This is a genomic window from Stenotrophomonas pavanii (genome assembly GCF_900101175.1).
In the GTDB taxonomy this organism is placed as follows: domain Bacteria; phylum Pseudomonadota; class Gammaproteobacteria; order Xanthomonadales; family Xanthomonadaceae; genus Stenotrophomonas; species Stenotrophomonas pavanii.
Genome location: NZ_FNFQ01000006.1, coordinates 167,033 through 282,375 on the forward strand (window position 1 = coordinate 167,033; position 115,343 = coordinate 282,375).

The following is a 115,343-nucleotide window of genomic DNA, read 5'->3' on the forward strand; positions in this document are numbered from 1 at the left end:
GCCCAGGCCCAGGCCCTTGGCGGTACGCGGGCTCATGCCTGCTTCCCTTCCAGCAGGCGCTGCTGGGAACGGTTGAACAGCAGGATCGGCACCAGCAGCAACAGGATCATCGCCACCGCCATCGCCGAGGCGCCCGGCCAGTTGCGGTTGTTGAAGAACTCGTTCCACAGCTGGCGGCCGACCATCAGCGTCTCCGAACCACCGAGCATTTCCGGGATCACGAACTCACCCACCGCCGGGATCATCACCAGCATGCAGCCGGCGATGATGCCGGCCCTGGACAGCGGCAAGGTGATGCGCAGGAACGCCTGCCACGGCTTGGCGCCGAGGTCGTAGGCCGCTTCCAGCAGGCGGTGGTCATGCTTGACCAGGTTGGCGTACAGCGGCAGTACCATGAACGGCAGGTAGCAGTAGACGATGCCGATGTAGGCGGCCGTCGGCGTATCGATCAGCTGCAGTTTCGGCAGCCCCATCGACGTCATCAGCGTCTGCAGGCCAGTGAACTGCAGGAACTGGTCGAGCAGGCCATTGCGGTCCAGGATCGCCTTCCACGCGTACACGCGGATCAGGAACGAGGTCCACGACGGCAGCACCACCAGCATCATCGCCACGTTGCGTGCGGCCGGCGACAGGCGGGCGATGGCATAGGCCATCGGGTAGCCGATCAGCAGGGTCAGGAAGGTGGAGATCGCCGCGATCCTGATCGAGCTGAGGAAGGCCTGCGCATAGATCGAATCGCGGAACAGCGCCAGGTAGTTTTCCAGGTTCAGCTTCAGGGAGAAGCCGCCGTCCGCGTACTGCAGCAGCCAGGTGTACGGCGGCGAGCCGACCCGGCTGAGCGAGAAGCTGATCATCAGCACGATCAGGAACGGCACCGCGAAGAACAGCAGCAGCCACAGGTACGGAATGCCGATCACCGTGGCACGCAGCCCCGGCAGCCAGCGCTTCAGGCCGGCAACGCTCATGAGGTCAGCACCACGCCGTCGTTGTCGCGCCAGTGCACCCACACGCTGTCCCCCCAGGTCAGGCCATCGCTGGCCCAGCGCTGCGAGTTGGCGAAATTGGCCAGCACCTTGGCACCGCTGGGCAGGCGCACGTGGTAGACCGAATGGCTGCCGAAATAGGCGATGTCCTCGATCACGCCCTGGGCCTTGTTGGTATGCCCTTCCGGCTCGTCCTTGCCGATCATCACCTTTTCCGGGCGCAGCGCGAATGCGACCGGCTGCCCTTCGTAACAGGTGATGCCATGGGCGATGTAGATCGGCGCCGGGAACAGCGGCGAGCGCACGGTCACATACTCGGGCAGGTCCTCGTCGATCACTCCATCGAACAGATTGACCGAACCGATGAACTCGGCAACGAAGCGGTTGGCCGGCTGCTCGTAGACCTCGTCCGGCTTGCCGACCTGCTGGATCCAGCCGGCATCCATCACCGCGATGCGGGTGGCCATGGTCATCGCTTCTTCCTGGTCGTGGGTGACCATCACGCAGGTCACGCCCGACGATTCGATGATGCTGACCAGTTCCAGCTGCATCTGCGAGCGCAGCTTCTTGTCCAGTGCGCCCATCGGCTCGTCCAGCAGCAGCAGCTTCGGCCCCTTGGCCAGCGACCGCGCCAGCGCCACGCGCTGCTGCTGGCCGCCGGACAGCTGGTGCGGCTTGCGCTTGCCCAGGTGGCCCATCTGCACCAGGTCCAGCATCTCGCCCACGCGCTTGCTGATCGCGTCCTTGCCCAGGCCGTCCTGCTTCAGGCCGAAGGCAATGTTCTGCTCCACCGTCATGTGCGGGAACAGGGCATAGGACTGGAACATCATGTTGACCGGCCGCTGGTACGGCGGCAGTGCGTCCAGGCGCTGGCCATCGAGGGTGATGCTGCCCTTGGTGGGCGTCTCGAAGCCGCCCAGGCAGCGCAGCAGGGTCGACTTGCCACTGCCGGAGCCACCGAGCAGGGCGAAGATCTCGCCCTTGCGCACGTCCAGATTGACGTCGTCGACGGCGACGAAACCGTCGAATTCCTTGCGCAGGTCGCGAATGGAGAGATAGCCGGGCGCACCGGTCGTGTCGACGACGGCGGCTACCGGCTGGGCTTCAACGGGCATGGGGGCTCCGGGAGCGGGCGGTGGACAGCGGCGGTCATTCTAACGGCCGGGGGCCGAAGGGGATATGACGGGCTGTGGCGGCGCGCACCGTGCCGCGGCGCCCGCCGGGTCGGGCCCGCCGCTGCAGGGTGACCCCGGCGAAGGGTCTCAGCGCACGGCCACCGGTGGCGCGTCCTGCCAGCCCAGGCCCAGGCTCTTCTGCAGCGCCACGTAGCGCACCAGCACCTGCAGGCGGGCCTGGGCGGCGGCATCCTGGGCCTGCAGGCGCTGTCGCTGCACGTCCAGCAGGTCGATCTGCGAGGTGGCCCCAGCCTGGCGTCGCTGGCGCATCAGGGCCAGCGCGCGCTCTGCAGAGGCCTCGGCACGGCCGCTGGCCTGCAGCTGCTGCCGCGCGGCGCCAAACCGCGCCAGCGCGGTATTGGCATCCTGCAGCGCTGCCAGTACCGTGCCCTCGTAGGCGGCCAGGCGCGCCTGGTTGCCCGCCCGGGCCTGCGCCACCCGTGCCTTGTTCACGCCGAAGTCGAACAGCGACCAGCGCAGGAACGGAGCGATGACGGTAGCCGCCGAATCCCGTCCCAGATCGGATATCGAGGTGGCGCCGGCGCCGATGCTGCCCAGCAGCGTCACCTGCGGAAAGTAGGCGGAGAGGGCCTGCCCGATCTGTGCCGACGACGCGGCCAGTTCGCGCTCGGCCTTGCGCACATCGGGCCTGCGCTGGATCAGGGCGCGCGCATCATCCACCGGCACCCTGGCCGGCAGCTGCGGCAGCGGCTGATCCGCCGCTAGCCGCGCATCCAGCGCACCCGGCTCGCGCCCCACCATCAGCGCCAGCAGGTCGCGCGCTTCGTCGGCCTGGGCCTGCAGCGTGGGCAGCGCCGCCTGCTGCTGCTCAAGCTCGGCCTGCGCGCGTTCCACCTGCAGGTCCGAGTCGGCGCCACGCTGGCGGCGCTGGCGCGTCAGCTGCAGGCTCTCCTGGGCCGCCCGCAGATTGTCCTCGGCCAGCGCGATGCGCTCACGGCTGCTGCGATACCCCAGGTAGACCTGGGCCAGCTCGGCGGCCAGCTGCACCTGTGCGTCGGCCAGCGCCGCAGCGTTGGCCTCGGCCTCGGCACTGGCCTGCTCCACTGCGCGGCGGCGTCGGCCGAACAGGTCCAGCTCCCAGCTGGCATCGAAGCCGGCCACGTACAACTCGGTATCCAGATCGGTATCGGCGAACTGCTGGCGCAGCTGCGCCGCTTCCTGCGGGCGACCGTTGGCCTCGGCAACCCCGGCGACGTTCTCGCCGATGCTGCGCACACGGTTCCCGATCGAATCCGGCGCCTTGATGTTGGCGTAGCCGGCCGCAGCGCCCACGCTGGGCAGCTGTTCGGCACGGCGCTGGCGCTGCAGTGAGCGCGAGGCCAGCAGCTTGGCCTGGGCGGCGCGCAGGTTGGGGCTGTTGCGCAGGGCCTCGTCCACCAGCTGGTCCAGCAATGGATCGTTGAGCGCGCGCCACCATTGGCTCGGTGGCGCCGCAGGCTGCACGCCAGCCTGCGCTGCACGTGGCAACGCCGCCTGCGCGGTAGCGCCGCCGGCAAGGTCGGGCCGCACGTAATCCGGCCCGAGCGTGCAGCCGGCCAGCAGCAGCGGTACCACGGCCGGCCACATCCGGCACGCGCGAACGAACGGGGGCGGAGTCGTCGAAGTCATCAGTGCATCGCCAATGGAACGCCCTTGGGCAGGGGCTTGAGCAGGAAAACCAGCGGGAATGTCAGTACCACGATCAGGCCGAAGATCCAGAACAGGTCGTTGTAGGCCATCACCATCGCCTGCATCTGGACCGTCTGCGCCAGCACCGCCGCCGCCTGGGTCGCGTCACCCAGCTGCTGGCCATAGGCGTGCAGCGCATCCTGGGCCAGCGGCGAATTCGCGGTGACGCTGCTGCCGATCGCATCGACATGCAGGATCGTGCGACGTTCCTGGAAGGTCGAGATGATCGCCAGGCCTATCGAGCCGCCGAGGTTGCGCGCGGCATTGAACAGGCCCGAGGCATCACTGGTGTACTCGCGCGGTACCGACGTGATGGCCGCCTGGTTCAGCGCCATCATTGCCAGCGCCAACCCGCAGCCCTGCAGCAGCTGGCCGACGATGAAATGCGGGCCGACACTGTCCGGCGTGAGACCGAGGTTGACGAAGCAGGCCGCTGCAAAGCAGAGCATGCCACCGAACACCATGATGCGAACGTCCACCGTTTCCAGCATCTTCGGCATCAACGGCATCAGCAGGATGGTTGGAAGGCCGGCCAGCAGCAGCACGTAGCCGGCCTGCTCGGTGTTGTAGCCGGCGATGATCGCCAGGAACTGCGGGATCATGTACATGACCCCGAACAGGATCATGCCCACCGCCATCACCATCACGAACACCGCACCGAAACTGCGCTGGAACAGGATGTTGAGACGGATCACCGGGGTCTTGCTGGTGAATTGCGAAAGCGCCAGCAGGGCGAATCCCACCACCGAGACCACGGTGAGCACCACGATCAGCGTGGATTCGAACCAGCGCTCGCGCTGCCCGTCTTCCAGCACCACGGTAAGCGCGGACAGGCCGGCGGTCATGCCGAGGATGCCCAGCCAGTCAGCGCGCAGCAGGCCTCCCCAGTCCGATCTTTCGTGCGGGAGTCCCAGCAGCAGCAGCGCCACCAGCCCGGCGCAGATCGGCACGTTGATGAAGAAAGCGTAATGCCAGCTCACGTTCTCGGTCAGCCAGCCGCCCAGCAGCGGGCCGATCACCGGCCCGAGGATGACGGTCATGCCGAACAGCGCGGTGCCCAGCGGCTGCTGCTTCGGTGGCAGGCGCGTGCCGACAATGGTCAACGCCGTGGGGATCAGGGCCCCACCGGCGAATCCCTGCCCCACCCGCCCGGCAATCATCATCGGCAGCGAGTCGGCCAACCCGCACATCACCGAGAAGGCGGTGAACAGCGTCGCGCAGATCAGCAGGAAGGTGCGCAGGCCCAGGGTGCGCACGAACCAGCCGGTGAGCGGGATCATCACGATCTCCGACACCAGGAAGGCGGTGGAAATCCAGGTGCCTTCGGTACCGCTGGCGCCGACCTCGCCCTGGATGGTGGGCAGGGCCGCGTTGACGATGGAGATGTCCAGCGTGGCCATGAACGAACCGATCGTGCCCGCGGCAACGGCCAACCACGCGCCAGCGTCGGCCTTGCCTTCGGCGGCGGCGGCAGGGGCGGCGGCGGCGTTCATCGCACGGGTGCGGCCGTGGCCTCGGCCTCATCGCGGGTGCGCCTGCGCGCGTCCTTGGCGCTGCGGGTGTCCACGGTCACTTCCACCGACATGCCCGGCACCAGCACCTTGCGCGCTTCGGCACCGGCGTCGACCCGGATGCGCACCGGCACCCGCTGCACCACCTTGGTGAAGTTGCCGGTGGCATTCTGCGGCGGCAGCAGCGCGAACTGCGATCCGGTGCCTGGCGAAATGCTCTCGACCGTACCGTGCAGGGTGGTACCCGGCAGGGCATCGACCTTGATCTCCGCCGGCTGCCCGGCCCGCATCAGGCCTACCTGGGTTTCCTTGAAGTTGGCGCTCAGGTACAGCGAGGCGACCGGGACAACGGTCATCGTGCGGGTACCCGCGGCGACGAACTGGCCGACCTGCACGGTCTTGTTGCCGATGCGGCCATCGATGCGCGCGCGCAGTTCGGTGTCCTCGAATGCGACCCGGGCCTGCGCGGCATCGGCCTGTGCCTGCTTGAGGCCAGCCTGTGCCTGTTCCAGCTGCGCCTGGCTGGCGTCGATCTGGCTCTGCACGCCCTGGATCTGCGCCCTGGCGGCGTCGTACTGGGCCTGCGCCCGCTCTACGTCGTGGCGCAGGCTCTCCACATGCTCGTGGGTGTCTGCGCCGCTGGCGGCCAGGGGGGTGAAAAGGGCCAGCTCGGATCTTGCGAAGCGCAGTGAGGCGGTCGCGGCCGTGAGCTGGGTGCGCGCCTGCAGCAGGCTGGACTGCTGGCCCTGCACGCCGGCGGTTGCCGCCGCGATATCCGCTTCGCGGACGGCGATCACTGCTTCGGCCTGGTCCAGGGTGGCACGGTAGGTGCGCGGGTCGATGCGCAGCAGCGGCTCGCCCGCCTTTACCCATTGGTTGTCCTTGACCAGCACCTCGGTGACGTAGCCGTTTATGCGCGGCGCCACGGCAACAGCGTCGGCCTGCAGGTAGGCGTTGTTGGTGTCCTGCAGGTAGCGCCCGACCAGGAGGTGATAGACCAGCCAGGCAACCAGGGCCACCGCGACCAGCAGCCCGATGATCGCCAGCGTCCAGCGCACCCTGGGATTCTTCAGCGGAGAGGGCGTGTCCTGTTGCTTCTGCTGCCGGTCGTCGTCGTGGGCGCTGTCGTCGCGCGCGGGCTGTTCGGTCATCGTCTCGTGGCGGTGGTCAGTGCCATACGGGACGGTAGGGGATGCAGCGCCGAGGGAAAGTGAAAGCCGCCGCGACACGGACTGCACATATGCAGAAGGAGGCCCTGCGGCCTCCTTCGACATGCGCCTGGCGGTGGGCGCCGGTCATGCGCGGCGCCGCGCAGGCGGATTCAACGCCCGGTCTTCACCTCGGTCCACAGCCGGGTGTAGAGCTTGTCGGTCTCCGGCGTGTTGATCGAGTAGGTGAACATCTTCGCGGCCACGTCGGCCGGCGGATAGATGGTCGGGTCGGTACGGATCGCCTCGTCCACCAGCGGGGTGGCGGACGGCACCGGGTTGGCGTAGTGGATGAAGTTGGTGTTGGCCGCGGCGACCTTCGGTTCCAGCAGGTAGTTGATGAACCGGTACGCCGCTTCCGGGTGCTTGGCGTCCTTCGGGATCGCCAGCATGTCGAACCACTGCGGCGCACCTTCCTTCGGGATCGAATAGGCCACGTGCACGCCATTGCTGGCTTCCTCGGCGCGGTCGCGTGCCTGGATGATGTCACCGGACCAGCCGACCACCAGGCAGGTGCCGCCGTTGGCCAGCGAGCCGACGTACTGCGAGGAGTGGAAATTCTGCACGTACGGGCGGATCGACTTCAGCAGGTCGGCCGCCTTCTGCAGCTCGGCCGGGTCGCCGCTGTGCGGGTCCAGGCCCAGGTAATGCAGCGCGATCGGGATCATGTCGGCCGGCGTGTCCAGGATGGTCACGCCGCAGTCCTTCATCTTGCTGATGTTCTCCGGCTTGAACACCAGGTCCCAGCTGTTGGCGATGTCGGTGCTGCCACCGAAGCGCTGCTTCAGCATGTCCACGTTGTAGCCGATGCCGGTGGTGCCGATCATGTACGGCACGCCGTACTGGTTGTCCGGATCCTGGGTGGCGATGCGCTTCATCACCGCCGGATCGAGATTGGCCAGGTTCGGAATCTTGCTCTTGTCCAGCGGCAGGAACACGCCGGCCTGGATCTGGCGACCGAAGAAGTTCAGGGTCGGCACCACCACGTCGTAGCCGCTGTTGCCGGCCAGCAGCTTGGTCTCGACCATCTCATCACTGTCAAACACATCGTAGGTCACCCTGATGCCGCTCTCCTTCTCGAAGGTCGGAATGGTGTCCTCGGCGATGTAATCGCTGTAGTTGTAGACGTTCAGGACCTGGCTGTCCTGCGCGCCGCCGTTGCCACCGCCACAGGCGGCGAGCATGGCGGAGGCCAGGCCGAGCGTGAGGATACGCAGCTTCATCGGGTGCTCCAGAATGCGGGAAGGGGGGCCGGCGGGGCCGGCGACGGCTGCCAGCCTACCCCCCGGCGGCGGATTTTTCTATTCCGCAGGCTCAGACGTTCAGCAGCAGGAACTCGCGCTCCCACGAGCTGATGACGCGGAAAAAGGTCTCGTATTCCTTGCGTTTGACCGAGATGTAGGCCCGGCAGAAGCGCTCGCCCAGCAGCGCCTGCAGCTCGCTGCACCGCTCCAGCCCGTCCAGCGCCTCGCCGAGTGAACGCGGCAGGTTGTAGCCCAGTTCCTTGGCGCTGGCGGTCACCGGTGCATCCGGTGCCAGCCGCTCGCGGATGCCGAGCAGGCCGCAGGCCAGGGTCGCGGCCATCGCCAGGTAGGGGTTGGCATCGGACCCGGCGAAGCGGCTCTCCACCCGCATGTTTTCCGGCGTATCCAGCGGCACGCGCAGGCCGCAGGTGCGGTTGTCGAAGCCCCAGTGCACGTTGCTGGGCGAGACTTCGCCAAACACCAGCCGGCGGTAGGAGTTCACGTTCGGCGCGAAGAACGCCATCGCCTGCGGCGCGTACTTCTGCAGGCCGCCCAGGTAGTGGCCGAACACCGGGCTGAACTCGCCCTCGGCGTCGGTATCGCCGGCGAACACGTTGCTGCCATCGCTCACCCGCACCAGGCTCTGGTGGATATGCATGGCACTGCCCGGCTCGTTTTCCATCGGCTTGGCCAGGAACGTGGCATAGACGCCGTGGCGCATCGCCGCCTCGCGCATGGTGCGCTTGAACAGGAACACCTGGTCGGCCAGGTCCATCGCATCGGCGTGGGTGAAGTTGACTTCCAGCTGCGCCGCGCCCGATTCGTGGATCAGCGTGTCCACGTCCAGCTTCATTGCATCGGCGTAGTCGTACATCAGGTCGAGGATCGGGTCGAACTCGTTGACCGCATCGATCGAGTAAGACTGCCGCGCGGTTTCCGGGCGCCCGGAACGGCCGGCAGGGGGCAGCAGCGGGAAGTCCGGGTCGGTGTTCTTCTGCACCAGGAAGAACTCCAGCTCCGGTGCCACCACCGGGCGCAGGCCCAGTTCGGCGTAGGCTGCCAGCACGCGGCGCAGCACGTTGCGCGGCGCCAGCTCATGCGGCTCGCCGTTCTTGGTGTAGCAATCGTGGATGACCTGCGCAGTGGCATCGGCCGCCCATGGCACCATGCGGACGGTGTCCGGATCGGGCCGCAGCATCATGTCCGAGTCCGACGGCGAGGTCAGCTCGTAGTAGTCGTCGGGGAACTCACCGGTGACGGTGGTGGCGAAGATGCCCTCGGGCAGGCGCGTGCCGTAGTCGTGCGAGAACTTGTCGGCGGGAATGATCTTGCCGCGGGCGTTGCCGGTGATGTCCGGCACCAGGCATTCAACTTCGGTGATGCGCCGCTCCTTCAGCCAGCGCAGCAGGGTGCTTTCCTGCGGTGCGGGCGGCGTGGCCGTCTTGCGCGGGCGCGTTCGGGAACTCATCGGGAATCCAGTCGGTTCTGTTGGTGCTGCCGGCAAGCTTGGCCGAATGCACGGAAAATAGCGTGATAGAACGGCGCCTGCATGACGCGCCACTCCGGGTGCCACTGTACGCCGAGCACGAATCCATGGTGCAGGCTGCGCGCCGCTTCGACCAGTCCGTCATCGGCACGGGCCTCGACCTGCAGGCCCCGCGCCAGGCGGGCAATGCCCTGCCCGTGCACCGAATTGACCTGCACCCGGTCGCTGCCGTGCCACTGTGCCAGCCAGCCATCGGCCGCCAGGGTGACCGCATGCGCCGCTCCATACTGCACCTCCACCGGTGCCTGCGGGTCTTCGCGATGGTCGGCCAGCCCAGGCACCGCGTGCAGCTGCGGATGCAGGCTGCCGCCCAGTGCGACGTTCAGTTCCTGGAAGCCGCGGCAGATCGCCAGGACAGGCAGGTCCAACGACAGCGCCTCGCGCAGCAGCGCGAAGGCATTGGCATCCCGGGCCGGATCATGCGGATTGCCCGGCCAGCTGCGGCCGCCCTCGTAGTGCTGCGGTTCGATACTGCTGACTGCGCCGGTCAACAGCAGGCCATCGAGCCCCACCAGCCAGTCACTGGCCGGCAACGGTGGCTGCAGGCTGGGCAACACCACCGGGGTCACCTCGGCCGCCTCGACCAGCGCGCGCACGTACTTCTCGCCGGCCACCGCGAAACGGTGATGGCCGAGCACGGTGCTGTCGGTGGGCAGGCCCACCCAGGGCAGGCGGCGCATGGGGACACTCCTTGGCGTGCCGACACGTTACCCGTCGCTCACCGCACGCGGCAAGCCGGTGCCATCACGCCACGCCGTCATGCATCGGCGAAACTAGGCGGGTGAATGCTGATCGTCCTTCCCCGTTCTTCCCTGCCCCACTGCACCCGCGAGGCCTGCAGTGAGCGCCGCCTTTCCGCCCAGCTGGTATGCCGCCAGCCTGCCCGAACCGCCCGCACTGCCCTCGTTGCAGGGGCAGGTGCAGGCCGACGTTGCGGTGCTGGGCGCCGGCTATACCGGCCTGACCGCCGCACTGGAACTGGCCGCGCGCGGCCAGCGCGTGGTGGTGCTGGAAGCGCAGCGGATCGGCTGGGGCGCGTCCGGCCGCAACGGCGGCCAGGCGCTGGTCGGCTACGGCTGCGAGGTGGACGAACTGGAGCGGCAGCTCGGTCGTGACGATGCGCGCCACCTGTTCGACTGGTCACGCGATGCGGTGCAGGCGATGCGCACGCGCATCGATCGCCACGGCATCGACTGCCACTGGGTCGAAGGCCACGCCAGCGTTGCCATACGCGAACGCCATGAGCGCGACCTGCACGCCAACTGCGAGCACCTTCAGCGCCACTACGACTACCCGATGCAGTGGTGGGACCGCAACGCCCTGCGCGCGCGGCTGGACAGCCCGCGCTACCGTGCCGCGATGTTCGATCCGCTCAGCGCGCACCTGCATCCGCTGGCCTATGCGCGAGGCCTGGCCGACGCCGCGCGCGCGGCCGGCGTGGTGATCCACGAGCATTCAGCGGTAACCCGCGTGCAGCGTGGGCCGCGGCCTGTCCTGCACACCGCACTGGGCAGCGTGCACGCTGCACACCTGGTGATTGCCGGCAATGCGTGGCTGCAGGGCCTGCTGCCCGAGCTGGAACGCCGGATCATGCCGGTCGGCACCTATATCGGTGCCAGTGAGCCGATCGGGGCCGAGCGTGCCCGGGCGCTGATCGGCAACAACATGGCGGTAGCCGACACCGCCTGGGCACTGGACTACTTCCGCCTCAGCCACGACCACCGGCTGCTGTTCGGTGGCCGTGCCAGTTATTCGGCGCTGCCACCGCCCGGTCTGCGCAGGGTGATGCAGCGGCGCATGCACCAGGTGTTCCCGCAGCTGGCCGACGTGGCCCTGTACCAGGTCTGGGGCGGTTATGTGGACATTACCCGCAACCGCGCCCCGCACTGGGGCCGGCTGGACGGCAACCTGTATTTTGCGCAGGGCTTCTCCGGCCATGGGGTGGCCGCCGCCGGGCTGGCCGGCGAGGTCATCGCGGCCGCCATCGCCGGCCAGAGCGAGCGCCTGGACGTGTTCCAGCGCCTGCGGCATGCGCCCTTCCCCGGCGGCCGGCTGCTGCGCACGCCGCTGCTGGTGGCGGCGATGTCCTGGTACAAGCTGCGGGATGCGCTGTGGTGAAGCCGCGTGCCGACCGCAGCCCGCGTACGGCATTTTCACCGGCGGGCGTGCCCCTGGTGGCGTGTCCCGAGGTGCGACGGTGTGAAGACCGCACATTCAGACCCGCGTGATGGAATTCTCATTTGACCGAAAGATCAAATCTGCAATTGCATTATCCAATTCATCTCGATACCGTCCCTTGGAACCGGGTCCCGCGGCGAATGGATGCTGACAGGGAACGTACTCGAGGGAGAAGTGCGATTGAACTGGTGGAATGAAGGCCTGCAGCTGAAGTTGCGCATCCATCCGGCAGGCCTGGTCCTGGCGGTGTTCTATGCGATCGCTTGCTGGGCGACCCGGCAGTTGTCACTGGATCAGTTCTATCTGCCCGCGGGAATACGCGTGGCGGCGGTATTGCTTTGCCCTCCTCGGTTCTGGCCGTACCTGTTGCTCGGCGAATATGCCTATTTCGCACAGATGCGCTACCCGATGATCGAGAAGTACGGGATGGCCTGGGCGGTCCTTGCATCGGCTTCGTTGATGCCCGCAGTGATGCTCATCACCCATGGCTGCCGCAAGGTCCTGGCAAACTCGGTCAACGCGCGCCTGCTGGCCATCGCATTGCTGTCCTCCGTGCTGGTCACGCTCCTGAACGTGAGCCTGTCGCAGTTGCTCTGGCCGACGCCGCCTGCGGATTCCGTGCTCGCGTTCCTGTCCCGTGCCGTACGTTTCAGCGTCGGAGACTTCATCGCCATCCTCACCGTGGCACCACTTGCACTGCTCTGGGCCAGACGCAACGTCGAACAGGGCTGGAAAACCATCTTCACCGGTCCCACTGCCGTCGCACTGTCGGTGATGACGCTGCTTGGCGTAACCGCGACCTTGATTCCCTCCGAGGCCAGCGCGCTGAGGACATCGCTGCAGTTGCTGATGGGCTTGCCGGCCATCGCGCTGACGTGCCTGCATGGCTGGCGTGGCGCGGCCGTCGGCGTGCCGGCGTTGAATCTGATCATCGGCCTGACCACGCCGAAACCCTATGCCGCAGCCTTCGATGCTTCGGCGTTCACGACCCAGCAGATCATGGCCATTACCGGAGTGGCACTGCTGCTGCTCGGTTCCCGCATCAGCCATTATCATCGGCGCTATCAACTCCGTGAGGTCGGCGAGAAGAACGCCATCAACCTCGCGCGCAGTTCACACATGGCCAGTGAATCCGACCTTCGCGAACGTGCCATCCACCTGCGCAAACTGGGCGATGGCATCGATCTTTCGCTGTCGGAAGTCATCAACTGGCTCAACAGCCACGGTCACTCGGCCATCGCCAACAGCCTGACCCACACGGCCAACGTCCATTCCCGGTTGTTCCGCGAGCAGGCCAGCATGGTCTACCCGACCGCGCTTGAGCAGCTGGGACTGTATGTCGCGTTGCAGGCCGGTGGCGTACGCGCAGCGTGGGTCAACACGCACCGTGTGGCCGAGCCCCGCCTGGCCGGTGACCCGTGTCGGCTCAGCCTGGATCTGCAGTTGGCTGCTTACCGGACGCTCATTGACGCCGTGTCCCTGCTGCTGAAGAGCGAGCCCGGCCAGGTGATCGTGCGGGCGCGCTGCATTGGCCTGAAGCGCCAGCGCGGGATCGTCATGACGGCCTCGTTGCTGGACCGGCATCGCGCGCTGTCCGACGCCACCACGCGTCTTGTCAGGGACAGACTGGCCGGTCGTACGCTGGCATTCGGAGGTTCGGTGCGTTGCCGCCAGAACCGCATCATCATGGTGCTGGTGGAATCGGCCGCGCCATTGCGACGCGAATCCGCCGAGAGCGCCGTGTCGGGCACCAGCATCGCATCCCACAGCTGGGATGGTCAGCAGGCACAGGCCTGACCCCGGCCTGCCCTGCGTACCGCACGACGTGGTCGCACGCGCCCGTTCCGCAGACAGCCGACCAGCAGGCGACGGCTGTCACCTGCTGATCGTTGGTTACTGCGTTTCGATCGCCCAGAGCACGCGGGAACCCGTGCTGTATCGCACCAGTGCGAAGCCGTTGCCACGATAGATGAGCGAACGGGTCGCCTTGGCCGGCACCGGCAGCGGCTGGCTGGGCAGCGATACCGGCACCTGCGTCTCACCGGCCGGCAACGCCCAGAATGTACCGTCGGCATTGCCGATGATCATTTCTACCCGGCCAGCAAGATCGTTGACCTGGTAGTAGGAAATGCCATCACGCTGGAATCCGTAGACCAGCCAGGCAGGATCCTGGCTCAGATTGGTTGCCGCGGGGTATGCCTTGCCCAGGCCCTGCCCACTCATGCTGATGCCGTGATCATCGGATTGGGCCAATGCCGACATCGGCAGACCTGCGGCCACGAACACTCCCAACGCCACTCCAACGTTAACTATTCGCACTGTTGCCTCCTCGGCAAAGAAAATGGTGAGCACGATGAAACTATTCTCGAGTGGTGGCCGGAGGCCGCCCTCGACGCACCCCGCATAACGTCGCTGCATCTGTCGGACGTGCGGCAACCACTATATGTCTACTGACTCCGTTGATACAGAGCGGCACACAATCGCGAAGGATCTGGATAATCGTGTCCGCTGCACGACATTGGCGGTGGGGAACTGGAAACTGCCCGCAACGCGCGATGCGCCCGCACGGATTGCACCGAGCGCCCTCCGTGGCCAGAGCCCGCCTGCTATTGCGGATGGACGTCACCGACAGCGCGCAACTTCACTTGGATCGGTTGAAGCACGCACGTGAACCTACGGGGTCTATCCGACCGGCGGGCCTCTTGCACGCACATCGGGCGCGCCCCGCTAAAGTTGCACCCGAAACTGCCGCTATCCGTGCCGAGTCCCTCCCTCGTGAGCCACCGCATCATGCCCGTCCTGCCGCAGGCCGCCGTCGATGGCGACCTGGCCGATCCGCTGCCGCAGCGGATCCTGCTGGTCGAAAACTCCCGTGCCTTCACCGGCATGCTGCGCGAGGCGATCGAGCAGCGCCTGGAGCTGCCGGTGGTGATCGCCTCCACCCTGGCCGAGGCCGACCGCCTGCTCAGTGAAGAGGGCGGCTGGTTCCTGGTACTGACCGGGCTGGTGCTGGCCGACGGCGACCGCGACGCGGTGGTCGAGTTCTTCCTCAGGCGCGGCCTGCCCACCGTGGTGGTCAGCAGCGTCTACGACGAGGACCTGCGCAAGCGCGTACTGCAGCAGCAGATCATCGACTACGTGCTGAAGAACACGCCGGGCAGCATCGACTACCTGGTGTGGCTGGTGCAGCGCCTGGAGCGCAACCGGCGCATTGCAGCGCTGGTGGTGGACGATTCGCCTTCGGCCCGCGGCTATGCCGCCGCCCTGCTGCGCATGTATGGCCATGAGGTGCACGAAGCAGCCGATGGCAATGAGGGGCTGGCTGCGATCGAAGCGCATCCTGCGATCCGCCTCGCCGTGGTCGACCAGGAAATGCCGGGCATGCAGGGCGTGGAGTTCACCCGCCGCCTGCGCACCCTGCGCTCGCGCGACAAGGTGGCGGTGATCGGCATTTCCGGCAATACCGATGCCTCGCTGATTCCGCGCTTCCTGAAGAACGGCGCCAACGACTTCCTGCGCAAGCCGTTCTCGCGCGAGGAGTTCTTCTGCCGGGTCTCGCAGAACGTGGATCAGCTGGAGCTGATCGGCACCCTGCAGGACCTGGCCACCCGCGACTTCCTCACCGGCCTGCCGAACCGCCGCTGCTTCCTGGAACAGAGCCAGCGCCAGCTGCCGCAGCTGCAGCTGCATGGCCAGTGCGTGGCGGTGGCAATGATCGACATCGACCACTTCAAGCACATCAACGACACCTACGGTCACGAAGCCGGCGATGACGCGCTGCGCGCGGTGGCCGGAGCGGTGGCCGCGCATGCCCGCAGCCACGACCTGACCGCCCGGTTCGGCGGCGAGGAGTTCTGCCTGCTGGTGCCGGACATGGAGCAGGACGAGGCCCTGCTGTACTTCGAGGAACTGCGCCAGCGCATCGCCGCGCTGGAAGTGGACATCGGCACCGCCAGCCTGCGCATGACGGTGAGCATCGGCCTGTGCTGCCTGCGCCCGCAGCGCGATGCACTGCACCGGCTGATCTCCGAAGCCGACCGCCAGCTGTACCTGGCCAAGGCCGGCGGCCGCAACCGGGTCAGCTGCACCACGGTGGCCAGCCCGCTGCGCCCGCGCGAGCCCGCGCTGACCTGACCGGGCAGCCTTGATCCAGATCAACGCCGCGCCGCCGCGGCAGCTCTACAGTCAGCCCCGACATACGCATGAAGGGGAGCCGGGGATGGCACTACTGGTCTGGCAGGACGATCTGAACATCGGCATCGATGTGATCGACCAACAACACCGCCGCATCATCGAGATGCTCAACCACCTGCACGTGGCCCAGGCCAGCATGCAGCGCGCGGCAGTGGGCGAAGTGATCGACGAAGTGGTGGACTACACCATGTCGCACTTCGCGTTCGAGGAAGAACTGATGGAGGAAGCGGGCTATCCGTTCTGTGCCGCGCACAAGCGCGTGCACGAGGTCTTCATCAAGCGGGTATCGGAGTACCGCATGCGCTTCCAGGCCGGCGAGGACATCAGCGACGAGCTGCGCACCATGCTCTCGCGCTGGCTGTTCAACCACATCCGTGGCGATGATCAGGCGTATGCCGAACAGGTCAAGGCACACCTGAACCAGTTCGCCCGCGAACACCAGGGCGGTGGCTGGCTGGGGCGCACGCTCAAGCGCTTCTTTGGCTGAGCCGCAGCGCGCGCCGGTGCAGGGCTACCAGCGCGCACAGCGTGGCCACCGCGGTGAGGCACAGGTAGTAGCCGACCGCGACCACGCCGAAACGCTCGGCCAGCCAGGTGGCCAGGTAGGGCGCCGGCGCCGCGCCGAGGATGCCGGCCAGGTTGAATGACAGCGACGCGCCGGTGTAGCGCACTTCCACCGGGTAGATCTCGGCCAGGAAGGTGCCGCAGGGGCCGTAGGTCAGCCCCATCAGGAACAGGCCCAGGCACAGGAAAGCGGTGACCAGCCACGGGCTGTGCGGCTGGAACAACGGCGCGAACAGTACGCCGAAGCCGATGATCAGCACGCTGGCGACGATCATGGTGCGACGCGTGCCCCAGCGGTCGCCATAGCGTGCCGACAATGGGATGCCCAGTGCGAAGAACACCATGCCGGCCATCTGCATCAGCAGGAACTGCTCGCGGCTGTAGCCCAGCACCGCAGTGCCGTGGCCAAGGCTGAACACCGTCATCAGGTAGAACAGCACGAAGGTGGCGAACGCCCCCAGCGTGCCCAGCAGCATCGGCACCGGATGGTCACGCAGCACGGTCCACATCGGCAGCCGCACTGGCGCCTTGCGCTCCAGTGCCTGCTTGAAGTCGGGCGTCTCATGGATGTTCAGGCGCACCCACAGACCCAGGCCGACCAGCAGCGCGCTGGCCACGAACGGAATACGCCAGCCCCACTGCAGGAAATCATCCTGGCTCAGGCAGCGGCCAAGCACCAGGAAAATGCCCGCCGACAACAGGAAGCCGATCGGCGCGCCCAGCTGCGGGAACATGCCGTACCAGGCACGCTTGCCCGGCGGCGCGTTCTCGGTGGCCAGCAGCACCGCCCCACCCCACTCGCCGCCCAGCCCCAGGCCCTGGCCGAAGCGGCACAGCGCCAGCAGCGCCGGCGCCCACAGGCCGATCTGTGCGTGCGTCGGCAGCAGGCCGATCAGCACCGTGGACAGGCCCATGGTCAGCAACGCCGCGACCAGCGTCGCCTTGCGGCCGATGCGGTCACCGAAATGGCCGAACACCGCAGAGCCGACCGGGCGCGCGATGAACGCCACGGCGAAGGTCGCCAGTGACTGCAGCAGGGCCGCCTGCTCGCTGCTGTCCGGGAAGAACAGGTGCGGGAACACCAGCACGGCCGCCGTGGCGTAGATGTAGAAATCGAAGAACTCGATGGTGGTGCCGATCAGGCTGGCCAGCAGGACACGACTGGGAGAATTCACGGGCGGTGCGGCAGCGGTGATCGTCGACATCGGCAACACGGGTAACGGCGGATCGCCCGATTCTGCCACGGGCTGGCGGCCGCACGGGACGATGGTTTCAGCCGACACCGATGCCAGCAAGGGGGCCAGGCGCCATCCTCCGTAGCGTCGAGCAGGTCTCCGCCCTGCAGGTGAGCGCAATGCCAGGCGTCGTTACAACTGGATCCAGGTGGCCTTGATCTCGCTGTATTTGTCGAACGCATGCAGTGATTTGTCGCGCCCATTACCGGACTGCTTGTAGCCACCGAACGGGGCGGTCATGTCACCACCATCCCAGCCGTTCACCCACACGCTGCCGGCACGCAGCTGGCGCGCGACGCGGTGGGCACGGCCCAGGTCCCGCGTCCACAGGCCCGCCGCCAGGCCGTAGCGGCTGTCGTTGGCCACGCGCACGGCTTCAGCCTCATCCTCGAAGCCCAGTACGGCCAGCACCGGCCCGAACACCTCCTCGCGTGCCAACGCGTGGTCCGGACGCACGTGGTCGAACACCGTGGGCTGCACATAGCAGCCTCCGGCTTCCACGTCGGCCCGACGGCCGCCCAGCAGCAGGCGAGCGCCCTCGCCTTCGGCGCGCGCGATATCGGCCAGCACCTTGTCCACGTGCGCGGCGTCGACCAGCGCACCCATCGGTGCATCGGCGTCCAGTGGATGGCGGGGCTGCATGCGTTGGCCGTAGGCAACCACCTGGTGCACGAAATCCTCGCGGATCGAGCGCTGTACCAGCAGCCGCGAGCCGGCGGTGCAGACTTCGCCCTGGTTGAAGAAGATGCCCTGGGCCACCGACCTGGCGGCGGCGTCCAGATCGGGAGCGTCGGCGAACACCACGTGCGGGCTCTTGCCACCGCACTCCAGCCAGACCCGCTTGAGGTTGGATCGCCCTGAATACTGCAGCAGCTTCGCGCCCGTGGCCGTGGAACCGGTGAAGGCCAGCACGTCCACGTCCATGTGCAGGGCCAGCGGCTCGCCGACCCGCGCGCCCTGGCCGGGCAGCACGTTCAGCACCCCGTCCGGCAGGCCCGCCTCGGCGGCCAGCGCAGCCAACCGCAGCGCTGTCAGGGGCGACCGCTCCGAAGGCTTGAGCACCACCGAATTGCCCATGGCCGGCGCCGGTGCGATCTTCCAGCAGGCCATCAGCAGCGGGAAATTCCACGGCACGATCGCCGCCACCACGCCGGCAGGCTCGCGCGTGACAAGCCCCAGCTCATGCAGGCCGGTGGGTGCGATTTCGCCGTACAGCTTGTCCACCGCTTCGGCGGTCCAGCCCAGGCAGCGCACCACAGCGGGCAGATCGATGCGGCGCGCGTCGCGCACCGGCTTGCCCATGTCCAGGGTTTCCAGCAGCGCCAGCGCGTCCGCGTGTTTCTCCACCAGGGCCGCCAAGGCCAGCAGCACCCGCTTGCGGTGGGCCGGGCTGGCCTGCGACCAGTAGCCGGCCTCGAAGGCACGCCGCGCCGCCAGCACCGCACGCTCCACGTCCTGCGCATCGCAGTCGGCAACCGCTCCCAGTACGCGGCCATCGATCGGGCTGATGCAGTCGAAGCGGGCGCCGCTGGCGGCGTCGGTGTAGCGGCCATCGATGAAGGCCTGTCCGGGCATCGAAAGCTGCTGCGACAGCACCTGCCAGTGGCTGCGGTCAGGAAAGTCGGCCATGTCGGGCTCCTCGGAACAGTCGCCCCGGTTATACCGGCGTGGCCGCGACTCCACCGTGACGTGGCTGCGCTACATTCACCCCATCGGACCCGACGGAGCCGGCATGAAGCATCCCGCGAGCGACCTGCACGACCTGGCTACCCAGCGCCCGGAATCACTGGAGGCGTACTGGATGCCGTTCACCGCCAACCGCCAGTACAAGGCCGCCCCGCGTGTACTGGTACGTGCCGAGGGCATGCACTACGAGGATGTCGAAGGCCGCCAGATCCTCGACGGCACCGCCGGCCTGTGGTGCTGCAATGCCGGCCATGCCCGCCCCCGCATCGTCGAGGCCATCGCCGAGCAGGCGCGCACGCTGGACTACTCACCCGCCTTCCAGATGGGCTCGCCGCCGGCGTTCGCACTGGCGCAGCGGTTGGCCGCGCTGGCACCGGGGCCGCTCAACCATGTGTTCTTCACCAGCTCCGGCTCCGAGGCGGTGGATACCGCGATGAAGATCGTGCTGGCTTACCACCGCCAGCGTGGCGAAGGCCAGCGCACCCGTTTCATCAGCCGCGAGAAGGCCTACCACGGCGTCGGCTTCGGCGGCATGGCGCTGGGCGGGCTGCCCAACAACCGCAAGTCGTTCGCCCTGCAACTGGGCGGTGTGGACTACCTGCGGCACACCCTGGATCTGCAGCGCAATGCCTTCAGCAAGGGCCTGCCACGCCAGGGCGCGGAGCTGGCCGACGACCTGGAACGACTGATCGCACTGCATGACGCCTCCACCATCGCCGCAGTGTTCGTCGAACCCATTGCCGGTTCGGCCGGGGTGATCCTGCCCGCGCCCGGCTACCTGCAACGCCTGCGCGAGCTGTGCGACCAGCACGGCATCCTGCTGGTGTTCGACGAGGTCATCACCGGTTTCGGCCGTGTCGGCATGCCCTTCGCCGCGCAGCGTTTCGGGGTCACCCCGGACCTGCTGACGTTCGCCAAGGCGGTCAGCAATGGCGCGGTGCCACTGGGCGGCGTACTGGTGGCCGATGCGGTGCATGCCGGGCTGATGCAGGCGCCGCCGCAAGCCATCGAGCTGTTCCACGGCTACACCTGGTCCGGGCACCCGCTGGCCTGCGCCGCGGCGCTGGCGACACTGGACGTCTACGCCGAGGAGCGCCTGTTCGAGCGCGCCATCGAGCTGGGCGAGTACTGGCAGCAACGGCTGCATGCGCTGCAGGGCCTGCCAAACGTGATCGACATCCGCAACTTCGGCCTGGTCGGCGCGGTCGAGCTGGCGCCGCGCCGCGATGCGCCCGGCAGCCGGGGCTACGAGGTCTACCGGCGCTGCTTCCACGATGGCCGGCTGCTGGTGCGCTGCACCGGCGACATCATCGCGCTGTCGCCGCCGCTGATCGTGGACAAGGCGCAGATCGACCAGATCACCGGCACCCTGGGCGAGATGATCCGGGCCACTGCCTGAGCCGGGCCGACGGTGGCGAGCAGGTACAATGGGCGGTTCCGCTCCTGCTCGCTGCCGTGCCCATGGATATCGTCGTCAAAGAAGAACTCAAGGCCTACATCGACCCGCTGACCGCGGACGAACATGACGCGCTGGAGCGCAGCATCCTGGCCGAAGGCTGCCGTGACGCACTGGTGCTGTGGGGCAACGTACTGGTCGACGGCCACAACCGTTTCGGCATCTGCCAGAAGCATGGCCTGCCCTTCAACACCGTGCAGAACACCCGCTTCCAGAGCATGGAAGACGTTCATCTGTGGATGATCGAGCAGCACCTGGGCCGGCGCAGCGTGTCCGACTTCCAGCGCGGCGTGCTGGCGCTGCGCAAGCGCGACATCCTGGCCGCCCGCAAGCAGGTCGAGCAGGCGCAGCTGCAGCGCGAGAGCGATGGCACCGCTGACGTTGCCGACGAGGGCGAAGACAGCCCGCCGTGGGAGCCGGCACCGAAGATCAGCCGCGCCGAGCTGGCCCGCGAGGCCAAGCTGAGCACCAGCCAGGTCGGCATGATCGAGCGCATCCACGCCCAGGCCGCGCCCGAAGTGGTCGAAGCGGTGAAGGCCGGCGTGATCTCGATCAGCGCCGCCGCCGCCGTGGCCGACCTGCCCGAGGACCAGCAGCGCGCGGCCGCGGCCGGTGGCAAGGACGAGTTGAAGCAGGCTGCCAAGCGCGTGCGTGAATCCAAGCGCAAGCCGCGCGCACCGAAGCCGGACGCGGCCGAGATGGATTTCGAAGAGCCCAGCGAGGACGAGATCGCCAGCCGCGACGCCGAGGTCCTGTCGGCGCTGGAGCAGCTGGGCGAGGATGCCGCGGCACTGCGCCGTCGCGTGGTCGCGCTGACCCGCGAGAACGATACCCTGCGCGCGCAGCTGGCCGCGCTGCGCAAGCAGGTAGTGCCGGCCGCTGGCCGGCAACCCCATGAAGGTATCGGGTGAACTGAAGATGCCGGCCAGCGGCCGGCACTACCTGGCACTCATCCACGGGCAGGTAGACTTCCGGCATGACGCCTGTCCACGATCCGCGCCGCGCCCAGCTGCGGCGCCTGAAAGCCCTCGCACTGGGCCTGCTGCTGTTGATGCTGGCAGGTTTCGCGGTCAGCCACTGGCAGGGCGAGCGCGGCATCTGGGCCTGGGTCTCGGCCTTCTGCGAAGCGGCAGCCGTGGGCGCATTGGCCGACTGGTTCGCGGTCGTCGCGCTGTTCCGGCGGCCGATGGGCCTGCCGATTCCGCACACCGCGATCATCCCGCGCAGCAAGGAGCGCATCGGCGACAGCCTGGCGCTGTTCGTGCGCGACCAGTTCCTGGAGCCGGGCGTGCTGCTGGCCAAGCTGCAGGTGTTCGACCCGGCCAGCCGCCTCGGCAGTTGGCTGGCCGATCCGGCGCGCTCACGGATGCTGGCCGACATGGCCCGCGGCTGGGCGTTGCAGGCGCTGGATTTCTTCGACGAAACCGCGGTGCGCCGCCAGCTGCATGCCTTCGTGGTGCAGCAGCTGCGGCAGTGGAATGCCGCCGCCACCGCCGGTGAACTGCTGGCCCTGCTGACCGCCGATGGGCGCCACCAGCGGGTGCTGGACGAGGGCCTGCAGCGGCTCGGCCGTTGGCTGGAACAGCCGCAGGTGAAAGAGCGCGCCTCGCAGCTGATCGTGGGCTACATCCAGCGCGAATGGCCAACCCTGTCGAGCACGGTGAACTGGGTCAAGCCGATCGACGAGATCGGCGACAGCCTGGCCGAGCGCCTGGCACGCGCGGTACTGGAGGAACTGCAGCAGGTGCTGGCCGAGCCGCAGCATCCGCTGCGCCAGGACTACGAGGCCTGGCTGCAGAATTACGTACAGCGCCTGCGCGCGGACCCGGCGCTGGCCGAACGCATCGAACAGCTCAAGCAGGACATGATCGACCACCCCGCCCTGCAGGACTACGTGCAGGGGTTGTGGGCACGGATCCACGCCAGCCTGCGCGCCGACCTGCAGCGCGAAGACTCGGCGCTGGTCGGTCACCTGCAGCGCAGCCTGGCGTCGCTGGGCAGCAGCCTGCAGGCCGACCCGGCGCTGCGCGAGGCGCTGAACCAGCACCTGCTGGAGGGGGCGCAGCGCTTGACCGGCCGCCTGCGCGAAGGAGTGACCACGCATATCGCGCAGACCGTGAAGGGCTGGGACGAGCGCCATCTGGTCGAGCAGCTGGAACTGAGCGTGGGTCGCGACCTGCAGTTCATCCGCTTCAATGGCACGCTGGTCGGCGGTCTGATCGGCCTGCTGCTGCATGCGGCCACCGTCGTCTTCAGGTTCTAGCCACCACCGCCCGCCGGCGGCGTCATGCTTGATTCAAGAAATGCGAATGCCTATCATTTGCTGATGGGTCGTGCGCTTGGGCGGACGGGTGCGGAAGAGGCGTCCCTTGCCCGCCTACCTCCCGCCCAGACTGCCCGCCGGCGCGGGCAGTGCTTCGTTGACGGAACCTCGCTCGGCAACATGCGCAGGGCGCACGGGGGCCGCGGACGCGTTCCCTCCTCCCTTCCATCTTCAGGAACGCCGTGGACCGCTCGCCCGCAACCGCCCGCCCCTTGTTCTCCAATCCCCGCTGGGGCGTGCTGTCACGCTCGCTGGCCGCGATCTTCGGCGGCTACGCACTGGCTTCGGCCACCAGCGTGTTCTGCGCGGTGGCATTGCCCGGCCCCCGCGGCCAGGCCGTGCTGACCGGCATGCTGCTGGCCATCCTGGTGGCCGCCTGCGCGGCGCTGTGGGCGTTTGCCACGCGCAGCGCGCTGCGCGCCTGGGCCGGCATCCTGGCGCCGGCGTTGCTGATGGCGGCCGTCGCCCGGCTGCTGGGGGCCTGGGCATGAAGAACGGATTCCGCCAATCGATGGCCTGGTTGCACACCTGGACCGGCCTGCTGGTCGGCTGGTTGCTGCTGCTGATCTTCATGGCCGGCACCGCCAGTTACTACCGCGAGGAAATCAGCCGCTGGATGCGCCCGGAGCTGCCCTCCAGCAACGTCAGCATCGACGTCGCCGCGCAGCGCGCCGTCGACTACCTGCAGGTCAACGCGGCCCAGGCCGGGAACTGGTTCGTTACCCTGCCGCAGCCGCGCAACCCGGCCATGCAGATGTTCTGGCGGCTGCCGCCGGAGCAGGCCGACCCCAGTCGTGGCCGTCGCGGTGGTTTCGGCGAAGCCACGCTGGACCCGAACAGTGGCCAGGCGCTGAAAGCCCGCGAAACCCGCGGCGGTGACTTCTTCTACCGCCTGCACTTCGACCTGCACTACATCCCGGTGCTGTGGGCGCGCTACCTGGTCGGCTTCTGCGCGATGTTCATGCTGGTGGCGATCATCACCGGCGTCATCACCCACAAGAAAATCTTCAAGGACTTCTTCACCTTCCGCAAGGACAAGGGCCTGCGTTCCTGGCTGGATTTCCACAACGTCAGTGCGGTGATGGCGCTGCCTTACCACGCCATGATCACTTATACCGGCATCGTCACCCTGATGGTCATGTACCTGCCGTGGGGAGTGAAGGCGGCCTACCCGCAGGACGAGGACGCGTTCTTCAGCGAGGCCTTCGGTGGCATGCCGGAGGTGACTGCACCGGCCGAAGGACGCGCCGCGCCGCTGCCGATCGCACAGCTGCTGGACAGCGCACGTGCGCACTGGCGTGGCGTGGAAGTGGCCGGCTTCACCGTGTCCAACCCGGGGGCGGCCAATGCGGTGATCGACATCCGCCAACGCGACGGCAAGCGCCTGTCCACCGATACCCCGGCCGTGCGCTACGACATGGTCAACGGCACGCTGCTGGCGGAAACGCCGCCTTCCGGCGGTGCCACGGCGACCCGCGGCGTGCTGTACGGCCTGCACCTGGCGCGCTTCGCCGATTGGGGCCTGCGTGCCCTGTTCTTCCTGTCCGGCCTGGTCGGCTGCCTGATGGTGGCCAGTGGCGTGGTGCTGTGGGCGGTGAAGGAACGGCCGAAGCACGCCAAGAGTGGACGCACCGGCTTTGGCCTGCGCCTGGTCGATGCGCTGAACATCGGCACCGTGGCGGGCCTGCCGATCGCGTTCGCGGCCTATTTCTGGGGCAATCGCCTGCTGCCGCTGGACATTGCCGAACGCTCCAGCGCGGAGGCCAACGTGTTCTTCTGCGCCTGGGGCGGCGCGCTGCTGGCCGCCTTCCTCTGGCCGAAGCGGATGATGTGGGCCTGGCAGCTGTATCTGGGTGCGGCCGCATTCGCGCTGGTGCCGGTCATCAATGCAATGACCACGCACGCCCACCTCGGCGTGACCCTGCGCAACGGCGACTGGGCACTGGCCGGCTTTGATCTGTCGATGCTCGCGTTCGGCGCGATGCTGGCCCTGTGTGGCTGGCGCATGCAGCGCTGGACGCCACCGTTGAGTGCGGCCGAGAAGAAGAAGCGCGCGGCCACCGCCGCTGTGTCGAAGGCACCCGTGGACGCGACGGAAGCGGGAGCCCGCGCATGATGCTGCTGGCGCTGACCCTGTCGTTCTCGGCGTTCACCGCCCTGTCGCTGGCGATGGAAAGGCACCAGCACGACCTGCACGGCAAGGCCGCGGCCACGCTGGCACGGCGCACGCAATGGCGGCTGCTGGGCTGGACGCTGCTGACGGCGGCGTTCGCGGTGTGCGTGGCCGACCACGGCTGGGCGATGGGCCCGGTGCTGTGGCTGGGCACGATGACACTGGGCGGCGTGGCGCTGTCGTTCGGGCTGTACCCGTACCGGCCGAACTGGATCGCGCCGCTGGCGATCGTGCTGCCGGTGGCCGGGCTGCTGGTGGCGGTGCTGTAGCAGAGCCACCGGGGTCGGAGCCCTTGCGTGCAGCACAAGGGCTCGGACCCCGGGCGTCGCATCACCCCAACCGCTTCAGTTCCCACGCGCGGTGGATGCGCGCGTTGCGTTCGAAATCCGGGCCGAGGGTGCGTGCGGTGATCTCGCGGCACTGGGCGAATTCGGCGATCGCATTTTCTTCCAGCTTGAAGCGGCGGAAGTTGTTGGAGAAGTACAGCACGCCACCCGGTGCCAGCCGCGCCACGGCCGCCCGCAGCAGCTTCACCTGTTCGCGCTGCACGTCGAAATCGTCGGCGCGGGCGGAGTTGGAGAAGGTCGGCGGATCACAGAAGATCACGTCGTACTGGCCACGGTCGCCCTCCAGCCAGGCCATCGCATCGGCCTGCACCAGCAGGTGCTGGTTGCCGCCCTGCCCGTTCAACGCCAGGTTGTCGTAGCACCACTGCAGGTAGGTTGCCGACAGGTCGACGCTGGTGGTGCTGGCGGCACCGGCCACGGCGGCCTGCACGCTGGCCACGCCGGTATAGCAGAACAGGTTGAGGAAACGCTTGCCGCGCACCTGCTCGGCCATCATCCGGCGCAGCGGACGGTGGTCGAGGAACAGGCCGGTGTCCAGGTAGTCGAACAGGTTCACCTGCAGCAGTGCATGGTTCTCGCGCACCACGATGAACTCGTCACGCTGCTCGAAGCGGCCGTACTTGCTGCCGCCCTTGCCGCGCTCGCGCGACTTCATCGACACCTGTTCCGGTGGCACGCCGAAAACTTCGCGCGCGGCGGCCAGCAACTCGTTGCGGCGGCGGCGCACGTCGTTCTCGGGAATCGCCGCCGGTGCCGCGTATTCCTGCACATGCAGGAAGGTGCGCCGCCTGCCCCCGTCTTCCTCGTAGACATCGATGGCCGCCGCGTACTCCGGCAGGTCGGCGTCGTAGGCGCGGAAGCAGGTGATGTCCTCGCGGGCACGCCAGCTCTTGAACTTCTTCAGGTTCTTGCGCAGCCGGTTGGCCACCATCTGCGCGCCTTCGCTCAGCTCGCGCGGCTGGGCCGGATCACGGCCCGGCACGGCAATCGGATCGCAGACGATCAGCGCGCATTCCAGCGCACCGTTGAACATCTGGTACTTCTTGCTGGCGCGCAGGCCGGTCGCAAAGGCCAGTTCGTCGTTGCCACACAGCAGGCTGGCGCGCCACTGCGGCACCGCTTTCTGCAAGGCACTGCCCAGTGCGCGGTACAACGCCGGATCGGCGGCCAGGCGCTCGTCGTACGGTGGGTTGCAGACCACCGCACCGATCTCCTGTTCCGGCGCGGCCAGGTCGGCGACATCGGCGCGGGTGAAGCGGATCGCGTGGGCGACGCCGGCGACCTCTGCATTCTCACGGGCCGCCTGGATCGCGGCCGGGTCGATGTCGCTGCCGTGGATGACCGGCTTCAGCGCGGCCAGGCCGGCCGCTTCACGCTCACGTGCTTCGCTCTGGATGGACTTCCAGGCCGCCTTGTCGAAGCCCAGCCAGCGGCTGGGCGGCAAGCTGCCATGGCGCATCAGGCCAGGGGCAACATCGGCGGCCATCAGTGCGCCTTCGATCAGCAGCGTGCCGCTGCCACACATCGGGTCCAGCAGGCCACCACCGGCGGCATGCAGGCGCGGCCATTGCGCGCGCAGCAGCAGCGCAGCGGCCAGGTTTTCCTTCAGCGGCGCCTCGTGGGCGGCACCGCGCCAGCCCCGGCGATGCAGCGGGCCGCCACCGAGGTCGATCGACAGCGAGGCGCGGCCCTTGCGCAGCGACAGGTTGACGCGCACGTCGGGCAGATCGGTGTTGACCGAGGGCCGCTCCAGGCCTTCATCGCGCATGCGGTCGACGATGGCATCCTTGATCCGCTGCGCGGCAAAGCGCGCGTGGGTGATCTTGTCGCCGGACACATGCGCGTCCACCGCCAGGGTCATCTCCGGCGTGATGTGCTCGTGCCACGGCAGCGCGCGCACGCCGTCATACAGGGCCTGCTCGTCCGGGCACTCGAACTCGTCGATCGGCCACAGCACGCGGCTGGCCAGGCGCGACCACATCACGATCCGCAGCGCCTGCGCCAGTTCGCCCTCGGCGTTGACGCCGGCAATGGTGGCGGTGGCCTTGCCAAGGCCCAGGGCCGACAGTTCATCGGCAAGCAGGTATTCCAGGCCCTTGGCGCAGGAGACGAAGAATTTCACGGGATCGGTTCGCAGGTGGTCGGGCGCGGCACAGGGGCCGGGCCGGTCGGAAAGGAGGGCCGTAGGCACGGCCGGCAGGCCCGCGCCGGGGGCGGCGGGGGTGCCATTGTAGTCAATGCGGGCGGGCGCGCTGTGCGCCCGGGCTTCACAGTTGCCGCAGCAGGCGCTCGAAGGCCTGCGCGGAGGCCTCCACGTGGCGCTCGAGGCGGTGCCCATCGTCGACCAGCAGCAGCTGCGCGGAACGCGCCTGCGCCCAGGCGATCACTCCGGCGGCCGGAACCACATCGTCATGCCAGGCCTGGACCACGGTGGTCGGCACGGCGGCGGCGTCCAGCGCCGGCATCGGGCCCATCGTGGTCGGCGGCACCATCAGGAACAGGCCAGCGACCGGTACCTGCAACGAGGCGATGGCGGAGATGTAGGCGCCCAGGCTGGAGCCGGCCAGCACCACCGGCCCCTGCCGGGCAGCGATGGCGGCGCGTTCAACCAGGCGACGCAGGCGGGTCGGCACGTCGCCCACCCGGCTGACCTCGCTCATCGCGTCCAGGTCGGTGTAGTCGGGGCGCTCGTGGGTCCAGCCCAGGCGTTGCGCCACCTCGGCCAGCGCGGTGACCTTGGTTGCCTCCGGACCGCTCTCGAAGCCATGGGACAGGATGCAGTGACCGCGGCTCATGCGCGCGCTCCGTGGGCGCGGGCCAACCAGGAAAGAGAAGGCAGGTTCATGCCGCAATGCTAGCATCGCCGGATGCCCAACCCGCTCCTGCCCGGCCTGCAGTTGCAGCCCCTGCCCTACCACGACCGACTGCCGCTGCGCGATCCGGCCACGCTGGAGATGGTGGTGATCCACTGCACCGAGCTGCCCGATCTGGCGACCGCCCGCGAGTACGGCGAGCGCGTGCTGTATGACAGCGGTGCCGGCAACAGCGGGCACTTCTACATCGACCGCGATGGCAGCGTGGTGCAGTACGTTGCGCCCGAACGCGTGGCCCACCACGTGCGCGGCATGAACGCGCATACGCTGGGCATCGAGCTGGTCAATACCGGGCGCTACCCGCACTGGTTCGACAGCCGTCACCAGGCGATGGACGAGGCCTACACCGAGGCGCAGCTGGAAGCGCTGGAGCGGCTGCTGCAGGCGCTGGTGGTGCGCTATCCGTCGCTGCAGCGGATTGCCGGGCATGACCAGCTGGACCTGGAGCAGGTGCCGGCCAGCGATGACGCGGCACTGACGGTGGCGCGCAAGCGCGACCCGGGGCCGCTGTTCCCGTGGGCGCGGGTGCTGGCCAAGGTGCCGCTGCAGCCGGTTGGGTAAGTGGCAGGGCTGCGCCCTACACCCGCAGAAGCAACGTCAACGTCAAGAGCTGGCATTCCGAGGGATGGCGGGGTGGCTCCGGTTGCGGGGGCCGCTGCAAGTCCCCCTCCGGGGCCCGGCCCAGCCGCTGGCGGCTGGGCGTTCGGGCGCTTGCGAAGCAGTGCTTCGCAAGCAAAGCGCCCTCACCCATGTAAGCTCGGTCGCCGCATCCATGCGGCTCACGCCCCCGCAACCGGCCCCACCCCGCCTTCGACAGTTCTCCGCGATCCTTCGAATCGACACGGGGTCGGATCCCGTTGCTACGCAACGGGCTCTGACCCGATTTTCGGTTGATGGGGTCAGAACCGTTCTCCGTTGGAAAACGGATCCGACCCCGCGCGGCTCAGGCGCCGGTCGCCACCGGACGGCTGCTGTCGCTCACCCAGCCGCTCCAGGAATCGGCATAGATGCGTGCGCCGGAGAGGCCGGCCGTTTCCATCGCCAGCAGCAGGTGGCAGGCGGTCACGCCCGAGCCGCACATCAGCACCACCTGCTGCGGATCGCGATTGCCGATCACGCCCTGCAGTTCGGCGCGCAGCGCCTGTGGGTCGCGCAGGCGGCCGTCGAGCACGTTCAGCGCAAACGGGCGATTGACTGCGCCCGGCACATGCCCGGCCACCGGGTCCAGCGGCTCGACTTCACCGCGGAAGCGTTCGCCTGCGCGGGCATCGACCAGCCAGCCCGGCGCGTGCTTCAGCCGTGCACTGATTTCATCAGCGTTGGCGATCTGCGTGGTGTCGAAACGGCCCGGGTAGGCAGGTAACGCCGTCACTTCAGCCGGCCCGCTCGCCAGCGCGTGACCGGCGGCCTGCCACGCGGCGATGCCGCCATCGAGCACGGCCACCCGGGTGTGCCCGATCAGGCGCAGCAGCCACCACAGGCGCGCGGCGGCCATGCTGCCATCGCTGCCGTCGTAGACCACCACCTGGGTGTCAGGACCGATACCCCACTGGCCGAGCTTCGCGGCAAAGGCATCGCTGTCCGGCAGTGGATGGCGACCGTGGCCGACGCGCGACAGATCGGACAGGTCACGATTCAGATCGGCATGCACCGCACCCGGGATATGGCCGGCCAAATACTGGCTGCTTCCCGCCTGCGGGTCGGCCAGCGAGGCCCGCGCATCCACCACGCGCACGGCAGTGCTGGCGGTGGCGCGCGCATCGACCACGCGCACGCCGTCACCCAGCGCGGCGACCAGGGTGGCGACATCGACCAGGGGGGTCCACGGCGGATCGATCGGCTTCATTGCACTTGCTCCAGGCGGCGACGCAGGTTGTAGAGAATGGCGGCGGTCGCGCCCCAGATGCGCTGGCCCGGCCAGCCATACTCCAGGACGTGTCGAACCCGGCCGCGATGGGTGATTTCGACCTGGCGCAGGCTGTCGGGCGCCATCAGATAATCCAGTGGCACCTCGAACACCTCGGCCACCTCACTGGGCTGCGGCACCGGCACGAAATCCGGATCGACCACCGCCACCACCGGCGTGACCCGGTAGCCGGTGATCGTCACGAAAGGATCGAGATACCCCAGCGCCTGCACCTGGCCGGGCGCCAATGCGATTTCTTCCTGGCTCTCGCGCAGTGCGGCCGCCAGCGCGTCGCGGTCGTCAGGCTCGGTGCGGCCGCCGGGGAATCCGACCTGGCCCCCGTGCGTGCGCAGGGTTTCGGTGCGACGGGTGAGGATCACCTGCGCACCGTTGGCACGCGGCACGATGCCGGCCAGCACTGCCGCTTCCACTGGCGGCCCGGGCGGCAGCAGGTCGATCAGCTCGCTGCGGTTCCAGCCGTCGCCGACCGGCGGTTCGGCCAGCGGGTGCAGCGCGCGCATCAGCCGTTCGTGGTCGGCCAGCGAACCGCGCAGCGACTGCTGCAGTTGCTGGCGCAGGGGCTGCACGCGATGCAGGATGCGACTGCGTTCCTCGTTGCTCATCGACGACCACCGCGCGATCTCATCGATATGCCGCGCGCAGCCGGTGCATTGCCGGTGCGGATCCAGCGTGCACACTCCGATGCAGGGACTTGCGACAACACGCGCCGATTCTTCCATTGTTTGCACCCGGCAACAGTAGCGCGATCGGGCTGAATTTGCGCGCGATGATGCGGCACGCAGCGCACTGCGCAAACAGAAACGCGCCGGTGGAACCACCGGCGCGTTTCGTCTGCTGCTTTGATTTACTTGACGCTGACCAGCTTGATCTCGAACTGCACAGCCACGTTCGGCGGGAACGGGGTGCGCGGGTCGGCACCGTAGGCCTGGTCCGGCGGCAGGGTGACTTCCCACTTCGAACCGGCCGGCATCTGCAGCAGGGTCTCGCGCATGGCCTTCATTTCGACTTCGCTGACCTTGATCGACGGGATCTGCTGGGCCGGGCGGGCTTCGGTCGGGCGCTGGCCGTACGGGAACGGACCGGCCACTTCCAGCTGCACGGTGCTGGCCTGGGTCGGCTTGGCACCCTTGCCGGCTTCGATCACGCGGTACTGGACGCCGCTCGGCAGGGACTGCACGCCGGCCTTGGCCTTGTTCGCCGCGATGAACTGATCGCTCTTGGTCTTGTTTTCGGCAGCCGCCTTTTCGTACTCGGCCTTGGCAGCCTGGGCACGGCCCTGCTCGCGCTTCTGGAACGCTTCAACGGCCGGCTTCAGCTGCTCGGCGGTGATCGCCGGCTGCTTCTTGGCGTAGGCATCCTGCAGGCCCTTCACCACCGAGTTGATGTCCAGCTGCTCACCACGACCGGTCAGCTCCGCCAGGTTGTTGCCGTAGTCGTAACCGAAGTAGTAGCTCAGCTTGCCCTTTTCGGACGAGACGTCCTGGGCGAAGGCATTGCCCGTCAGGGCCAGGGCCGCGACGGCGACCGCGATAGAACGCAACTTCATCAAACAGTTCTCCAGGGGTGGTAACTCAGGGACGTTCTGCGCCGCCCTGAGGCGACGGGTTAGGATAACGGGCGCAACGTGTAACCGCCACTCACGATGCAGGCTATGACCCGTCTGCGTTTGCAGAGTTCAATATCACTTTTTTTTAACGTTCCAGGAGTTTCCCCGTGCCCGATGCCCTGATCGCTGTCACCGACGACGGCGCCATCCGCACCGTGACCGTCCAGCGCCCGGACAAGCTCAACGCCCTCAACGCCGCCACCCTGCAGGCCCTGGCCGACGCCTTCGGCGAGGCCGCTGCCGATCCACAGGTGCGCGTGGTGGTGTTGACCGGGGCCGGCCCGAAGGCCTTCGTGGCCGGGGCGGACATCGCCGAGATGAATACCCTCAGTGCCGTTCAGGGACGTGATTTCTCACTGCTGGGCCAGGCCCTGATGCGCCAGATCGAGCGGATGCCCAAGCCGGTCGTCGCGCGCGTGAACGGGTTTGCGCTGGGCGGCGGCCTGGAACTGGCGATGGCCTGCCACCTGCGCATCGCCGCCGATACCGCCAAGGTCGGCCAACCGGAAATCAACCTCGGCCTGATCCCCGGCTTCGGCGGCAGCCAGCGCCTGCTGCGCCTGTGCGGCCGCGCCGCCACCCTGGAGCTGTGCCTGCTGGGGGCGCCGATCGACGCCGCGCGTGCGCTGGAACTGGGCATCGTCAACGAAGTCGTGCCCGCCGACGCGCTGGACAACCGCGTTCAGGACATTGCCCGACAGCTGGCACGCTCGGCGCCGCTGGCCCTGCGTGGGCTGCTCGATGCGGTGCACGTGGGCGGCGAATGCAGCCTGGAAGCCGGGTTGGAGTATGAAAGCGCGCAGTTCGGCCTGCTGTTTGCCACCGAGGACATGCGCGAAGGCACCAGCGCGTTCCTGCAGCGCCGTCCGCCGGCGTTCCAGAACCGCTGACGCCATGGCATCCCGACCCAACCCCGCGCAGCTGTTCGCCCGGGTCCAGGCAGACGATCTCGACGGCGCCCTGCAGGCCGGGCTGATGGACTATGTCGCCCGTGCCGGCGACGACCAACTGCTCCCCGGTCATCCGGACCTTCCGCAGCGCCTGTGCCAGGCCCAGCAGCAGCTGCAGGCGGCCTGGGCCGCACGCGAACGCTACCGCGCCCGCACGGTGCGCTTGGCCCGGCGCGAGGCCGAGCGCGATGCGCGTCGCACCCCGGCCCCGGCGCCGGACGTGAAGCCCGCCCTGCCCGCTGCGGCCGCCGCGATCCTCGCCCGGGCCAAGGCCCGCGCCACCGGCAAGGAGCCGTAATGGCCACCGTGAAGAAGACGGCCCGCGCACCGGCGCGGCGCGGCGGCCGCATGCCGCGCGCCGACGTGGTGGAAATGTTCACCCGCCTGCGCGAGCTCAACCCGCACCCCAGAACCGAACTGGAGTACAGCTCGCCGTTCGAGCTGCTGGTGGCGGTGGCGCTGTCGGCGCAGGCGACCGACGTCGGCGTCAACAAGGCCACGCGTCGCCTGTTCCCGGTCGCCAACACCCCGGCGAAGATCCTGGCGCTCGGCGAGGATGGCCTGAAGCCGTACATCTCCACCATCGGCTTGTTCAACGCCAAGGCGAAGAACGTGATCGCCACCTGCGCGATCCTGTTGCAGAAGTACGGCGGCGAAGTGCCGCGCGACCGCGAAGCGCTGGAAGCGCTGCCCGGTGTGGGCCGCAAGACCGCCAACGTGGTCCTCAACACCGCATTCGGCGAGCCGGTGATGGCGGTGGATACGCATATCTTCCGCGTCTCCAACCGTACCGGCCTGGCCCCCGGCAAGAACGTGCGCGAGGTGGAAGATACGCTGGTGAAGGTGATTCCGGCCGAGTTCCTGCTCGACGCGCATCACTGGCTGATCCTGCACGGCCGTTATGTGTGCAAGGCGCGCAAGCCGGATTGCCCGGGCTGCGTGATCGCCGACCTGTGCCGGTTCAAGGAAAAGACGCAGGCCGAAGCGTGACCCGGATTGTGTTGTGACGAAACGAAGACGGCGGGCACAAGGCCCGCCGTCCGCGTGCATGGACAAGGGTGCTTCAGGAGATCAGAACGACAGATCGCCCCACACGCCGAATTCCTTGGTCTTGTCGTTCTTCTTGTCGCCGGCGTTGGCCAGGTGCGTGTACTTGTACACGGTCGACAGCTTCAGGTTCTTCATGACCGGGAACTCGACGCCCACGTTCCAGTACTTGTCGCTCAGGGTCGGGTCCAGGGTCTTGCTGACGTCGGTGTCATCGTAGCGACCGAACACGTTGATACCGCCGTCGGTGACGCGCACGCTGCCCCACACCGACCAGCCGCTGGACTTGTCGGTGGCAACGGTCATCACGTTGTTGAGGTTCTTGGCCTGGAAGTACTCGCCGCCGACGCGGAAGTCGCTGTCGGCGTAGGCCACCATCGCGTTGGCGCGGGTGTAGGTGTTCTCGGCGCTCTGGATGTCGGTTTCCTTGCCCAGCTTGCCGCTGTAGCCACCCACGGCCACCACGAAGTTCTCGTTCGGGGTGTAGGCCACGCGGCCTTCCACGTCCATGCCCTTGCTGCGGGTCGGGTTCTTGTAGCCGGCGCCGGACACGACCGACACGGCGTAGTTGAAGTTGTTGCCCAGGTTGCCGAAGCCATGCAGGCCCCAGTCGGACGAGTTGCCGTACTTCAGGCGGTCGGTCAGCGTGTTCTCGACATAACGCATGCCGTAGAACTTCTCGACGTACGGGATCCACGGCATGTCGGCGGCACCGACGCGCAGGTTGAAGGCCGGGTCGAAGCTGCCCTGCACGTAGGCCTTCTTGACGAACAGTTCGGTGTTGCCGATGGCCGAGCTGTACTGGAAGTCGGTGGTCAGGTTGGCCGACCAGATGTCGTTGAACTTGTGGTCGACGGTCAGGTAGAAGCGCTTGACGTCCAGGCCGGTGCCGCTGGCGGCGGTGTCCTTGCCGTTGCTGGTCTTGTCGATGTTGGTCAGGTCGAAGAACATGCGACCGCCGATCTTGTTGTCATTGACCAGCTTGACCAGCTTGTCGACGCTGGTCTGGGTCTTCTGCGCACCCTCCAGGGCCTGTGCCTGGGTGATGTTCACTTCAGACTGCGCGTCGGACTGCGCCTGCAGCGCCTGCGAATCGTTCTGCAACTGCTGGACCTGGGCCTGCAGCGCGGCGATCTGTGCCTGCAGCTGCTGCAGCTGTGCCTGGGATACGCCCGTGCTGGCAGGGGCTGCGAAGGCGTCGGCGGAAACCAGACCGAGGCTTGCAACGACCGCGGCGGCGAGCAAATGGGAACGCATTTTGGATTTCTCCAGAGGGTTGGAATGGCTTGGGCAGAACGCCACGCCGGCAGGCCGGTCAAGCGTTTTGCGAACGTTCCGTTAAAACCATGACAACCGAATGACAGAGTGCGCACCAACACAGATTTCTTCCTGCGGTCATGCGTACGACTCATTTGCCTTTCCCTGCGGGCCGATCGGTTGCGGCCGCGGGCGTGATGAATCCATGGCAGTGCACGCGCCGGCCCGGCCACGCCCCCCGGCACGCGTTCCCTGGGGAGCCAGGGAATGAGGTTGAACCGCTGCACGCTGCGCAGCGGCGCCGTCCGCCCGCGCGCTCGCCGGGCGGTGCAGGGCTGCCGGGATGCGCTGTAACGGATGCGTCATACAACGGTCCCGGCGCTGTCATCGAACCGTTATGGAATGTGCGCCGGGCGGGTAACCCCGCATCCCAATCAACCCAGGAGCCACCCCGTGATCCACGCCTTCAAGTCGCGCGTTGCCGTTGCCGTCTTCGCAGCGTCGTCCGTGTTCGCCGCCAACGCCGCTGAAATCACCGGCGCGGGCGCCTCGTTCATCTACCCGGTGATGTCGAAGTGGTCGGCCGACTACAACGCCGCCACCAGCAACAAGGTCAACTACCAGTCGATCGGTTCCGGCGGCGGCATTGCGCAGATCAAGGCCAAGACCGTTGATTTCGGCTCCTCCGACGCGCCGCTGAAGCCGGAAGAGCTGGCCGCTTCGGGCCTGGCACAGTTCCCGTCGGTGATCGGCGGCGTGGTGCCGGTGGTCAACGTGGCCGGCGTCGCCCCGGGCGCACTGAAGCTGGACGGCACCGTGCTGGCCAACATCTTCCTGGGCAAGATCAAGACCTGGAACGACCCGGCCATCGCCGCGCTGAACCCGGGCGTGACCCTGCCGAGCGCGAAGATCACCGTCGTGCACCGCTCGGATGGTTCGGGCACCACCTTCAACTTCGTCAACTACCTGTCCAAGGTCAGCCCGGAGTGGAAGAGCTCGGTCGGTGAAGGCACCTCGGTCCAGTGGCCGGCCGGCATCGGCGGCAAGGGCAACGAAGGCGTTGCTGCCTACGTGAAGCAGATCAAGGGCGGCATCGGCTACGTCGAACTGTCCTACGCGCTGCAGAACAAGCTGTCGTACACCGCGATGAAGAACGCCGCTGGCAGGTTCGTGCAGCCGAGCGACGCGTCGTTCGCTGCCGCCGCCGCCAGCGCCGACTGGGCCAACGCCAAGGACTTCTACCTGGTGATGACCAACGCCCCGGGCGCCGAGTCCTGGCCGATCACCGCCACCAACTTCATCCTGGTGCACAAGAAGCCGAAGAATGCTGCCAACGGCAAGGCCACCCAGGAGTTCTTCCGCTGGGTCTACAAGAGCGGCGACGCCCAGGCCCGCCAGCTGGACTACGTGCCGCTGCCGGACAGCCTGGTCCGCCAGATCGAGACCTACTGGTCGCAGAACCTGAAGTAAGCACGTTCCCCCGCAGGAACGGGGCCGGCGGGTCCTCTCTCCCCCGCCGGCCCCAACCGGGCGCGAGATCCTCGAGATCTCGCGCTCTTCTTGTTTCCGGGGGTGCACCTGCCTCTGTAGCGCCGAACCCACGCTCGGCGCTACCTTGCACCGGCCGGTGCTATCGGTGCGCAGATCCGGGGTCACCGGGCCCCTGCCAGATCGGCGCCCACCCTGTGAAACCCTTGTCGGAACGTGATCCAGGACACCTCTGTCATGCGCGTAATACGGCTGTAACAAAAACATCATTTCATAGCCGCATCCGCCGACGCCGTCGGCTCTACCCCGCTATGGAGTGACCATGAAACTGCACTCGGCCGGCCTTGCCGCCCTTTCCCTGGCCATCGCCCTGGGCCTGTCGGCCTGCGGTGGCGACAAGCAGGCCGCGCAGCAGCCGGCGGCCGACGGTGCCGCTGCCCCGGCCGCCGCCGGTGCCAAGGTGACCGCCGAAGTGTCCGGTGCGGGCGCCTCCTTCATCTTCCCGCTGGTCTCCAAGTGGTCGGCCGACTACAACGCCAGCACCGGCGCCAAGATCAACTACCAGTCGATCGGCTCCGGCGGCGGCATCGCCCAGATCAAGGCCGGCACCGTCGACTTCGGTTCCTCCGACAAGCCGCTGAGCAGTGAAGAGCTGGCCCAGGCCGGCCTGGCGCAGTTCCCGTCGGCCATCGGCGGCGTGGTGCCGGTGGTCAACATCGACGGTCTGGAAGGCGGCAAGCTGCGCCTGAGCGGCGCCCTGCTGGCCGACATCTTCCTGGGCAAGGTCAAGACCTGGAACGACCCGGCCATCGTCGCTGCCAACCCTGGCGTGAAGCTGCCGGACGGCAAGATCACCCTGGTCCACCGTTCGGACGGTTCGGGCACCACCTTCAACTTCTCCAACTACCTGTCCAAGGTCAGCCCAGAGTGGAAGAGCAAGGTCGGCGAAGGCACCTCGGTGCAGTGGCCGGACGGCGTCGGTGGCAAGGGCAATGAAGGCGTCGCGTCCTACGTGAAGCAGATCAAGGGCTCGATCGGCTATGTCGAGCTGGCCTACGCGCTGCAGAACGGCATGCCGTACACCGCCATGCAGAACGCCGCCGGCAACTGGGTCGAGCCGAGCGCGGAAACCTTTGCCGCAGCGGCCGCCAGCGCCGACTGGGCCAGCGCCAAGGACTTCAACCTGGTCATCACCAACGCACCGGGCGAGCAGGCGTGGCCGATCACCGCCACCAACTTCATGCTGATGCAGAAGAAGCCGAAGGACGCCAAGCGCAACCAGGACACCCTGGCCTTCTTCAAGTGGGCCTTCGAGAACGGCCAGGCCCAGGCCAACGAGCTGCACTACGTGCCGCTGCCGGCCGAACTGGTCAAGCAGATCGAGGCCTACTGGGCGACCGACCTGAAGTGATGGACCCGACGGTGCCCGCCCCGCGCGGGCACCGCTTCTTCCACGCCATGCTGCCCCGCCCCTTCCTGGCCCTGCCGTCCCCATGAATGCCATCGCCCAGCCTGTAGCCGCCCCGTCCACGCGCGATGCGCGTGATGCCCGCAACGACAAACTGTTCCGATGGGTGCTGGTCGGCACCGTCATCTTCGTCCTGATCGCCCTGGCCTGCGCCGCGCTGTCGATGCTGTGGGGCGGCCGCCATGCCCTGCAGATGCAGGGCCTGAGCTTCTTCTTCTCGGCCGACTGGAACCCGGTCGAAAACAAGTTCGGCGCGCTCGCGCCGATCTACGGCACCCTGGTCACCGCCGTCATCGCGATGGTCATTGCCGTGCCGGTCAGCTTCGGCATCGCGTTCTTCCTCACCGAAGTCGCGCCGCGCTGGCTGCGTGGCCCGGTCGGTACCGCCATCGAGCTGCTGGCGGGCATTCCCTCCATCATCTACGGCATGTGGGGCCTGTTCGTGCTGGTGCCGGTGATGACCGAGTACGTCACCCCGTTCCTCAACGAAACCCTGGGCGAATGGCCGGTCATCGGTCCGCTGTTCCAGGGCCCGCCGCTGGGCATCGGCATGCTCACCGCCGGTTTCGTGCTGGCCATCATGGTCATTCCGTTCATTTCCTCGGTGATGCGCGAAGTGTTCCTGACCGTGCCGACCCGCCTGAAGGAATCGGCCTATGCGCTGGGTTCCACCAAGTGGGAAGTGAGCTGGGACATCGTGCTGCCCTACACCCGCTCGGCGGTGATCGGTGGCATCTTCCTCGGCCTCGGCCGTGCCCTGGGCGAGACGATGGCGGTGGCCTTCGTGATCGGCAACAGCGTGCGCCTGTCGCCGTCGCTGCTGGAGCCGGGCACCACCATCGCCGCGCTGATCGCCAACGATTTCGGCGAAGCCACTGAAACCTACCGCTCGGCCCTGCTGCTGCTCGGCTTCGTCCTCTTCATCGTCACCTTCGTGGTGCTGGCCATCGCCCGCCTGATGCTGATGCGCCTGTCCCGCAAGGAGGGCAACTGATGTCCACCACCGCTGATTCGCTGTACCTGCGCCGCCGCATCGGCAATGTCATCGCCATCACCGCCTCCTGCGCCACCGCCCTGTTCGGCCTGTTCTTCCTGGGCTGGATCCTGTTCACCCTGGCCTCCAAGGGCCTGGCCGGCATCAATCTTGATCTGTTCACCAAGATGACGCCGCCGCCGATGCAGGAAGGCGGCCTCGCCAACGCCTTCTTCGGCAGCGCGGTGATGTGTGCGCTGGCGATCGGCATCGGTACCCCGCTGGGCGTGCTGGCCGGCACCTGGCTGGCCGAGTACGGCAACGCCCGCAAGGCCGGCACCGTGGTCCGCTTCGTCAACGACATCCTGTTGTCGGCGCCGTCGATCGTGCTCGGCCTGTTCGTCTACACCCTGTACGTGATGCAGACCGGTGGCAACTTCTCGGCGTTCGCCGGTGCCCTGTCGCTGGCCTTCATCGTGCTCCCGGTGGTGGTGCGCACCACCGACGAGATGCTGCGGCTGGTGCCCTCGCAGATGCGCGAAGCGGCCCTGTCGCTGGGCATCCCGCAGTGGAAGGTGATCGTGCAGGTGCTGTACCGCAGTGCCTCGGCCGGCATCATCACCGGCATCCTGCTGGCGCTGGCCCGCATCTCCGGCGAAACCGCACCGCTGCTGTTCACCGCCTTCGGCAACCAGTACTGGAACAACAACATCTTCCAGCCGATGGCCTCGGTGCCGGTGGTGATGAACCAGTTCGCCGGCAGCCCGTATGAATCCTGGCAGGTGCTGGCCTGGGCCGGTGCCCTGGTGCTGACTGTCTTCGTGTTGCTGGTCAGCCTTGCCGCCCGCGGCATCCTGCTGCGCAACCGTATCTCCCATGACTGACCTTTCCGTGGATAACGCCATGAACGACCTTTCCAACGCCGTGCCGATGCAGCGCATCGCCGTGCCGTCCTCGCACGAGAGCCTGCACACGCCGTCGCCGGTGAAGCTGGCTGCGCGTGGACTGGACTTCTACTACGACAAGTTCCACGCCCTGAAGGGCATCAACCTGGAGATCCCGGAAAAGCGCGTCACCGCGCTGATCGGTCCCTCCGGTTGCGGCAAGTCGACCCTGCTGCGCATCTTCAACCGCATCTACGCGCTGTACCCGAAGCTGGAGGCGCGCGGCGAAGTGCTGCTGGACGGCGAGAACATCCTGTCGCCGAAGTACCCGATGAACCGCCTGCGCAGCAAGGTCGGCATGGTGTTCCAGAAGCCGGTGCCGTTCCCGATGACCATCTTCGAGAACGTGGCCTACGGCATCCGCCACCACGAGAAGCTGAGCAAGGCCGACATGGCCGACCGCGTCGAGCAGGCGCTGCGCCAGGGCGCGCTGTGGGACGAGGTGAAGGACAAGCTGGGGCAGAGCGCACTGGGCCTGTCCGGCGGCCAGCAGCAGCGCCTGTGCATCGCCCGTGCCGTGGCGCTGCGCCCGTCGGTGCTGCTGCTTGACGAGCCGACCTCGGCGCTGGACCCGATCTCGACCAGCCGCATCGAGCAGCTGGTGGAAGAGCTCAAGCACGAGTACACGATCGTGATCGTCACCCACAACATGCAGCAGGCCGCGCGCGTGTCCGACTACACCGCCTTCATGTACCTGGGCGACCTGATCGAGCACGACCGCACCGAAGTGATCTTCTCGCAGCCGTCGCAGCGGCAGACCGAGGACTACATCACCGGTCGTTTCGGCTGATCGACGCTGATCCTTCGCCACATGTCCCAGCCAGGCACGGCCTGGCTCTACCCGGATTGCAGACCATGAACCTTCCCAACGACCACATCGTCAAGAGCTACGACGAAGAGCAGCAGCGGCTGGTGGCCGAAATCGTGCGCATGGGCGAGATGGCGGTCGCCCAGCTCGAGGCGTCGATGGACGTGATCGAGAAGCGCGACGAGAATGCCGCCCATCGCATCATCGCCAACGACGAAGCCATCGATGCGCTGGAGCAGCAGATCAGCCATGACGTGATGCGCCTGGCCCTGCGCGGCCCGATGGCGCGCGACCTGCGCGAGATCCTTGCCGGCCTGCGCATTCCGGCCGACATCGAGCGCATCGGCGACTACGCGGCCAATGTTGCCAAGCGTTCGATCGCGCTGGGCAAGGTGCCGCCGCTGCCGCAGATCCAGGGCCTGCGTGCGCTGGGCCGCCTGGCCGCGCAGCAGGTGCGCCGCGCCATTGCCGCCTACCGCGACAATGACGCCGACGCCGCGCTGGAACTGCGCGAGGACGACGCCCGCCTGGACGCGCAGTACACCGCGCTGTTCCGCGAGCTGCTGACCTACATGATGGAAGACCCGCGCAACATCACCCCGTGCACGCACCTGCTGTTCATGGCCAAGAACCTGGAGCGCGTGGGCGACCACGCCACCAACATCGCCGAGAACGTGTGGTTCCTGGTGCACGGCGAGCAGCCGCTGCCGCCGCGCGAAAAGCGCGACGAGACCTCCAGCACCGGCCAGCCCTGACGCTGCACTGCAACACCGGAGTCGACTCCAAGGTGGCCGCTGTCCTGGTGACAGCGGCCTTTTTTTTGCGGTGTTCCCCAGGTTTGTCGGCGTCGGGCTTGCCCGGTGCGGACCTGGCGGATGCTTCTGTAACAGATCTCACGAAAATTTGAGGTCTCGGCGAGGATTCGTTGAGTAGGATCGCTGCAGCATCGAATCACCCCGGGCACCCGCCCACCACCCAGGAGTAATACCGATGAGCAGTTCGAACAAGACCCTGTCCCTGCTGACCGCGACCGCCCTGGCCGCCGGCCTGGGCATGACCGCCAGTGCCTCGGCCCTGAGCATGAGCGACCTCGCCCAGGGTTACCTGGTGGCCGGCCAGGCAGCCAAGGCCAGCACCGACGCCAAGGCCGCCGATACCAAGATGGCCGCCGACGCAACCAAGCATGCCGAAGGCAAGTGTGGCGCCGACGGCAAGAGCGGCGAAGGCAAGTGTGGTGCCGACAAGGGCAAGGCCGCAGGTGCAGCCGGTGCCAAGGCCAAGACCGGCGCCACGAAGTCGGCCGAAGGCAAGTGTGGCGAAGGCAAGTGCGGTGGCAAGCACTGACGTCGGCGCCCGCCTCGTCCACCCGCAGTCGCCGCTTCGTGCGGCGGCTGCAGGGCTGGGCCTGCGCCGGGCGCTGCTGCAGGATCTGCGTGATGCCCCGGCAGGCGACTTCGACTTCCTCGAATGCGCGCCGGAGAACTGGATCCATGTCGGCGGACCTGCCGGTGATGCGCTGGCCGAACTGGCGCAGCGCCATCCACTGAGCTGCCACGGCCTGTCGCTGTCGCTGGGCGGCAGTGCCCCGCTGGACACCCAGCTGCTGGAACAGGTCGGGCAGTTCCTGGAAACACACCGGGTACCGCTGTACAGCGAGCACCTGAGCTACTGCAGCGACGACGGCCACCTGTACGACCTGCTGCCGATTCCGTTCACCGATGAAGCCGTACGCCACACCGCCGCGCGCATCCGCAGGGTGCAGGAGCTGCTCGGCCGCCGTATCGCGGTGGAGAACGTGTCCTACTACCTGGCGCCGGAACCGGCGATGGACGAACTGGCGTTCACCAATGCGGTGCTCGCCGAAGCCGACTGCGACCTGCTGCTGGACGTCAACAATGTCTACGTCAACGCCTGCAACCACGGCTACGATGCCGATGCCTTCATCGCCGGCCTGCCCGCGCAGCGCATCGTCTGCCTGCACGTGGCCGGGCACCTGGACGAGGCACCGGACCTGAAGATCGACACCCATGGCAGCGCGGTGAACGATCCGGTCTGGGAGCTGCTGGCGCGTACCTATGCACGCATCGGCCCGCGCCCCACCCTGCTCGAACGCGATTTCAATTTCCCGCCCTATGCGGAACTGCGGGGCGAACTGCAGACCATCCGCCGTCTGCAGGCCACCCACGCCGGGGCTGCACATGGCTGATGCCGCCGATACCCTGCGCGCGCAGCAGCACGCGTTCACCGCGCACCTGCGCGACCCGCAGGCGGTCCCCGCGCCGGCCGGACTGGATCCCCGCCGCGTGGCGGTCTACCAGCACCTGCTGTTCAACAACCTGCTGGGCCTGCTGAGCAATGGCTTCCCGGTCTGCGTGCGCCTGCTCGGCCAACCGGCTTGGAGCGCACTGGTGCGCCACTACTTCGCCAGCCATCGCTGCCAGACGCCGCTGTTCACCGAACTGGCCGCCGAATTCGTGCAGTGGCTGCAGGTGCAGCCGCAGCTGCCGCACCCGGCACTGGCCGAACTGGCCCATTACGAGTGGGTGGAAACCGCGCTGTACCAGCTGCAGGCCGATCCCCTTCCCGCACCCGGCGCTGCCGATCCGCTGCACGTGCCGCTGCAGCGCTCGCCGCTGGCCTGGCCGCTGCTGTACCAGTGGCCGGTGCACCGCCTGGGTGCCGACGATGCACCGACCCAGCCTCCGACCGAACCGACCGGCCTGCTGGTCCGCCGCGACGCCGGCGGCGAAGTGCGATTCGCCGAACTCAGCCCGTTGGCGGTGTACCTGCTGTCCAGCATTGGCGAACAGCCCGGGCTGGAAGGACAGGCCTACCTGCGGCAGCTGGCCCGCGCGCACGGGCTGGCCGAGGACGCCCTGGCCGAACCGGGTGCTGCGCTGCTGCAGCAGTTTGTGCAGGCCGGCGTGATCGGTCCGCTCGCCTCCCCACCCTGACACCCCGTCCCCGGAGATCCACCGATGAAGCTACCGCTCCTGGCCGCCGCACGCGGCCAGCTGGACCGTCTCGCCCCCTGGTTGGCCCCGCTCGGCCTGCGCCTGCTGCTGGCCTGGGAATACTTCGAATCCGGCCGCGAGAAACTGCATGGGCAGAACTGGTTTGCCGATCTGCAGGACGCCTTCCCGTTCCCGTTCAACCAGCTGCCCGCCGCGCTGAACTGGCAGCTTGCCACGTGGTTCGAACTGATCGGTGCGGCCTGCCTGCTGATGGGCTTCGGCACCCGCTTTGCCGCCGCCAGCCTGCTGGTGCTGACCATCGTGGCCACCTACGCAGTGCATTGGCCGATGGACTGGCAGTCACTGGGCGACCTCGCCATGGGCTATGTGATCAGTGACCAGGGCTTTGGCAACTACAAGCTGCCGGTGCTGTTCATGGCCATGCTGCTGCCGCTGGTCTTCACCGGCGCCGGCAGGCTGAGCGTGGATGCATGGTTGGCTCGGTGGCAGCCATCGGGTACCACGGCACGGCCTGCGGTCCGGTAAATGCCAACCCAGGTTGGCACCTCCCGGGATCCTGGGCGTGCGCTGCACCGGCAGCTGTCGACCTTGGTCAACACACGCCCACGCAGGAAACCCGGGCTCCACGGGCCAGCCGGGCGCTCAGGGGCGCTCTGCTAGAATTCACGCATGACTGACCCCACCCCCGCACCTGCCGCCGCTCCCGATTCCGCAGTACCCCAGGCGCAGCGCGCGATGTCCCAACGCTTCCGCGGCTTCCTGCCGGTGGTCGTGGATGTGGAAACCGGCGGCTTCGACAGCCAGCGCAATGCGCTGCTGGAAATCGCAGCCGTGCCGATCGAGATGGACGAGAACGGCCTGCTGTACCCCGGCCAGACTGCCAGCGCCCATGTGGTACCGGCCGAAGGCCTGGAAATCGACCCCAAGTCGCTGGAAGTGACCGGCATCATCCTTGACCACCCGTTCCGGCTGGCCAAGGAAGAAAAGGCGGCGCTGGACCACATCTTCACTCCGGTGCGCGCGGCGATGAAGAAGCACGGTTGCCAGCGCGCGATCCTGGTCGGCCACAACGCGCATTTCGACCTTGGCTTCGTCAATGCGGCCGTGGCGCGGACCGGCCACAAGCGCAATCCGTTCCATCCGTTCAGCGTCTTCGACACGGTGACCCTGGCCGGGATCGCCTACGGGCAGACGGTGCTGGCACGCGCGGCCACCGCGGCCGGGCTGGGCTGGGATGCCAACGAGGCCCACAGCGCGGTGTATGACACCGAACAGACCGCGCGGCTGTTCTGCACCATCGCCAACGCCTGGCCGCGGTGAAGCGGCCAGCGGCGGAGCCCCTCGTGGCGTGAAGCGAATCATCGGTTGGGCCGAGCAAGGTGGGTTCGCGCGGGACGCCGTCAACCCGTCCCTGCGGGCTTAGCCGCGCCATCCATGGCGCGGATACCCCCGCGCGCCCCCCTGCCCGGCCTTCGAAAGGTTGCTGGCCGCCACGGAAAGATCAGAAAAAGCGGGAGCAGCAGCGTGTCGCGGCGCTCGTCGGGGGCTGACGATCACTGCTGTGGTGGGTCACGTCTCTGGTGGATGCCGACCGTTGGTACGGCAACACCCGTAGCGCCACGCCATGCGTGGATGAACTCAACCAATGCTCGTCCGATCCCGGCCGTCACTCTTGGCGCGGTACAGCGCGCGGTCGGCGCGCTGGTACAGCAGCGCCGGGGTGCGGTCGTCGGCGTCCAGCTCCACCAGGCCGGCGCTGAAGGTCACGCGCAGTCCTGCCACCCCGGCCCAGTCCGGGTGGTCATGGAACAGGCCGCGCAGCCGTGCACACAGCTGTGCGGCCTCTTCCAGGCGGGTGTCGTTGAGCAGCAGCGCGAACTCTTCGCCGCCGGTGCGCGCCGGCAGGTCGGAGTCGCGGCAGGCCGCAGCGATCAACGTGGCCACCTGCACCAGCACGGCATCGCCGATGCTGTGGCTGTGGCGATCGTTGACGGCCTTGAAGTGGTCGATGTCCAGCACCACCAGGCACAGTGGATGGCCACTGCGCTGCGAGCGGGCGAAATCACGCGCCAGCGTCTCGTCGAAGCCACGGCGGTTGGCCAGGCCGGTCAGGGCGTCTTCGCGGGCCTGCCGCTCGAACGCCTCGGCCTGCCGCGCCAGGCGCTCGGCCAGTTCGGTCTTTTCCTGGTTCAGCGCCTGCAGGTGCACGGTCTTGGCCTGCAGGTCGAAGGTCGCTTCGTCCACTCGCCGCGCCAGGCGCAGGTTGCTGGCCTGCAGCTGCTGCAGCAGCAGCCGGTACAGCGCCACCAGGCCGCCCAGCAGCAACAGGCCCGCCAGTACCTGCACGCTGCGGCGCTGCCACCAGAACGGCTCGACACTGAAGCTCCACACTGCCTCCTGCTGGCCCCAGGTGCCTCCCGGGTGCGCCGCCGCCACGTGCAGGGTGTAGTCGCCCGGCGGCAGGCCGACGAACTCGACGCTGCGCTGCGGGCCGCGCTCGACCCAGCCGGCATCGAGCCCGTCCAGCCGCGTGCGGTAGCGGATCCGGTCGGACATCAGGTAGCTCAGGCCGACGTAGCTCACCGCCAGCCGGCGACCGCCGGGAATGGCGTTGCGCTCCGGTCCTTCCCAATGCACCGGCGCGCCGTCCACCTGCACGCTTTCGATCGCCGCAGGCGGTGACGGGCGCTCGCGGAAGCGCTGCAGGCGCTGCGGGTCGACCGTGCTCAGGCCGCCGGCGGTGACCACCCAGAACGTGCCATCCTGGCGCAGGATCGCCGATGGACCGGAACTGCCGTTGGCCTGTGCATTGGCCATGCCGTCGATCTCGTTGTAGCGCTCCACCACCACCCGCGGCGTACGGCCGTCGGCGACCGCGTTGAGGGTAGCCATGTCGGTGCGCAGCACACCGCGATTGCTGCTGATCCACACATTACCAAGGCGATCGGGCACCAGCTGGAACACCGCATCCACCGGCATGCCCTGCTCCAGGCCAACCCGTGCCAGCCTGCCATTGCGCCAGCGGTACAGGCCGCGATCACTGCTGATCCACATCGCGTCGCCCAGCTGGTGGAAGCCGAACACGCTGCGGCCGCCGCCCAGCGGCGCCAGGTCGATCGACTGCACGTGGTCGCCGCGCAGCACGCGGATGCCTTCGATGGTGCCGATCCACAGGTTGCCCTGGTGGTCATGCTCGAGCGCGGTGATCAGGCCGCCGGGCATGCCGGGCACGTCCGAGACCTGCACGCGGTCGCCGTCGATGCGCACCACGCCCTTCTGCGTGCCGGCCCAGACCACGCCCTGCGGATCAACGCTGATCGCACGGATGTTGCCGCCCGGCATGCCATCGGCGGCCGCGTAGTTGTGGCGCAGCTGGCCGTCGCGGCCGAGCCGGTAGACACCATCGCCGAATGTTCCCACCCACAGGTCACCATCGGGCCCCTGCGCCAGGCTCAGCACCGACGGTGCCTTGCCGCCGCGGTTGTGCAGCGGCATCGCCCGGAAACGGCCATCGGCGGTCTGCAGGTCAAGCCCGCTGGCGCTGCCGACCCACAGCTGGCGGTCGCGGTCCTCCAACACCGTGCGCACGTAGTCGCCACTGAGCCCGTCGCGCTCGGTGTAGCTGCTGAACAGTGTCTCGCGCAGGCGGTACAGGCCGCCATTGGCGCCCACCCAGATGCTGCCTTCGGCATCCTCGCGCAGGCTGACCACGCGTCCACCCGGCAGGTTCAGGCCGGCCGGCAGCCGCTCCAGGCCGTGCCCGGAGATGCGCAGCAGCCCCTGGTTCTCGGTGCCCAGCCACAGGTCGCCGTGCCGGTCCTGCAGCATCGAGGTCATGTGCAGCTGGCCGGGCAGGCGGTGCACCAGCACCAGCCGATCGTCCTCCACCCGGTACAGGCGCTCGCCGGCGACGATCCACAACGCGCCGTCCGGCGCGCGGTACGGCCACGACAGGCCAGTGCCGGCGCCCAGCCCCCACGCCGCAGGCGCCCGCTTGAGTACGCCGTCGTTGTCGCGCAGCACCAGCCCGTCGAGCGTGCCGACCCAGACCCGGTCCTGCGCATCAACCACCAGCCTGGTGAAGCTCATCGCCATCGGCAGGTCGGCCGCCGGCGCCCGGTAGACGATGCCCGAGTCCGGCGTCAGATAGCCGATGCCCTTGCCTTCGTACAACAGCCACAGCCGGCCCTGGCTGTCCATCTGCATGGACTGGATCAGCACCTGCGGCGTATCCGCCTGGTGCTCCCAGACCCGCCACTGGCCATCACTGCCGCGGTGGCTGACATTGCCGCGCGAGTCGCTGATCCACAGCCCGCCCTGGCGGTCGACGAACAGCGCGCCGATGCCGTTGTCGCGCAGGCCCGGGCGCGTGCTGCGGTCGAACACGGTGAAATCCAGCCCGTTGTAGCGCACCAGCCCTTCCCAGGTGGCGAACCACAGATGGCCCTCCGGCGTCTGTGCGATGTCGCGCAGCGAGTTGTGCGGCAGGCCATTGCGCGAGGTCCATACGTCGATGGCGTAGTCGCGCAGCGGCGGTGCGCCCTCCTGCGCAGCCAGTGGCAGCGCCAGGGCCAGCAGCAGCCATAGCAGGCCCTGTCGCAGTGCCCGCTGGATGGCTGATGCGCGGCGCTCCACCCAGCGCCCCTGATCCCCCTGCCCGCCCATCAGCGCGGCGGCGGCGGCCAGGTGCGGCTGCAGGACGCGGCAGCATGCAGGAACAACCGGGCAGCGCGCACTGGCATGCCGGCAGGAACGGGCTGGCTCATCGGGGAGAGGCTGGGGAGATGCGCAGATGATAGGCCAAACCCCGGCCCGGGCGTCACCGCGTGCGGCGCCCCGGCTCAGCCGGCGCGGCCGGGCGCCACCACCTGGGCACTGGCCGGCCACTGCACCACCGCCTCCAGGCCCCCTTCGGCCCGGTTGCGCAGCCACAGCCGGGCCCCGTCCTTTTCGGCCAGGGCGCGGGCAATGGTCAGGCCCAGGCCGGCACCGCCGGTCTCGCGCGAACGCGAGGTTTCCACCCGCACGAACGGATCGAACACCGCCTCCAACTGCTCCTCGGCCAGGCCGGGGCCATCGTCGGCCACCACCACGGTGATCGCACCGCCGCTGCGCTCGACCCGCACCCGTGCCCGCTGCGCATACATCACCGCGTTGTCCACCAGGTTGGAGAACAGGCGGTGCATGGCCAGCGGCCGCAGCATCAGCACCGCACCGCTGCCGCCTTCGAAGACCACATCGGCGCCGCCTTCGGCGGTGTCCTCGACAATGCTCTCCAGCAGCGAATCCAGGTCCAGTGCGGCGCGCTGCTCGGCACTCTCGGCACTGCGGGCCAGTTCCAGGCCCTCGCGCACCAGCGCCTGCATCGCGGCCAGGTCACCGATCAGGCGCTCGCGCAGGGTCTCGTCGCTGACGTTCTCCAGGCGCAGGCGCAGCCGCGTCAACGGCGTCTGCAGGTCATGGGTGATCGCCGCCAGCATCTGCGTGCGTTCGGCCAGGTGCCGCTGCAGGCGGTGCTGCATGGCGTTGAAGGCTTCGGCGGCGCGCTGCACTTCGCGCGGCCCGCGCAGGGGCAACGGGTCGCGCTGCAGGTCATCGCCGAGGTCTTCGGCGGCGGCGGCCAGTTCCTGCAGTGGCGCGCTGGCCATGCGCGCAACGATGTAGGCCAGCACCGCGATCGCCAGCACCAGCAGGGTCAGGAACCACGGGTCCACGGCCAGGATGCCGTTGTGCGCCACCGCCGGCGAGTCCAGCGCCAGCTTCAGCAGCGTGCCGTCGTTGAGGGTCACGTCCACCGCGCGGCACTTGGGCGGGATGAAGGCCGGGTCGCGTTCGCGCGGCGGCCGCCGATGGCCCGGCGGCGGTGGCGGCAGCAGGTCCTGCAGCTTGGGAATGCAGGAGCGGAATGAAGTGAAGTGCACATGTGCGCGCGACACCGGCCCCGGCCGGTCTTCCAGCACTTCCATCAGCGCCGTGTCGGCGCGTCCCAGCCGGGCGCCGGGCTGCAGCGCGCGAACGCTTGGCCCGCCGATCGCCAGCAGGCGCTCACGCAGCTCCGGATTGCCGTCCAGCAGGTTGACGTAGCCCTGCAGGCGGTCGGCGATCCGGTTCAGGTTCTGCCGCTCGAATTCCTGCTGGCGCTTTGACGTGGCCAGCATGGTCGCGCCGATCGCCGCCACCGCCATGCCCAGCAGCAGGATCACGAACAACCGCCCGACCATCGAGGACAGGAAATGGCGCAGGCGTTTCATCGCCGCTTATTCCAGGTTGACCGACGAGGCCAGCACGTAGCCTTCGTTGCGTACGGTCTTGATCAGCCCGTCCGGGCCGCCGTCGTCGCCCAGCTTGTTGCGCAGGCGGCTGACCTGCAGGTCGATCGCACGATCCTGTGCCTCATAGTTGCGGCCACTGCTGAGCGCGACCAGCTGCTCGCGCGACAGCACCTTGTTGGCGTGGGCGATGAACACCCGCAGCAGGCGGAACTCGGCACCGGACAGCACCACCACGCGGTCATCCGGGTCGACCAGGTGGCGATGCTCCAGGTCGAATACCCAGCGTGAGAAACGCGCGCGGCGTACCGCCAGCGGTTCCAGGTTGGCCGGCAGCGCCTCGGTCCGGCGCAGCACGTTGCGGATGCGCGCCAGCAGTTCACGCGGCTCGAACGGCTTGGCCAGGTAGTCGTCGGCGCCCATTTCCAGGCCCAGCACGCGGTCGATCGGCTCGGCGCGGGCAGTGAGCATGATCACCGGCGTGTTCGAGCGCGCACGCAGGTCGCGGCACAGGGTCAGGCCATCCTCGCGCGGCAGGTTGAGGTCGAGCACGATCAGGTCCACGTGCTCGCGGTCCAGCAGCTGGCGCATGGCGGTGCCATCGGCGGCAGTGCTCACCTGGTAGCCGGCGCGGCCGAGCTGCTCGGCCAGCAGCGTGCGGATGTCGTTGTCGTCGTCGACGATCAGCAGTCGATGCATCGTGTTTTCAGTCTCCATGTCGCGATCATCCCGTGTCGGCAGCTGAACCGCATCCGGGGCAATGCGTACCAGTGTATCCACCCAGGGACGGGATACCTGTGGTTACGCGTATTCACCGACAGTGTTACACACAGACATACCCCGAGGATTGAGCGGTCCATCGTCCGGTCTTCACAATGCCTGCCAACGCCGCCCGCGCGGTCCAGAGAGTGAAGCCACCACGTGACGTTCCGCCTGTTGCCCGCGACCCGCCGGGGTCGCCTGATGCTGATCGCCCTGCTTGCCCTGATCGCCGCCGCCACCGCCTGGTGGCTGCTGCGCAAGCCCGCCGCCCCGGCCGTGGCCACCTCGCCGGTCAGCCGCGGTGACATCGAGCAGACCGTGGACGCGACCGGCGTGATCGATGCCTACAAGCTGGTCAGCGTCGGCGCGCAGGCCTCGGGCCAGATCAAGTCGCTGAAGGTGCAGCTGGGCGATACGGTGAAGGAAGGCGACCTGATCGCCGAGATCGACGCCACCACCCAGCAGAACCAGGTGCTCAACGCGCAGGCCTCGCTGGACCAGGTCACCGCGCAGCGCGCCGTGCAGCAGGCCACCCTGCGCCAGGCCGAACTGGAATTCGCGCGGCAGCAGCAGATGCTGGCCGCCGAGGCCACCTCGCGCCAGGAGTACGATGCCGCCGAGGCACAGCTGAAGACCGCCCGGGCCCAGCTGCAGTCCTATGAGGCACAGATCAAGGGCCGCGAAACCGAGCTGGGCACCGCCCGCGCCAACCTGGCCTACACCCGCATCACCGCGCCGATGGATGGCACCGTGGTGGCGGTGGTGGCCGAAGAAGGCCGCACCGTGAACGCCAACCAGACCGCACCGACCATCGTGATGCTGGCGCGGCTGGACGTGGTCACCGTCAATGCCGAGATCTCCGAAGCCGACGTGGTCAAGATCAAGCCCGGCATGCCGGTGTACTTCACTACCCTGGGCGATCCGGACCGCAAGTATCACGCCACGCTGCGCCAGATCAATCCGGCGCCGGCCTCGATCGCCAACGAAAGCTCCTCCAGCTCCAGCAGTTCGTCCAGTTCCAGTTCCAGCAGCGCGGTCTACTACAACGCGCTGTTCGACGTGGAGAATCCCGACGGCACGCTGCGCATCGACATGACCGCGCAGGTCTCGGTACTGCTCAAGCAGGCCAAGGGCGTGCTGATGGTGCCGGCGGTGGCGCTGGGGCCGAAGCGCCGTGGAAACGAGCGCATGGTGCGGGTGCTGGACGACAAGGGCCAGCCGCAGCCGCGCAAGGTCACGGTGGGCATCAACAACGGCGCCTCCGCCGAGATCCTGTCGGGGTTGAAGGAAGGCGAGCGCGTGGTGGTCGGCGAAGCCAGCGCCGCCGGTGCCGGTGCCAGCGGCGGCAACCGCGGCGGCATGCCGATGCGGGTCGGTGGCCCGGGCATGGGGCGCCGATGAGCACGACGGCGCCGCTGCTGCGCCTGCGCGACCTGCGACGTGAATTCCCGGCCGGCGACGAGGTGATCGCCGTACTGCGCGACGTCAATCTGGACATCCACGCCGGTGAGATGGTGGCCATCGTCGGCCAGTCCGGCTCGGGCAAGTCGACGCTGATGAACATCCTCGGCTGCCTCGACCGCCCCACCCGCGGCAGCTACCAGGTGGCCGGCCGCGAAACCGGACGGATGCAGCCGGACGAACTGGCCGAACTACGCCGCGAGCATTTCGGCTTCATCTTCCAGCGCTACCACCTGCTGGGCGACCTGGATGCGCGCGGCAACGTGGAAGTACCGGCGGTGTATGCGGGCAGCCCCGGTGCCGTGCGCAACGCGCGTGCCGAGCAACTGCTGCAGCGCCTGGGCCTGGGTGATCGCATGCATCACAAGCCGGGCCAGCTGTCCGGTGGCCAGCAGCAGCGCGTGTCGATCGCACGTGCCCTGATGAACGGCGGCGAGGTGATCCTGGCCGACGAACCGACCGGCGCGCTCGACACGAAATCCGGCGAGGAAGTGATGGCGATCCTCGGTGAGCTGCACGCCGAAGGCCACACCATCATCATCGTCACCCACGACATGAGCGTTGCCGAACATGCGCAGCGCATCATCGAGATCCGCGATGGCGAGATCATCGCCGACCGCGCCAACCCGAACGCACCGAGCTACCGCGCACAGCGCGAGGCCAGCACCGGTGTTGCCCACGGCAACAGCTGGCGGGCGGCGCGCGACCGTTTCACCGAAGCGTTCCGCATGGCGTTGCTCGCGATGAACGCACATCGGCTGCGTACCTTCCTGACCATGCTCGGCATCATCATCGGCATCGCCTCGGTGGTCTCGGTGGTGGCGCTGGGCAATGGCTCGCAGCAGCAGATCCTGCAGAACATCAGCGCGCTCGGCACCAACACCATCGACGTCTATCCCGGCCGTGGTTTCGGCGACATGCGTTCGGCACGGGTGCAGACGCTGAAGGCCAGCGATGCCGATGCACTGGCAAAGCAGAGCTACGTTGACAGTGCCACCCCCAGCGTGTCGACCTCGGTCACCGCGCGCTACCGCAACCAGTCATCCACCGCGCAGGTCAGCGGCGTTGGCGAGCAGTTCTTCCGGGTCAAGGGCGTGACCCTGCTCAGTGGCAGCTTCTTCGATGCCGACGCGGTGAAGGGCCTGGGCCAGGTGGCGGTGATCGACGAGAACACCCAGGCCCAGTTCTTCCCGGATGTCGATCCGGTCGGCCAGGTGATCCTGCTCGGCAACGTGCCGGCGCGCGTGGTGGGCGTGGCCAAGCGGCAGAGCTTCGGTTTCGGTGGCAGCACCAGCCTCAGTGTGTGGGTGCCGTACACCACGGTGATGTCGCGCATGCTCGGCCAGAGCCACGTGTCCAGCATCACCGTGCGCGTGGACGACGACACGCCGATGGATGCGGCGCAGGAGGCAATTACCCGCCTGCTGACCCTGCGCCATGGCACCGAGGACTTCTTCCTCAGCAACAGCGCCGAGATCCGCGAAACCATCGAGCAGACCACGCGCACGATGACCCTGCTGATCGGTGCCATCGCCGCCATCGCACTGCTGGTCGGTGGCATCGGCGTGATGAACATCATGCTGGTGTCAGTCACCGAGCGCACCCGCGAGATCGGGGTGCGCATGGCGGTAGGTGCGCGTCAGAGTGATATCCGCCAGCAGTTCCTGATCGAGGCGGTGCTGGTGTGCCTGCTCGGCGGCGTGCTCGGCATCGGCCTGGCGCTGCTGCTGGGCTCGATGATCGGCCGCTTCGCCAGCGATTTCCAGGTGCTGTTCTCCACGGCCTCGATCGTTGCGGCGTTCGCCTGCTCGACCCTGATCGGCGTGGCGTTCGGCTTCCTGCCCGCACGCAACGCTGCGCAACTCGATCCGGTGGAGGCCCTGGCCCGCGAATGAAGAAGATGATCCGACTGCCCTTCCCCGCTCCCCGGCACCTGCTGCTGGCCGGTGCCGTTGTACTTGCCCTGTCCGGCTGCGCGTCGGTCGGCCGCTACCCGGTGCATGACCCGGCCGTAGCGGCGCAGTATGGGCGTGGCGATGCCACCCTCAACGCGCCGGCCGACGACCCGCGCAGCAGCCTGGATACACCGGGCCGCGACATCCGCCAGGACACCTGGTGGACCGGCTTCGGCGATGAACGCCTGGACCGCCTGGTGGCGCAGGCGCTGGCCGCCAACAGCGATCTGGCCGCCGCCGGCCTGGCCGTGCAGCGCTCGCGCCTGCAGGCCGGCCTGGCCAGCAACGCGTTGTGGCCGCAGCCTTCGTCCTCCGGCGTGAGCGGCAGCGCCAGCCGCGCCACCGACCAGCCCGATGACTGGCGCCGCAGCTATTCCACCGGCGTCTCGCTGGGCTGGGAAGTGGACCTGTGGGGGCGCCTGTGGACCCAGCGCGACATCGCCCGCTGGGAGGCCGAAGCCAGCGAGGAAGACCGGCAGAACACCGCCCTGCTGGTGATCGGCGACACCATCACCCAGTACTGGAACCTGGCTTACCTCAACCAGTCGATCGCCACCGGCCAGGCCAACCTGGAGCGCCTGGAACGCACCCGGGAACTGGTGCAGGCCCGCTTCGACGCCGGCGCGGTATCGCGCCTGGAAGTGCGCCAGGCGCTGCAGAACCTGCAGTCGCAGCGCTCGGCGCAGAGTGCGCTGGAACAGCAGCGGGTGGAGGTACGCAACGCGCTGACCGTGCTGCTGGACGGCACGCCGTGGCCGCAGGAGGACGAGCCGCAGGACCTGCTGGGCGCACGTAGCCCGCCCATCGCCGAAGGCCTGCCGACCGACCTGCTCGGCCGCCGGCCCGACCTGCGTGCGGCGGAACTGCGCCTGCGCAACAGCCTGAAGACGATCAAGGTCACTGCCACCCAGTACTACCCGGCGCTGAGCCTGACCGGCAGCCTGGGCTCCAGCGCGACGTCGCTGGGTGATGTGCTGCGCAACCCGGTCGCCACGCTCGGGGCCGGACTGTCGCTTCCCTTCCTCAACCTGCAGCGTGCGCAGCTGGATACCGATATCGCCGGCACCGCCTACCAGATCGCCGCGACCAATTTCCGCAAGACGCTGTACACCGCGCTCTCGGAAGTGGACAACGCACTGTCGGCCCGCGAGCAGCTGGCGCGCCAGGTGGCGGCCTCGCAGGCTTCGTACGACGAAGCAGTGGAAGTGGAGCGCGCGCAGGAAGTGCGTTACCGCGTGGGTGCCACCGACCTGCGCACCTGGCTGGAAGCGCAGCAGACCCGGCGCGACGCAGAGCTGTCGCTGGCGCGTGCGCGCCAGGGCCAGCTGAACAACGACGTGACCCTGTTCAAGGCACTGGGCGGCAGCGCGGGTCGACGCAGGACATGAAAAAGGGGTCAGATTCCTTTTCCCATTGGAAAAGCAATCTGACCCCGATCACATCGCGCTGGCTGGTCAACCGCGCTGGCGCACGGCCTCGAACAGGCTGACGCCGGCGGCGACCGAAACGTTCAGGCTCTCGATTTCGCCCGGCATCGGGATCTTGACCAGGCCATCGCAGTTCTCGCGGGTCAGCCGGCGCAGGCCGTCGGCTTCGCCGCCCAGCACCAGGGCGATGTTGCCCTTCAGGTCCAGCTGGTACAGCGAGGCGGTGGCCTCACCGGCCAGGCCGTAGATCCACACGCCCTGCTTCTGCAGGTCCTTCAGGCAGCGCGACAGGTTGGTCACTGCCACCACCGGGATGAGGTCGGCGGCGCCGGCCGAAGTCTTGCGCACAGTGGCATTGACCGTGGCCGACTTGTCCTTCGGGATGATCACCGCGGTGGCACCGGCGGCCGCGGCCGAGCGCAGGCAGGCGCCGAGGTTGTGCGGGTCCTGCACCTCGTCCAGCACCAGCAGCAGGGCCTTGCCCTCGGCCGCGCTGACCAGGCCTTCCAGCTCGTTCTCACTGTAGGTGCGGGCGGCGGCATAGCGCGCGGCCACGCCCTGGTGCCGCACCGAACCGCCGACACCGTCCAGTGCCTGGGCGTTCACCTTGCGCACGTCGATGCCCTTGCGGCGGGCGTTCTCCTCGATCTCGGTCAGGCGCGGATTCTTCGCACCGGCCTCGACCAGCACTTCGCGGACGTTCTCGGCGTCGTTCTCGATGGAGGAGGCGACGGCGTTGACGCCGACGATCCACTGGCTGTTCTTGCTCATGCGGGCGGGGACCGGAAAGGGGGTGGCTATGGTAGAGCATCGGCAGGCCGGGCGCTGCGACCGGCCGCCCCGCTGTAGCGCCGAGCCCCTGCTCGCCTGGCGGGGGCCGACGAAGCCTGGACCCAGAGCAGCCGAGCGTAGGCTCGGCCTGCAGGTGGATCATCGGCTGCGCGGCGGCCAGTGCGGGGTGTCGTGGTCGGGATGCTGGTGGGACTCGAGGGTGGCCAGGAAATCCAGCGCAGCGAGGTCCTCCTCGGTACGCCGTGCCGGCAGGCTGGCCAGGCTGTCGAGGAACGGCAGCTTGCGCTCGATCCCGTACTGGATCCTCGGCGGCAGGCGCTCGGGTTCGTCAAATGCGCCGGCAGCCACGGCCACGCCATCAGGCGCCTCGTAGGTCAACGGCGTACCGCAGTCGCCGCAGAAGCCACGGCGGACCACGTTGGATGACTGGAAATGGCGCGGCTGGCCGCGGGTCCAGCTGAACTGCACGCCGCGCACCGACACCAGCGGCGCGTAGTAGGCGCCGAAGGCCTTCTGGCACATGCGGCAGTGGCAGATCGAGCTGTCGGTCAGCGCGCCACGCACGTGGAAGCGGATCGCGCCGCACTGGCAGCCACCGCTGTATTCGGGTTGGCCCTGCATGCGATGTCTCCTGGTGGTGCCGGCCGCTGGCCGGCAACCCGTCGGTGCCGAGGGTGCCATGGATGCCGGCCAGCGGCCGGCACTACCACGGTCATCAATATTTCTCTTTCTTCCGCTTGGCCGGCTTGCCACGCTGGGGCAGCGGCGGCAGGCTTTCGCCCTCGTCCTCACCCTTGTGTTCGACCAGGCGGAAGTCGATCTTGCGCTCTTCCATGCTGGCCTTCAGCACCAGGATGCGTACGCGGTCGCCCAGCCGGTAGCTGCTGCCGCGGCGCTCGCCGGTCAGCGTCTTGCGGGTCGCGTCGAACTTGTAATAGTCCTGCGGTAGCTGGGTGACATGCACCAGGCCCTGCACCTTCGACTCGTCCAGCTCCACGAACAGGCCGAAGCTGGTCACGCCGCTGATCACGCCGTCGAACTGGCCGCCGACGTGCTTTTCCATCCACGCCGCGCGGTAACGCTCGTCGACCTCGCGCTCGGCTTCGTCGGCACGGCGCTCGCGCTCGGAGCACTGCAGCGCCAGCGCGGCCATCTCGCGGGCGTTGTAGGTGAACTTGTCCAGTGGCTTGCCGGACAGCGCATGCTTGATCGCGCGGTGCACCAGCAGGTCGGGGTAGCGGCGGATCGGCGAAGTGAAGTGCGCGTACGCCTCCAGCGCCAGGCCGAAGTGGCCGTGGTTCTCCGGGCTGTAGATGGCCAGGCTCTGGCTGCGCAGCAGCACCGACTCCAGCAGCGTGGCATCGGGGCGGTCACGGATCTTCTTCAGCAGCTTGGTGTAATCGCCCGGGCGCACCTTCGACCACGGCGGCAGGCTCAGCTTGAATTCCTTGAGGAATTCGAGCAGGTCGGCGTACTTGGTTTCCGGTGGTTTCTCGTGGATGCGGTACGGCGCCGGCACGTGGCGCGACAGCAGGTACTTCGCCGCCTCGACGTTGGCCGCGATCATGCATTCCTCGATCAGCTTGTGCGCGTCGTTGCGCACCAGCATGCCGGCCTGGGTGACTTCACCGCGATTGTCCAGCACGAAGCGCACTTCGCTGCTTTCGAACTCGATGGCGCCGCGCTTGGCGCGCGCCTTCGACAGCACCTTGTACAGCTGGTGCAGGCGCTGCACGTGCGGCAACAGATCCCCCATCCAGGCCTGGGTCTCGGCATCGTCCTCGCCCACCGCCTTCCACACCTGGGTGTAGGTCAGGCGCGCGTGCGAGTTCATCACGGCTTCGTAGAAGCGCGAATGCGTGACCAGGCCATCGCGGTCGATCTGCATGTCACAGACGAAACACATGCGGTCCACCTTCGGCATCAGCGAGCAGATGCCGTTGGACAGCGTCTCCGGCAGCATCGGCACCACGAAGCCCGGGAAGTACACCGAGGTGGCACGCTTCTGCGCCTCTTCGTCCAGCGGTGTGCCGGGGCGGACGTAATTGGAGACATCGGCAATCGCCACCACCAGGCGGAAGCCATCGGCATTCGGCTCGCAGTACACCGCGTCGTCGAAGTCCTTGGCATCTTCACCGTCGATGGTGACCAGCGGCGTGCTGCGCAGGTCGACGCGGTCGCCGATCATCGCCGGCTCGACCACCAGCGGCACCGAGGCGGCTTCGTCCAGCACCTCCTGCGGGAACTCGAACGGCAGCTCATGGCCGTGGATGGCGGTTTCCACCACCAGCGAAGCGGTCAGCTTGTCGCCGAGCACGGCAATGATGCGGCCGATCGGCGGACGGCGGCTGTCCGGTGCCTGGGTCAGTTCGCAGACCACCAGCTGGCCATCGCGCGCACCGCCGGTCTGGTCCGGCGGCACCTGCACGTTGCGCTGCACGCGCTTGTCGTCAGGCACCACGTAATTGATGCCCATCTCGACACTGAAACGGCCGATCAGGCGGGTCATGCCGCGCTCCAGCACGCGGGCGATGCTGCCTTCGCGGCGGCCACGGTGGTCGATGCCGGTCACGCGGGCCAGCACCTTGTCACCGTGCATGACCTTGCGCATTTCATACGGCGGCAGGAACAGGTCGTCGCCGCCCTCGACCGGACGCAGGAAACCGAATCCTTCCGGGTTGGCGATCACCACGCCGGTGACCAGGTTCAGGGTCTGGATCGGGGCGAAGCCGCCCCGGCGGTTCTGCACCAGCTGGCCATCGCGGACCATGGCGCCGAGCCGGCGCGACAGTGCTTCGGCACGGTCCGGGGCGGTCAGGCCCAGGCGTGCGCCCAGTTCCTCTGCCGTCTGCGGCCCCTCGCAACGCTCCAGCAGGGCCAGGATGGCCTCGCGGCTGGCGATGGGCTGTTCGTACTTCTCGGCTTCGCGGGCGGCATAGGGATCGTCGATCACCTTGCCGGCCGGCGGCAGCTTGCGGCCCGGGGCCGGGCCGGGGGCCGCGGCGTCGGCGCCTCGGGCCTTGCGGCCGCGCGGCGGTGCGCTGCCTTCATTCAATTCGGGAAACCAGCCCGGCAATGGCTTGCCCGGCTTGGTGGTGCGGGCTGCGCCCGCCTTGGCGCCCTTGTTCGGGGCCTGGCCGCGGGATGGCTTCCCGCCCTTGCTTGGTTTTTTGGTAGTCATCGCCCTACATGGTAGCCGCTGGCGGCGTGCAGAACGGGTCAGCGGTCGCCTTCAGGCGATCGTGTCAAAAATATTCAGGAAGTCGTTGACAGCCTGCGGATTCATCTTCACAATTGCGCCTCTGGAACGCCCAGGTGGCGGAATTGGTAGACGCACTAGTTTCAGGTACTAGCGGGTAAAACCGTGGAGGTTCGAGTCCTCTCCTGGGCACCAACGAAAAAACTCCTCGCTTCGGCGGGGATTTTTTTTGCCTGTGATCCGGCAGCGGGGTCGGCTCCCTTTCCAGAGGAAAGGGCTCTGACCCCAATCGAGTGGGATGGGGTCATAGCCCATCCCGCAGGCGAAACGGGGTCCACCCCCAGGCCCACAAAAAGTGTTGACACCCCCGTCACGGCACCCCATAATCTCGCTCCTCGACGCCCAGGTGGCGGAATTGGTAGACGCACTAGTTTCAGGTACTAGCGGGTAAAACCGTGGAGGTTCGAGTCCTCTCCTGGGCACCACGTCGAGAATGAGAAAAACCCGCGAAAGCGGGTTTTTTCATGCCCGGAATCCGGCATCAGAACAACGGCCGCAGCACCAGCTCCAGCCCGAGCAGCAGCAGGAACCCCAGGAAGCAGGCGCGGAATACCCGTGCGCTGATCCTCTGCCGGATCAGTTGCCCCAGCCACATGCCCAGCAACGCCGGCAGCACGGCCAGTGCACTCAGGCCCAGTTGCTGGATACCGAATGCACCGTGCAGCACCAGCCCGGCGGTCAGCGATATCGTCGACACGGTGAACGCCAGCCCCAGCGCCTGCACCAGTTCGTCGCGCTGCAGCCCGAGCGACTGCAGGTACGGCACTGCCGGCATCACGAACACGCCGGTGGCCCCGGTCACCACGCCCGACAGTGCCCCCACCAGCGGCCCCAGCCAGCGCTCGCGACGCTGCGGCACGCGGAACACCGGCGCAAGCAGCGCATAGGCGGCATAGACCACCAGCGCCACGCCGAGTGCAATGCGCGATGCGGTGCGATCGACCCGCACCAGCAGCGCCGCTGAACCCAGCGTCACCCCCACCACCGCCAGCATCATCGGCCACAGTCGGCGCACGATGCGACCCAGCGACGGTCCGGACAACAGCTGCCATGCATTGGTGACGAAGGTCGGAATGAACAGCATCGACGCCGCCGCCACCGGTGACAGGGTGCTGCCCAGCAGGCCCATCGCCACCGTCGGCAACCCCATCCCTGTCACGCCCTTGACCACGCCGGCCAGCACGAACACCACCACCAGCAACAGATAGAAGTACGTCGATTCATTCATGCCGTCATTGGATCGGGCCGCCGCCAGGCGCACAATGCGGTCTTCCCGGCCTCGCCTTCGGCTGATCCGAAGGCTCAGCCGTTGCGATGAGGGCACCCCCATGCGGATGGATATCGCCGACCTGCGCCTGTTCCTTGCGATCGCCGAGGCCGGCAGCATCACGGCCGGCGCAGCGCAGGCGAACCTGGCGCTGGCTTCGGCCAGCGAGCGCCTGCGCACGATCGAAGCGGACGCCGGCACCGCGCTGTTGAACCGGCATCCGCGCGGCGTCAGCCTCACCGAAGCCGGTGCCGCCCTCGCCCACCATGCACGCCTGATCCTGCAGCAGCAGGCGCAGCTGCGCGGTGAACTGCAGGCGTTCGCGCAGGGTGCTCGCGGCACGCTGCACCTGTATGCCAACACCGCCGCGCTGACCAACTACCTGCCCTCGCGGCTCGCGCCGTGGCTGGCCGAGCGCCCACGCCTGCACGTGGAACTGCTGGAGCGCACCAGCCCCGAGGTCGTGCGTGCGATCAACGCGGGCCAGGCCGAGGCCGGCATCATCAGTGATGCGGTCGACGCTGCCGGCCTGCAGCAACACGTGGTCGCCGAAGATCCCCTGGTGATGCTGCTGCCGGCCGACCACCGCTTCGCGACCCGGCGCAGCCTGGCTTTTGCCGAGGTTGCCGGCGAGACCTTCGTTGCCCTGGCCGAGGGCAATGCACTGCAGACCTACATCGAAGACCAGGCGCGCGACATCGGGCGCCGCCTGGACGTGCGCATCCGCATGAAGACCTTCGAAGGCGTGTGCATCATGGTCGGCCACGGCATCGGCGTCGGCATCGTGCCGCGGACCATCGCCCGACAGCATCGGCGCAGCACGCACACCGTCGCCGTAGCGCTCTCCGATGCATGGGCACAACGCCGCCTGTGCGCCTGTTTTGCCGGGTGGGCGCAGCTGTCACCGGCGATGCGCAGCCTGCTGCTGCACCTGGGCGTGCAGTCGCAGAAAAAAGCGTGAAATGTTGTTGACACCTCTGCTGTGGTCCCGCACAATTCACCTCCTGAGTCGCCCAGGTGGCGGAATTGGTAGACGCACTAGTTTCAGGTACTAGCGGGTAAAACCGTGGAGGTTCGAGTCCTCTCCTGGGCACCACGACTCAAGATGATCAAACCCGCGAAAGCGGGTTTTTTCGTTTCCGGGGCCTGGGAATCCACACGCCCCGAGATCGATCCACGCATGGCGTGGATCCACCAAAAGAAAAACCCCGCCTTGCGGCGGGGTTTCTGCGTTTCAACGGCACGGATCGATCAATGCCCACCGGCCGAAGCGGCACCGGCACCCGCCCCAAACGGCGGCTTGGCCAGCCACAGGAAGGTGATGATCGCCAGGAAGATCCAGCCGAGCAGGAAGAAGATGTCATTGAAGCCCATCTGCGACGCCTGGTGGTTGATCATGTTGTTCAGTACCGCCGCACCGTGCTGCAGGTCGCCCTGCCCCATCGCGGTGACCTGGTCCTGCATGCCGGGCTGATAGGCCGAGATGTGTTCGGTCAGGTCGGCATGGTGCACCTGGGTACGCCGCGCCCACAGCCACGTCGTCAGCGAGGCCGCGAAGCTGCCGCCCAGCGTACGCAGGAACGTGGCCAGGCCCGAGCCCGCGGCGATCTCGCGCCCATCCAGGTCCGACAGCAGGATCTGCAGCACCGGCATGAAGAACAGTGCCACGCCGATGCCCATGATCAGCTGCACGCCGGCCACGTGCATGTAGTCCACCTGCAGGTTGAAGTTCGAGCGCAGGAAACTGGTCATCGACAGCACGATGAAGGCGATCGTGGCCAGCATGCGCATGTCGAAGCGCGACGCATACTTGCCCACGAACGGGGTCATGATCACCGGCAGGATGCCGATCGGCGCCGTTGCCAGGCCCGCCCAGATCGCGGTGTAGCCCATGTCACGCTGCAGCCACTGCGGGATCAGCAGCGCCACGCTGAAGAACGCCGCGTAGGCCACCACCATCGCCAGCGTGCCGGCGCGGAAGTTGCGGTGCCGGAACAGCTTCAGGTCGACAATCGGATCCTTGTCGGTCAGCTCCCAGATCAGGAATACCGTCAGCGTCACCACGGCCACGCAGGCCAGCACCACGATCTTCATCGACGAGAACCAGTCCTCGTCGTTGCCCAGGTCGAGCACCAGCTGCAAGGCACCGACACCGATCACCAGGGTGACCAGGCCGACGTAGTCCATCTTCGGCTTCTCGATCTGCTCCGGGCGCCCCTTCAGCTGGTTGCCCACCACCAGCGCAGCGAAGATGCCCAGCGGCACGTTGATCAGGAAGATCCATTCCCAGCTGTAGTTGTCGGTGATCCAGCCACCGAGGATCGGCCCGCAGATCGGCGCCACCACCGTGATCATCGCCAGCAGCGCCAGCGCCTGCCCGCGCTTCTCGCGCGGATAGATCGAGACCAGCAGCGACTGCGTGATCGGGTACATCGGGCCGGCCACGAAGCCCTGCAGCGCACGCGACAGCACCAGCATGCCCATGCTCTGCGCCAGGCCGCACAGCAGCGAGGTGATGACGAAGGCCAGCGTGGCCCAGACGAACAGCTTGCGTTCGCCGAAGCGGCGGCTGAGCCAGCCGGTCAGCGGCAGCGCGATGGCCGTGCTGACCGCGAACGAGGTGATCACCCAGGTCGCCTGCTGCGAGCTGGCCCCCAGGTTGCCGGCGATGGTCGGCAGCGAAACGTTGGCGATGGTGGTGTCGAGCACCTGCATGAACGACGCCATCGCCAGGCCCACGGTGCACAGGGCCACGCTGGGCGGCAGGAACCCGGAGGCCGCACCCGGCGCCGCCGGTGCACCCGGAGCGCCGGGTGCGGCTGGAGCTTGTGCGGACATGGCGACCTCAGCCCACCTTTGCCTGTTGCTGCGGCAGGTTGCCCTGGATGATCGTGTGGATCACCTCGTCGGCATCATGCAGCTGCTTGGCGTACACGTCGGTATCGAACACGGTGCCCTTGGCCGGGGCGCTGGGCAGCACTTCGCCCTTCTGGTCGCGCAGGCTCACTTCGGCCTTCATCGACAGGCCGATGCGCAGCGGGTGCTCGGCCAGCTGCTTGGCATCGATGGCGATGCGCACCGGCACGCGCTGCACGATCTTGATCCAGTTGCCGCTGGCGTTCTGCGCCGGCAGCAGCGAGAACGCCGAGCCGGTACCCAGGCCCAGGCTCTGGATGCGGCCCTTGTACTTCACGTCACCCGCGTACAGGTCCGACTTCAGCTCCACTTCCTGGCCCAGGCGCATGTGGCGCAGCTGGGTTTCCTTGAAGTTGGCCTCGACCCACATCTGCTCGGTCGGCACCACCGCCATCAGCGCATTGCCCGGCTGCACGCGCTGGCCGACCTGCACCGAACGACGGGCAACATAGCCGGTGACCGGCGCGACGATGCCGGCGCGGGCGTTGTTGAGGAAGGCCTGGCGCAGCTGCGCGGCGGCCGCCTGCACATCCGGCTGGGTGGCGATCACGGTGTCGTCGACCAGCGCGCGGTTGCGCTCGACGGTCTCGCGCGAACCGGCCACGGCCGCTTCGGCAGCGGCCAGCTCGTCACGGGCGTGGGCCAGTTCTTCGTTGGAGATGGCGCCGGTGGCGGCCAGGTCCTTGCGGCGGGCGAAGTCTTCGCGCACGCGCTTCAGGGTCACCTGGCGGGCATTCAAGTCCGCCTGCGCGCCTTCCACGCTGCGGTACAGGCCACGGGTCTGGCGCACGGTCTTGGCCAGGTTGGCCTCGGCCTGCTGCAGCGCCACCGAGGTGTCGGACGGGTCCAGCTGCACCAGCAGCTGGCCGCGCTCCACGCGCATGCCGTCATCGGCGTTGATGGCGACCACGGTACCGGCCACCAGCGGGGTGATCTGCACCAGGTTGCCCTGCACGTAGGCATCGTCGGTTTCTTCGAACCAACGGCCGAACATGAAGTACCACAGCGCCAGTGCGGCAAGCAGCAGCACGACGATCACGAACAGGCCGCGCAGCAGGTTGCCGCGGCGGTTGGGGGCGGCCGGGGCCGCAGTGTCTTGGGTCTGGCTCATGGCGGAAGTCTTCAGGAATGCGAGGATTCGGAACGGGAGGCGATCGGGGCGCGGTCGGCGTCAGTGGGCACGAAACCACCGCCCAGCGCCTTGCTCAGGCGCACCGACGTCTGTACCTGCTGCGACTGCAGGCCGGCCAGCTGCTGTTGCGACTGCAGCAGGGTGGACTGCGCGCTCAGAACGTCCAGGTAGCTGCCGATGCCGGCACGGTAGCGCTGCTGGGCCAGGTCGAAGGCAGCGCGTGCGGTGTCCACCGCCTGCTGCTGCGACTGCGCCTGCTGTGCCAGCGAGCGCACCGCGTTGACCTGGTCGGCCACATCGCGCAGCGCATCGAGCACGGTCTGGTTGTAGTTGGCCACCGCCAGGTCGTACTGCGCGTCGGTGTTGGCCAGGTTGGCGCGCAGCTTGCCACCTTCGAAAATCGGCAGGCTCAGCGCCGGGCCGATGTAGGCGAAGGTGGAGCTGCTCTTCAGCAGGTCGCCCACGTTCGGGGCGACCACGCCAGCCAGCGCGGTCAGGTTGAAGCTTGGGTAGAACTTGGTCTTGGCGACCTTGATCTGCTTGTCGGCCGCTTCAACGCGCCAGCGTGCGGCCACGATGTCGGGTCGACGGCCCAGCAGTTCGCTGGGCAGCACGCCTGGCAGCTGCAGCGCCAGCGGGTTCAGCGGCTGCGGGCGCTGGATCGACAGGCCGCGGTCCGGACCCTTGCCGACCAGCGCGGCCAGCGCGGTGCGCGCCGCATCGATGCGCTGCTGCGCAGCCTGCACCTGCTGCTGGGCGGCCGGCACGCGGGCCTCGGCCTGGCGCACCTGCAGGTCACTGTCGATGCCGGCGCGGCGGCGCTGGCGGGTCAGTTCCAGTGACTTCTGCGAGCGGCCCAGCTCTTCCTCGGCCACGTCGTTGAGCTGCCACCCGTAGGCCAGGTCGGCATAGGCCTGGGTGATGCCGGTGGACAGGTTCAGGCGCGCGGCCTGCGCTTCAACGGTGGCGGCGTGCGCGCCGTCCACCGCCGCTTCCCAGGCGGCACGCTTGCCGCCCCACAGGTCCACGCCGTAGCTGAAGTCGAAGGCGACCTGGCTGCTGCCGCCATAGCGGCCGCCCATCTCGCTGCCGACCATCGACTCGGGCAGGCGCAGGCCGGTGTAGCCGCCGGATACCGACAGGCTGGGCAGCTCGTCGGCGCGCGCGGTACCGACCTGGGCCTGGGCCTGGCGCAGGCGCGCGTCGGCGGCGTCCAGGCTCGGATGACCGGCCAGGCCTTCGGCGACCAGTGCGTCCAGCTGCGCATCGCCCAGTGCCTTCCACCAGTCCTGCGCCGGGAAGCCGGTGGCGCTCAGGTCGGTGTCGGCCAGGGTGCGTTCGCTGTGCAGGCTGTCCACGTCAAGCACGTGGCCCTGCGGGTTGAGGCCACGACTGCTTGCGCAGGCGGCCAGGGCCAGCGCCAGCGCTGACACCAGCAGCGCGCGCCCGGACCGGCGGAAAGTGGAATGCGGGATCGGGTTCATGGGGTCGTCAGTGAATCGCGGATTCGGGTAAGGAGGGACAGCAGCAGCGTGCGCTCGTCGGCGGAAAGATCACGCAGCGCGTAATCCATCACCGCGTCGCCGCGCAGCTTCAGCCGCGCCCACAACGCACGGCCTTCATCGGTCAGTACGATCTGCAGCGCCCGCCGGTCCTGCGCATGCGCCTCGCGGCGGACGCAGCCCAGCGCCTCCAGCTTGTCCAGCAGGCGAGTCACCGCGCTGGGCACCTGGTCGATGGCCTGGGCCAGTTCGTTGGCGGTGCAGGGCGCCATGTGGGAAAGCACCTTCAACCCGATGTAATGGGTGAAGCCGATTCCCAGGTCTTCTTCCGCCATGGACGCGTCGAGCTGGCGCACCAGGCCGTCGCGCACCTGGCGCAGCAGCAGGCCGAAGCTGGGGGGAGTGGTTGCAGGACAGATCATGGGGGAGCATTCTCTTCCAAAAAAAATATTTCTCAATGGAAATATTCGATCTGGCATCGAATGCTGTGTTGCAGCAGCGGGCTCGATCAGTGAAGGCGCCTACCTTAATGATCTGGTCAGGTGGCCCGGTAGTACAATCCAGCCAATGGATGTCACATTTCAGCCAGCGGACATGATGAACAAGGCAGAAATTCAGGTTCCCAAGCGCCTGCTCAGGGATGAGGCACTGGACTGGTTCGAGCGCAACGACGGCCCGCCGGTCATCGCCTTCCGCTTCGACAGCCAGCAGGGCCTGGCCCGTGAGGTCGACTGGCACCACCACGAGCGCGCCCAGCTGATCTGCGTCGAACGCGGCCTGCTGACCACCCGCACCTCGCATGGCACCTGGTCGCTGGCGCCGGGCTCGGCTGGCTGGATGCCGCCGCTGGAGCCCCATACGGTCACGCTCGACGGCCCGCTGCGCGGCTGGGGCATGGCATTGGCCGCGCCTGCCTGCGCCACCCTGCCTGCCGATCCGTGCGTGCTGGGACTGTCCAAACTGGCGCAGGCGCTGGCCGACCGCATCTGCGATTGGCCGCTGGGCGATCCCACCACGCCCGAGCGCCAGCACATCATCGACGTGCTGCTGGACGAGATCCGCGCCGCGCCGCGCCAGCGCATGCACCTGCCGATGCCGCACGACCGGCGCCTGCTGAAGATCGCCTCGCAGCTGCTGGCCGATCCGTCCGATGAACGCAGCCTGGCCGAATGGGCGCATTGGGCCGGCCTGTCGCCGCGCAGCCTGACCCGCCACTTCCGCGATGAGACCACGCTCAGCTTCGCCCAGTGGCGGCAGCAGGCGCGCCTGGCCGAGGCCCTGCGCCAGCTGACCGACGGCCGCAGCGTGGCCGACATCGCCCATGCGCTGGGCTTCAGCAGCGCCAGCGCCTTCGTCACCGTGTTCCGCCGCCACTTCGGGCTGCCCCCCGGGCGCTACCTGGCGCGGGCCGGGCACGGCCTGGAAACCGGGCTGGACCCTGCACGCGGCTTGGCATCCCCCGCCGCATCCGGATAATCACAGGATTGCGAGCGGCGACCGCCGTCGCCGCCTCCCGACAACAGGTAACAACGCCGCATGACCGAACTTGCCCGCCCCGTGTTCCACGGATTCGAACAACTGCCGCTGCGCGAGTACGCCGAGCGCGCCTACCTCGACTACTCGATGTATGTGGTCCTGGACCGCGCCCTGCCGTTCATCGGCGACGGCCTGAAGCCGGTGCAGCGCCGCATCATCTATTCGATGAGCGAGCTGGGCCTGAATGCCGCGTCCAAGCCGAAGAAGTCCGCGCGCACCGTCGGTGACGTCATCGGTAAATACCACCCGCACGGCGACAGCGCGTGCTACGAGGCGCTGGTGCTGATGGCGCAGCCGTTCTCGTACCGCTACCCGCTGATCGAAGGCCAGGGCAACTTCGGCTCCAGCGACGACCCGAAGTCGTTCGCAGCGATGCGTTACACCGAATCCAAGCTGACCCCGATCGCCGAAGTGCTGCTGGGCGAACTGGGCCAGGGCACCACCGACTGGGCACCGAATTTCGACGGTACCCTGCAGGAGCCGACCTGGATGCCAGCACGGCTGCCGCACCTGCTGCTCAACGGTACCACCGGCATCGCCGTGGGCATGGCCACCGACGTGCCGCCGCACAATCTCAACGAGATCGTCAGCGCACTGCTGCACCTGCTGGACAACCCCGATGCCAGCGTGCGCGACCTGTGCGAACACGTGCAGGGCCCGGACTACCCGTCCAGCGCCGAGATCATCACCTCGGCCAACGACCTGCGGACCATCTACGAGACCGGCAACGGCAGCGTGCGTGCGCGTGCGACCTTCACCAAGGAAGCCAGCAACATCGTGGTCACCGCCCTGCCGTTCCAGGTGTCGCCGTCGAAGGTGATCGAGCAGATCGCCGCACAGATGCGCGCCAAGAAGCTGCCGTGGCTGGAGGACATCCGCGATGAGTCCGACCACGCCAACCCGGTGCGCGTGGTGCTGGTGCCGCGTTCCAACCGCGTCGACGCCGACCAGCTGATGGGCCACCTGTTCGCGACCACGGACCTGGAGCGCAGCTACCGCGTCAACCTCAACGTGATCGGGCTGGATGGGCGTCCGCAGGTGAAGAACCTGAAGATGCTGCTCAGCGAATGGCTGATCTTCCGCAGCAACACCGTGACCCGCCGCCTGCAGCACCGCCTGCAGAAGGTCGAGCGCCGCCTCCACCTGCTGGAAGGCCTGCTGGTCGCCTTCCTCAACCTGGACGAGGTGATCCACATCATCCGGACCGAGGACGAACCGAAGGCCGCACTGATCGCGCGCTTCGGCCTGTCCGAGGAACAGGCCGAGTACATCCTGGAAACCAAGCTGAAGCAGCTGGCCCGCCTGGAGGAGATGAAGATCCGCGGCGAGCAGGACGAACTGGCCAAGGAGCGCGAGAAGATCCTCGGCATCCTCGACAGCAAGGCCAAGCTGAAGAAACTGATCCGCGACGAACTGACCGCCGACGCCAAGAAGTTCGGCGACGCACGCCGTTCGCCGCTGGTGCAGCGCCAGGCCGCGCAGGCGATCGACGAGACCGAGCTGGTGCCGAGCGAGCCGATGACCGTGGTGCTGTCGGAGAAGGGCTGGATCCGCGCCGCCAAGGGCCACGACGTCGATGCATCGGCCCTGTCCTACCGCGAAGGCGACGGACTGCAGGGCGCGGTGCGCGCGCGCAGCACCCAGCAGGTCGCGTTCCTCGACAGCGAGGGCCGCGCCTACTCGACGCCGGTGCACACCCTGCCCTCCGCACGAGGCAATGGCGAACCGCTGACCGGCCGCTTCTCGCCGGCGCCGGGCACCAGCTTCGTGACCCTGGCCAGCGCCGAGCCGGACACCCGCTTCGTGCTGGCCTCCAGCCATGGTTACGGCTTCGTCACCCGCTTCGAGAACCTGATCGGCCGCAACAAGGCCGGCAAGGCGATGCTGAACCTGTCGGCGGGCTCGTCGGTGCTGACCCCGTCGGTGGTCGCCAACGTCGCCACCGACCGCATCGTGGCGGTGACCAGTTCGGGCAACCTGCTGGCGATCGCCGCCAACGACCTGCCGGAACTGGACAAGGGCAAGGGCAACAAGATCATCGAGATCCCGAAGGCCAAGCTCGCCACCGAACGCGTGGTCGCCATCGTGGCGATCAGCCCGGGGCAGACCCTGCAGGTGCGCAGCGGCCAGCGCACGATGGGCCTGAAGTTCAACGAGCTCGACGCCTATCTCGGCGCCCGCGCCACCCGCGGCCACCTGCTGCCGCGCGGCTGGCAGAAGGTGGAAGGGCTGTCGGTGGAGTGAGGGCTTGGGGTCGGATCCCGTTCCAACGGAACGGGCTCTGACCCCGGACTATCGCTCCTGGCAGGTGTCAGCCTTGGTTGGCACGCTGTGACGGACGTCAGGCACGAAAAAGCCGGGGCATTCCCCGGCTTTTTCGTTGTCGGCTGGCGGGCGGTGGAGCGGCTGGCGGGCGAAGGCGGGCTCGCGGTGCTCCGGTGCTGGCGGGCGACAGAACGCTGTGCTTCTGGTAGAGCCGACCGCTGGTCGGCTGCCTTTGGCTCCTGGTAGAGCCGACCGCTGGTCGGCTGCTTCCCGCTTCAGGTAGAGCCGACTGTTAGTCGGCTGCTCCAGCGAAAACCAGCCGACCAGCGGTCGGCTCTACCGGAAGGCAGCCGAGCATTGGTTCGGCTCTACCGAAAAGAGCGGTGCCGGCTCAGTGCGCCGGGGCGCCGCTGCCGTCGATCTTGCTCAGCTGGTACAGCTCCAGGCCGATGCGCTTGATCAGGCCCAGCTGCTGTTCCAGCCACCAGGCGTGGTCTTCTTCGGTGTCCTTCAGCTGCGCCAGCAGAATGTCGCGGCTCACGTAGTCACCCTTCTCCTCGCACAGCTTCATGCCGGCGGCGAGATTGTTCCGAACGGCGTATTCAGTATCGAGATCCTTCTGCAGCATCTCCTCCACGGTCTTGCCGGGCTCGGTGGCATGCGGGCGCATGTCCGGGTCGCCGCCCAGGAACAGGATCCGGCGCAGCAGCGCATCGGCATGCTGGGTTTCCTCTTCCATCTCGTGGTTCAGGCGCTCGTACAGCGCGAACAGGCCCTGGTCCTCATAGCGGCGGGAATGGATGAAGTACTGGTCGCGCGCAGCAAGCTCGCCGCGCAGCAGTTCCTTCAGGCAGGCGATGACGTCCGGGTTGCCTTTCATGGGGGGGCTCCTGTGAATCGATGCGGCATAGGGTGACGCATTTCCGGCGACGGTGATCTAATCGGAATCAGTCGCAGTTGCGCCTGCGGCTACAATCGGCCCACGAGTTCGGAAAGGACGTGCGATGCGACGTACATGGCGTTGGATGCTGGGCGTAGTGATCGCCATCGTGCTGATCACCGCACTGGTCCTGTGGCTGCTGCTGCGCGGCAGCCTGGCCGACCTGGACGGCGAGCATCCACTGCCGGGCCTGGCCAAGCCGGTCACCATCGAGCGCGATGGGCTGGGCGTGGTCACCATCACGGCCGGTAGCCAGACCGATGCGATGCGCGCGCTGGGCCGCGTGCATGCGCAGGAGCGCTATTTCGAGATGGACCTGATGCGCCGCAGTGCCGCTGGCGAGCTGTCGGCGCTGTTCGGGCCGAAGGCCATCGACGCCGACAAGCGCATGCGCGTGCACCGGCTGCGTGCACGCACCGAGGCGAATCTGCAGGCCGCACTGGGCGACAACGGCGCGGCCGTGCGCGCCTACGTGGATGGCGTCAACGAGGGCCTGGCCGGTCTCTCCGTGCGCCCGTGGGCCTATCTGCTGCTGCGGCAGTCACCGCAGCCCTGGCAGGCCAGCGACAGCGTGCTGGCCGGGCTGGCCATGTATGCCGACCTGCAGGATCCCGGCAACCAGACCGAACTTGCGCTCAGCCGCATCCGCACGGTGGTGCCGCCGGCACTGTACGCGCTGATCGCCCACGACGGCACCGAATGGGATGCACCGCTGTTCGGCGAACCCACCGGCAACGCCGCCCTGCCCGATGCCAGCCAGCTCGACCTGCGCACATTGAAGGGAAAATCCGGCACCGCGCAGGAAGAGGTGGACGCCGTCGGCAGCAACAACTTCGCGGTGGCCGGAGCGCTTACCGCCGACGGTCGCGCGATCGTCGCCGACGACATGCACCTGGGCCTGCGCGCGCCGGGCCTGTGGTTCCGCGTGCGCCTGCGCTACCCCGACCCACAGGCCGCTGGCGGCCAGGTCGACGTCACCGGTTTCTCGCTGCCGGGCCTGCCGGCCGTGATCGTCGGCAGCAACGGACACGTCGCCTGGGGTTTCACCAACAGCTACATCGACACCGCGGACTACCGCACTGAACCGGCCAACGCCACGGTGACCGTGCATGAAGAACGCATCGCCGTGGCCGGCCAGGCCGATGTGCTGTTCCCGGTACGCGAAACCGCCTGGGGGCCGATCCTGCATACCCATGCCGATGGCAGCGGCGACGCGCTGCGCTGGGTCGCCCACCTGCCCGGTGCGGTGCGCCTGGACTTCGGTGACCTGGCCCGTGCCGGTGACCTGGACGCTGCCCTGCAGTTCGCCGACCGCGCCGGCATCCCCGCACAGAACCTGGTGGTCGGCGACCGCAGCGGACGCATCGCCTGGCGGCTGATCGGCGCCCGCCCGGATCGCGGTCCCGGTTGTGCGCCTGCGGGCTTCACCGCCGCCAGCAACCAGGACTGCGCCCCCTGGCCGATCCGCAGCGACGCCTCGCCGGCATTGATCGACCCACCCAACCATCGCCTGTGGACCGCCAACGGCCGCGTCCTCGACCGCGAGTCACTGGCCAATGTCGGCAACGGTGGATATGACCTGGGCGCCCGCGCGCGGCAGATCCGCGATCTGCTCGCCATCCAGGACCGCTTCGACGAGCACGACCTGCTGGCGATCCAGCTCGACGACCGCGCCGTGTTCCTGCAGCGCTGGTGGGCCCTGCTGCACGACGTCATCGAACGCAGTGACGACCCTGCCCTGAAGCGTTTGAAGGAGGCCAGCCATCAATGGGATGGCCGTGCCTCGGCCAGCTCGGTCAGCTACCGGGTGGTGCGTGAATTCCGCACGCAGGTGATGCAGACGTTGTCCGATGCACTGTTGGCACCCGCCAGCGCGCAACTGGGCGATGCCTACCTGGAGCCGCGCCTGGCACAGCTGGAAGGCGTGGCCTGGCCGATGCTGCAACAGCGTCCGGCCAACCTGCTGCCCCCGGCCTTCGACAGCTGGGATGCGCTGCTGATCGACGCGGCACGCCGTACCGAAAGTGAGCTGGCCAAGCAGGGACCGCTGGCCAAGCGCAGCTGGGGCGAACGCAACACGGCGGCGATCTGTCACCCCATCGCACGGGCGCTGCCGGACATCGCCAAGCGCTGGCTGTGCATGCCGGCTGACCGCCTGCCCGGCGACCGCGACATGCCGCGCGTGCAGACGCCGAACTTCGGCGCCTCCGAACGCATGGTGGTTTCTCCGGGCCACGAGGCCGACGGCATCGTGCACATGCCCGGCGGCCAGAGCGGTCACCCGCTGTCACCGTACTGGGGCGCCGGCCACGAGGACTGGGTGCACGGGCGCCCGACACCGTTCCTGCCCGGCAAGGCGCAGCACACCATGACGCTGGTGCCAGCGCGGTAGTGCCGGCCGCTGGCCGGCATCCATGCAGGTGTATCCGGCATCATCAGGTTGCCGGCCAGCGGCCGGCACTACCGTTCGACGGTCAGCCCCTGCGGCGCTCGATCAGGTTCAGCAGTGGTCCGGTCATCGCCGTGGTCACCAGCGCCATGATCACCAGCACCGCAAACAGGCGGTCGCCGAGCAGGCCCAGTTCGTAACCCAGGTTGAGCACGATCAGCTCCATCAGGCCGCGGGTGTTCATCAGCGCGCCCAACCGCCACGCCTCGCGCGTGGGCATGCCGGCACTGCGCGCGGCACTGAAGGTGCCCAGCAGCTTGCCGGTCGTGGCCACCGCGATCACCACTACGCACAGCACGATGTCGCTGGCCTGCAGCGCATCGGCGCGCATGCGCAGCCCGGTCATGGCGAAGAACAACGGCAGCAGCAGCGTCACCGCGAACGGTTCGACGCGGGCCATCAACAGGTCACGCAGCTGCGCGTTGGACGACACCGCCACGCCTGCGGCAAACGCACCGAACAGCGCGTGGATGCCCAGCATCTCGGTGACCAGCGCACTGCCCAGCGACAGCAGCAGGATGCCGAGCAGCCAGCGTCCCTCACGCCCCGGCGCGACCTGCTGGCGGGCGAACCACGGCTTCACCAGCCCCAGCATCAGTGCCACGAACGCGACCACGCACAGCAGGTTGAGGCTGGCCGGCAACCAGCCGCCGGCCTGGGCAGCGGCCACGATCAATGCCAGCAGGCACCACGCGGTGGCATCGCCCAATGCTGCGCAGGCGATGGCGGTCTGACCCAGCGGCGTCTGCGTGATGCCGCGATCGGCAAGGATGCGCAGCAACACGGGGAAGGCGGTGATGCTCATCGAAATGCCGACGAACAGTGCGAATGCCGTGAAGCCCACCCCCTGTGGGCCATGCTGCGGATACAGCCAGATGGCCAGGGCGACGCCGAGCACGAACGGCACCGCGATGCCGGCATGGCTGACGGTAAACGCGAAACGCCGGCGTCCACGCAGTGCTGCCAGGTCCAGCTCGGCACCGGCCACCAGCAGGAACATCAGCACGCCCAGCTGGCTGAGCATGCCCAGCGGGCCCAGCGAACTGGCCGGGAACAGCGCACCCTGCAGCTGCGGCAGCAGGCTGCCGAGCACCAGCGGCCCCATCATCAGGCCGGCCGCCATCTCGCCGATCACCGCCGGCTGCCCCAGACGCTTGAGCAGCGCCCCCGCGCCCTTGGCCACCAGCAGCAGCACCAGCAGCTGCAGCAGGAACAGGCCCAGCGGTGACGCCAGGTGCTGCGCCCAGCTGCCTTCGGTGGCGGCCGTGGCACGCGCAACCGCTTCGGGCGCAGCCGGCCCGGCATAGCGGGCCAACAGCACGCCGGCCAGCAGAGGTACCACGGCCCAGCCCAGGTAGCGCCATCCCCACTTCATCTGCGGCGCCTGGCCCCCGTTCTGTACGTCCATGAACATTCCCCAATGTACGGGGGGCGATCATACAAAAAAGGGGACGGAGGGGATTAAGACGTTTGTGGCACATACGAGGTGCCCTCCTCCCTCCCCTTTCTCGCGCCTAGGCCAGTGCCTGCTCGTGCACTCCGGCGATCGCCCGGCCCGACGGATCCGCCGCCGCGGCAAAACTGGCGTCCCAGGCGATGGCCGCGGGCGACGAACAGGCGATCGACTTGCCCCCCGGCACGGTCTCGGCCGCTGCCCGGCTCGGGAAGAACTGCTCGAACAGGTGGCGGTAGTAGTACGCCTCCTTGGTCTGCGGCGGGTTGTGCGGGAAGCGCTTGTCGGCGGCCGCCAGTACACGGTCGCTCACCTGCGCCTCGGCATGGGCCTTCAGCCCATCGATCCAGCCATAGCCCACGCCATCGCTGAACTGTTCCTTCTGACGCCACAGGATGCTGTCCGGCAGGTAGCCATCGAACGCCTCGCGCAGCACGGCCTTCTCGATGCGACGGCCGCCAAAACCGGCACCGACCATCTTGTGCGCGGCATCGAAGCGCATCGCCACGTCAAGGAACTCACGGTCGAGGAACGGCACGCGCGGTTCCACGCCCCAGGCCATCATCGACTTGTTGGCACGCAGGCAATCGTAGTTGTGCAGGGCGTCGAGCTTGCGTACCAGCTCATCGTGGAACTCACGCGCGTCCGGCGCCTTGTGGAAGTACAGGTAGCCACCGAAGATCTCGTCGCTGCCCTCGCCGGACAGCACCATCTTCACTCCCATCGCCTTGATCCGTCGCGCCAGCAGGAACATCGGCGTCGATGCACGGATGGTGGTGACGTCGTAGGTTTCGATGTGGCGGATCACCTCCGGCAGCGCATCGAGGCCTTCCTCGAACGTGTACTCGAAGCCGTGATGCACGGTGCCCAGTGCTTCGGCGGCGATCGCGGCGGCAGCCAGGTCGGGCGAGCCCTTCAATCCGATCGCGAACGAGTGCAGCCGCGGCCACCAGGCTTCGGTCTGCCCGCCATCCTCGATGCGGCGACGCGCATAGCGTGCGGCCACCGCCGCCACCAGCGACGAGTCCAGGCCACCGGACAGCAGCACGCCGTACGGCACATCGCTCATCAGCTGGCGTTCCACCGCATGCTCGAACGCCTGGCGCAGTTCGGCCAGGTCGGCCTGGCGGCCCTGCACGCCGGCATAGTCGCGCCACGGTTGCTGGTAGTAGCGCACCAGCTCTCCACTGGCACTGTCGAAATAGTGGCCCGGCGGGAACTGCGCGACATCGGCACAGGTATCGACCAGCGCCTTCATTTCCGAGGCCACGCGCAGGCGGCCCTGGGCATCATGGCCCCAGTACAACGGCACCACGCCGACCGGGTCGCGCGCCACCAGTACACGCCCACTGTCGCGGTCCCACAGCGCGAACGCGAAGATGCCATTGAGCTGTTCCAGCCACTGCGCCGGCGAAGCGCCCTGGCGATACAGCGCGTTGATCACCTCGCAGTCCGACCCGGTCTGGAAGTCGTAGGCGGCGGTCAGCGCCGCCTTCAATGCCTGGTGGTTGTAGATCTCACCGTTCACCGCCAGTGCCAGCTGGCCGTCGGCCGACAGCAGCGGCTGCGAACCACCGGCCGGGTCGACAATGGCCAGCCGTTCGTGGACCAGCAGCGCGCCTTCGTCGAGATACACGCCGCTCCAGTCCGGGCCGCGGTGGCGCTGGCGCTGCGACAGTTCCAGCGCATGGCGGCGCAGGGCCGGAAGGTCGTCACCGGCCTGCAGGCCGAAGATTCCGAAGATCGAACACATGGGGGAGCTCCTGTTGGGGGAATTTCACGGGTGGGAGGTGTTCGACCGGCCATCCAGGCCCGGGCAGGCTGCGCCCGGGCACAAAAAAACCCGCATCGACCGATGCGGGTTTTCTGGTGTCCGGGCGTGTGTTGCTGTCTATCTACCCAGGGCGCAGTCCCGCATCGGCCGCGCACGATTATTCGCGCGCAGATTATTGCGGTTGTTGTTGACGGCGGCGGCCAGGCGGATCGACATGGCATCGACCCTACCCCGCTTTCCGGCGCAGCGCAACCGTTGCATTGGCAACCAGGTGAAGGTGTGCCGACCAACGGTCGGCGCCCAGCAGTCGGCGCCCACAGGGGTGGCGCCGGGCCGTGCCCGGCGCCATGCCTCACACCAGCAGCCGTTCCACCAGCCGCTGGTACAGCCCCGGCAGTGCTTCCAGATCGTCCACGCGCACGTTCTCGTCCACCTGGTGGATGCTGGCGTTGACCGGCCCCACTTCGATGCACTGCGCACCCAGCGGCGCTATGAAGCGTGCATCGGACGTGCCGCCGCCGGTACTTTCTTCCGGCGCACGGCCGATGTGCTCGGCCAGCACCGCCCGCGCGGTGGCGCGCAGCGTGCCCTCCGGGGTGTAGAACGGCTCGCCGCTGCGATGCCACTTCAGCGCGTACTGCAGGCCGTGCCGGTCCAGCAGAGCGGTGATCTCCGCTTCCAGCTTCGGCGCATCCCAGTGCGGGTTGTAGCGGATGTTGAAATCCACTTCGAGCTCGCCGGGAATCACGTTGTTGGCACCGGTACCGGCGTGGATGTTGGAGATCTGCAGGCTGGTCGGCGGGAAACTCTCGTAGCCGTCATCCCAACGCCGCGCACTCAATTCGGCCAGAGCCGGCGCCGCCTGGTGAATCGGGTTGCGCGCCTTTTCCGGATACGCCACATGGCCTTGCACGCCCTGCACGCGCAGCTTGGCCGACAGGCTGCCACGACGCCCCACGCGCAGCAGGTCACCGAGCGTCGCGGTCGACGACGGCTCGCCGGTGATGCACCAGTCGATGCGTTGGCCGCGTTCGGCGAACAGCCGCGCGACGTGGCGCACGCCATCAATGGCATCGCCCTCCTCGTCACTGGTCAGCAGCACCGCCAGCGTGCCGGGGTGATCGGGGTGCGCGGCGACGAACTGCTCGGCGGCCACCACGAATGCCGCCACGCTGCCCTTCATGTCGGCGGTACCACGGCCATACAGCACGCCGTCACGGACCTGCGGCGTGAACGGGTCGCTGGTCCAGGCCTCGCGCGGGCCCGTCGGCACCACGTCGGTATGGCCCAGCAGCACCAGTACCGGCGCGCCCTGGCCATGGGTCGCCCACAGATTGTCGACCTCGCCCAGCCGCAGGTGATCGCACTGGAACCCGGCCTGCTCCAGGCGCGCCGCCAGCAGTGCCTGGCAGCCAGCATCGTCCGGCGTCACCGAGGGCCGTGCGACCAGCTCGCAGGTCAGGTCGAGGACCGCGCTCATGCGTCACCGACGCCGAAGCGGGCCTTGAAGCCGTTGTCACTGAAGCCCTGGCTGACCGCGCCGTCGGTAGTGACCACCAGCGGGCGCTTGATCAACTGCGGGTACTCGCGCAGCAGCAGCTTCCATTCGGCCTCGGAGTCCGCGGCCTTGCGGTTGTCCGGCAGCTGCCGCCAGGTAGTGGAGGACCTGTTGACCATCGCGGCCAGCCCACCCAGCTGCGCGGCCCACGCCAGCAGCATTTCCGGGCTGGGTTTGTTGTCGCGGTAGTCGATGAAGGTGTACGGCACGCCGAAGCGGTCTAGCCACTTGGTCGCCTTCTTGCAGGTATCGCAGTTCTTCAAACCGTAGACAGTGGTGCTCATGGCCATCTGTGATGCTGGAAAACAGAGGGCCAGAATCTCACAACAGGCGCTCGGACACGACCCGGAACGGCACCTGCGGCAGCCGGAAGGCCAGCCCCTCGTGCAACGCCACGCCCATGGCCTGCAGCCGCGGGCACTGCGGCTCGCCGTCCAGCCGCAACGGTTGCAGGTGGGCGATTTCCACCGGCAGCGCGATGCGGGTGCTGGCCCAGCGGTGATCACAGGTCCGGGCGATGGCCTGGTCCTGGCAGGTCAGGAAGCGCAGCAGGGCCTGATGGCCGCCGAAGGCCGCCGCCCACCCGGCATCGTCCCAGCCCGGAGTCGCCTGCCACTGCAGGTGCAGCGCTGGCGCGCTGCCCTGCCCGCCTTCGACCACGGTGTGCCCACCGCCATCGGCGCGCACCACATGCGTGAAGCGCGTGGACAGATGCGGCTGCATGGCATCGCTGAAGGCGCGCGCGCCGGCGACGAAGGCCAGCTGGTCCATCACGTTGCGATCGAACAGCACCACCGGCGTCCCGTCCGGATCATCGTCACGGCGCAGGTACCAGCGCCAGTTGCTCTGCCTGGGCGACGGCATCAGCGAGCGCAGCGGCCCGGCCAGCGCCGGCCCGAAATGGCCGTGCCGGTAGCTGAGGATGGTGTAGGGCGTGCGTCCGGCATGGACCACGTAGTGATGGCCGGGTGGTGGCATCGGCGCGTGGCGCACGTCGACCCACCAGCTGACGTAGACCACGTCGCGCACATCGCTGGCCAGCGCCGGCATCGGCCAGCGCCGCGACAGCGCGCGGCGCAGCCGGGTCCAGCGCGGAGCGTGCAGCAGGCGCGGCAGCATCCGCCCGAACAGGGTGCCGGACGGATGGCGGTAGATCGCGGACGGCGCCAGATCCTCCGGCGCAGTCATCTTCAGTCGGCCAGGCCGCGCAGCAGGTCGTTGACGCTGGTCTTGCTGCGGGTCCTGGCATCAACCTGCTTGACGATCACCGCGCAGTACAGCGAATGGGTACCGTCCTTGCTCGGCAGCGAGCCGGACACCACCACGCTGTACGGCGGAATGTAGCCGTAGCTGATCTCACCGGTGGCGCGGTTGTAGATGCGGGTGCTCTGGCTGAGGAACACGCCCATGCCGATCACGCTGTGGTGGCCGACCACCACGCCTTCCACCACTTCCGAGCGGGCACCGATGAAGCAGTGGTCCTCGATGATGGTCGGGCTGGCCTGCAGCGGCTCCAGCACGCCGCCGATGCCGGCGCCGCCGGACAGGTGGCAGTGCTGGCCGATCTGCGCGCAGGAACCGACGGTGGCCCAGGTGTCGACCATGGTGCCTTCGCCGACGTAGGCACCGATGTTGGTGAAGCTCGGCATCAGCACCACGTCCTTGCCGAAGTACGTGCCGCGGCGGGCAATCGCACCCGGCACCACGCGCACGCCGCCACGGCGGAACTTCGCTTCGTCATAGCCGGCGAAGCGCGATTCGACCTTGTCCCAGAACGGTGCCGGGCGTGCATCGACCACCGCCATGTCGTTGACGCGGAAATACAGCAGCACCGCCTTCTTCAGCCACTCGTTGACCTTCCAGCCGCCCTGGCCGTCCGGCTCGGCGACGCGGAATTCACCGCTCTCCAGGCCGTCGATCACGCGGTTGACCAGCGGCCTGGTCGAGCCTTCCAGCTCGTGCAGGGTCAGCGTCGCGCGGCGCTCGAAGGCGCTCTCGATGCCGAACTTCAGCTCTTCAACGCCCGGTGCCGACGGCTTGCGCAGCGACTTGCGGGCAATGGTTTCGGCGCGGACGGCTTCGGCGCTCTTGGCCGGCGCCGGCTTCTTCACAGCACGCTTCACCGCCGTCGTTTTCTTCGCCGGGGCCTTCACCGCAGCGGCCTTCTTCGGCGCAGGGGTCTTCTTCGCGGCCGGTGCGGCGGCAGCAGGTTTCCGGGCCGCTGCGCTCTTGGGGGTCGCGGCGGTCTTCTTGGCGGGCTTGGTGGCCATCAGGCGGGGTCTCCGGCGTTTCGATCAGGGTCCAGGCAGGCCAGCATCGCGTCATGCAGCTGCTGCCGGGCAGGTTCAGTCAGGGGGAGGTCGTGTTCGTCACTGATCACGAAGGTGTCTTCGGCGCGTTCGCCGAACGTGGCAATGCGCGCATCATGCACGCGCAGGCCCTGGTTGCGCAGCACGAACGCCACGTCGGCCAGCAGGCCGGGACGGTCGGGGGCGACCAGGGCAAAACGGGTCGCGCCCGGTTCATCGCGGAATTCGATGCGCGGCGCAAAACGGAAATGACGCAGCTGTCGCGGCACCACCCGGCGTGACGGCCGCAGCCGCGTCAGGTCGCCGCTCAGGGCCTCCCGCAGCGCCGCCTCCAGGTTGGCACTGCTGCCATCGGCAAAGGTGTCGGCCGGGTTGACTTCGAAGGTGTCGAAGATGGTGTCGGCCGGGCCGTCCAGAACGCGTGCTCGGTGGATCCCGTAACCCTTGCGGTCCAGGGTCATTACGATCGCGGCGAACAGGCCATCGCGGTCGGGCGAGTGCACGAACACTTCCAGCGCGGGGTCGTCGACACTGATCCGGCGCACCTTGACCAGGGTCTGGCCCTGCTTCACCGGCACCAGTGCGGCGGCCTGCCAGGCCAGCTGCTCGGGCCGCAGGCGGATGAAGCCCTCATCGGGCATCACCGCGAACTGGCGGTCGATGGTGGCGTCGTCATAGCCCTGCTCGCGCACCAGTGCGCGCACGCTGTCACGCGCCTCGGCCACGCGCTCGGCAGCCGGCACCGGATGCTCCAGTCCTTCGCGCAGCGCGCGCCGGGTGGCGAAGTACAGGTCGGCCAGCAGGCGATCCTTCCAGGCGTTCCACAGTTTCGGGCTGGTGCCGGCGATATCGGCACAGGTCAGCAGGTACAGGTAGTCCAGGCGGTCGCGGCTGCCGACCAGGGTGGCGAAGCGATGGATCACCACCGGATCGGCGATGTCCTGCTTCTGCGCGGTCACCGACATGCGCAGGTGCTGTTCGACCAGCCAGGCGACCAGCTCGGTATCGGTGCCACTCAGTGCATGTGCCTGGCAGAACGCACGCGCGTCCACCGCACCCAGCTCGGAGTGGTCGCCGCCGCGGCCCTTGGCGATGTCATGGAACAGGCCGGCCAGCAGCAGCAGTTCCGGCTTGCGCAGGCGTGGCCACACTTCGTGCGCGATCGAGAAGCGTTCGTCGGCACGGCTGCTGGCGAACTGGCCGATGTTGCGCAGGACCATCAGCGTGTGCTGGTCGACCGTATAGACATGGAACAGGTCGAACTGCATGCGCCCGCTGACCTGGGCGAACGCGGGAATCCACTGGCCAAGCACGCCCAGCCGCGCCATGCGCGAAAGCGTGTCGACCGGGCGCTGGCCACGCAGCAGGGCAAGGAAGTGCTCGCGTGCGTCGGCGTCGGCCTGGTCATAGGCCGGCAGCAGCGGCAGCGACTCGGCCAGCGCACGCGCGGTCAGCGAGTGCAGGCCGCGCACCTGCGGGTTGTTGGCCCAGCTGGAAAACAGCGCGAACACCTGGCCGATGTCGCCCTGCGGCCAGTCGGCCTCATTGGCGGCCAGGTAGCCACGACGCAGGGAAAAGCCCACGGTCAGCGGCTCCGGCTGCGCCTCGCCGTCGAACTGTTCCTCGAAGCGCTGCAGCAGGCGGTCGCTGATCCGGCGCACCACCAGCGCGGCGCGGTAGAAGCCCTGCATCATCTTCTCGACGCCGAGGTTCTCGGCATCGTCTTCGAAGCCCAGGCGCGCGGCCAGGGTCTTCTGGTAATCGAAACGCAGGCGCTCTTCCGGGCGGCGCGCCACCAGATGCAGGCCGAAGCGCAACCGCGCCAGCACTGCACGCTCGCGCTTCAACGCCGCAGCTTCGTCGGCGCCCAGATGGCCGAGCCCGACCAGGGCCTCCAGGTCGCGCACGCCGAAGGCGCGCAGCGCCATCCAGCCCAGCGTATTGAGATCACGCAGGCCACCGGGACCGTCCTTCAGGTCCGGCTCCAGGTTGTCGGCGGTATCGCCGAAGCGCTGGTGGCGGATGCGCAGCTCTTCCAGCTTGGCCAGGAAGAAGGCACGCGCCGGCCACAGCTCGCGGTCGTCGATGGCCTCGCGCAGCGCGCGGCGGGCGGCGTCATCGGCAAGGATCGGACGCGCCTCGATCAGCGCGGTCAACACGGTCTGGTCAGCCGCCGCCTCGCGGCACTGCAATGCAGAGCGCACCGCATGGCTGACCGCCAACCCGCAGTCCCACAGCAGCGCGAACAGCCGCGCCAGGGCCGCTTCGTGCGCCAGTTGTGCCGGCGGATCACCGAACACCAGCAGGTCGATGTCCGAACGCGGGAACAGTTCGCCGCGGCCATAACCGCCCACCGCGAACAGCGACAGGCCGCTGCCGGCCGGCAGGCAACGCTGCCAGGCCAGGCGGATCAGGTGGTCGGCGGCACGTGCGCGCAGCGCCAGCAGGCGCTCGATGTTGTCGCCCTGGTCGAAGCGGCGGTACAGGCGCGCGTCGGCCTGCTGCAGCGCGTGGCGCGCGGCAGCCGCCCAGTCCGGATCGTTGAGCGACGCGGCCGGCGTGTCCAGCAGCGAACTCGCCGGCAACATCGTCAGGAGACCTGCGACTCGCCCGGCGACAGGGTCAGCACGTCGACGCCGGTCTCGGTGACCGCGACCATGTGCTCCCACTGCGCCGACAGCTTGCGGTCCTTGGTCACCACGGTCCAGCCATCCGGCAGCACCTTGTTGTAGCGGGTGCCCTCGTTGATCATCGGCTCGATGGTGAAGGTCATGCCCGGCTGCAGCACCAGGCCCTGGCCCGGACGGCCGTAATGCACCACCTGCGGCTCGTCGTGGTAGACCTTGCCGATGCCGTGGCCGCAGTACTCGCGCACCACGCTGAACCGCTCGCCTTCGGCATAGCTCTGGATGGCATGGCCAATGTCGCCCAGGGTGGCGCCCGGACGCACTGCGCGGATGCCGCGCCACATGGCTTCGTAAGTGGTCTCCACCAGGCGGCGGGCCATCACCGACGGGGTGCCGACGAAATACATGCGGCTGGTGTCGCCGTGCCAGCCGTCCTTGATGACGGTGACGTCGATGTTGATGATGTCGCCATCCTTGAGCACCTTCCCTTCGCTGGGGATGCCGTGGCAGATGACGTTGTTGACCGAGGTGCACACGGTCTTGGGGAAGCCGCGGTAGCCGACGTTGGCCGGAATGGCGCCCTGCACGTTCACGATGTGATCGTGGCAGATGCGGTCCAGTTCCTCGGTGGTGACACCGGGCTTGACGTGGGGGGCGACGATGTCGAGCACTTCGCTGGCCAGGCGGCCGGCGATGCGCATCATCTCGATTTCCTGCGGGGTTTTCAGATTCACGCTCATGGCACCCATTATCGCCGATCCGGCCGCAATCTGAACGAACGCCACCCAACTGGCGTTCCAAGCCATGCACAGTTCCGGCAAAGAAAGTGAAAGCGTGATGGCGTCCGCTCTTTCACTCTCTTATTTATCACGTATTACAGACACTTACGCTTCCTAAGCTGGCCTCGCAGTCGTCACCGCGGCGCCGAACGTGCCGTCTTCGCCTTGTTCAACGGACCTTCGGGTCAGGGAGGTTGTCCATGCGATTCCCAGTTCGATCCCCGCTGGGCTGGGCCCTGGCCGGGCTGCTGCTTTCCGGCCAGGCGCTGGCCGCCGACACCACCACCTTCAATGTCACCCTGGTGGTCACCAAGGCCTGCACCATCACGGCGGCGGCGGCCACCAACGTCGACTTCGGCACCGCCGCCTCGACCACCGCCACGCCCACCCTGGGCCAGGGCACGGTGACCGCGCAGTGCTCGGCACTGACGCCCTACACGATTGCGCTGAATGCGGGCGCCAACGCCGGTACCGCCAACGACGTCACCACCCGGCGCATGAAGAACACCAATGCCGCGGTGACCGCCAACAACTATGTCGGCTACCAGCTCTACCAGGATGCCGCGCATACCCTGGTCTGGGGCGCCACAACCGGCACCAATACCCAGGCCGGCATCGGCACCGGCCTGGCCGTGCCGTACATCGTCTACGGCCAGATCCTGAACCTGAGCACCAACAATCCGGCCACGGGTAACTACCTGGATACGGTTACCGCCACGATCACCTATTGATGGAGCACGCCCGCATGGCCGGACCCCGCCCGTGGCGCGCCACCGGCGTGGCGCTGCTCGCCCTGTGCCTGCTGGGCGCCGCCCCTGCCGGCGCCACCAGCCTGCAGGTCGCGCCCACCAGCCTGCAGCTGGAGGCGCGCCAGCGTGCCGGTGAGCTATGGCTGACCAACAGCGGCACCTCGCCGGTGACGCTGCAGGTGCGCCTGTTCCGCTGGGTGCAACAGGACGGCCAGGAACAGCTGCTGCCGACCGACGAGCTGATCGCCACACCCCCGATGCAGGAGCTGGCCGCTGGACAGCAGCAGCTGGTGCGGGTGATGCGTCCGGACAACGAGCCCCCGCCTGCACAGCGGCACTACCGGCTGATCGTGGACGAGGTACCCGACCTGGCCACCCGTGCCGAGGGCATGCAGTTCGTACTGCGCTATTCGATCCCGGTGTTCGTGCAGCCTTCCACCGGCCGCCTGGCCCCACGGCTGCAGGCCCGCCTGATGACACTGGCGGACGGCCGCAATGGCGTGGAGGTCGCCAATACGGGCGACAGCTACGCGCAGATCGCCGATCTCGCGCTGGGCAGCGCCGCGCGCCCGCGCATTGTCCACCCCGGACTGCTGGGCTACGTGCTGCCGGGCCAGGTGATGCGCTGGCCGATCGAACGCACGGCGATCGACCGCGACAACGACCAGATCACGGCCAAGCTCAATGGCGAGTCGGAACAGACGCCACTGTCGCCCCCACCGGCTCGCTGAGGCGTTGATGGGCGCAGTGCTGGCGGCCCTGGCTCCCGCGGCGACCGCAGCCGCCGATGTCTCCGGCGTGTCGGCCGACGCCGTGCTGCCGCCCCCGACCCCGCTGACCGCCAGCCAGACGCTGTACCTGGATGTGTCGCTCAACAGCACGCCACGCGGCCTGCTGCCGTTCATCGAGAACCGCGGCCGGCTGCAGGCCAGCCCCGAGGTGTTGCGCCAGCTCGGCTTCAATGCCAGCGGCGATGCACCGGTCTACCTGGATCAGATCAGCGGCGCGGTGGTGCGCTACGACGCGCACATGCAGACCCTGGCGCTGGATGTACCACTGGACCAGCTGACCCTGCCGACCACGGTGCTCAGCCGGCCGCAGGCGCGTGCGCCGGCCGGCACCGCCTCGCCGGGCGTGCTGCTCAACTACGACGTCTACGGCAGCCGGGTGGACACACTGGGCAATCTCAGCCTGAGCTCGGAGCTGCGCGTGTTCGGCATCGGCAACGGGACTTTTGAGAACACCGCCATCAGCCGTCGCTACCAGCAACCCGGCGATCGCCGTTGGCGCGGCGAAAGCGTGCGGCTGGACACCCGCTGGAGCCTGGACTTCCCCGACAGCGCAACGACGCTGGAGGTCGGTGACTTCTACAGCGGCTTCGTCGACTGGACCCGCCCGGTGCGCCTGGGCGGGCTGCAGATCGGCCGCAACTACGGGCTGCAGCCCTACCGCGTACTGACGCCCACGCCGAGCTTCCTCGGCCAGGCCGTGGTGCCCTCCACGGTCGAGCTGTACGTGGACGGCCTGCGCCAGTACAGCGGGCAGGTACCGGTCGGCCCGTTCCAGCTGGCGGCACAGCCCGGGATCAGCGGCACCGGTAATGCGCAGGTGGTGGTGACCGATGCTTTCGGCCGCATGCAGACGCTGGATTTCAGTTTCTATGGCACCCAGCAGCTCCTGGCCAAGGGCCTTTCGGACTGGTCGGCCGGCGTCGGCCACCTGCGCGAGGACTTTGGCCAGCGCTCCTTCGCCTACGACGATCGCACCGTGGCCAGTGCCAGCTGGCGCGGAGGCATCAGCGATACCTTCACTGGCGAGGCGCATGCCGAAGGCGGCGGCGGCCTGGCCCAGGCCGGCGTCGGCGGCTGGTGGCTGCTCGGCGCGGCCGGCGTGTTCAACGCGGCCTATGCACGCAGTGATTACCACGGCCTGCAGGGCGGGCAATGGGCGCTGGGCTACAGCTGGAACAACCGCCGCTTCAACGTCAACCTGCGCAGCGTGCGCAGCCACGGCGACTACCGCGACCTGGGCGCACTGCAGGGCAACCTGCCGCCGAGCATCAGTGAACAGGCCACGCTGGGCCTGGACCTGCTGCGGCTGGGCACGCTCAGCGCAAGCTACCTGCGCCTGCGCTACCCCGACGGCGACGACAACCGCTACGCCAGCCTGTTCTGGTCACGCAGCTGGAGCCAGCGCTGGTCGGCCTACCTGTCGCTGAACCAGAACCTGGACCGCAGCGACGACCGCAGCATCTACCTGTCGGTGACCGCCAGCCTGGGCAACAACCGCCAGGCCAGCCTCTCGAGCCAACGCAACGGCGATAGCCAGAGCTGGGTGGCGGACGTGACCCAGCCGGTCCCGGGCGACGGCAGCGCGGGCGGCGTCGGCTGGCGCGCGCAGCTGCGCCACGGCGAGGACGGCAACGGCGGCCTGGCCGAGGTCGGCATCCTCAACGATGTCGGCCGCTATTCGTTCGGCGCCTCGCGCCAGGGCGGGCTGAACTATGCCTACGCCAGCGCCAGTGGCAGCGTGGTGTGGATGGGCGGCCACACCTTCGCCACGCGCGAGGTGTCGGACGCGTTCGCGGTGATCAGCACCAATGGCGTCGGCGGCGTGCCGGTGCGGTTGGAGAACCGCCTGATCGGCGTCACCGATGATCGCGGCCTGCTGCTGGTCAGCCCGTTGCTGTCCTGGCAGCGTAATCGTGTCTCGATCGATACCCTGGACCTGCCCGAGGACATGCGCGCCGATCGCATCGAGGACTGGGTGACCCCGCGCCAGCGCGCCGGCACCCGCGTCACCTTCCAGCTGCGCTCGCGGCCGTCACTGAGCCTGACCCTGCTGGCAATGGACGGGCAGCCGCTGGAGGTCGGCAGCGAGGTGCGGTTGCCCGATGGCCGCCAGGCCACGGTCGGCTACGACGGCCTGCTCTATCTGGAAGACGTTGCCGCCGGCAGCGTGCTGTACGTCACCACCAGCCGCGGCCCCTGCCGGGTGAAAGTGCCGGACCTGCCCAAGGTGGTGGCGTCCGGCGCGCGGCCGAAGCCGGCGCCGCAGCAGTGCATCCCGGAGGTGGCGCCATGAGGCACGCCCGGTGGGCCCTGCTGCTGGCCGTCATCCTGCTGGGCAGCCTGCTGGCGCCGGCGCCCGCGCGTGCCACCGCGGTCTGCACGGCAGTCGCCGACCCGACCCTGCCGTTCGGCAACATCAACAGCAATACGCCCGGCCCCAGCACGGCCAACCTCAACATCACGGTGACCTGTACCACCGCCGCGCTGAGCCTGCTGGCCACGACCGGCGTGCGCGTCTGCGTGGGCGTGGGCGCCGGCAGTGGTGGCGGCAGCAGTTCCACCTTCCGCACGATGACCACCACCAGCAGTGACACCCTGAATTTCCAGCTGTACAACAACGCCAGCTTCGGCCAGGTCACCGGACTGGTGCCGCGCGGCACGCCACCGGCGCAGGAACTGACCATGACCTACAACGTGCCGCTGGTGACGGGCGGCAGCGGTGCGCAGTCGGTGCAGCTGTTCGGGCAGATCCCGGCCAACCAGATCCTGGCCTCCGGCGCGTACAGCAGTACCTTCAGCGGGGCCAACGTGGTCCTGACCTGGGCGTGGAACGAAGTCCTGCTGGGTACCGCTACCGTGCCCGCCACCTGCAATGGCGGCGCCACCGGCACCAACAGCGCGAGTGCAGCCTTCAGCTTCACCGCCACCGCCAACGTGCTGCCGCAATGTGGCAGCTACGTCACCACCACCATGAACTTCGGCAACGTCACCGGCGGCATTCCGGCCAACATCGACCGGACCGCCACCCTCACCCTGACCTGCCTGAAGAACACCGCCTTCCAGGTCGGCCTCAACAACGGCCAGAACAATCCTGCCGCCACTCCGATCCGGCGCATGGCCACCACCGTCGGCGGCAGCACCTATTACCTTCCCTACGAGCTGTACCGGGACTCGGCGCGGAGCCTGCGCTGGGGCAATACCTTGACCGTCGACACGGCCAGCGGCACCGGCACGGGCAGCGCACAGCAGCTGACCATTTATGGCCGGGTGCCGCCGGTCAGCGGCCAGCCGCCCGCGGGCACCTACAACGATCTGGTGCAGGTAACGATCACCTATTGAGCGTCCGGTCGAGCGAAGCCCACGCTCGGCTGCATTTTCTGACGGCACGCCGGGCATGGGCTCGGCGCTACAGTTCCGGCGTCTCCGGCCGATACCGCGCAGCGATATCTTTCAGCACGGTGGTTGGCAGGTGGTTCGCGCATTTCTGATCGGGGCGATGCTGGTCGCCAGCACGCCGGCATGGGCCGAACCCAGCAGCCCCCTGCAGATCCGGCTGACCGTGGTCGACGCCTGCAGTGATGACGCCGGTGGCACCGGCTGCCCGGCGCCGCACCAGCGCAGCGACGCACCGCAGCTGCCGCCCCAGGTCCGCGACCTCGCGCCGCCTGCGGCAGACGACGATGAAAGGCCGGCCGTGACGCTCATTTACTGATGCGCGCGCTGCTGCTCCTGCTGGCCCTGCTGCTGGCCCTGCCCGCCGCAGCGCTGGATCTGCTGCCAACCACCCTGCAGCTGCCAGCCGAAGGCGGCCGTGCCGAACTGTGGCTGCACAATCCCGGCCCCGGCCGCTGGCAGGGCCGGGTGCAGGTGCTGGCCTGGGATCAGCAGCTGGACGCCGAACGACTGCACCCGAGCGACCAGATCCGGGTCAGCCCTGCGCAGCTGGACCTGGCACCTGGCGGCACCCAGCGCGTCTGGCTGCTGCCCGGCGACCCCGTGCCGGCAACCACCGAACAGGCCTATCGGATCGTCCTGGCGCCCGCGCTGCCAGGCCTGCCGCGCTACTCCCTGCCGCTGTTCCGCGGCCCGGCGACGCCGCCCCGGCAGGCCCTGGTACAGGGCCAACTTGAGGCGTACGCGTCGCAAAGCACTCTGCGACTCGGCAATTCCGGTAATCTGCACGCTCGCCTGCATGATCTGCGCTTCGTCACCGCGGACGGCCGAGCATCGCTGTTGCTTCCCGGGCTGGCCGGCTACATCCTGGCCGGGCATGACCGCCGATGGCCCCTGCCCGCCCGCGCCGATGGCTATGCGGGTGGTCGCTTCCGGGCCCGCCTGCAGGACGGCCGCGACATTGATCTGGTCACGCCGGCCCCTGCGATTGCAGCACGTGCCCGCGACGGGCTATAATCGACCGGATTCCTGCCGCCTGCGTGCGCGGGAACCCGTCCACACCGGACGTCACCGGTGAATCCACACCTGCTGCCCCCATCCGTGCCGGGGTGCTCCGCAAGGAGTTCGGCCACGGAGGCAACAGGGAAGCCCAACCCCGGAACCGATCGCGCTTCCACGCGTCCCGCATACCTATCCCCGCGGGCGGAATCGCTGGTTCCATATCAGGAGTATTGCAATGCCCCAGGTCACCATGCGTCAGATGCTGGAAGCCGGCGTCCACTTCGGCCACCAGACCCGCTACTGGAACCCGAAGATGGCTCCGTACATCTTCGGCGCCCGCGGCAAGATCCACATCATCAACCTGGAAAAGACCGTCCCGCTGTTCAACGATGCGATGAACTTCATCTCGTCGGTTGCCCAGAAGCGTGGCACCGTCCTGTTCCTGGGCACCAAGCGCAGCGCCCGCGAAACCATCAAGGAAGAAGCCGAGCGTTGCGGCATGCCGTTCATGAACCAGCGTTGGCTGGGCGGCACCCTGACCAACTTCCGTACCGTCAAGCAGTCGGTTGCCCGCCTGAAGGAACTGGAAGCCGGTGAAACCGACGGCACCTTCGAGAAGCTGGTCAAGCACGAAGTGCTGGGCCTGCGCCGCGAGCGCGACAAGCTGGAAGCCTCGCTGGGCGGCATCAAGGACATGAACCGCCTGCCGGACGCCATCTTCGTGATCGACATCGGCCACGAAGACATCGCGATCAAGGAAGCCAAGAAGCTGGGCATCCCGGTCATCGCCGTGGTCGACACCAACTACAACCCTGAACTGGTTGATTACGCCATCCCGGGCAACGACGACGCCATCCGCGCTGTGCAGCTGTACGCCCGCGCTGCGGCCGACGCCGTGCTGGAAGGCAAGGCGGCTGCCCCGCACGCCGCTTCGGTGCGCGAGGAAGAGTTCGCTGAAGCCGCTGCTGAAGGCGAAGAGAAGCCGGCCCGCCGCGCTCCGGCCAAGAAGGCTGCCAAGAAGGGCGACGACGCCCAGGCCTGATCCAGGCCCCGGGTGGACGCCCGGCGTCCACCCTCCCTGCACGCAGCCATCGGCGCGTGACAGGACCGTGTCACACGGGCCGGCCACCATGCCGGCCCAACCCCTTTCTTTCGTGAGGTAATCCCGTGGAAATCACTGCTTCCCTGGTCAAGGAACTGCGCGAGCGCACCGGCGCCGGCATGATGGAATGCAAGAAGGCGCTTACCGAAGCCAACGGCGACATCAACGCCGCTGCTGAAGCCATGCGCAAGTCCGGCGCTGCCAAGGCCGACAAGAAGGCTGACCGCGTGGCCGCCGAAGGCCGCCTGGGCCTGGCCCAGGACGGCGGCAAGGCCGTGCTGGTCGAAGTCAACTCGGAAACCGACTTCGTCGCCAACGATGACAACTTCAAGTCCTTCGTCAACGCCGTCGCCGCTGCTGCCCTGGCATCGGGCGCCAACGACGTCGAAGCCGTGAAGGCCGCCACGCTGGCCGACGGCCGCACCGTCGAGGAAGCCCGCGCCACCGCCGTGCAGACCCTGGGTGAGAACATCCAGATCCGCCGCATGGTCAAGGTCGACACCACCGGCAACATCGGTGCCTACGTCCACACCAACGGCAAGGTCGGCGTGCTGGTCGACCTGATCGGCGGCGACGTCGAGCTGGCCCGTGGCCTGGCCATGCACGTGGCCGCGCTGAAGCCGCCGCACAACAAGGCTGCGGACGTCCCGGCCGAGTTCGTCGAGAAGGAAAAGGAAATCGAGCTGGCCAAGATGACCGAGAAGGACAAGGCCAAGCCGGCCGACATCCTGGAAAAGATCATCAGCGGCAAGATCAACAAGATCGTCAGCGACGTGACCCTGTACGGCCAGACCTACGTGCTGGGCGACACCACCGTCGAGCAGGTGGTCAAGGCCGCTGGCGCGGACGTGGCAGGCTTCAAGCTGCTGATCGTCGGCGAAGGCATCGAGAAGGTGGTGGAAGACTACGCCGCCGAAGTTGCCAAGGCGATGCAGGTCTGATTCCAGCCTTCCGGCTGTGATGCGACCAGAAGGAGCCGCGGGAAACCGCGGCTCTTTTTTTGTGCCCACTGCGCCGGTGGCTGCGCACCGTGGGTGCACACACCGGCGCCAGGCACAGCCCGGCACCAGGGATCTTTGCGTTGCGCGCGAATCAAGCCGATACTCGGCGCAGGGAAACCGCAGTCACATAGCAGGAAGGAAAATCGCGGACTGTGATGCGTTCCTAGGTATTCTTGTCCCAATGGAATTGAACGACCCGACATGCCTCCCGAGCTGACAGCTGCCCTGGCGCTCTGCCGCAACCTGCCTTCGCCCCCCGGTATTGCCCTGCGCATCATCGAACTGGCGCAGGACCCGGAAGCGGACATCGCCACCGCCGCCGACATCATCGCCATCGACATGGCGCTGAGTGCTCGCATGCTGCGCATCGCCAATTCGCCGCTGTATGCCAGCCGCCGCCGCATCGAGAACCTCGGCCAGGCGCTGACCATGCTGGGCCTGAACGCCACGATCAGCCTCGCCCTGGGCTTCACTGTCACCCAGGGCCTGACCGGCGGCAGCGGCGCCGACCACGACCTGCGCCAGCGCGCGTGGAAGCGCAGCATCCTCAGCGCGCTGGCCGCCAGCCAGCTGGGCCAGGCGCGTGGCCTGCGCAGGCTGGAAGAGCTGATGCTGGCCGGCCTGCTGCAGGACCTGGGCGTGCTGTGCCTGGCCCAGGCCGAGTCGGAGCGCTACCTGCCCCTGCTGCGCGAAGCGCGCGACAACACCGACCTGGTCGCCCGCGAGCGCGACGAACTGGGCTGCAGCCATGCCGACGTCGGCGCCTGGGTGGCCGAGCAATGGGGCCTGCCGCGCTACCTGGTGGAGAGCATCCGCCTCAGCGAGGACGAGGACGCCGCCGGATCGCCGTTCCAGGCGTGCGTGCAGCTGTCCGGCGCGGTGGCCGACATCTGGCTGGACGCCGACGCCGATGCGGCGCGCGAGCGCGCCCTGCACCAGGTGCACGACCGCCTGGAACTGGACAGCGCGCGCTTCGACCAGGTGCTGACCCGCATCAGCGAGGCCCTGCCCGACATCGCCAGCCTGTTCGATGCCGGCCTCAATTCACCGCTGCGGGTGCGCGAGCTGATCGATCACGCGCAGGAGCTGGCCACCCTGCGCAACCTGCGCGAACTGCAGGATGCCGACCAGGCACGCCGTCGTGCCGACGAATTCGAAGCGCGGGCCAAGCGGCTGGCCGACCAGGCCCATCGCGATGCATTGACCGGCGTGCTCAACCGCCGCCAGCTGGAAGCGGTGCTGGAGCAGGAATTCCTGCGCGCCGGGCGCCAGGGCTGGCCGCTGTCGGTCGCCTTCATCGACCTGGATGATTTCAAGAAGATCAACGACGCCCACGGCCACCTCACCGGCGACGAGGTGCTGCGCGCCTTCGCCGGCAAGCTGCAGGGCCAGCTGCGTAACAGCGACACCGTGGCGCGCTTCGGCGGCGAGGAGTTCGTCGCACTGCTGCCCAATACCAGCGAAAGCGTGGCCCTGGACGTGATCCGCCGGGTGCTGGCCAACATCGTCGCCACGCCGATGGCCGAGCTGGAGGGCGGGCCGCTGTTCGTCACCTTCTCCGCCGGCGTGGCAACCCAGGGCGGTTACGAGCGCTTCGCTGACGTGCAGGACCTGCTGCGCGCCGCCGACGACGTGCTGTACCGCTCCAAGAACCTGGGCCGCAACCGGGTGATCGCGCGCTCGCCGGGGGCCCTTGGCCACGACGAGCTGTCGGCCACGGCCAGCGCCGAACTCGGCTGAACGGGACGCCCCACGGACCGGGGCCACCCCCCGGATTCTGCGCCGCAGTGCACAAAACACTTTGGCCCGGCGCCGCATGCGCGTAGAATCGCCCGCGATTTCCACGCACCCGAGGTCCCCATGTCCAAGCTCGCCTATCGCCGCATCCTTCTGAAACTGTCCGGGGAGGCGCTGATGGGAGACGAGGACTACGGCATCGACCCGAAGGTCATCAACCGGCTGGCCCGCGAGGTCATCGAAGCCCAGCAGGCCGGCGCCGAAGTGGCCCTGGTGATCGGCGGCGGCAACATCTTCCGCGGCGCCGGCCTGGCCGCCGGCGGCATGGACCGGGTCACCGGCGACCAGATGGGCATGCTGGCCACGGTCATCAACGCCCTGGCCATGCAGGACGCGCTGGAGAAGCTGGGCGCCAAGGCCCGGGTGATGAGCGCGATCAAGATCAACGACGTGTGCGAGGACTACATCCGCCGCCGCGCCATCCGCCACCTCGAAAAGGGCCGCCTGGTCATCTTCGCCGCCGGCGTCGGCAGCCCGTTCTTCACCACCGATTCCGGCGCCGCCCTGCGTGCCATCGAAATCGGTGCGGACCTGCTGCTGAAGGCCACCAAGGTCGATGGCGTGTACGACAAGGATCCGAACAAGCACAGCGACGCGGTCCGCTTCGACAGCCTGAGCTACGACGAAGTGATCCGCCGCGGCCTGGAAGTGATGGACACCGCCGCCTTTGCACTGGCCCGCGACAGCGACCTGCCGATGCGCGTGTTCGACATGGGCCAGCCGGGCGAGCTGCTGAAGATCCTCAGCGGCGCGAACATCGGCACCCTGGTCCAGGGCCGCGACCCGGCCTGAGCCTGAGCGCAAAGCGACAACCGGGCCGATTCAGGCCCGGCAGCGTCCCGTATTCGCCTATAATCGCCCGATTCCAGTGACACCCAGGACCGGGCGATGCTCAACGACATCAAGAACAACGCGCAGACGCGCATGGCCAAGAGCATTGACGCTCTGAAGCACACCCTCACCTCCATCCGGACCGGCCGCGCTACCCCGGCCCTGCTGGACCGCGTGACGGTCAGCGCCTATGGCAACGCCAGCACCCCGCTGAACCAGGTCGCGTCGATCTCCAACGCCGACGCGCACTCGCTGCTGGTCACCCCGTTCGACAAAGGCATGATCAAGGAGATCGAAAAGGGTCTCTACAACGCCGAGTTCACTCCGAACACGCTGGGCACCGCGATCCGCATCAACATGCCGCCGCCGACCGAAGAGCGCCGCAAGGAGCTGGCCAAGCAGGTGCAGAAGGAAGGCGAAGGCGCCAAGATCGCGATCCGCAACATCCGTCAGGACGCGAACAAGGAAATCGCCAAGCTGGTCAAGGACAAGGCGATCAGCGAAGACGAGAAGAAGCGCGGCGAAGACGACATCCAGAAGCTGACCGACGCCAACATCAAGGACGTCGACAAGGTCGTTGCCGACAAGGAAAAAGAACTGCTGTCGGTCTGAAGTCGATGCCTTCAGTCCCGCCTCCGTTGCCGTCCGCCCTGCCCCGTCACCTTGCCATCATCATGGATGGCAATGGGCGCTGGGCACAGCAGCGCCGTCGCCCGCGCGTGATCGGCCACCGTGCCGGCGCGCGCGCGGTCAACCGCACCATCGAGCGCTGCCTTGAACTGGGCATTCCCGCGCTGACCCTGTTTGCCTTCTCCAGCGAGAACTGGGGCCGGCCGCAGGAGGAAGTGGATGCGCTGATGAAGCTGTTCCTCGGCGCGCTCGACCGCGAAGTGGACGAGCTGCACCGGCGTGGCGTGCGCGTGCGCTTCATCGGCGAACGCGAGCGCTTCGGTGCCGGGCTGGTCAGCCGCATGCAGCTGGCCGAGCAGCGCACCGCCGACAACACCACCCTGACCCTGTCGATCGCCGCCAGCTATGGCGGCCGCCAGGACATCGCCCGCGCCGCGCGCGCCCTGGCCGTCGAAGTGGCGGCCGGTCGCCTGCTGCCCGAGCAGATCGACGAAGCGCTGCTGGGCAGCCAGGTGGCCCTGGCCGACCTGCCGCCGCCGGACCTGTTCATCCGCACCGGTGGCGACACCCGCATCAGCAACTTCCTGCTGTGGCAGCTGGCGTATACCGAGCTGTGGTTCACCGAGGCCCTGTGGCCGGACTTCGATGCCGATCAGCTGCAGCAGGCGCTGGACGCCTACGCCGGCCGCGAGCGTCGTTTCGGCCTGACCAGCGCCCAGATCGCCGCACTGGCCACCGAGACTTCCAGCCCATGACCAAGACCCGAGTCCTTGCCGCGCTGATCATGGCACCGGTTGCCATCGCGGCGATCCTGCTGCTGCCCACGCAGTGGCTGGCTGCCGCTGCCGCCGCCGTGCTGCTGATCGGCCTGTGGGAATGGCTGAAGCTGGCCGGCATCGAAGACACCCTGGCGCGGACCGTGCTGCTGGTGCTGAACCTGCTGCTGATGGTGCTGCTGGTCTGGGCCGACGGCAGCACGCTGGTGCTGTTCCAGATAACCACCCTGGCCGGTGTTGGCTGGTGGCTGGCCGCGCTGGTCTGGCTGCGCTTCTTCAACTTCGGCGCACAGCCGTCGGCGCCCTCGCGGATCCTGAAGATGGCGGCCGGCACCCTGGCCATCGTCCCGGCCTGGGCCGCCCTGGTGCTGATCCATGCCGGCGGCGACCCGCCGGGCAAACAGGGCCACCTGTGGCTGCTGGCCGCGCTGGCGCTGGTGTGGGCGGCCGACTCGGGCGCCTATTTCGCCGGCCGCCATTTCGGCAGGCACAAGCTGGCGCCGCGGATCAGCCCCAACAAGACCTGGGAAGGCCTGTTCGGCGGCCTGCTGGCCGGTGTCGCCGTGGCCGTCGGCCTGGGCTGGCTGGCCGGCATCGATGCCGCGCACCTGCCGGGCCTGCTGATCACCTCGGTGGTAGCCGTGTTCGCCTCGGTGCTGGGCGACCTGTTCGAGAGCCTGATCAAGCGACACGCCGGGGCCAAGGACTCGGGCCACCTGATCCCGGGCCATGGCGGCGTGCTCGACCGTGTCGACGGCGTCCTGGCCGCGGTCCCGGTGTTCGCGCTGGGCAAGGAAATCTTCGGGTTCTGACCATGAATGCAGCTGCAGACCTGCGCCGGGTCGCCGTGTTCGGCGCCACCGGTTCGATCGGTGCCTCCACGCTGGACGTGATCGCCCGCCACCCGCAGCGCTACCGGGCCACCGTGCTGGCTGCCGGGCGCCAGGTGCAGGCGCTGCTGGCGTTGTGCCGCCAGCATGCGCCGGCCCATGCGGTCATCGCCGATGAATCGCTGTATGCCGAGCTGCGCGACGGCCTGCGCGACGCCGGCCTGGCCACCGAGGCCCATGCCGGCCAGGCCGCGCTGGACCAGCTGGCCGCCAGCGACGCCTGCGATACCGTGGTTGCGGCCATCGTCGGTGCCGCCGGCCTGTCCTCGACCCTGGCCGCGGCGGCCGCCGGCAAGCGCATCCTGCTGGCCAACAAGGAATCACTGGTGCTGGCCGGCGAACTGCTGACCCGCACTGCCGAGCGTGCCGGCGCCGAAATCATCCCGATCGACAGCGAACACAGCGCGATCTTCCAGTGCCTGCGCTCGCGCGATGCCAGCGTCGACGGCGCCGGCGTGCGCCGGATCCTGCTGACCGCCTCCGGCGGCCCGTTCCGCGGCCGCAGCCGCGCCGAACTGGCCCAGGTCACCCCGGCACAGGCCGTTGCCCACCCCAAGTGGTCGATGGGGCCGAAGATCTCGGTCGATTCGGCGACGTTGATGAACAAGGGCCTGGAAGTCATCGAGGCCCATCACCTGTTCGGCGTGCCCGGCGAGCGCATCGAGGTACTGGTGCACCCGCAGAGCCTGGTCCATTCGCTGGTCGAATTCGTCGACGGCTCGACCCTGGCCCAGATGGGCCTGCCGGACATGCGCACCACCCTCGCCGTTGGCCTGGGCTGGCCGCAGCGCATCGAATCGGGCGTGGCCGGGCTGGACCTGCTGGCCCAGGGCCGGCTCGATTTCGAGGCCCCGGATACCGACGCCTTCCCCTGCCTGGCGCTGGCTTGGCAGGCGATGCAGGCCGGCGGCACCGCGCCGGCGGTGCTGAACGCCGCCAATGAAGAGGCGGTTTCAGCGTTTCTTCAGGGCCGGATCGGTTTCCTGACCATCCCGGCGCTGGTTGCTAACGCGCTTTCAACACTGCCGACCGAGCCAGCCGATACACTGGAGGTCCTGTTGTCCGCCGACCAGCGGGCACGCCAGCTCACCCTGAACGCCATCGACGCCGCCTGAACGACCGCCTCGCCCCGCATGACGCCGCCGCCCCTGCCCGCCACTGTGAGCCTGCATGACTGACTTCATCGGATCGGTCTGGTGGATGATTGTCAGCCTCGGGCTGCTGGTCACGTTCCACGAGTTCGGGCATTACTGGGTCGGGCGCCTGTGCGGGGTCAAGATCCTGCGCTTCTCGGTGGGCTTCGGCCGGCCGCTGTGGTCGCGCCGCGACCGGCACGGTACCGAGTTCGCGATCGCCGCCATTCCGCTGGGCGGTTACGTGAAGTTCCTCGACGAACGCGAGGTCGAGGTCCACCCGCACGAGCGTGGCCAGGCCTTCAACCACAAGACCGTCTGGCAGCGCATCGCCATTGTCGCTGCCGGCCCGATCGCCAACCTGCTGCTGTGCATCCTGCTGCTGTGGGCGATGTTCGTGATCGGCAAGCAGGACTACTCGCCCACCATCGGGCGTGTCAGCGGCATCGCCGCCAGCGCCGGCCTGGCCAGCGGCGATCGCGTGCTGCGCGTGGACGAGCGCCCGGTGGCCACCCTCGGCGAGGCCAGCATGGCGCTGACTGCCGCCGCGATGGACCGGCGTGACGTGAAGCTGGAAGTGCTGGACCCGGCCGACCAGGTGCGCGTGCGCACGCTGCCGCTGTCGCAGCTGCCAGCCGGTTTCGATGAACGGCGGGTCCCGATCCTGGCCGGCCTGTACTGGCAGTCCTGGCTGCAACCGGCCCTGGTCGATTCGCTCACCGCCGATTCCGTGGTGGCCGGGCAACTGCAGCCGGGCGACCTGATCGTGGCCATCGACGGCCAGCGCATCGACAGCGTCGACCAGGTGATCGGCGAGATCCAGGCCCTGGGCCGCGCCGGCGGCCCGGGCATGATCGAGGTCCTGCGCGGCGGCGAGCGCCTGGCGCTGGAGGTCACCCCGCGCCAGGGCAAGGATGGCAAGGGCAACCCGGTCTGGCAGATCGGCGTCGGCTTCCCCACCCGCTACAGTCCGGCCTATGACACCCTGCTGCGCTATGGCCCGCTCGATGCGGTGACCGTGGCGGTGCGCGAGACCGGCCGCCTGGCCGCCGACTCACTGGGCATGATGGCCCGCATCGTGACCGGCAAGGCCTCGCTGCAGAACGTTTCCGGGCCGGTCACCATCGCCCGCGTGGCCAATGTCTCGGCCCAGCGCGGCCTCGACTGGTTCCTGCAGTTCCTGGCCCTGCTGTCGCTGAGCCTGTGCATCATCAACCTGCTGCCGATTCCGATCTTGGACGGCGGGCACCTGCTGTATTACCTTATCGAGTTGGTCAAGGGCAGCCCGCTGAGCGAGCGTGCCATCGCCGCCGGCCAGTACATCGGCCTGGCGTTGCTGGCCGGGCTGATGGGGTTGGCGTTCTACAACGACATCCTCGGCCTGGTCCCGCGATGAACTTTTCCACGTTGTTGCCGTCTACAGCGTCGGCATCCCGCACCAATGAAATCGACCTTCCTACCGGACGTGACATGACGCGACTCCCCAATCGCCGCCTGCTGGCCCTCGCCCTCGCCGCCGTCACCGGCGCTCCCGCCCTGGCCCAGGCAGCCGAGCCCTTCACTGTCAGCGACATCCGCGTCGACGGCCTGCAGCGCATCAGCTCGGGCACGGTATTCACCTACCTGCCGGTGGAGCGTGGCGAGACGGTCACCGACAACAAGGTCGGCGAGACGATCCGCGCCCTGTACAAGACCGGCTTCTTCGAAGACGTGCAGCTGGACCGCCAGGGCACGATCCTGGTGGTGACCGTCAAGGAACGCCCGGCGATCAACAAACTGACCGTGACCGGCAACAAGGACATCAAGTCCGACCAGCTGCTCAAGGGCCTGTCCGACATCGGCCTGACCGAGGGTGGCACCTTCGATCGCCTGAGCCTGGACCGCGTGACCCAGGAACTTCGCCGGCAGTACAACGACCGCGGCAAGTACAACGTCGACATCACCCCGACGGTGAGCCCGCTGGACCGCAACCGCGTGGACATCGCCATTGCCATCAAGGAAGGCAAGGCGGCCAAGATCCGCCACGTCAACCTGGTCGGCACCGAGAAGTACGACAGCAAGGACATCCTCGACACCTGGGAGTCGAAGGAGCACAACTGGGCGTCGTGGTACCGCCGTGACGACCAGTACTCGAAGGAGAAGCTGTCCGGCGACCTGGAAAAGCTCAACTCGTGGTACCTCGACCGCGGCTACGTCGACTTCAGCATCGATTCCACCCAGGTTTCGATCAGCCCCGACAAGCGCGACATGTTCCTGACTGCGGGCGTTACCGAAGGCGCGCAGTACAAGATCTCCGAGATCAAGGTCAGCGGCGACACCATCCTTCCCCAGGAGGATGTCGAGCGCATGGTGGTCCAGAAGTCCGGTGACACGTTCTCGCGCGCGCTGCTGGAATTCAGTTCGGACACCATCACCAACTCGCTGTCCAACATCGGCTACGCGTTCGCCAAGGTGAACCCGATCCCGACCACCAACCGCGCCGAGCAGACCGTCGCCATCAACATGCAGGTCGTGCCCGGCCCGCGCGTGTCGGTGCGCCGCATCCTGTTCCGTGGCAATACCCGCACCTCCGATGAGGTGATGCGCCGCGAAATGCGCCAGTTCGAGAACAGCTGGTACTCGCAGGCCGCGATCGACCGCTCCAAGATCCGCCTGCAGCGCCTGGGCTACTTCGAATCGGTGGAAGTGGAAACCCCGGCCGTCAGCGGCAGCAACGACCAGGTCGACGTCGTCTACAACGTCAAGGAAACCACCTCGGGCAGCTTCGTGTTCGGCCTGGGCTACTCGCAGTCCTACGGCATGACCACCTCGGTGCAGCTGTCGCAGAACAACTTCCTCGGCGGCGGTAACCGCGTGTCGGTCGAAGCCTCGCGCAGCAGCTACCTGCAGCGCTACGGTTTCAGCTACACCAACCCGTACTTCACCGATGACGGCGTGTCGCTGGGCTACAACCTGTCCTGGCGCGAACTGGACTACTCCGACTTCAACACCGCGCAGTACAACAGCACCAACGGTGCCGCGCAGGTGGTGTTCGGCGTGCCCCTGACCGAGACCGACACCGTCTCGCTGATGTTCGGCATCGACAGCAACCAGATCACCACGTACCAGGGTTCTACCCCGCAGTCGATCATCGACTACATCAACGCGGTCGGTAAGCGCACCTTCCATGCCTGGCGCACCGAGCTGGGCTGGGCGCGTGACTCCCGCAACGACTACTTCATGCCGACCCGCGGTACCTACCAGCGCATCGGCCTGGAAACCACGCTGCCGGGTTCGACCATCGAGTACTACAAGCTGAACTACCAGATCAGCAAGTACTGGCCGATCATGCCGTCGCTGGTGATCAACACCCGCGCCGAAATCGGCTACGGCGATGCCTACGGCAAGGACTACACCCGTACGCTGACCAATCCCGATGGCACCACCCGTACCGTCACCGCCAGCGGCCTGCCGTTCTTCGAGAACTTCTACGCCGGTGGCACCAACTCGGTGCGTGGCTTCGAGGACAACACCCTGGGTCCGCGCGAAGTCACCACCGGCTATCCGGAAGGCCAGCCACTGGGTGGTTCGCTGAAGACCGTCGGCTCGGTGGAAGCCTACTTCCCGCGCCTGTTCGACAGCCCGTCGGCGCGCGTGTCGGCCTTCGTCGACTTCGGCAACGTGTATACCGGCGTGGACAACTTCAAGGCCAACGAACTGCGCGTATCCACCGGTGTGGCGCTACTGTGGCGTGCCCCGGTCGGCCCGATCTCGATCAGCTACGCCTTCCCGCTGAAGAAGGAAGACGATGACAAGATCGAGCGGCTGCAATTCACGTTCGGTGGCCAGTTCTGAGGAACGTCGTTCCTCAGAACTGATCCACCTCCGGTGAATTGCCCGCGCATTTCACCTATCCCCCGCGCCGTTGGCGCGCCCCCCTTAACAAAGGGGGGCTCTCCACCAGACGGGGTGCGAAGCGCCGGGCATTGCCCGGCGTTTTCGTTTGGCCTGGATGCCGGAAGCGCCCGCTCTGCTTTTGATCTTTCTGTGTTTCCGTGGCTGGCACTCGCGCCAGGCCGTCGGAGGTCGGACGGGGTGGAGCTGCGGGGGTGTGAGCCGCATGGATGCGGCGACCAAGGCTACATGGACGTACTTGCGCCGCCCCCCCGCAATCCCGCCCCGTCCGACCCAGCCCATGACACTGGCTCTGCCGGCCGCGAGGGGCCCTGCCGTTGGCTGCATATGCCCCCCGCATGACCGAAATGGCGCCACACGTTAAACTCCCGCCGTGAATACTCCCACCTACACCGCCCAGCAACTCGCCGAGCAGTTCGGCCTGCAGGTCCATGGCGACCCCGCCACTGCCATCCATGGCGTGGCCACCCTCGCCCACGCCGGTCCTGGCCAGCTGACCTTCCTCGCCAATCCGCGCTACCGCGCCCAGCTGGCCGACAGCCAGGCTTCGCTGGTGGTGCTGCGTGCCGACGATGTCGAGGCCGCCCCCGGCGCCGCGCTCGTGGCCAAGGACCCCTACACCGCATTCGCCAAGATCGCCGCGCTGTTCGACATCGCGCCGACCCGCCCGCCGGGCATCCACCCCAGTGCGGTCATCGATCCGGACGCACGGGTGGCTGCCAGTGCCCACATCGGCCCGTTCGTGACCATCGGCGCGCGCAGCGTCATCGGCGAGAACTGCATCATCGGTGCCGGCAGCGTGATCGGCGAGGACTGCAGCCTCGATACCGGCTGCGAACTGATCGCCCGCGTCACCCTGGTCACCCGGGTCAGGCTGGGCAAGCGCGTGCGCATCCATCCCGGCGCCGTGCTCGGCGCCGATGGCTTCGGCCTGGCCATGGATGCCGGCAAATGGATCAAGGTGCCGCAGCTGGGCGGCGTGCGCATCGGCGATGATTGCGAGATCGGCGCCAATACCTGCGTTGACCGCGGCGCGCTGGAAGACACCGTGCTCGCCGAGGATGTGCGCCTGGACAATCTGGTGCAGATCGCCCACAACGTGCAGATCGGTGCGCACTCGGCCATCGCCGGCTGCACCGGCATCGCCGGCAGCGCCAAGATCGGCCGCTACTGCCTGCTCGGTGGCGCCGTGGGCGTGGTCGGCCACCTCGAGATCTGCGACAAGGTCGTGATCACCGGCAAGTCGGTGGTCCGCAACTCCATCACCGAGCCGGGCGAGTACTCGTCCGGCACCCCACTGACCGACAACCGCACGTGGCGCAAGAACGCCGCGCGCTTCAAGCAGCTCGACGCACTGGCTCGCCGCGTCCTGGCTGCTGGCAAGGAGAAAGAATGAACGATTCGCTGCAGCTTCCGATCGACGTCTGCCAGATCCAGGAACTGCTTCCGCACCGCTATCCGTTCCTGCTGGTGGACCGGGTGCTTGAACTCGACGTCGAGGCCAAGCGGATCCTGGCGCAGAAGAACGTCAGCATCAACGAGCCGTTCTTCCAGGGGCACTTCCCGGGCCGCCCGATCATGCCCGGCGTGCTGATCATCGAAGCGCTGGCGCAGGCCGGCGGCGTCATGACCCAGCTCACGCTCGGCCGCGATGCGCAGTCCAAGCTGTTCTACATGGTCAAGGTGGAAAACGCCCGCTTCAACAAGCAGGTCGTGCCCGGCGACGTGCTGATGCTGGACGTGCAGATGAAGCGCCTGATCCGCAACATGGGCTGGTACTACGGCGAAGCCAAGGTCAACGGTGAAGTCGTTGCCTCGGCCGAGGTCATGTGCGCCGGCGCCAAGGGCTGATCCACTGGAGGCAGCAATGACTGACAACGCACCGCGGATCCACCCCACCGCCGTCATCGACCCGGCCGCACGCCTGGCCGACGATGTCCAGGTGGGCGCCTTCACCCTGATCGGCCCCGACGTTGAAATCGGTGCCGGCACGGTGGTGGGCCCCCATTGCAGCATCCACGGCCCAACCCGGATCGGCCGCGACAACCGCTTCGTCGGCCACGCCGCGATCGGTGGCGAGCCGCAGGACAAGAAGTTCGGCGGCGAGCGCACCGAACTGGTGATCGGCGACCGCAACGTGTTCCGCGAGTTCGTCACGCTCAACCGCGGCACCGGCGGCGGCGGTGGCATCACCACCATCGGCAACGACAACTGGATGCTGGCCTACACGCACGTGGCACACGACTGCCATGTCGGCAATTTCTGCGTGTTCTCCAACAACACCACCCTGGCCGGCCACGTGACCGTGGGCGACTACGTGATCATCAGCGGCTTCGCCGGTGCCCACCAGTTCTGCCGCATCGGCGCGCACGCTTTCCTGGGCATGGGCGCACTGACCAATGGCGACGTTCCGCCGTTCACCATGGTCGGCACCGATTCGCTGGGCCGCCCGCGCGGCATCAACAGCGAAGGCCTGAAGCGCCGCGGCTTCGACGCCGAGCGCATTTCGGCCATCAAGCGTGCCTACCGCACGCTGTACGTGGCAGGCCTGCCGCTGGCCGAGGCCAAGGTGCAGCTGACCGAACAGGCGCGTGACAGCGACGACGTGAAGGCGATGCTGGACTTCATCGAGCACGCCGAGAGGCCCCTGCTGCGATGAGCAGCGCGACCGGCCAGGCGCCGGCCGGCGCCGCGGTGATCCCGCTGGCCTCGATGGCCGGCAGCGTTCCTGCGCAGCGGGTGCTCAGCGAGCGCCCGTTGCGGATCGCGCTGGTTGCCGGTGAAGCCTCCGGCGACCTGCTCGGTGCGGGCCTGGTGCGCGAATTGAAGGCGCGCTTCCCGAATGCCGAGTTCGCCGGCATCGGCGGCGACGCCATGCGCAGCGCTGGCTGCCAGACCTGGCACGATGCCAGCGAGCTGGCGGTGATGGGGCTGACCGAAGTGCTGCGCCACCTGCCGCGCCTGCTGAAGCTGCGCTCCGCGTTCTGCCAGCGTGCGCTGGACTGGCAGCCGGACGTGTTCATCGGCATCGACGCACCCGACTTCAACCTGGGCATCGAGCGCTGGCTGAAGCAGCGCGGCGTGCGCACCGTGCATTACGTCAGCCCCTCGGTCTGGGCCTGGCGCGAGAAGCGCGCCGAGAAGATCGGCAGCAGCGCCGACCTGGTGCTGTGCCTGTTCCCGATGGAGCCGCCGATCTATGCCAGGCACGGCATCGACGCGCGCTTCGTCGGCCACCCGATGGCCGATGACATTCCGCTGCAGGGCAACCGCGAGGAAGCGCGTGCCGCGCTCGGCTTGCCGACCTCGGCCAAGGTGCTCGCCGTGCTGCCGGGCAGCCGCCTGGGTGAGATCTCGCGCCTCGGCGAGCCGTTCTTCGAAGCGGCCTGGCAGGTTTCCGAGCGCATTCCCGGCCTGCACGTGGTGGTGCCTGCCGCCAATCCGGCCTGCAGGCAGCTGATTGAAGAACAGCTGTCGCGCTCGGCGTTGCCGGTGGCCTACTCGCATGTACTGGATGGCCAGGCACGCAACGCGATGATCGCCGCTGACGTGGTGGTGCTGGCGTCGGGCACCGCGACCCTGGAAGCGATGCTGGTGAAGCGGCCGATGGTGGTCGGGTACCGCGTCAACGAGCTGACCTATCGCCTGGTGAAGGCGCTTGGGCTGATCAAGGTCGACCGCTTTGCCCTGCCCAACATCCTGGCCGGCCAGGACCTGGCGCCGGAACTGATGCAGCACGACTGCACGCCGGACCGGCTGGCCGCGGCCATCCAGCAGTGGTTTGACCACCCGCAGCGGGTGACCGATCTGCAGGATACCTACGTGCGCCTGCACGAACGCCTGCGCCGCAACGCCTCGGCGCGTGCCGCCGACGCCGTCGGCGAACTGCTGATGCGCGACCAGGCACAGCCATGAGCCGCCGTCACGCCGCCGCAGCCAGCCTGACCCTGTTCGACGGTGTGGCCGTGGTCGAGCCGGAGCGCCTGGTGGCCGGCGTCGACGAGGCCGGCCGTGGCCCGCTGGCCGGGCCGGTGGCGGTGGCGGCGGTGGTGTTCGACCCGTCGCGGCCACGCATCAACGGCCTCGACGACTCCAAGCAGCTGACGGCGGCACGCCGCGAACAGCTGCATGACCGCATCATCGAGCGTGCGCTGGCCTGGCACGTGGTGCTGGTGGACGTGGACACCATCGACCGCCTGAACATCTACCAGGCCACCCTGCAGGGCATGCGCGAGGTGGTGGCAGCGGTCGCCCACGTGGCCGGCTTCGCCCGCATCGACGGCAACGTGGTGCCCAAGGGCCTGGTGCTGCCGGCCCAGGCGCTGATCGGTGGCGATGGCATCGACCGCGCGATCATGGCGGCGTCGATCCTGGCCAAGGTCTCGCGCGACCGTTACATGCAGGACGTCCACGCCCGCCACCCGCAGTACGGCTTCGAGCAGCACAAGGGCTATGGCACGCCGGCCCACCTGGCCGCCCTGCGTGAACACGGCCCCTGCATGGAGCATCGGCGCAGCTTCGCCCCGGTACGTGAGTGCCTGGACACCACCCGCGCCCCCGCGATCGCCTGAACGGCCGCCGACAGCGACAAGCCGTGCGGTGAGGAGTGCCCCCGAGCCGGGGGGACACACCAGCGACGCGGGGGTGTGGAAGCACGGCAGGACAGGGCCCGCGGCTCGCCTGCGAACCGTGGCAAGCGATAGCGCGAATGCGATATCGCGTGCCGTCAAGAGCTTGTCGCCACCCCCTGCCCTCGCTACCCTGACCGGGCACTCCAGCGCTTCCGACCCCGGCGACGAACCTCCGTCAGCACCCGGGGCCCGCGCGCTCCAACCTGGTCCGGCATGTCCAACTCCCGCTTCGTACATCTCCACGTCCACACCGAGTTCTCGCTGGCGGACTCGACCATCCGCGTGCCGGCCAAGCCGGACCAGGCGGACCCGAAGAAGGCCAAGCAGGCCAACCTGCTGTCGCGCTCGGTCGAACTCGGCCTGCCCGCGCTGGCGGTGACCGACCTCAACAACCTGTTCGCCCTGGTCAAGTTCTACAAGGCCGCCGAAGGCGTCGGCATCAAGCCGATCGCCGGTGCCGACGTGCTGATCGCCGAGGAAGGCCAGGACCCATGGCGGATGACCCTGCTGTGCCGCGATCGCGAGGGTTACCTGAGCCTGTCGCGGCTGCTGACCCGCGCCTGGATGGAAGGCCATCGCCCCGAAGGCGGCGTGGCCATCCACCCGGACTGGCTGAAGGCCGGCAACGCCAACCTGTTCGCGCTGGCCGGGCGCCAGAGCCTGGCCGGGCGCCTGGCGCTGGACGGCAAGCATGAGCTGGCCGAGCAGCAGCTGGCCGACTGGCAGCGCGTGTTCGGCGATGGCCTGCACCTGGAGCTGACCCGCACCGGCCGCGAGGGCGAGGAGACCTTCAACCAGTTCGCGCTGATGGCCGCCGGCCAGCGTGGCCTGCCGGTGGTGGCCAGCAATGACGTGCGCTTCCTGTCGCCGTCCGACTTCAGCGCGCACGAAGCGCGCGTGTGCATTTCCACCGGCCGCGTGCTGGACGATCCCAAGCGCCCGCGCGAGTACAGCGACCAGCAGTACCTGAAGTCGGCCGAAGAAATGTGCGCGCTGTTCGCCGACATTCCCGATGCCATCGACAACACGCTGGCGCTGGCCGAGCGCTGCAACATCGAGATGCGGCTGGGCACCTACTTCCTGCCCAACTACCCGGTGCCCGACGACGAGACCCTGGACACCTGGATCCAGAAGATGTCGCGTGATGGCCTGGAAGAGCGCCTGGAGAAGAATCCGCTGGCGCCGGGCAAGACCCGCGAAGACTACTTCGAGCGCCTGGAGTTCGAGCTCGACACCATCATCAAGATGGGCTTCCCTGGCTACTTCCTGATCGTGGCCGACTTCATCCAGTGGGGCAAGAACCAGGGCATTCCGATCGGCCCCGGCCGTGGTTCGGGTGCCGGCTCGCTGGTGGCATGGGCGCTGAAGATCACTGACCTGGATCCGCTGCCGTACAACCTGCTGTTCGAGCGCTTCCTGAACCCCGAACGCGTGTCGATGCCCGACTTCGACATCGACTTCTGCATGGACCGCCGCGACGAGGTGATTGACTACGTCGCGCGCAAGTACGGGCGCGAACGCGTCAGCCAGATCATCACCTACGGCACCATGGCCGCCAAGGCGGTGGTGCGCGACTCCGGCCGCGTGCTCGGTTTCCCGTACGGCCTGGTGGACGGTGTCTCCAAGCTGATCCCGAACATCCTGGGCATCCACCTCAAGGATGCGCTGGGCAAGGGCAAGGAAGGCCCCAGCTCGGAAATGGCCTCGGCCGAACTGATCCAGCGTTACGAGACCGAGGACGATGTCCGCGACCTGATCGACCTGGCGCTGCAGCTGGAGGACCTGACCCGCAACGCCGGCAAGCATGCCGGTGGCGTGGTGATCGGGCCCGAGCCACTGAGCGAGTTCTGCCCGCTGTACGCCGAACATGACGAGAACGGGCTCGGCAAGAACCCGGTCACCCAGTTCGACAAGAACGACGTGGAAGAAGTGGGCCTGGTGAAATTCGACTTCCTCGGCCTGCGCACGCTGACCATCATCGACTGGGCAGTGAAGGCGATCAACAAGCGCCACGAACGCGCGGGCATCCCGCCGGTCGACATCGCCGCGATCCCCCTCGACGATGCGCCCACCTACAAGGACATCTTCGCCAACGGCAACACCGGCGCGGTGTTCCAGTTCGAATCCTCCGGCATGCGCCGCCTGCTGAAGGATGCGCGCCCCGACCGCTTCGAAGACCTGATCGCGCTGGTGTCGCTGTACCGCCCCGGCCCGATGGACCTGATTCCTTCGTTCAACGCGCGCAAGCACGGGCAGGAAGAGATCATCTATCCCGATCCGCGCACCGAAGCCATCCTGAAGGACACCTACGGCATCATGGTGTACCAGGAGCAGGTCATGCAGATGGCGCAGATCGTCGGCGGCTACTCGCTGGGCGGCGCCGACCTGCTGCGCCGCGCGATGGGCAAGAAGGTGCCGGCGGAAATGGCCAAGCACCGCGAGATCTTCCGCGAAGGTGCAGCCAAGGGCGGCGTCGATGGCCCCAAGGCCGACGAAATCTTCGACCTGATGGAGAAGTTCGCCGGCTACGGCTTCAACAAGTCGCACGCCGCCGCCTACGCGCTGGTCAGCTACCAGACCGCATGGCTGAAGCGCCACTACCCGGCCGAGTTCATGGCGGCCACGCTGTCGTCCGATCTGGACAACACCGACAAGGTGGTCGGCTTCCTCGACGAAGTGCGCAACCTCGGCCTGACCGTACTGCCGCCCAAGGTGAACCAGTCGGCCTTCATGTTCGAAGCGGTGACGCCGGACACCATCCAGTACGGCCTCGGTGCGATCAAGGGCGTCGGCCAGGGCGCCTGCGAAGCAGTGGTCGAGGAACGACTGAAGGGCGGCCCGTTCAAGGACCTGCTCGACTTCTGCACGCGCGTTGGTTCGGCCAAGCTCAATCGCCGTACCCTGGAAGCGATGATCAACTGCGGTGCGCTGGACGAGCTCGGCCGCAACCGGGCCTCGCTGATGCTGCAGCTGCCGGAAGTGATCAAGGCCACCGACCAGATGGCGCGCGAACGTGCCTCCGGACAGAACTCGCTGTTCGGCGGTCCCGACCCGAGCGCCGTGTCGATCCAGCTGGACCTGCCCGAGGCCGAAGAATGGCCGCTGCTGCAGCGCCTGAACGGCGAGCGCGACACGCTGGGCTTCTACCTGAGCGGCCACCCGTTCGATCCCTGGCGCGACGATGTGCGCGACCTGGTCGGCAACGACCTGGGATCGGTGGAGAAGATCTGGAGCGCCAACAGCGGCGGCGGCGGGGGCGGCGAAAAGCGCTGGCGGCCGGAAGTGCAGACGGTGCTGGCCGGCCAGGTGGTCGGCGTGCGCCGCAAGGGCGAGAGCCAGATCTTCATCCAGCTGGAAGATGGCCGCGGCCGCGTCGAGTGCAGCGCGTTCTCCGACGCGATGGCCGAGTTCGGCCACCTGATGACCAAGGACCGCATCCTGGTGGTCAAGGGCGGCCTGCGCGAGGACGAGTTCAACGGCGGCTTCGCGCTGCGCATCCGCCAGTGCTGGGACTTCGACGAAGTCTGCGCCAACTACGCCACACGGTTGTCGCTGCGGCTGGACCTGCGCCAGCAGCGCCCGGTCTGGGAGCGCATCGATGCGCTGCTCGACCGCCATCGCCCCGGCCGCACGCCACTGCGCCTGGACCTGCTGCTGAAGGGGCCGCACGGCGGCGTCGCCGGCATGCTTGATGTGTCCGGGCAGAGCGCGGTGCGCATCGATTCCAAGCTGATGGAGGCGCTGCGCGCCGATCCTGCCGTGCGCACGCTGAAGGTGCGTTACAGCCCCCCCTGGGCCAGCTGAGGCTGGCTCCGTGGCTTTCCCGTTTCCGCGTTCCATGTATCAAGGACGATTGCCGATGAAGACCCTGCTGTTCCCGTTCGCCGCCGCACTGGCCCTGACCGCCTGCTCCCCGTCGAAGATCGAGTTCCAGATCGACAACCCGACCGACACGCCGCTGGCGCTGAGCATCGACGGCCAGGACCTGCCGGTGGCCGCACACGGTTCGCGCCCGGTCTCGCTCGCTGTCGGCGAGCATCGCCTGCATACCGAAAAGCTCGGTGATGTGCGCTTCATCGTCTACGTCGACGGCCGTGGCGGCCTGATCAACCCGACCCTGAGCGAGTACGTGATCGCCCGCGAGGTCTATGTCACCGACGAGAGCAAGCTGAAGAACTTCGGCACCGGCAAGGCCGGCATCGAACTGGGCGGCGTCGACTTCGAAGGTCCCTTCGAGAAGCGCCACGACCTGTTCATCGACAAGACCTGGACCTACGGCGTGCGCGAGCCGTTCCCGAAGGAAAAGGTGGTGGCCCATGTCGATTCCAGCGGCGGCCAGATCGTGGCCAAGGTGTTCACCGCCCCGGACTTCATCACCTACGTCGAGGAAGGCATGGGCCAGCCCGGCGCGTTCAAGCGCGAACAGCCGGCCGGCTACGTCGCGCCGGCATTCAGCCTGGAGCCGGCCCCGGCCAGCCTGCCGGCCCTTGACCCCGCGTTCGAGGCGCATGCCGCGCCGCTGCGCGAGGTCTATGCGCGCTGGCTGAAGGCCACCACCGCCGATGAACAGAAGGCCCTGCGCAAGCAGGACTTCGACGCGCAGATGGCCTTCACCTCGGCCACCGCGACCCTCGGCGCCAACCTCGGCCGGGAGGCCAACGAGGCCTACAACGACTTCGTCTCCCAGCGCGGGCAGCTGATGGGCCGCAGCGCCCTGGTGGTGCCCTGAACTGACTGGCGCGCCCTGCCCGCCTGCGCTACCGTCGCCTTCCAGACGAAGGCGTACGGGTGGTTTGCACGCATTCGGCTAGAATTGCCCCCTTCTTTACACGACGGCTTCCGATGAATCCGAACTACCTCGACTTCGAGCAACCCATCGCCGACCTGGAAGCCAAGATCCAGGAGCTGCGCAACGCCAGCGCCGGGCCGGCGGTCAATGTCGAGGCGGAAGTGCATGCGCTGCAGGACAAGCTGCGCGTGCGCACCGCGCAGATCTTCCGCAACCTGACCTCGTGGCAGGTGCTGCAGCTGGCCCGCCACCCGTCGCGGCCATACACCGCCGACTACATCCGCATCATCTGCGACGAGTTCCAGGAGCTGGCCGGTGACCGCGCCTTCGCCGACGACAAGGCCATCATGGGCGGCCTGGCCCGCATCAATGGCCGCGCAGTGATGGTGATCGGCCACCAGAAGGGCCGCGACACCAAGGAAAAGATCAAGCGCAACTTCGGCATGCCCAAGCCGGAGGGTTACCGCAAGGCGCTGCGCCTGATGAAGATGGCCGAGCGCTTCGGCCTGCCGGTGCTGACCCTGATCGACACCGCGGGCGCCTGGCCGGGCATCGACGCCGAATCGCGCGGCCAATCCGAAGCAATCGCGCGCAACCTGATCGAGATGGCCGAGCTGAAGGTGCCGATCATCTGCACCGTGATCGGTGAAGGCGGCTCCGGCGGCGCACTGGCGTTGGGCGTGGGCGACCGCACCGTCATGCTGGAATATGCGGTGTACTCGACCATCACCCCGGAAGGCTGCGCCTCGATCCTGTGGAAGGACGCCGGCAAGGCCAAGGAGGCGGCCGAGCAGCTGGGCCTGACCGCGCCGCGCCTGAAGAGCCTGGGCCTGGTCGACAAGGTCGTGCGCGAGCCGACCGGTGGCGCCCACCGCAACCCGACCCAGATGGCCAAGCGCCTGAAGGCGGTGCTGCTGAACGAACTGGACGCACTGGACGCGCTGTCCACCGAACAGCTGCTGGAGCAGCGCTACACGCGCCTGCGCAGCTACGGCACGTACGAAGCAGCCTAAGCCCTGTAGGGCCGGCCGCTGGCCGGCAACACGAGGTGATTGCAGAAATGAAAGAGCCGGGCATTTGCCCGGCTCCTTCGTTTGCGCCCTGACAGCATCCACGCATGGCGTGGATCTACCGGGCGCAGGTGACCCCGCCTCAGAACGGCTTGGCCAGCACCAGCCACACGATGGGAATGAACGCCAGCAGCGGGATCTCGTTGATCCAGCGCAGCGCGCGCGACGACGGCAGCGCCCGGCCCTTGGCCACGCCCTTGAGCAGGCGACCGGTCCAGCCGAAATACACCAGCAGCAGCACCACCAGGCCCAGCTTGGCGTGCAGCCAACCGGCGCCGCCCGGAGCGACCATGGTCGGGAAATCGGGGATGACCTTGTAGCCCAGCCACAGCACCAGGCCGAGCAGGAACGCCAGCCCGAACATCGAGTGGCCGAAGCGGTACAGGCGCAGGCCCATCAGCTGCAGGCGCTCGGTCACCGCTGGCTGGCCCGCGGTTTCAGCCAGGTTGACCAGGATGCGCGGCAGGTAGAACACCGTGGCCATCCACGCCACCACGAACACGATGTGGAAGGTCTTGACCCAGTAGTAGCTCTGCATGCGCTCGCTCCGGCGGCTGGCGTAGGTTGGCGGCCATTCTCGCATGCCGTGGCGAAGCCGCCGCAGCCACGCATGCCGCGACACATCGACGCATGGCGCGTCGCAACACCGTACGATAGGCGCCGTTTTCCCGATCGCGCACCGCCCCATGGACAAGACCTACGACGCCGCCTACTTCCAACGCTGGTACCGCCGTGCCGACATCGGCGGCAGCGCCCGCCTGGCGCGCAAGGTCGCATTGGCCGTGGCCAGCGCCGAGTACTACCTGGAGCGGCCGATCCGCAGCGTGCTGGACATCGGCTGCGGTGAAGGCGCCTGGCGCGCGCCGCTGCTGAAGCTGCGTCCGAAGGTCGAATACCTCGGCTTCGACAGCAGCGAGTACGCTGTGCGCCGCTACGGCAGGACCCGCAACCTGCACCTGGCGCGCTTTGGCGATTTCGCCTGGCTGCGGCCCTGCGCCCCGGTCGACCTGCTGGTCTGCTCGGACGTGATGCACTACGTGCCCAACCGTGAACTGCGCGCCGGCCTGGCCGGCCTGGCCGAGCTGACCGGCGGGGTGGCCTTCCTGGAGACCTTCGCCGCCGAGGACGCGTTCGAAGGCGACCACGACGGCTTCCAGGCGCGCCCGGCGCGCTGGTACCGGCGTGAACTGACCCGCCAGGGCCTGCAGCCGGTAGGGTCGCACTGCTGGCTCGGCCCCGCCCTGGCAGGCGATGCCGCCGCGCTGGAACGGATGTGAATCCGGATTCATTATTTTCAGCCGACTTAACCTGCGGGACACCCGGATGGGATATGCTGCGCGGCAACATATGACCATACATATTCGGTCGTCATGCTCTATCAACTGCACGAACTGACCCGCAACCTGCTCGCCCCGTGGGTGCACCAGGCCCAGGCCAACGCCAAGTTCTTCGCCAACCCGGGCCATTGGTGGTCGCAGATGCCCGGTGCCGATCGCCTGGCGGCGGTCAATGAACTCTTCCATCGCATCGGCAAGGATTACGAGAAGCCCGAGTGGGGCATCAACGAAATCGAGGTCGAAGGCGAGCGCGTGCCGATCGTCGTGCACGAGGAAGTGAGCAAGCCGTTCTGCAAGCTGCTGCGCTTCAAGCGCCACAGCAATGAAGCCGACCAGCTGCACACCATGCTCAACCAGCCGTTCGTGCTGGTGGTGGCGCCGCTGTCGGGCCACCACGCCACGCTGCTTCGCGATACCGTGCGTACGCTGCTGCGCGACCACCGCGTGTACGTCACCGACTGGGTCGACGCGCGCATGGTGCCGTCCAGCGAAGGCGAGTTCGGGTTGGATGACTACATCGCCTACATCCAGGAGTTCATCCGCCACCTCGGCGTCGAACGCCTGCACGTGGTGAGCGTGTGCCAGCCGACCGTACCGGTGCTGGCTGCGGTTTCGCTGATGGCCAGCCGTGGCGAACCGACGCCGCGCACGCTGGTGATGATGGGTGGCCCGATCGATGCGCGCTGCAGCCCGACCGCAGTGAACAACCTGGCCACGCAGAACCCGCTGTCGTGGTTCGAGAACAACGTCATTCACACCGTGCCGGCCAGCTATCCGGGTGCCGGTCGTCGCGTGTACCCGGGCTTCCTGCAGCACGCCGGCTTCCTGTCGATGAACCCGAGCCGCCACTTCAGCTCGCACTGGGATTTCTACACCGACCTGGTCAAGGGCGACCTGGAAGACGCCGACGCGCACCGTCGCTTCTACGACGAGTACAACGCGGTGCTGGACATGCCGGCCAAGTACTACCTGGACACCATCCGCGTGGTGTTCCAGGACTTCCTGCTGCCGCGTGGCGAGTGGGTGGTGAACGGCGAGAAGGTCGATCCGTCGGCGATCCGTGATACCGCGCTGCTGAGCATCGAAGGCGAGCTGGACGACATCGCCGGCCTTGGCCAGACCGAGGCGGCGCAGGCGTTGTGCACCGGCATCGCGGCCGATCGCCGCGAGCATTTCATCGTCGAAGGTGCCGGCCACTACGGCATCTTCAGTGGCCGTCGCTGGCGCGAAGTGGTGTACCCGAAGGTGCGTGATTTCTTCGCCGCGC

General features: G+C 67.9%; 97 protein-coding genes and 3 tRNA genes (2 of these 100 running past the window's edge). 61 read left to right on the plus strand and 39 right to left on the minus strand.

The features are described from left to right. The 9 genes from BLS66_RS12110 to BLS66_RS12150 form a co-directional block, all read right to left on the minus strand. Positions 1-36, minus strand: partial view of an ABC transporter permease subunit gene (locus BLS66_RS12110; RefSeq protein ID WP_005415928.1) — the 5' end (the start) only. 807 nt of this gene lie to the left of the window's left edge; the window shows 36 of its 843 coding nt (coding positions 1-36); the start codon lies at positions 34-36; its stop codon lies beyond the left edge, outside the window. Next, positions 33-965, minus strand: coding sequence for an ABC transporter permease subunit (locus BLS66_RS12115; RefSeq protein WP_049469494.1), 933 nt, complete (start codon positions 963-965; stop codon positions 33-35). The genes BLS66_RS12110 and BLS66_RS12115 overlap by 4 nt, the downstream gene beginning before the upstream one ends. After that, on the minus strand, positions 962-2,098 hold the full coding sequence (locus tag BLS66_RS12120; protein ID WP_053505166.1) for an ABC transporter ATP-binding protein: 1,137 nt from the start codon (positions 2,096-2,098) through the stop codon (positions 962-964). The genes BLS66_RS12115 and BLS66_RS12120 overlap by 4 nt, the downstream gene beginning before the upstream one ends. A gap of 147 nt (positions 2,099-2,245) precedes the next feature. Next, positions 2,246-3,787, minus strand: coding sequence for an efflux transporter outer membrane subunit (locus BLS66_RS12125; protein WP_074725945.1), 1,542 nt, complete (start codon positions 3,785-3,787; stop codon positions 2,246-2,248). After that, positions 3,787-5,340 (minus strand): DHA2 family efflux MFS transporter permease subunit, encoded by a 1,554-nt coding sequence (locus BLS66_RS12130; protein WP_057494142.1) that lies wholly within the window; start codon positions 5,338-5,340, stop codon positions 3,787-3,789. The genes BLS66_RS12125 and BLS66_RS12130 overlap by 1 nt, the downstream gene beginning before the upstream one ends. Then, positions 5,337-6,509 carry an HlyD family secretion protein gene (locus BLS66_RS12135; RefSeq protein ID WP_074725946.1) on the minus strand — a complete coding sequence of 391 codons (1,173 nt, stop codon included), beginning with the start codon at positions 6,507-6,509 and terminating at the stop codon, positions 5,337-5,339. The genes BLS66_RS12130 and BLS66_RS12135 overlap by 4 nt, the downstream gene beginning before the upstream one ends. Before the next feature lie 170 nt (positions 6,510-6,679). Next, positions 6,680-7,789 carry a polyamine ABC transporter substrate-binding protein gene (locus BLS66_RS12140; RefSeq protein WP_074725947.1) on the minus strand — a complete coding sequence of 370 codons (1,110 nt, stop codon included), beginning with the start codon at positions 7,787-7,789 and terminating at the stop codon, positions 6,680-6,682. Between the two features lie 91 nt (positions 7,790-7,880). Beyond that, positions 7,881-9,278 (minus strand): glutamine synthetase family protein, encoded by a 1,398-nt coding sequence (locus BLS66_RS12145; RefSeq protein ID WP_074725948.1) that lies wholly within the window; start codon positions 9,276-9,278, stop codon positions 7,881-7,883. Continuing rightward, positions 9,275-10,036 carry a gamma-glutamyl-gamma-aminobutyrate hydrolase family protein gene (locus BLS66_RS12150; protein WP_074725949.1) on the minus strand — a complete coding sequence of 254 codons (762 nt, stop codon included), beginning with the start codon at positions 10,034-10,036 and terminating at the stop codon, positions 9,275-9,277. The genes BLS66_RS12145 and BLS66_RS12150 overlap by 4 nt, the downstream gene beginning before the upstream one ends. A 199-nt stretch (positions 10,037-10,235) precedes the next feature. On the opposite strand from BLS66_RS12150, the gene BLS66_RS12155 reads away from it, so the two are divergent. Then, positions 10,236-11,474, plus strand: coding sequence for an NAD(P)/FAD-dependent oxidoreductase (locus BLS66_RS12155; protein ID WP_244152988.1), 1,239 nt, complete (start codon positions 10,236-10,238; stop codon positions 11,472-11,474). Between the two features lie 234 nt (positions 11,475-11,708). Further along, a complete protein-coding gene (locus BLS66_RS12160; protein WP_049469518.1) occupies positions 11,709-13,331 on the plus strand; it encodes an MASE1 domain-containing protein in 1,623 nt (540 codons plus the stop codon). Between the two features lie 96 nt (positions 13,332-13,427). Here the strand turns inward: BLS66_RS12160 and BLS66_RS12165 are convergent, their stop codons facing one another. After that, a complete protein-coding gene (locus BLS66_RS12165) occupies positions 13,428-13,886 on the minus strand; it encodes a hypothetical protein (RefSeq protein ID WP_210240921.1) in 459 nt (152 codons plus the stop codon). 438 nt (positions 13,887-14,324) lie between these two features. Between BLS66_RS12165 and BLS66_RS12175 the strand changes: the two genes are divergently transcribed. Together BLS66_RS12175 and BLS66_RS12180 are read left to right on the plus strand one after the other, a co-directional pair. Further along, positions 14,325-15,668: a diguanylate cyclase gene (locus tag BLS66_RS12175; protein WP_057493495.1), complete on the plus strand. Its 1,344-nt coding sequence runs from the start codon at positions 14,325-14,327 to the stop codon at positions 15,666-15,668. Positions 15,669-15,753: 85 nt separating this feature from the next. Beyond that, positions 15,754-16,215: a bacteriohemerythrin gene (locus tag BLS66_RS12180; RefSeq protein WP_004151683.1), complete on the plus strand. Its 462-nt coding sequence runs from the start codon at positions 15,754-15,756 to the stop codon at positions 16,213-16,215. On the opposite strand, the gene BLS66_RS12185 is transcribed toward BLS66_RS12180, so the two are convergent. Together BLS66_RS12185 and BLS66_RS12190 are read right to left on the minus strand one after the other, a co-directional pair. Then, positions 16,196-17,497: an MFS transporter gene (locus BLS66_RS12185; protein WP_074725985.1), complete on the minus strand. Its 1,302-nt coding sequence runs from the start codon at positions 17,495-17,497 to the stop codon at positions 16,196-16,198. The genes BLS66_RS12180 and BLS66_RS12185 overlap by 20 nt on opposite strands. A 162-nt stretch (positions 17,498-17,659) precedes the next feature. Next, positions 17,660-19,156 (minus strand): aldehyde dehydrogenase, encoded by a 1,497-nt coding sequence (locus tag BLS66_RS12190; protein WP_074725951.1) that lies wholly within the window; start codon positions 19,154-19,156, stop codon positions 17,660-17,662. Between the two features lie 103 nt (positions 19,157-19,259). On the opposite strand from BLS66_RS12190, the gene aptA reads away from it, so the two are divergent. From aptA to BLS66_RS12220, 6 genes are all read left to right on the plus strand, one after another. Continuing rightward, positions 19,260-20,612: an omega-aminotransferase AptA gene (gene aptA, locus BLS66_RS12195; protein WP_057493498.1), complete on the plus strand. Its 1,353-nt coding sequence runs from the start codon at positions 19,260-19,262 to the stop codon at positions 20,610-20,612. A gap of 62 nt (positions 20,613-20,674) precedes the next feature. Then, positions 20,675-21,580 (plus strand): plasmid replication/partition related protein, encoded by a 906-nt coding sequence (locus BLS66_RS12200; protein ID WP_049469532.1) that lies wholly within the window; start codon positions 20,675-20,677, stop codon positions 21,578-21,580. A gap of 65 nt (positions 21,581-21,645) precedes the next feature. Then, positions 21,646-22,932, plus strand: a complete 1,287-nt coding sequence (locus BLS66_RS12205; RefSeq protein ID WP_049469536.1) for a DUF445 domain-containing protein — start codon at positions 21,646-21,648, stop codon at positions 22,930-22,932. A gap of 242 nt (positions 22,933-23,174) precedes the next feature. Continuing rightward, positions 23,175-23,483: a DUF3649 domain-containing protein gene (locus tag BLS66_RS12210; protein ID WP_049469538.1), complete on the plus strand. Its 309-nt coding sequence runs from the start codon at positions 23,175-23,177 to the stop codon at positions 23,481-23,483. After that, on the plus strand, positions 23,480-25,108 hold the full coding sequence (locus BLS66_RS12215; protein WP_074725952.1) for a PepSY-associated TM helix domain-containing protein: 1,629 nt from the start codon (positions 23,480-23,482) through the stop codon (positions 25,106-25,108). The genes BLS66_RS12210 and BLS66_RS12215 overlap by 4 nt, the downstream gene beginning before the upstream one ends. Beyond that, the gene (locus BLS66_RS12220) at positions 25,105-25,434 is read left to right on the plus strand and encodes a DUF3325 domain-containing protein (protein ID WP_049469543.1); all 330 of its coding nucleotides are present in this window, start codon (positions 25,105-25,107) and stop codon (positions 25,432-25,434) included. Before BLS66_RS12215 ends, BLS66_RS12220 begins: the two co-directional genes overlap by 4 nt. A gap of 61 nt (positions 25,435-25,495) precedes the next feature. On the opposite strand, the gene rlmKL is transcribed toward BLS66_RS12220, so the two are convergent. Beyond that, positions 25,496-27,634 carry a bifunctional 23S rRNA (guanine(2069)-N(7))-methyltransferase RlmK/23S rRNA (guanine(2445)-N(2))-methyltransferase RlmL gene (gene rlmKL, locus BLS66_RS12225; RefSeq protein WP_074725953.1) on the minus strand — a complete coding sequence of 713 codons (2,139 nt, stop codon included), beginning with the start codon at positions 27,632-27,634 and terminating at the stop codon, positions 25,496-25,498. Positions 27,635-27,779: 145 nt separating this feature from the next. Beyond that, positions 27,780-28,307: an alpha/beta hydrolase gene (locus BLS66_RS12230; protein ID WP_024958728.1), complete on the minus strand. Its 528-nt coding sequence runs from the start codon at positions 28,305-28,307 to the stop codon at positions 27,780-27,782. A 72-nt stretch (positions 28,308-28,379) separates the two neighbouring features. Between BLS66_RS12230 and BLS66_RS12235 the strand changes: the two genes are divergently transcribed. Then, on the plus strand, positions 28,380-28,946 hold the full coding sequence (locus tag BLS66_RS12235; protein WP_049469548.1) for an N-acetylmuramoyl-L-alanine amidase: 567 nt from the start codon (positions 28,380-28,382) through the stop codon (positions 28,944-28,946). Between the two features lie 382 nt (positions 28,947-29,328). On the opposite strand, the gene BLS66_RS12240 is transcribed toward BLS66_RS12235, so the two are convergent. The 3 genes from BLS66_RS12240 to BLS66_RS12250 all read right to left on the minus strand — a co-directional run bounded on the left by BLS66_RS12240 (position 29,329) and on the right by BLS66_RS12250 (position 31,858). Continuing rightward, positions 29,329-30,231, minus strand: a complete 903-nt coding sequence (locus BLS66_RS12240; RefSeq protein ID WP_074725954.1) for a sulfurtransferase — start codon at positions 30,229-30,231, stop codon at positions 29,329-29,331. Continuing rightward, complete coding sequence (locus tag BLS66_RS12245; RefSeq protein WP_053463531.1) at positions 30,228-31,031, minus strand: CoA pyrophosphatase; 804 nt, start codon at positions 31,029-31,031, stop codon at positions 30,228-30,230. The genes BLS66_RS12240 and BLS66_RS12245 overlap by 4 nt, the downstream gene beginning before the upstream one ends. Positions 31,032-31,156: 125 nt before the next feature. After that, complete coding sequence (locus BLS66_RS12250; RefSeq protein ID WP_005408797.1) at positions 31,157-31,858, minus strand: FKBP-type peptidyl-prolyl cis-trans isomerase N-terminal domain-containing protein; 702 nt, start codon at positions 31,856-31,858, stop codon at positions 31,157-31,159. A gap of 167 nt (positions 31,859-32,025) precedes the next feature. On the opposite strand from BLS66_RS12250, the gene BLS66_RS12255 reads away from it, so the two are divergent. The 3 genes from BLS66_RS12255 to nth are packed head-to-tail and all read left to right on the plus strand — an operon-like array spanning position 32,026 to position 33,858. Further along, positions 32,026-32,808, plus strand: a complete 783-nt coding sequence (locus BLS66_RS12255) for an enoyl-CoA hydratase/isomerase family protein (RefSeq protein WP_074725955.1) — start codon at positions 32,026-32,028, stop codon at positions 32,806-32,808. 4 nt (positions 32,809-32,812) lie between these two features. Beyond that, complete coding sequence (locus BLS66_RS12260; protein WP_057493506.1) at positions 32,813-33,166, plus strand: hypothetical protein; 354 nt, start codon at positions 32,813-32,815, stop codon at positions 33,164-33,166. Further along, a complete protein-coding gene (gene nth, locus BLS66_RS12265) occupies positions 33,166-33,858 on the plus strand; it encodes an endonuclease III (RefSeq protein ID WP_057493507.1) in 693 nt (230 codons plus the stop codon). Before BLS66_RS12260 ends, nth begins: the two co-directional genes overlap by 1 nt. 81 nt (positions 33,859-33,939) lie before the next feature. Here nth and BLS66_RS12270 read toward each other — a convergent pair whose 3' ends face one another. After that, complete coding sequence (locus BLS66_RS12270) at positions 33,940-35,172, minus strand: porin (RefSeq protein ID WP_074725956.1); 1,233 nt, start codon at positions 35,170-35,172, stop codon at positions 33,940-33,942. A gap of 453 nt (positions 35,173-35,625) precedes the next feature. Here BLS66_RS12270 and pstS (BLS66_RS12275) point away from each other — a divergent pair, with 453 nt between their 5' ends. The 11 genes from pstS (BLS66_RS12275) (at position 35,626) to rnt (ending at position 45,148) form a co-directional block, all read left to right on the plus strand. Next, entirely contained in the window at positions 35,626-36,642 is a 1,017-nt protein-coding gene (pstS, locus tag BLS66_RS12275; RefSeq protein ID WP_057493508.1) for a phosphate ABC transporter substrate-binding protein PstS, read from the plus strand. Between the two features lie 340 nt (positions 36,643-36,982). Continuing rightward, positions 36,983-38,071 (plus strand): phosphate ABC transporter substrate-binding protein PstS, encoded by a 1,089-nt coding sequence (pstS, locus tag BLS66_RS12280; RefSeq protein ID WP_057493509.1) that lies wholly within the window; start codon positions 36,983-36,985, stop codon positions 38,069-38,071. Positions 38,072-38,153: 82 nt separating this feature from the next. Further along, on the plus strand, positions 38,154-39,122 hold the full coding sequence (gene pstC, locus BLS66_RS12285) for a phosphate ABC transporter permease subunit PstC (RefSeq protein WP_049466991.1): 969 nt from the start codon (positions 38,154-38,156) through the stop codon (positions 39,120-39,122). After that, on the plus strand, positions 39,122-39,985 hold the full coding sequence (gene pstA / locus BLS66_RS12290; protein ID WP_049466993.1) for a phosphate ABC transporter permease PstA: 864 nt from the start codon (positions 39,122-39,124) through the stop codon (positions 39,983-39,985). The genes pstC and pstA overlap by 1 nt, the downstream gene beginning before the upstream one ends. A gap of 19 nt (positions 39,986-40,004) precedes the next feature. Continuing rightward, positions 40,005-40,835 (plus strand): phosphate ABC transporter ATP-binding protein PstB, encoded by an 831-nt coding sequence (gene pstB / locus BLS66_RS12295; protein WP_005408788.1) that lies wholly within the window; start codon positions 40,005-40,007, stop codon positions 40,833-40,835. A gap of 65 nt (positions 40,836-40,900) precedes the next feature. After that, on the plus strand, positions 40,901-41,608 hold the full coding sequence (gene phoU / locus BLS66_RS12300) for a phosphate signaling complex protein PhoU (protein WP_005408787.1): 708 nt from the start codon (positions 40,901-40,903) through the stop codon (positions 41,606-41,608). Between the two features lie 235 nt (positions 41,609-41,843). After that, positions 41,844-42,197: an HvfA family oxazolone/thioamide-modified RiPP metallophore gene (locus tag BLS66_RS12305; protein WP_074725957.1), complete on the plus strand. Its 354-nt coding sequence runs from the start codon at positions 41,844-41,846 to the stop codon at positions 42,195-42,197. Further along, positions 42,184-43,059, plus strand: coding sequence for an HvfB family MNIO-type RiPP peptide maturase (locus BLS66_RS12310; protein WP_074725958.1), 876 nt, complete (start codon positions 42,184-42,186; stop codon positions 43,057-43,059). The genes BLS66_RS12305 and BLS66_RS12310 overlap by 14 nt, the downstream gene beginning before the upstream one ends. Continuing rightward, positions 43,052-43,807, plus strand: a complete 756-nt coding sequence (locus BLS66_RS12315) for an HvfC family RiPP maturation protein (RefSeq protein WP_074725959.1) — start codon at positions 43,052-43,054, stop codon at positions 43,805-43,807. Before BLS66_RS12310 ends, BLS66_RS12315 begins: the two co-directional genes overlap by 8 nt. Positions 43,808-43,831: 24 nt before the next feature. Next, positions 43,832-44,353 carry an HvfX family Cu-binding RiPP maturation protein gene (locus BLS66_RS12320; RefSeq protein WP_074725960.1) on the plus strand — a complete coding sequence of 174 codons (522 nt, stop codon included), beginning with the start codon at positions 43,832-43,834 and terminating at the stop codon, positions 44,351-44,353. Positions 44,354-44,497: 144 nt separating this feature from the next. Then, positions 44,498-45,148: a ribonuclease T gene (gene rnt, locus BLS66_RS12325; RefSeq protein WP_425513291.1), complete on the plus strand. Its 651-nt coding sequence runs from the start codon at positions 44,498-44,500 to the stop codon at positions 45,146-45,148. 318 nt (positions 45,149-45,466) lie between these two features. On the opposite strand, the gene BLS66_RS12330 is transcribed toward rnt, so the two are convergent. The 3 genes from BLS66_RS12330 to BLS66_RS12340 form a co-directional block, all read right to left on the minus strand. Beyond that, entirely contained in the window at positions 45,467-48,493 is a 3,027-nt protein-coding gene (locus tag BLS66_RS12330) for a ligand-binding sensor domain-containing diguanylate cyclase (protein ID WP_053505187.1), read from the minus strand. A gap of 176 nt (positions 48,494-48,669) precedes the next feature. Beyond that, positions 48,670-50,079 carry an ATP-binding protein gene (locus BLS66_RS12335; protein ID WP_049467003.1) on the minus strand — a complete coding sequence of 470 codons (1,410 nt, stop codon included), beginning with the start codon at positions 50,077-50,079 and terminating at the stop codon, positions 48,670-48,672. Between the two features lie 6 nt (positions 50,080-50,085). After that, entirely contained in the window at positions 50,086-50,814 is a 729-nt protein-coding gene (locus BLS66_RS12340) for a response regulator (protein ID WP_005408779.1), read from the minus strand. Between the two features lie 204 nt (positions 50,815-51,018). Here BLS66_RS12340 and BLS66_RS12345 point away from each other — a divergent pair, with 204 nt between their 5' ends. From BLS66_RS12345 to BLS66_RS12355, 3 genes are read left to right on the plus strand one after another with little or no spacing between them, the layout of a single operon-like run. Then, a complete protein-coding gene (locus BLS66_RS12345; RefSeq protein WP_074725962.1) occupies positions 51,019-52,260 on the plus strand; it encodes an efflux RND transporter periplasmic adaptor subunit in 1,242 nt (413 codons plus the stop codon). Continuing rightward, positions 52,257-54,215, plus strand: a complete 1,959-nt coding sequence (locus BLS66_RS12350) for a MacB family efflux pump subunit (protein ID WP_074725963.1) — start codon at positions 52,257-52,259, stop codon at positions 54,213-54,215. Before BLS66_RS12345 ends, BLS66_RS12350 begins: the two co-directional genes overlap by 4 nt. Further along, complete coding sequence (locus BLS66_RS12355) at positions 54,212-55,663, plus strand: efflux transporter outer membrane subunit (protein WP_074725964.1); 1,452 nt, start codon at positions 54,212-54,214, stop codon at positions 55,661-55,663. Before BLS66_RS12350 ends, BLS66_RS12355 begins: the two co-directional genes overlap by 4 nt. Positions 55,664-55,729: 66 nt before the next feature. Here the strand turns inward: BLS66_RS12355 and rlmB are convergent, their stop codons facing one another. The 3 genes from rlmB to rnr form a co-directional block, all read right to left on the minus strand. Then, a complete protein-coding gene (gene rlmB / locus BLS66_RS12360; protein ID WP_049467010.1) occupies positions 55,730-56,473 on the minus strand; it encodes a 23S rRNA (guanosine(2251)-2'-O)-methyltransferase RlmB in 744 nt (247 codons plus the stop codon). A 159-nt stretch (positions 56,474-56,632) separates the two neighbouring features. Continuing rightward, positions 56,633-57,115, minus strand: a complete 483-nt coding sequence (locus BLS66_RS12365) for a GFA family protein (protein WP_053463544.1) — start codon at positions 57,113-57,115, stop codon at positions 56,633-56,635. A 94-nt stretch (positions 57,116-57,209) separates the two neighbouring features. Beyond that, a complete protein-coding gene (gene rnr / locus BLS66_RS12370; protein WP_074725965.1) occupies positions 57,210-59,675 on the minus strand; it encodes a ribonuclease R in 2,466 nt (821 codons plus the stop codon). A gap of 128 nt (positions 59,676-59,803) precedes the next feature. Here rnr and BLS66_RS12375 point away from each other — a divergent pair. Both BLS66_RS12375 and BLS66_RS12380 read left to right on the plus strand, forming a co-directional pair. After that, positions 59,804-59,888: transfer RNA gene (locus tag BLS66_RS12375), tRNA-Leu, on the plus strand. A gap of 205 nt (positions 59,889-60,093) precedes the next feature. Then, a tRNA-Leu gene (locus BLS66_RS12380) sits at positions 60,094-60,178 on the plus strand. Positions 60,179-60,234: 56 nt separating this feature from the next. Here the strand turns inward: BLS66_RS12380 and BLS66_RS12385 are convergent. Then, positions 60,235-60,981 (minus strand): sulfite exporter TauE/SafE family protein, encoded by a 747-nt coding sequence (locus tag BLS66_RS12385; protein WP_049470799.1) that lies wholly within the window; start codon positions 60,979-60,981, stop codon positions 60,235-60,237. 100 nt (positions 60,982-61,081) lie between these two features. On the opposite strand from BLS66_RS12385, the gene BLS66_RS12390 reads away from it, so the two are divergent. Together BLS66_RS12390 and BLS66_RS12395 are read left to right on the plus strand one after the other, a co-directional pair. Then, complete coding sequence (locus BLS66_RS12390) at positions 61,082-61,981, plus strand: LysR family transcriptional regulator (protein ID WP_074725966.1); 900 nt, start codon at positions 61,082-61,084, stop codon at positions 61,979-61,981. Positions 61,982-62,031: 50 nt separating this feature from the next. Continuing rightward, positions 62,032-62,116 (plus strand) — tRNA-Leu (locus BLS66_RS12395). Positions 62,117-62,271: 155 nt separating this feature from the next. Here the strand turns inward: BLS66_RS12395 and emrB are convergent. The 4 genes from emrB to emrR are packed head-to-tail and all read right to left on the minus strand — an operon-like array spanning position 62,272 to position 66,992. After that, complete coding sequence (emrB, locus tag BLS66_RS12400; protein WP_049464943.1) at positions 62,272-63,858, minus strand: multidrug efflux MFS transporter permease subunit EmrB; 1,587 nt, start codon at positions 63,856-63,858, stop codon at positions 62,272-62,274. 7 nt (positions 63,859-63,865) lie between these two features. Beyond that, a complete protein-coding gene (gene emrA / locus BLS66_RS12405; protein ID WP_049464945.1) occupies positions 63,866-65,047 on the minus strand; it encodes a multidrug efflux MFS transporter periplasmic adaptor subunit EmrA in 1,182 nt (393 codons plus the stop codon). Positions 65,048-65,058: 11 nt separating this feature from the next. After that, positions 65,059-66,552, minus strand: coding sequence for a multidrug efflux transporter outer membrane subunit EmrC (gene emrC, locus BLS66_RS12410; protein WP_074725967.1), 1,494 nt, complete (start codon positions 66,550-66,552; stop codon positions 65,059-65,061). Further along, positions 66,549-66,992 carry a multidrug efflux system transcriptional regulator EmrR gene (gene emrR / locus BLS66_RS12415; RefSeq protein ID WP_014646521.1) on the minus strand — a complete coding sequence of 148 codons (444 nt, stop codon included), beginning with the start codon at positions 66,990-66,992 and terminating at the stop codon, positions 66,549-66,551. Before emrR ends, emrC begins: the two co-directional genes overlap by 4 nt. A gap of 172 nt (positions 66,993-67,164) precedes the next feature. Here emrR and BLS66_RS12420 point away from each other — a divergent pair, with 172 nt between their 5' ends. After that, positions 67,165-68,046: a helix-turn-helix domain-containing protein gene (locus BLS66_RS12420; RefSeq protein WP_180995894.1), complete on the plus strand. Its 882-nt coding sequence runs from the start codon at positions 67,165-67,167 to the stop codon at positions 68,044-68,046. Positions 68,047-68,106: 60 nt separating this feature from the next. After that, complete coding sequence (gene parC / locus BLS66_RS12425) at positions 68,107-70,350, plus strand: DNA topoisomerase IV subunit A (RefSeq protein ID WP_074725969.1); 2,244 nt, start codon at positions 68,107-68,109, stop codon at positions 70,348-70,350. 412 nt (positions 70,351-70,762) lie between these two features. On the opposite strand, the gene bfr is transcribed toward parC, so the two are convergent. After that, entirely contained in the window at positions 70,763-71,251 is a 489-nt protein-coding gene (bfr, locus tag BLS66_RS12430; RefSeq protein WP_005415872.1) for a bacterioferritin, read from the minus strand. A 124-nt stretch (positions 71,252-71,375) separates the two neighbouring features. On the opposite strand from bfr, the gene BLS66_RS12435 reads away from it, so the two are divergent. After that, a complete protein-coding gene (locus BLS66_RS12435) occupies positions 71,376-73,703 on the plus strand; it encodes a penicillin acylase family protein (RefSeq protein ID WP_074725970.1) in 2,328 nt (775 codons plus the stop codon). 82 nt (positions 73,704-73,785) lie between these two features. Here the strand turns inward: BLS66_RS12435 and BLS66_RS12440 are convergent, their stop codons facing one another. The 8 genes from BLS66_RS12440 to map all read right to left on the minus strand — a co-directional run bounded on the left by BLS66_RS12440 (position 73,786) and on the right by map (position 84,230). Continuing rightward, the gene (locus BLS66_RS12440; protein WP_074725971.1) at positions 73,786-75,174 is read right to left on the minus strand and encodes a cation:proton antiporter domain-containing protein; all 1,389 of its coding nucleotides are present in this window, start codon (positions 75,172-75,174) and stop codon (positions 73,786-73,788) included. Between the two features lie 100 nt (positions 75,175-75,274). Continuing rightward, complete coding sequence (asnB, locus tag BLS66_RS12445; protein ID WP_074725972.1) at positions 75,275-76,966, minus strand: asparagine synthase B; 1,692 nt, start codon at positions 76,964-76,966, stop codon at positions 75,275-75,277. Positions 76,967-77,339: 373 nt separating this feature from the next. Beyond that, entirely contained in the window at positions 77,340-78,467 is a 1,128-nt protein-coding gene (gene dapE, locus BLS66_RS12450; protein ID WP_057493524.1) for a succinyl-diaminopimelate desuccinylase, read from the minus strand. Then, on the minus strand, positions 78,464-78,835 hold the full coding sequence (locus BLS66_RS12455) for an arsenate reductase (RefSeq protein ID WP_176421996.1): 372 nt from the start codon (positions 78,833-78,835) through the stop codon (positions 78,464-78,466). The genes dapE and BLS66_RS12455 overlap by 4 nt, the downstream gene beginning before the upstream one ends. 31 nt (positions 78,836-78,866) lie before the next feature. Further along, positions 78,867-79,733, minus strand: a complete 867-nt coding sequence (locus BLS66_RS12460; protein ID WP_074725973.1) for a hypothetical protein — start codon at positions 79,731-79,733, stop codon at positions 78,867-78,869. A gap of 2 nt (positions 79,734-79,735) precedes the next feature. Beyond that, positions 79,736-80,815: a 2,3,4,5-tetrahydropyridine-2,6-dicarboxylate N-succinyltransferase gene (gene dapD, locus BLS66_RS12465; RefSeq protein WP_049464966.1), complete on the minus strand. Its 1,080-nt coding sequence runs from the start codon at positions 80,813-80,815 to the stop codon at positions 79,736-79,738. Then, positions 80,815-83,424, minus strand: a complete 2,610-nt coding sequence (locus tag BLS66_RS12470; protein ID WP_456316511.1) for a [protein-PII] uridylyltransferase — start codon at positions 83,422-83,424, stop codon at positions 80,815-80,817. The genes dapD and BLS66_RS12470 overlap by 1 nt, the downstream gene beginning before the upstream one ends. A gap of 20 nt (positions 83,425-83,444) precedes the next feature. Continuing rightward, positions 83,445-84,230: a type I methionyl aminopeptidase gene (gene map, locus BLS66_RS12475; RefSeq protein WP_049464969.1), complete on the minus strand. Its 786-nt coding sequence runs from the start codon at positions 84,228-84,230 to the stop codon at positions 83,445-83,447. Positions 84,231-84,460: 230 nt separating this feature from the next. Between map and BLS66_RS12480 the strand changes: the two genes are divergently transcribed. The 24 genes from BLS66_RS12480 to BLS66_RS12595 all read left to right on the plus strand — a co-directional run bounded on the left by BLS66_RS12480 (position 84,461) and on the right by BLS66_RS12595 (position 112,682). Beyond that, positions 84,461-84,991: a Csu type fimbrial protein gene (locus tag BLS66_RS12480; RefSeq protein ID WP_049464971.1), complete on the plus strand. Its 531-nt coding sequence runs from the start codon at positions 84,461-84,463 to the stop codon at positions 84,989-84,991. After that, positions 84,991-85,740 (plus strand): fimbrial biogenesis chaperone, encoded by a 750-nt coding sequence (locus tag BLS66_RS12485; protein ID WP_049464974.1) that lies wholly within the window; start codon positions 84,991-84,993, stop codon positions 85,738-85,740. Before BLS66_RS12480 ends, BLS66_RS12485 begins: the two co-directional genes overlap by 1 nt. Positions 85,741-85,747: 7 nt before the next feature. Continuing rightward, positions 85,748-88,093: a fimbria/pilus outer membrane usher protein gene (locus tag BLS66_RS12490; protein WP_074725975.1), complete on the plus strand. Its 2,346-nt coding sequence runs from the start codon at positions 85,748-85,750 to the stop codon at positions 88,091-88,093. Next, entirely contained in the window at positions 88,090-89,139 is a 1,050-nt protein-coding gene (locus BLS66_RS12495; protein WP_074725976.1) for a Csu type fimbrial protein, read from the plus strand. Before BLS66_RS12490 ends, BLS66_RS12495 begins: the two co-directional genes overlap by 4 nt. A 157-nt stretch (positions 89,140-89,296) precedes the next feature. Beyond that, positions 89,297-89,512 (plus strand): hypothetical protein, encoded by a 216-nt coding sequence (locus BLS66_RS12500; protein WP_049464979.1) that lies wholly within the window; start codon positions 89,297-89,299, stop codon positions 89,510-89,512. Next, complete coding sequence (locus BLS66_RS12505) at positions 89,512-90,210, plus strand: fimbrial biogenesis chaperone (protein WP_074725977.1); 699 nt, start codon at positions 89,512-89,514, stop codon at positions 90,208-90,210. Before BLS66_RS12500 ends, BLS66_RS12505 begins: the two co-directional genes overlap by 1 nt. Positions 90,211-90,430: 220 nt before the next feature. Further along, positions 90,431-91,237: a 30S ribosomal protein S2 gene (gene rpsB / locus BLS66_RS12510; protein WP_005408748.1), complete on the plus strand. Its 807-nt coding sequence runs from the start codon at positions 90,431-90,433 to the stop codon at positions 91,235-91,237. A 125-nt stretch (positions 91,238-91,362) separates the two neighbouring features. Beyond that, positions 91,363-92,238 carry a translation elongation factor Ts gene (gene tsf, locus BLS66_RS12515; RefSeq protein WP_053463562.1) on the plus strand — a complete coding sequence of 292 codons (876 nt, stop codon included), beginning with the start codon at positions 91,363-91,365 and terminating at the stop codon, positions 92,236-92,238. A 261-nt stretch (positions 92,239-92,499) separates the two neighbouring features. After that, the gene (locus BLS66_RS12520; RefSeq protein WP_064237986.1) at positions 92,500-94,038 is read left to right on the plus strand and encodes a GGDEF domain-containing protein; all 1,539 of its coding nucleotides are present in this window, start codon (positions 92,500-92,502) and stop codon (positions 94,036-94,038) included. 120 nt (positions 94,039-94,158) lie between these two features. Further along, a complete protein-coding gene (gene pyrH, locus BLS66_RS12525) occupies positions 94,159-94,887 on the plus strand; it encodes a UMP kinase (protein ID WP_019659122.1) in 729 nt (242 codons plus the stop codon). Positions 94,888-94,983: 96 nt separating this feature from the next. Further along, positions 94,984-95,538 (plus strand): ribosome recycling factor, encoded by a 555-nt coding sequence (gene frr / locus BLS66_RS12530; RefSeq protein ID WP_014646499.1) that lies wholly within the window; start codon positions 94,984-94,986, stop codon positions 95,536-95,538. 5 nt (positions 95,539-95,543) lie between these two features. Beyond that, positions 95,544-96,311 carry a polyprenyl diphosphate synthase gene (uppS, locus tag BLS66_RS12535; RefSeq protein WP_049464404.1) on the plus strand — a complete coding sequence of 256 codons (768 nt, stop codon included), beginning with the start codon at positions 95,544-95,546 and terminating at the stop codon, positions 96,309-96,311. Continuing rightward, entirely contained in the window at positions 96,308-97,144 is an 837-nt protein-coding gene (locus tag BLS66_RS12540) for a phosphatidate cytidylyltransferase (protein WP_049464402.1), read from the plus strand. The genes uppS and BLS66_RS12540 overlap by 4 nt, the downstream gene beginning before the upstream one ends. Before the next feature lie 2 nt (positions 97,145-97,146). Further along, positions 97,147-98,337 (plus strand): 1-deoxy-D-xylulose-5-phosphate reductoisomerase, encoded by a 1,191-nt coding sequence (locus BLS66_RS12545; protein WP_064237985.1) that lies wholly within the window; start codon positions 97,147-97,149, stop codon positions 98,335-98,337. A 55-nt stretch (positions 98,338-98,392) separates the two neighbouring features. Then, positions 98,393-99,751, plus strand: coding sequence for an RIP metalloprotease RseP (gene rseP, locus BLS66_RS12550; RefSeq protein ID WP_053505929.1), 1,359 nt, complete (start codon positions 98,393-98,395; stop codon positions 99,749-99,751). 74 nt (positions 99,752-99,825) lie between these two features. After that, a complete protein-coding gene (gene bamA / locus BLS66_RS12555; protein ID WP_049464395.1) occupies positions 99,826-102,189 on the plus strand; it encodes an outer membrane protein assembly factor BamA in 2,364 nt (787 codons plus the stop codon). A gap of 433 nt (positions 102,190-102,622) precedes the next feature. Beyond that, positions 102,623-103,645, plus strand: a complete 1,023-nt coding sequence (gene lpxD / locus BLS66_RS12560) for a UDP-3-O-(3-hydroxymyristoyl)glucosamine N-acyltransferase (protein ID WP_053506636.1) — start codon at positions 102,623-102,625, stop codon at positions 103,643-103,645. Further along, positions 103,642-104,100, plus strand: a complete 459-nt coding sequence (fabZ, locus tag BLS66_RS12565; RefSeq protein WP_005415845.1) for a 3-hydroxyacyl-ACP dehydratase FabZ — start codon at positions 103,642-103,644, stop codon at positions 104,098-104,100. Before lpxD ends, fabZ begins: the two co-directional genes overlap by 4 nt. A gap of 16 nt (positions 104,101-104,116) precedes the next feature. After that, complete coding sequence (lpxA, locus tag BLS66_RS12570; RefSeq protein WP_057493530.1) at positions 104,117-104,908, plus strand: acyl-ACP--UDP-N-acetylglucosamine O-acyltransferase; 792 nt, start codon at positions 104,117-104,119, stop codon at positions 104,906-104,908. Between the two features lie 53 nt (positions 104,909-104,961). Further along, positions 104,962-106,164 carry a lipid-A-disaccharide synthase gene (lpxB, locus tag BLS66_RS12575; RefSeq protein WP_244152989.1) on the plus strand — a complete coding sequence of 401 codons (1,203 nt, stop codon included), beginning with the start codon at positions 104,962-104,964 and terminating at the stop codon, positions 106,162-106,164. Further along, positions 106,161-106,820: a ribonuclease HII gene (locus BLS66_RS12580; protein WP_053462548.1), complete on the plus strand. Its 660-nt coding sequence runs from the start codon at positions 106,161-106,163 to the stop codon at positions 106,818-106,820. Before lpxB ends, BLS66_RS12580 begins: the two co-directional genes overlap by 4 nt. Positions 106,821-107,093: 273 nt before the next feature. Next, positions 107,094-110,684 carry a DNA polymerase III subunit alpha gene (gene dnaE / locus BLS66_RS12585; RefSeq protein WP_049464387.1) on the plus strand — a complete coding sequence of 1,197 codons (3,591 nt, stop codon included), beginning with the start codon at positions 107,094-107,096 and terminating at the stop codon, positions 110,682-110,684. Positions 110,685-110,739: 55 nt separating this feature from the next. Next, positions 110,740-111,609 (plus strand): hypothetical protein, encoded by an 870-nt coding sequence (locus BLS66_RS12590; RefSeq protein ID WP_074725979.1) that lies wholly within the window; start codon positions 110,740-110,742, stop codon positions 111,607-111,609. Positions 111,610-111,722: 113 nt separating this feature from the next. Next, positions 111,723-112,682: an acetyl-CoA carboxylase carboxyltransferase subunit alpha gene (locus BLS66_RS12595; RefSeq protein ID WP_049464383.1), complete on the plus strand. Its 960-nt coding sequence runs from the start codon at positions 111,723-111,725 to the stop codon at positions 112,680-112,682. Between the two features lie 139 nt (positions 112,683-112,821). Here BLS66_RS12595 and BLS66_RS12600 read toward each other — a convergent pair whose 3' ends face one another. Continuing rightward, positions 112,822-113,277 carry a CopD family protein gene (locus tag BLS66_RS12600; protein WP_049464381.1) on the minus strand — a complete coding sequence of 152 codons (456 nt, stop codon included), beginning with the start codon at positions 113,275-113,277 and terminating at the stop codon, positions 112,822-112,824. 148 nt (positions 113,278-113,425) lie between these two features. Here BLS66_RS12600 and BLS66_RS12605 point away from each other — a divergent pair, with 148 nt between their 5' ends. Together BLS66_RS12605 and BLS66_RS12610 are read left to right on the plus strand one after the other, a co-directional pair. Then, positions 113,426-114,016 carry a class I SAM-dependent DNA methyltransferase gene (locus tag BLS66_RS12605; protein ID WP_057493532.1) on the plus strand — a complete coding sequence of 197 codons (591 nt, stop codon included), beginning with the start codon at positions 113,426-113,428 and terminating at the stop codon, positions 114,014-114,016. A 93-nt stretch (positions 114,017-114,109) separates the two neighbouring features. Continuing rightward, a protein-coding gene (locus BLS66_RS12610; RefSeq protein ID WP_049464378.1) for a polyhydroxyalkanoate depolymerase crosses the window boundary here: on the plus strand, positions 114,110-115,343 show its 5' portion. The gene runs 74 nt beyond the window's last position; the window shows 1,234 of its 1,308 coding nt (coding positions 1-1,234); it begins with the start codon at positions 114,110-114,112; its stop codon lies off the right edge, out of view.

Bases quoted from the DNA above. Each gene is read 5' to 3' on its own strand.
- BLS66_RS12115 (WP_049469494.1), bottom strand. From the start codon at position 965: ATGAGCGTTGCCGGCCTGAAGCGCTGGCTGCCGGGGCTGCGTGCCACG.
- BLS66_RS12120 (WP_053505166.1), bottom strand. From the start codon at position 2,098: ATGCCCGTTGAAGCCCAGCCGGTAGCCGCCGTCGTCGACACGACCGGT.
- BLS66_RS12125 (WP_074725945.1), bottom strand. From the start codon at position 3,787: ATGACTTCGACGACTCCGCCCCCGTTCGTTCGCGCGTGCCGGATGTGG.
- BLS66_RS12130 (WP_057494142.1), bottom strand. From the start codon at position 5,340: ATGAACGCCGCCGCCGCCCCTGCCGCCGCCGCCGAAGGCAAGGCCGAC.
- BLS66_RS12135 (WP_074725946.1), bottom strand. From the start codon at position 6,509: ATGACCGAACAGCCCGCGCGCGACGACAGCGCCCACGACGACGACCGG.
- BLS66_RS12140 (WP_074725947.1), bottom strand. From the start codon at position 7,789: ATGAAGCTGCGTATCCTCACGCTCGGCCTGGCCTCCGCCATGCTCGCC.
- BLS66_RS12145 (WP_074725948.1), bottom strand. From the start codon at position 9,278: ATGAGTTCCCGAACGCGCCCGCGCAAGACGGCCACGCCGCCCGCACCG.
- BLS66_RS12150 (WP_074725949.1), bottom strand. From the start codon at position 10,036: ATGCGCCGCCTGCCCTGGGTGGGCCTGCCCACCGACAGCACCGTGCTC.
- BLS66_RS12175 (WP_057493495.1), top strand. From the start codon at position 14,325: ATGCCCGTCCTGCCGCAGGCCGCCGTCGATGGCGACCTGGCCGATCCG.
- BLS66_RS12180 (WP_004151683.1), top strand. From the start codon at position 15,754: ATGGCACTACTGGTCTGGCAGGACGATCTGAACATCGGCATCGATGTG.
- BLS66_RS12185 (WP_074725985.1), bottom strand. From the start codon at position 17,497: ATGTCGACGATCACCGCTGCCGCACCGCCCGTGAATTCTCCCAGTCGT.
- BLS66_RS12190 (WP_074725951.1), bottom strand. From the start codon at position 19,156: ATGGCCGACTTTCCTGACCGCAGCCACTGGCAGGTGCTGTCGCAGCAG.
- aptA (WP_057493498.1), top strand. From the start codon at position 19,260: ATGAAGCATCCCGCGAGCGACCTGCACGACCTGGCTACCCAGCGCCCG.
- BLS66_RS12200 (WP_049469532.1), top strand. From the start codon at position 20,675: ATGGATATCGTCGTCAAAGAAGAACTCAAGGCCTACATCGACCCGCTG.
- BLS66_RS12205 (WP_049469536.1), top strand. From the start codon at position 21,646: ATGACGCCTGTCCACGATCCGCGCCGCGCCCAGCTGCGGCGCCTGAAA.
- BLS66_RS12215 (WP_074725952.1), top strand. From the start codon at position 23,480: ATGAAGAACGGATTCCGCCAATCGATGGCCTGGTTGCACACCTGGACC.
- BLS66_RS12220 (WP_049469543.1), top strand. From the start codon at position 25,105: ATGATGCTGCTGGCGCTGACCCTGTCGTTCTCGGCGTTCACCGCCCTG.
- BLS66_RS12230 (WP_024958728.1), bottom strand. From the start codon at position 28,307: ATGAGCCGCGGTCACTGCATCCTGTCCCATGGCTTCGAGAGCGGTCCG.
- BLS66_RS12235 (WP_049469548.1), top strand. From the start codon at position 28,380: ATGCCCAACCCGCTCCTGCCCGGCCTGCAGTTGCAGCCCCTGCCCTAC.
- BLS66_RS12240 (WP_074725954.1), bottom strand. From the start codon at position 30,231: ATGAAGCCGATCGATCCGCCGTGGACCCCCCTGGTCGATGTCGCCACC.
- BLS66_RS12245 (WP_053463531.1), bottom strand. From the start codon at position 31,031: ATGGAAGAATCGGCGCGTGTTGTCGCAAGTCCCTGCATCGGAGTGTGC.
- BLS66_RS12250 (WP_005408797.1), bottom strand. From the start codon at position 31,858: ATGAAGTTGCGTTCTATCGCGGTCGCCGTCGCGGCCCTGGCCCTGACG.
- BLS66_RS12260 (WP_057493506.1), top strand. From the start codon at position 32,813: ATGGCATCCCGACCCAACCCCGCGCAGCTGTTCGCCCGGGTCCAGGCA.
- nth (WP_057493507.1), top strand. From the start codon at position 33,166: ATGGCCACCGTGAAGAAGACGGCCCGCGCACCGGCGCGGCGCGGCGGC.
- BLS66_RS12270 (WP_074725956.1), bottom strand. From the start codon at position 35,172: ATGCGTTCCCATTTGCTCGCCGCCGCGGTCGTTGCAAGCCTCGGTCTG.
- pstS (WP_057493509.1), top strand. From the start codon at position 36,983: ATGAAACTGCACTCGGCCGGCCTTGCCGCCCTTTCCCTGGCCATCGCC.
- pstC (WP_049466991.1), top strand. From the start codon at position 38,154: ATGAATGCCATCGCCCAGCCTGTAGCCGCCCCGTCCACGCGCGATGCG.
- pstA (WP_049466993.1), top strand. From the start codon at position 39,122: ATGTCCACCACCGCTGATTCGCTGTACCTGCGCCGCCGCATCGGCAAT.
- pstB (WP_005408788.1), top strand. From the start codon at position 40,005: ATGAACGACCTTTCCAACGCCGTGCCGATGCAGCGCATCGCCGTGCCG.
- phoU (WP_005408787.1), top strand. From the start codon at position 40,901: ATGAACCTTCCCAACGACCACATCGTCAAGAGCTACGACGAAGAGCAG.
- BLS66_RS12305 (WP_074725957.1), top strand. From the start codon at position 41,844: ATGAGCAGTTCGAACAAGACCCTGTCCCTGCTGACCGCGACCGCCCTG.
- BLS66_RS12315 (WP_074725959.1), top strand. From the start codon at position 43,052: ATGGCTGATGCCGCCGATACCCTGCGCGCGCAGCAGCACGCGTTCACC.
- BLS66_RS12320 (WP_074725960.1), top strand. From the start codon at position 43,832: ATGAAGCTACCGCTCCTGGCCGCCGCACGCGGCCAGCTGGACCGTCTC.
- rnt (WP_425513291.1), top strand. From the start codon at position 44,498: ATGACTGACCCCACCCCCGCACCTGCCGCCGCTCCCGATTCCGCAGTA.
- BLS66_RS12330 (WP_053505187.1), bottom strand. From the start codon at position 48,493: ATGGGCGGGCAGGGGGATCAGGGGCGCTGGGTGGAGCGCCGCGCATCA.
- BLS66_RS12335 (WP_049467003.1), bottom strand. From the start codon at position 50,079: ATGAAACGCCTGCGCCATTTCCTGTCCTCGATGGTCGGGCGGTTGTTC.
- BLS66_RS12340 (WP_005408779.1), bottom strand. From the start codon at position 50,814: ATGGAGACTGAAAACACGATGCATCGACTGCTGATCGTCGACGACGAC.
- BLS66_RS12350 (WP_074725963.1), top strand. From the start codon at position 52,257: ATGAGCACGACGGCGCCGCTGCTGCGCCTGCGCGACCTGCGACGTGAA.
- BLS66_RS12355 (WP_074725964.1), top strand. From the start codon at position 54,212: ATGAAGAAGATGATCCGACTGCCCTTCCCCGCTCCCCGGCACCTGCTG.
- rlmB (WP_049467010.1), bottom strand. From the start codon at position 56,473: ATGAGCAAGAACAGCCAGTGGATCGTCGGCGTCAACGCCGTCGCCTCC.
- BLS66_RS12365 (WP_053463544.1), bottom strand. From the start codon at position 57,115: ATGCAGGGCCAACCCGAATACAGCGGTGGCTGCCAGTGCGGCGCGATC.
- rnr (WP_074725965.1), bottom strand. From the start codon at position 59,675: ATGACTACCAAAAAACCAAGCAAGGGCGGGAAGCCATCCCGCGGCCAG.
- BLS66_RS12385 (WP_049470799.1), bottom strand. From the start codon at position 60,981: ATGAATGAATCGACGTACTTCTATCTGTTGCTGGTGGTGGTGTTCGTG.
- BLS66_RS12390 (WP_074725966.1), top strand. From the start codon at position 61,082: ATGCGGATGGATATCGCCGACCTGCGCCTGTTCCTTGCGATCGCCGAG.
- emrB (WP_049464943.1), bottom strand. From the start codon at position 63,858: ATGTCCGCACAAGCTCCAGCCGCACCCGGCGCTCCGGGTGCACCGGCG.
- emrA (WP_049464945.1), bottom strand. From the start codon at position 65,047: ATGAGCCAGACCCAAGACACTGCGGCCCCGGCCGCCCCCAACCGCCGC.
- emrC (WP_074725967.1), bottom strand. From the start codon at position 66,552: ATGAACCCGATCCCGCATTCCACTTTCCGCCGGTCCGGGCGCGCGCTG.
- emrR (WP_014646521.1), bottom strand. From the start codon at position 66,992: ATGATCTGTCCTGCAACCACTCCCCCCAGCTTCGGCCTGCTGCTGCGC.
- BLS66_RS12420 (WP_180995894.1), top strand. From the start codon at position 67,165: ATGATGAACAAGGCAGAAATTCAGGTTCCCAAGCGCCTGCTCAGGGAT.
- parC (WP_074725969.1), top strand. From the start codon at position 68,107: ATGACCGAACTTGCCCGCCCCGTGTTCCACGGATTCGAACAACTGCCG.
- bfr (WP_005415872.1), bottom strand. From the start codon at position 71,251: ATGAAAGGCAACCCGGACGTCATCGCCTGCCTGAAGGAACTGCTGCGC.
- BLS66_RS12435 (WP_074725970.1), top strand. From the start codon at position 71,376: ATGCGACGTACATGGCGTTGGATGCTGGGCGTAGTGATCGCCATCGTG.
- BLS66_RS12440 (WP_074725971.1), bottom strand. From the start codon at position 75,174: ATGTTCATGGACGTACAGAACGGGGGCCAGGCGCCGCAGATGAAGTGG.
- asnB (WP_074725972.1), bottom strand. From the start codon at position 76,966: ATGTGTTCGATCTTCGGAATCTTCGGCCTGCAGGCCGGTGACGACCTT.
- dapE (WP_057493524.1), bottom strand. From the start codon at position 78,467: ATGAGCGCGGTCCTCGACCTGACCTGCGAGCTGGTCGCACGGCCCTCG.
- BLS66_RS12455 (WP_176421996.1), bottom strand. From the start codon at position 78,835: ATGGCCATGAGCACCACTGTCTACGGTTTGAAGAACTGCGATACCTGC.
- BLS66_RS12460 (WP_074725973.1), bottom strand. From the start codon at position 79,733: ATGACTGCGCCGGAGGATCTGGCGCCGTCCGCGATCTACCGCCATCCG.
- dapD (WP_049464966.1), bottom strand. From the start codon at position 80,815: ATGGCCACCAAGCCCGCCAAGAAGACCGCCGCGACCCCCAAGAGCGCA.
- map (WP_049464969.1), bottom strand. From the start codon at position 84,230: ATGGGTGCCATGAGCGTGAATCTGAAAACCCCGCAGGAAATCGAGATG.
- BLS66_RS12480 (WP_049464971.1), top strand. From the start codon at position 84,461: ATGCGATTCCCAGTTCGATCCCCGCTGGGCTGGGCCCTGGCCGGGCTG.
- BLS66_RS12485 (WP_049464974.1), top strand. From the start codon at position 84,991: ATGGAGCACGCCCGCATGGCCGGACCCCGCCCGTGGCGCGCCACCGGC.
- BLS66_RS12490 (WP_074725975.1), top strand. From the start codon at position 85,748: ATGGGCGCAGTGCTGGCGGCCCTGGCTCCCGCGGCGACCGCAGCCGCC.
- BLS66_RS12495 (WP_074725976.1), top strand. From the start codon at position 88,090: ATGAGGCACGCCCGGTGGGCCCTGCTGCTGGCCGTCATCCTGCTGGGC.
- BLS66_RS12500 (WP_049464979.1), top strand. From the start codon at position 89,297: ATGCTGGTCGCCAGCACGCCGGCATGGGCCGAACCCAGCAGCCCCCTG.
- BLS66_RS12505 (WP_074725977.1), top strand. From the start codon at position 89,512: ATGCGCGCGCTGCTGCTCCTGCTGGCCCTGCTGCTGGCCCTGCCCGCC.
- rpsB (WP_005408748.1), top strand. From the start codon at position 90,431: ATGCCCCAGGTCACCATGCGTCAGATGCTGGAAGCCGGCGTCCACTTC.
- BLS66_RS12520 (WP_064237986.1), top strand. From the start codon at position 92,500: ATGCCTCCCGAGCTGACAGCTGCCCTGGCGCTCTGCCGCAACCTGCCT.
- pyrH (WP_019659122.1), top strand. From the start codon at position 94,159: ATGTCCAAGCTCGCCTATCGCCGCATCCTTCTGAAACTGTCCGGGGAG.
- frr (WP_014646499.1), top strand. From the start codon at position 94,984: ATGCTCAACGACATCAAGAACAACGCGCAGACGCGCATGGCCAAGAGC.
- uppS (WP_049464404.1), top strand. From the start codon at position 95,544: ATGCCTTCAGTCCCGCCTCCGTTGCCGTCCGCCCTGCCCCGTCACCTT.
- BLS66_RS12540 (WP_049464402.1), top strand. From the start codon at position 96,308: ATGACCAAGACCCGAGTCCTTGCCGCGCTGATCATGGCACCGGTTGCC.
- BLS66_RS12545 (WP_064237985.1), top strand. From the start codon at position 97,147: ATGAATGCAGCTGCAGACCTGCGCCGGGTCGCCGTGTTCGGCGCCACC.
- rseP (WP_053505929.1), top strand. From the start codon at position 98,393: ATGACTGACTTCATCGGATCGGTCTGGTGGATGATTGTCAGCCTCGGG.
- bamA (WP_049464395.1), top strand. From the start codon at position 99,826: ATGACGCGACTCCCCAATCGCCGCCTGCTGGCCCTCGCCCTCGCCGCC.
- fabZ (WP_005415845.1), top strand. From the start codon at position 103,642: ATGAACGATTCGCTGCAGCTTCCGATCGACGTCTGCCAGATCCAGGAA.
- lpxA (WP_057493530.1), top strand. From the start codon at position 104,117: ATGACTGACAACGCACCGCGGATCCACCCCACCGCCGTCATCGACCCG.
- lpxB (WP_244152989.1), top strand. From the start codon at position 104,962: ATGGCCGGCAGCGTTCCTGCGCAGCGGGTGCTCAGCGAGCGCCCGTTG.
- BLS66_RS12580 (WP_053462548.1), top strand. From the start codon at position 106,161: ATGAGCCGCCGTCACGCCGCCGCAGCCAGCCTGACCCTGTTCGACGGT.
- dnaE (WP_049464387.1), top strand. From the start codon at position 107,094: ATGTCCAACTCCCGCTTCGTACATCTCCACGTCCACACCGAGTTCTCG.
- BLS66_RS12590 (WP_074725979.1), top strand. From the start codon at position 110,740: ATGAAGACCCTGCTGTTCCCGTTCGCCGCCGCACTGGCCCTGACCGCC.
- BLS66_RS12595 (WP_049464383.1), top strand. From the start codon at position 111,723: ATGAATCCGAACTACCTCGACTTCGAGCAACCCATCGCCGACCTGGAA.
- BLS66_RS12600 (WP_049464381.1), bottom strand. From the start codon at position 113,277: ATGCAGAGCTACTACTGGGTCAAGACCTTCCACATCGTGTTCGTGGTG.
- BLS66_RS12605 (WP_057493532.1), top strand. From the start codon at position 113,426: ATGGACAAGACCTACGACGCCGCCTACTTCCAACGCTGGTACCGCCGT.